Consider the following 92,539-nt stretch of genomic DNA (forward strand, 5'->3'; position numbering starts at 1 on the left):
GCCCCTCCGGGATGACGAAATGGGGGTTGGAGGCGGGAGGAAAGACGGCCGAATCCTCCCCGACTTCGTCATTCCGGAGGGGACGCGCGAGCGTCCGGCTCCGGAACCCACCCGCCGCCGCGAGATGTGTGAATCCCGTAGGTCGCGCCGTGGATCCCGGAGCCAGCCGCTGTCGCGTCTTCTCCGGGATGACGAAAGTGAGGTGGGATCTGCCGGTACCATCGCCAGGATTTCCCCCTAATGCCGTCATTCCGGAGGGGGCGCGAAGGCGCCCGGCTCCGGAAACCACCCGCCGCTACGCCGCAAAGGCCGCCAGCCGCGGCTCGGCGGCCTTCAGGTAGTCGGCCAGCGGCATGAAGATCGAGCGGTCGAGGCGGGCGGCGTTGAAGCAGACCTCCTGATTGATCTGGATCGACGGGTCGGCGACCAGCGGCACGGCCGGGTGGAAGCTGAACGGCGGCACCGAGCCCATCACGCAGCCGGTCAGGCGCTGGGCGTCCTCGGGCGCCGCAAACCGCACCTTCCTCGCCCCGAAGGCCCGGGCCAGCGCGTCGAAGTCGACCCGCCGGTCGCCCGGCAGCACCGCTAGGCCGAAGTCCGTGCCTGCGTTCTTCAGCGCCACCACCATTGCCTTGAGGGCCTGCGACGGGTGGTTGCCGCGGATCACGCTGATCTCCTCGGACCGGCCCTCGGCGGCGTGCGAGACCACCCGGTAGCCGGCGCCGACCGCGTCGAGATACCCGACCAGCCGGGAATGGCTGTCGATACCGTCGGTCCAGTCCATCACTCGATCTCCACCGTCCAGGGCTCGCGCACCGCCTCGGCCTCCCACTCCCGCACATGCGGGTGGGCCAGCACCGCCTCCGAGTACGCGGTCAGGTCGCCCGGAACAATGACAAGGTAGCTGCGGAATCGGGCCACCACCGGCGCGAAGAAGATGTCGGCCACCGACCACTCGCCGAACAGGAACGGCCCGCCGGACCGGGCCAGGCAGCGCCGCCACAGGGCGAACACCCGGGCGACGTCGTCGGCGACGCCGGGCCGGTCCCGGCGGCCGTCGATGCGCTCGCGGATCGCCATCGGCATGTGGGTGCGCAGGGCGGTGAAGCCGGAATGCATCTCGGCCACCACCGAGCGCGCCTCGGCCCGCCGGTCGGGGTCGGCCGGCCACAGGCCGGCATCCGGCGACCGCTCGGCGGCATGCTCGAGGATCGCGAGGCTGTCCCAGACCACCAGGTCGCCCGCTGGACCATTGCGCCGCAGCACCGGCACCCGCGCCGGAGCATCGGAGAACGCCGCCATGCGCGCGGCGGTGTCGTCGCGGAACAGCGGCACCACCTCGGCCTCGAACGGCAGGCCGGACAGGCGCATCGCCAGCCAGCCGCGCAGCGACCAGGAGGAATGGTTGCGGTTGCCGATCAGCAGTCGATAGCGGTCCATGGGTCACCTCGTCGTCGGGGACCGGCGACAACTACGCCCGACGCGCACCTTGCAAAAGCGATCCTTTCTCCGATCTGTGTGAGATAATCTCACAGGACATCGCCATGACCCCGCTGCCGCCGCTGAACACGCTCCGGGCCTTCGACGCCGCGGTCCGGCACGGCAACCTGAGCCGCGCCGCCGAGGCCCTGCACGTCACCCACGGCGCCGTCAGCAAGCAGATCACCGCGCTGGAGGCCTGGCTCGGCACCCCGGTATTCGAGCGCACCGCCCGCGGCCTGATCCCGACCGAGGCCGGCACCGTGCTGGCGCCGGTGGTCGCCCAGGCCTTCGACGCGCTGGCCGACGGGGTCCGCCGGGTGCGGCGCGGCGCCGGCCCGTCGACCCTGACCATCAGCGTGCTGCCGTCGTTCGCGGCGCACTGGCTGATCCACCGGCTGCCGCGCTTCCTGGACCGGCATCCGGGCATCGACGTGCGGTTCTTCACCACCCGGCGGGTGGTCGACCTGACCCGCGAGGATGTCGACCTGGCGATCCGGTACGGCCGCGGCGACTGGCCCGGCGTGCATGCCGAGAAGTTCCTCGAGGAGAGCCTGACCCCGGTCTACGCGCCGGCTTTCCTGGACCGGCATCCGGGCCGCGCGCCGATGGACCTGCTGCGCCACGCCATCCACTCGCACCACAACGACGACATCAACTGGCGGCGCTGGCGCGAGGCCGCCGGCCTGCCGGCCGATGAGATCCCGGCGGCCTCCGAGTACGACGACACCGCGGTGGCCATGCAGGCGGTGCTCGGCGGCCAGGGCATCATGCTGGGGCGCAGCGCACTGATCCGCGACGACCTGGCGGCCGGCCGGCTGGTGCGGGTGTCGGAGATCGACATCCCCAGCACCGAGGCCAACTACATGGTCTGCCTGGAGCGCAGCCGCTCGCGGGCCGCGGTGCGGGCGTTCCGCGACTGGCTGGTCGAGGAGGCCAGGGACGCCTGATCCCGACGCTCAGGGCCAGCGACGCCGGGCCACCCGCGCCTGCCAGACCGCCAGCGCCGGCACCGCGAGCAGCTCAAGCGCCAGCCCGCCGAGATGCGGCCAGTGCGGGACGCCGACCGTCAGCAGCGAGCCGAGCCTTGCCAGCCCGCCGACCACCACCAGGAAGCCGAGCAGCCGGAACGTCCCGGTGCGCCGTTCGATCGCCGGCACGGTCGACCAGAATGCCAGCCCGAGGGCCAGGAAGATCCCCGACAGGTAGCGGAAGTGGCTGTCCAGGTCGGCCGGAACCGGCAGCCCCGCAGCCACGAAGCCCGGGCCGAGCAGCACCCCGGCGGCGCCGGCGCCGATCGGCACCAGGGCGAGGACGGCAACCGCCGCCTGCAGGGCGCGGCGTTCGGTCAGCACCGGCAGCCGTCCCATGGATCCGTCCCGGCCCGGCGGCCGTATACCGGACGACAAGGAGACTGCATGCCCAGCCCAATCCGGCCCAGCCCAATCCGGCCCAGCCGAATCCTGCCCAGCCGAATCCTGCAACGACTGCTCCGCCTGCCGGTGCTGCTGGCGCTCGCCCTGCTGCCGGCCTGCTCGGGCGCCGACCTGCTGAACGCCCTGGTGCCGGACGAGGGATACCGTGTCATCCGCGACCTCCGCTACGCCGCCGGGCCGCGCCGCGGCGCCGACGTCTACATACCCGACGGGGCCGACCCGGGCAGCCCGGCGCCGGTCGTCGTGTTCCTATACGGCGGCGGGTGGCATTCCGGATCCAGGGACGACTACCGTTTCGTCGGCGAGGCCCTGGCGTCGCGCGGCTTCGTCGCGGTCATCCCCGACTACCGGCTGTATCCGGAGGTCCGCTGGCCGGCCTTCCTGGAGGATTCCGCCGCCGCCGTCGCCTGGACGCGCGCCGGCGCCGACGGGAACCTCCGGCCGGGCCGCCCGGTCCTGCTGGCCGGGCATTCGGCGGGCGCCTACAACGCGGCGATGCTGACCCTCGACCCGCAGTGGCTGGCCGCCGTCGGCGAGCGGCCGTGCCGGGCGATCGCGGCCACCGCCGGGCTGGCCGGTCCCTACGACTTCCTGCCGCTGACGGGCGCCCGGCTGAAGGCGATCTTCGGGCCCGAGGAGCAGCGCCCGCGCACCCAGCCGGTCAACCATGTCGACGGCACGGCGCCGCCGATGCTGCTGATCGCCGGCACCGACGACACCACGGTGCTGCCGCGCAATTCCGAGCGGCTGGCCCGGCGGATCGGCGAGGCCGGCGGCCGCGCCGAACTGCGCCGCTACGACGGGGTCGGCCATGTCGAGCTGGTGGCGTCGCTGGCCCGGCCGCTGCAGGGATCCAGCCCGGCGCTCGACGACATGGTCGGGTTCTTCCGGGCTCACCCGGCGCCGGCGGGCTGCGGCCGGGGCGTCAGCGCCCCAGCACCGCCACCGGGCGGCACCAGCCGGCGCTCGCCGCCTTGACCTTGACCGGGAAGCAGATGACCTCGAAGCCGGTCGACGGCAGGGCCTCCAGGTTGGCCAGTTTCTCCATGTGGCAGTAGCCGCGCACCATGCCGGCGCGATGGCCCTCCCAGATCAGCGAGGCGTCGCCGGTCTCCGACACCTTCTGCGCGGTGTACACGAACGGCGCGTCCCAGCTCCAGGCGTCGGTACCTGTCACCCGCACGCCGCGTTCGGTGAGGTACAGGGTCGCCTCGCGCCCCATCCCGCAGCCGGTGTCGACGTAGTCGGCCTCGCCGTAGCGCGCGCCGGCGGCGGTGTTGACCAGCACGATGTCGAGCGGCTTCAGCGCGTGGCCGATGCGCGCCAGCTCGGCCTCGACGTCGGCGGCGGTCGCGACGTAGCCGTTCCCGAAATGCCGGAAGTCGAGCTTCACGCCGGGGTTCCAGCACCACTCCAGCGGCACCTCGTCGATGGTGATCGCCCGCTGCCCGCCGTCCATGGTCGAGTGGAAGTGGTACGGCGCGTCCAGATGGGTGCCGTTGTGGGTCGACAGCGTCACCCGCTCGACCGCCCAGCCCTCGCCGCCGGGCAGCCGGTCCGGCGTGACGCCCGGGAAGAACCGCAGCATGCCGGCGGCGGTGTCCCTGTGCGCCATGTACTCGATCTTCGGCGCCAGGCCGGGCGGGTCGGCGTATTCCGTATTCTCCAGCGGACGCGACAGGTCGACGAGCTGCATCGGGGCCTCCTGTTCTCGGCCCGATGCTAACCCGGATTGCCGACCGCTACAGGCTGGAACTCTTCAGCTTGGCGCGCTTCACGCCGCGCACGGTCTCGCGGTGGATGATGAACAGGCCGGACGCGCAGATCAGGGCGGCGCCGGCCAGCACCTGCGGGCCCGGGAAGGTGCCGAACACGAAGAAGCCGAAGGCCAGCGCCCACAGCATCGCGGTGTAGTCGAACGGCGCGACCACCGACGGCGGGGCCAGCCGGAACGCCTCGGTCATGAAGATCTGCGCGACCCCGCCGACCAGGCCGATCGTGACCAGCAGGGCGAGATCCTCCGGCGTCGGCGCCACCCACTGGGCCGGCAGCAGGAGCAGGCTGGAAAGCGCGCCGGCGACCGTGAAGTAGAACACCGTGGCCGACGACTTGTCGGTCGAGCCGAGCTTGCGCATGGCGATCATCGCCATGCCGTAGCCGAAGGCCGAGCCGACGGCGAACAGCACCATGGGGTCGAACTCGCCGGCGATCGGCCCGGCGGTCAGCAGCGCGCCGGCGAAGCCGAGCCCGACCGCCCCGGTCCGCCAGATGCCGACCCGCTCGCCCAGGAACGGGATCGACAGCAGGGTTCCGAACAGCGGCGCGGTGAACGAGATCGCCACGTAGTCGGCGAACGCCATGCGGCCGAGCGCGTAGAAGCCGACATACATCGAGCCGATGCCGGCGACGGTCCGCACCAGATGCCAGCCGGGCCGCCGGGTCTTCAGCGCCGACCAGCCGCCCTGCAGCGGCAGGTACAGGATCAGCGGCAGCAGCGCCGGCGCGCAGCGGAACAGGATGATCTGCGAGGTCGGGTAGCGGCCGTCCAGCAGCTTGATGACCATGCCCATGGACGCGAACATCGCGACCGCGATGACCTGCATGGCGATGCCGCGGCCGTAGCCGGCGGTCGAGGGAGCTTCGGCGGACAGGGCTGCCATGGGGACGAATCCGGATCCGGCCGCGGCCCGCCGCCGCAACCTGCCGACTCAGAATGCCCGATTGCCTAGGCAACGATACGTGCAATTGACGCGGGGGAGGCATGCGGCGCCGGCGGGGGCCGCCCGCCTGCCCGCTTCCGGTCAAATGCAACCCCGGAGGAAGAAATCCATTGACTCGCCGACGACTAACCAACTGGAATATTGACAGGGACACTTGTGGCGAACCGGGTAGCCAAGGATATGGAGACCGAGAGCTTCTAGGGAGGAGCAGAAACCAAGTGCAAAGCTTGGCTCGGTAACGACCCCGACCGCCGTTTTTTACAGCAATGGGAGACAGGGATGCTCACTCGCTTGAAGCGGTCGGGGTTGAGGCTGGGTGCGGCATGCCTGGCCACCGCCATGTTGTTCGGAGCCGTGCAGGCAAGCGCCGCGGAAGACAAGGTCCTGCGGGTCACCATGCACGCCGACGTGCGGACCATCGATCCGTTCTGGACCACCCAGACGATCGCCGGGATCCACGGCCTGATGATCTACGACACCCTGTTCTCCAGCGATGCCGACCTGCAGCCGCAGCCGCAGATGGTGGACAGCTGGACCGTCAGCGTCGACCGGATGACCTACAACTTCACGCTGCGCGACGGCCTGAAGTTCCACGACGGCTCCGACGTGACCTCCAAGGACGTGGTCGCCTCGATGAGCCGCTGGGGCAAGCGGGACGGCGCCGGCAAGCAGCTGATGGGCTACACCAAGTCGATCACCGCGAAGGACGCCAAGACCTTCGAATGGGTGCTGACCGAGCCGTACGGCCTGCTGATCGACACCCTGGCCAAGACCGGGACCAGCATCCCGTTCGTGATGCGCGAGAAGGAGGCGCTGGTCGATCCGTTCCAGCAGATCGAGGAAGTCGTCGGGTCCGGACCGTTCATGTTCAAGCGTGACGAATGGGTCCCCGGCAGCAAGACGGTCTACGTCAAGTTCAAGGACTACGTGCCGCGCAAGGAGCCGGCCTCGGGCCACGCCGGCGGCAAGGTCGTCAAGGTCGACCGCGTCGAATTCATCTGGCTGTCCGACCCGCAGACCGCGCAGTCGGCGCTGATGGCCGGCGAGATCGACTACCTCGAGAACCCGAAGCCGGACTTCCTGCCGCTGCTCGCCGCCAACCCCGACATCAAGCTCGAGGTGCACCCGGCGATGGGCACCATGGGCATTCTCCAGCTCAACCACCTGCACCCGCCCTTCAACAACGTGAAGGCGCGGCAGGCGATGTACTACCTCATCAACAACGCCGACTACCTGAACACCATCGCCGCCGATCCCGAGCTGCAGACGCTGTGCTACTCGTACTTCGGCTGCGGCGTGGCCATGGAGACCGACGCCGGCAGCGAGCCCTACAAGGGCGCGAAGGACTACAAGAAGGCCGAGGCGCTGTTCAAGGAGGCCGGCTACAACGGCGAGCCGATCACCATCCTGCACGCCACCGACCACGCCTACATCAACCCGGCCAACCTGGTGATGATCCAGCAGTTGCGGAAGGCCGGCTTCCTGAACCTCGACGTCCAGGCGATGGACTGGGGCTCGGTGGTGGCGCGGCGCGCCAAGAAGGAGAAGCCGGCCGAGGGCGGCTGGAACATCTTCATCACCGGCACCACGGTCCTGACCTCGTCGAGCCCGATCACCCACACCTCGATCGGCATGGGCTGCGACAAGGCCTGGTTCGGCTGGCCCTGCGACAAGGTCTTCGAGGACCTGCGCAAGCAGTGGGCGTTCGCGCCGGACATCGAGACCCGCAAGAAGCTGGCGGTCGAGCTGTCCAAGCGTGCCTACGACCAGGTGCCGTACATCTCGTTCGCGCAATGGCGGAACCCGGTCGCCTACCGGTCGGACCGGATCGCCGGCGTGCTGTCGGTGCCGTCGGTGCCGCCGATGTGGAACATCGAGCTGAAGTAGGCCGCGCTTGCGGCGGGCCGGCCCGGTGCCGGCCCGCCGCCCGACTTCCGGACATCGATGGCAGGCCGCCCGGCCGCGACGGCCGGCGCGACGGCAGGGCTTGTACGAGGGGACTGCACAGATGCGCGTGACGGACCCGGGGACCGGCCGATGACGGCCTATATCATCCGCCGGCTGCTCGCGACGATCCCGGTCATGATCGTCGTCGCGCTGTTCGTGTTCTTCCTGCTGCACCTCACGCCGGGCGACCCGGCGGCGGTGATCGCCGGCGACGACGCCTCGCCGGCCGAGATCGAGGGGGTCCGCAAGAAGCTGGGACTGGACCGGCCGATCTGGGAGCAGTTCGCGATCTACGCGATGAACCTGCTGCGCGGCGATCTCGGCACCTCGATCTTCTCCAACCTGCCGGTCACCACGCTGGTCGGCCAGCGCCTGGAGCCGTCGGTGGTGCTGGCGGTGTCGACCCTGGTGGTCGCCGTGACGATCGCGATCCCGATCGGGGTGCTGGCCGCCTGGAAGGCGCGCACCCTGGTCGACCGGGTGATCATGGGGTTCTCGGTGCTCGGCTTCGCAGTACCGGTTTTCCTGATCGGCTACATCCTGATCTACGTCTTCGCCATCGAGCTGCGCTGGCTGCCGGTGCAGGGCTACAAGCCGCTGTCCCAGGGCGTCTGGCAGACCGCCAGGTCGATCACCCTGCCGGCGATCGCGCTGGGCATGGTCTACACCGCACTGCTCGCGCGCATCACCCGGGCCAGCATGCTGGAGGTGCTGTCCGAGGACTATATCCGCACCGCCAGGGCGAAGGGCGTCGCCACCACCGGCGTCCTGCTCAAGCACGCGCTCAAGAACGCCGCCGTGCCGATCGTCACGGTGATCGGCATCGGCCTGACCCTGCTGATCTCCGGCGTGGTCCTGACCGAGACGGTCTTCAACATTCCCGGCCTCGGCCGGCTGACGGTCGACGCGATCCTCAAGCGCGACTACCCGATCGTGCAGGGCCTGATCATCATCTTTGCGGCGACCAAGGTGATGGTGAACCTGCTGATCGACATCAGCTACACCTTCCTCGACCCGCGGATCCGGTACTAGGGGCGGCCGATGGCAGCGACAGCCGAGATCACTCCCGCCATGCGCGTCCGCCGCTTCGACTGGGCGCGCCGCAACCCGACGATCATCATCGGCTCGGCCATCCTGCTGGCCCTGGCGCTGATCGCGGTGATCGCGCCGTGGATCGCCGACGACCCGCTCAGCTTCGATCCGCTCGAGCGGCTGCGCCGACCGTCGGGCGAGTTCCCGTTCGGCACCGACGAGTTCGGCCGCGACGTCTACAGCCGGGTGATCTACGGCGCCCGAATCTCGCTGATCGTCGGCATCACGGTGGCGGCGATCGCCACCGCCGCCGGCCTGGTGATCGGCGTGCTGTGCGGCTACTACCGCCGGGTCGACGACATCGTCATGCGGGTAATGGACGGGCTGATGGCGATCCCGCCGATCCTGCTGGCCATCGCCCTGATCACCCTGATGAAGGCCAGCCTCACGATCGTGATCATCGCGATCGCGATCCCGGAGATCCCCCGGGTCGTCCGGCTGGTGCGCAGCGTCGTGATGCAGGTCCGCAGCCTGCCCTACATCGAGGCGGCGGTCGCCAGCGGGACCCGCACCCACACCATCATGACCCGCCACATCCTGCCGAACACCTACGCGCCGCTGATCGTGCAGGCGACCTACGCCTGCGCCTCGGCGATCCTGACCGAGGCCGGGCTGTCGTTCCTGGGCGCCGGCACGCCGCCGGAGATCCCGAGCTGGGGCAACGTGATCTCGCTCGGACGCACCTACTTCCAGATCGCGCCCTGGATCATCTTCTTCCCCGGCGTGATGCTGGCGATCACGGTGCTGGCCATCAACCTGATGGGCGACGGGCTGCGGGACACGCTCGACCCGCGCATCGCCCGGCGAATGTGAGGCCCGCGATGGACGCGCTTTCCGTCGGGCCGCAGGCCGCCCCCCGGGCCGTCCCCCGGGCCGCCGCGGCGGCCGACCCCGACGTCATCCTGTCGGTCCGCGACCTGAAGACCCGGTTCTTCACCCGCGACGGGGTGGTGCGGGCGGTCGACGGCGTCTCCTTCGACGTCCGGCGCGGCGAGACGCTGTGCATCGTCGGCGAGTCCGGCTGCGGCAAGAGCGTCACCGCCCTGTCGGCCATGCGCCTGATCCCCGAGGACGTCGGCCGCATCGTCGGCGGCTCGATCCACTTCGAGGGCCGCGACCTCGCGACCCTGTCGGAACGCGAGATGCGGCGCATCCGCGGCAACAGCATGTCGATGATCTTCCAGGAGCCGATGACCTCGCTGAACCCGGTCCTGACGGTCGGCTCGCAGATCGCGGAATCGGCGCGCATACACCAGGGCCTCGGCAAGCGCGCGGCATGGGAGCGGGCCGTCGAGATGCTGTCGCTGGTCAAGATCGCCGACCCGCGGCAGCGCGCCGGCGAGTATCCGCACCAGCTGTCGGGCGGCATGCGCCAGCGGGTGATGATCGCCATCGCGCTGGCCTGCAATCCGAAGCTGCTGATCGCCGACGAGCCGACCACTGCCCTCGACGTCACCATCCAGGCGCAGATCCTGAACCTGATGCTGGAACTGAAGGAGCGGCTCGGCACGGCGATCGTGCTGATCACCCACGACCTCGGCGTGGTCGCCGAGACCGCACAGCGGGCGATCGTCATGTATGCCGGCCGCAAGGTCGAGGAGGCCCCGGTCGGCGAGCTGTTCCGCAATCCCACCCATCCCTATACGCGCGGCCTGATGAACTCGATCCCACGCCGGTCCGCCAAGGGCCGGGGGGCGGGCCTGCGTGGCCGGCTGCAGGAGATCGCCGGCATCGTCCCGTCGCTGCGCGAGGACATTCCGGGCTGCGCCTTCGCGCCGCGCTGCGGCTTCGCGGTGGAGCGCTGCACGATGGAGACCCCGGTGCTGGAGCCGCAGGGCCCCAGGCACCTCGCGGCCTGCTGGGAGGCCGCGCACGTCGCGGCGCAGCCGCGATGACCGAGGAGGTGCAGCCGCCACCCGCCGTGGCCAAGGAGACCGTCCTTCGGGTCCAGGGCCTCAAGAAGCACTTCCCGGTGCACCGCGGGATCCTGTCGCGCGTCGTCGCACAGGTCTACGCGGTCGACGGCGTGTCGTTCGAGATTCGGCGCGGCGAGACGCTTTGCCTGGTCGGGGAGTCCGGCTGCGGCAAGTCGACGGTCGCGAAGACGGTCATGCGCCTCCTGGAGCCGACCGCCGGCAAGATAGAACTGAACGGTTCCGACATCTCGGCTCTCGACGAAAGCGACCTGCGGGAACGCCGCCGCGAGATGCAGATCGTCTTCCAGGACCCCTACTCGTCCCTGAACCCGCGGATGTCGGCCGGCGCCATCGTCGCCGAGCCGATCCGGAACTTCGGGCTGGCGGAGGGCCAGGCCCTGGCCGACCGGATCGCCGACCTGTTCCGGCGGGTCGGGCTGCGGCCCGAGGCGGCGGCCAAGTATCCGCACGAATTCTCCGGCGGCCAGCGCCAGCGCCTCGGCATTGCCCGTGCGCTCGCGGTGAACCCGAGCCTGATCGTGGCGGACGAGCCGGTCTCCGCGCTCGACGTCTCGGTCCAGGCGCAGGTGCTCAACCTGCTGATCGACCTGCAGGAGGAGTTCGGCCTCGCCTATCTGTTCGTGTCGCACGACCTGGCGGTGGTCGAGCATATCGGCCACCGGATCGCGGTCATGTATCTCGGCCGGATCGTCGAGACCGCCGACAACGCCGGCCTGTTCGGCGAGCCGCTGCATCCCTACACCGAGGCCCTGCTGGCGGCGGCCCCGCTGCCGGACCCGGAGGCGAAGCGCGAGCGCCTGATCCTGCAGGGCGACGTCCCGAGCCCGATGCGGCCGCCGCCCGGCTGCCACTTCCACACCCGTTGCCCGTATGCCGTCGACCGCTGCCGGAGCGAAGTCCCGGCACTGGCCGAGGTGAAGCCCGCCCATTGGGTCGCCTGCCATCTGCGCCCCCCGGGCGGACCATTCGGCCCGCTCACCCCGACGGCCTGACGCCGCCGCAACACGCCGGAGTTCCCATGCGCCTGTTCTCCGCCACGATCGCGACAGAGACCAACACCTTCTCGCCGCTGCCGACCAGCATCGACGCCTTCAAGGAAAGCGTGTTCCTGCGCCCCGGCGAGCATCCGACCGACGCCCCGCGCATGTGCACGGCGCCGCTGTTCGTTGCCCGCAAGCGCGCCGCCGCCGACGGCTTCACCCTGATCGAGGGCAGCTGCTTCGCCGCCAGCCCGGCCGGCACCGTGAACAAGGCCGACTACGAGTTCATGCGCGACGAGGTGCTGGGGCAGCTCAAGGCGGCGCTGCCGCTCGACGGCATCCTGTTCGGGCTGCACGGCGCCATGGTGGCGCACGGCTACGACGACGTGGAGGGCGACCTGCTGGAGCGCGCCCGCGCCATCGTCGGCCCCGACGTCGTGATCGGCGTCGAGTACGACCCGCACTGCCACATGACCCTGAAGCGCATCCGCAACTCGGACATCTCGATCTGCTACAAGGAGTTCCCGCACACCGACGTGGTCGACCGCGCCGAGGACCTGCTGACCCTGGTACTGCGCACCCTGCGCGGCGAGATCAAGCCGGTGATGTCGCTCTACGACTGCCGGCAGATCGGCAGCTATCCGACCACCCTGCCGCTGATGCGCGGCTTCGTCGACCGGATGTTCGACCTCGAAGGCAAGGACGGCATCCTGTCGGTCTCGGCCGTGCACTGCTTCCCCTATGCCGACGTCGAGGAGCTGACCGGCCGTATCCTGGTGGTGGCGGACGGCGACAAGGCCAAGGCCGACGCGCTGGCCACCCGGCTCGGCGAGGAGTTCGTGTCGATGCGCGGCAAGACCATGCCGGAGTTCCTCACCCCGGCCGGCGGCATCGCCAGCGGCCTCGCGTTCAACGACGCCCCGGTGGTGCTCGCCGACCCGGCCGACAACGCCGGCGGCGGCGCCCCGTCCGACAATACTACCCTGCTGCGCGAACTGATCGCCCAGGACGCCCAGGAGGCCGCGCTCGGCCCGATCTGGGACCCGATCGCCGTCAAGCTGTGCTTCGACGCCGGCCAGGGGGCGACCTTCCCGCTGCGCTTCGGTGGCAAGATCGGCCCGACTTCCGGCCAGCCGGTCGACGCCATGGTCGAGGTCACGGCACTGGCCCGCGACGCCTGGCAGAGCTTCGGGCCGACCAAGGTGACGCTCGGCGATTGTGCTGCGATCCGGATCGGCGGCATCGACGTGGTGCTGATCACCAACCGCACCCAGGCACTCGGGCTCGAACTGTTCAGCAACCTCGGCATCGACCCGCTGACCCGCAAGCTGCTGGTGGTGAAGTCGACCAACCACTTCATGGCGGCGTTCGGCCCGATCGCCAAGAAGGTGATCTACGTCGAGTCCGACGCGCCGCTGTCCCGCGACTACACCAAGATGAAATACACCAAGGTCCAGCGCCCGATCTGGCCGCTCGACCCGGACGCCAAACCGGGCGGCCTGATCTACTGAGGTCCAGGCGGCGGGCAGGTCCCGAACGGCGCCGCCGCCGCCATGGCCGGCGGTCGAAGAAGCTTCGACGGTCAGCTCCGGGCGACGACGACTTCGCGACCCGGCTCCTCCGGCTCGTCGTCGACGAGCTGCGCCGGGAAGCCCGGGGCGCGCAGGGCGATCCCGCAGTCGTCCTCGTGGCGCCGCACGATCATCGACGACCAGGCCCGCGGCCCGAAGCGCGCGGCGCCGTCCTGGAAGATCCCGGTCAGCATCGGCGCGATCTCCAGGGTCACCCCGGCGCGCGCCGCGACCGCCTGGAACAGCCCGACGTCCTTCAGCACCAGGTCCATGGTGAAGCTGATGTCGTAGCTGCCGTTCAGGATCACCTGGCTCTCGGTCTCGTGCACGAAGGAGTTGCCGGACGAGATCCGGATCGCCTCGTAGGTCGTCGCGAGATCCAGCCCGGCCTTTCCGGCGACCGCCAGGGCCTCGCCCACGGCGACCAGGTTGGCGGTCGCCAGGTAGTTGGTCACCACCTTCAGCTCGGAGGCGGTGCCCAGGCCGCCGGTGTGCAGCACCCGCCGGCCCATGGTCGTCAGGATCGGCAGCACCCGCTCGAACGCCGCCCGGTCGCCGCCGGCCAGGATCGCGATGTTGCCGGTGGCGGCCCGGTGGCAGCCGCCGGACACCGGGCAGTCCAGCGGGATCGCGCCGCGCGCGGACACCAGGTCGCCGAGGCGCCGGACCTCGTCGGCGTCGGTGGTGCTCATCTCCAGCCAGATCTTGCCGGCGCCGAGCCCGGCCAGGATCCCGTCCTCGGCCTCCAGCACCGCCGCGCAGATCGCCGGCGACGGCAGGCAGGTGACCACCACGTCGACCGCCTCGGCGAGCGCCCTGGGGCTGTCGGCCCACCGGGCGCCGGCGGCCAGGAAAGGCTCGGCCGCCGACCGGTCGAGGTCGCGGACCGTCAGGTCGACGCCGTTGCGCAGCAGGGTTCCCGCCAGCTTGCCGCCGACATTGCCCAGCCCGATGAACCCCACCCGCATGCCCGCCTCCGCTGTTCAGCTACGGCTGAGGATCCCCCTGCATCTCCAGATGCAGGGCGTCGCCGTCATAGGGATTGGCCAGCGCCACCGCCTCGTTCAGCTCGACTCCCAGGCCCGGCGCGGTCGGCGGCAGCACGTAGCCGTCCTCCCAGCGGATCGGCGTCTGCAGGATCTCGGCGTGGAACCCGCCCCAGGTCCGGATGCTCTCCAGGATCAGGAAGTTCGGCGAGCAGGCCGCGAGCTGGATGTTGGCGGCCCCGACCACCGGCCCGCAATACAGGTGCGGCGCGATCTGGGCGTAGCGGGTCTCGGCCATGCCGGCGATCTTCTTGGCCTCCAGCAGGCCGCCGACCCGCCCCAGGTTCATCTGCAGGATCGCCGCCGCGCCGGTCTCCAGCACCCGAGCGAACTCGTATTTGGTGGTCAGCCGCTCGCCGGTGGCGACCGGGATCGAGGTGGCGCGGGCCACCTTGGCCATCTCCTCCGGCACCTCCGGCGGGGTCGGCTCCTCGAACCACAGCGGATCGTAGGGCTCCAGCCGCCGGGCCAGGCGGATCGCCCCGGCGGCGGTGAACTGGCCGTGGGTTCCGAACAGCAGGTCGGCCCGGTTGCCGACCGCCTCGCGCACCGCCCGGGTCAGGGCCTCGGCGCGGGCCAGCGATTCCAGATCCGGCTGGCGGCCGTCGAACACCGTGTAGGGGCCGGCCGGGTCGAACTTCACCGCCGTGAACCCGGCCTCCACCTCCTCGAGGGCCCGCTCGGCGGCCATCGCCGGGTCGGTGTAGACGTTGACCGGATCGCCGGGATAGGCCGTGCCGGTCTTCGGGTACAGGTAGGTGTAGGTGCGCAGCCGCTCGTGCACCCGGCCGCCCAGCAGCTCGTAGACCGGCTGCCCGGTCTCCTTGCCGACGATGTCCCAGCACGCCATCTCCAGGCCGCTGAACACGCCCATCAGCGAGACGTCCGGGCGCAGCGAGTAGCCGGAGCCGTAGACCCGCCGGGTCATGGTCTCGATCCGCCGCGGGTCCTGGCCCCGGATGTGGCGCTCGAACACGTCCTCGATCATCCGCACCACCGTGCGCGGCCCGAAGGTGGCGACATAGACCTCGCCCACGCCCTCGACGCCGGAATCGGTGACCAGCTTCAGGAAGACGAAGTACCGGCCGCCGTGATGCGGCGGCGGGTTGCCGACGACGAAGGTCTTCAGGTCGACGATCCTCATGGCGTGGCCTCTCGTAACCGCGGCGGCGAGCCGGACCGGGGCGGAACGTGCCTACAGGTCCAGCGCGACGCTCGCCAGGAAATCGCCGGACTGCACCAGTCCCGGGAAGTGCCGGCCGATCAGCAGGCCGCTGCGGCGCGCCACATAGACCGCCGGCTCGTGCGACGGCTCGTCCATGGAGTGGATGCGGGCGACCGGCTGGCCCTCCTCCACCTCGTCGCCGAGGTCGGCCAGCGGCTCGTGGATTCCGTTGCGCTCGGCCGCCACGAAGCAGCGCTCGTCCGGCATGTCGACCATCCGCGAGGGCACCGCTATCTCCGGATCGCCGGCCAGGATGCCCATGTGCTTCAGCACGTTGCGCACGCCGGTCGCGGCCACCCGATTGGAGCGCACCGTCGAGCTGCCGCCGCCGGCCAGCTCGGTGGTCACGAACAGCTTGCCCAGGCCCTCGACCCAGGTGTCCAGCATGCCCTCGGCGTCGAGTTCCAGCATCACCACGCCGACCGGCGCGCCGAACGCGCGGACCGCGTCGATGGCGCGCGCCTCCAGGGCCTTGTCGGGCAGCCGGTGGGTGGCGGCGAACGGCACGAAGTCCAGGGTCTTGCCGCCGGAATGCAGGTCGAGCACCAGGTCGGCGCGCGGCACCAGCACGGTCGCCACGTAATGCGCGATCATCTGGGTGACGGTGCCGTCGGCCCGGCCCGGGAACGACCGGTTCATGTTGCCGCCGTCGATCGGCGAGCAGCGGGTCGCCGCCCGCACCGCCGGGTAGTTCAGCCCCGGCAGCACCAGCACCGTGCCGGTGACCTCGGACGGGTCGAGGGTCCGGGCGAGGTCGCGCAGCGCCACCTGGCCCTCGTACTCGTCGCCGTGGTTGCCGGCGACCAGCAGGGCGCACGGGCCGTCGCCGTTGCGGATCACCGCGATCGGGATGCGGATCGAGCCCCAGGCGCTGTCGTTGCGGGAGTGCGGGACCACCAGGGCGCCGAAGCGCTTGCCGTCGGAATCCAGGTCGACGGTGGCGGCGATCTTCGAGGGACGCTCGGTGCTCATCCGACGAGACTGGCGAACCCGGCCGGCACGGTCAACGCCGCCGTCTTCGCGGCCCGGACCGATGGGCATTGCCATCTGATATCTGCCATAGCACGATCCGTCACGAGCCGCGGACCAAGTATCCGCGCGCCATCCTGCGCCGTTCGAATCCGGGCGGCCCCTCAGAGATTGGGAGGAATCCGATGCGCCTGACACCATACGTGCGTGCTGCCGGCCTCGCTTTGCTGGCCGGCGGCCTTGTCCTCGCCCAGGCATCGGGCGCGGACGCCAAGCGCGAGCGCTGGAAGCTCGCCAGTTCCTACGGCTCCAACCTCGACGTCATCGGGGGCAACATCACCCGGGTGCTCAAGAACATCGATGCCGCCAGCGACGGCGACCTGAAGATCCAGTTCTTCGAGCCGGGCGCGCTGGTCCCGGCCCTGCAGGTGTTCGACGCCACCTCGACCGGCTCGATCGACGCCGCCTACTCATCGGCGGGCTTCCACGCCGGCAAGCTGCCGCAGGCCATCTTCTTCGCCTCGGTGCCGTTCGGGCCGAGCGTGAACGAGTATTTCGGCTGGATGGTCGGCGGCGGCGGTTACGAGCTGTATGCCGAGGAATACGGCAAGTACAACGTGGTGCCGCAGGTCTGCGGCATCGTGGTCGCCGAATCCTCCGGCTGGTTCCGCAAGGAGGTCTCGTCGACCGAGGACCTGCGCGGCATGAAGATGCGGTTCTACGGCCTCGGCGCCAAGGTGATGGAGAAGTTCGGGGTATCGACCCAGCTGCTGGCCGGCGGCGACATCTACCCGGCCCTCGAGCTCGGCTCGATCGACGCCACCGAGTTCTCCTACCCGACGCTCGACAAGAGCCTCGGCTTCTACCAGATCGCCAAGCACAACTACTTCCCGGGCTGGCACCAGCAGGCCTCGCTGCTGGAGATCATCATGAACGGCGACAAGTGGAAGGGCCTGACCGACGCCCAGCGCAAGACCGTCGAGCTGGCCTGCGGCGAGGCCAACATCTGGTCGATGGGCAAGGCCGAGGCGACCCAGGGCGAGGCCATCGCCTTCCACAAGTCGAAGGGCGTGGCCGTCCACAAGTGGCCGGACGAGACGATCGCCAAGTTCCAGAAGGCCTGGGACGAGGTGGCCCAGGAGCAGGCCGCGGCCAACCCCGACTTCAAGCGGGTGTTCGAGGCCTACACGGCGTTCCGCGACAAGTACCGGCCGTGGAAGGAGCTCGGCTACCTGAAGTAGCCGGACGGGACCGGAGCCGCCGGCGTCGAGGTCCTCGCGGACCCGGCGCCGGCGCGCCGGCGATCAGTCGGCCGCCCCGAGCCCGACCGGCGGGTCGCCCATTCCGACCGCGCTCTTGACCTTCTCCCGGGCCCGCTGGAACACGACGTAGAGCATCGGGATCAGGAACACGCCGATCGACGAGGCGGCCAGCATGCCGCCGAACACCCCGGTGCCGATGGCCTTCTGGGTGGCCGCGCCGGCGCCGCTGGCCAGCAGCAGCGGCAGCAGTCCGAGCAGGAACGAGAAGGCGGTCATCAGGACCGCCCGGATCCGCAGCCGGGCCGCCGAGCACGCCGCGTCGACGATCGAAAGCCCCGCCGCCCGCTGCTCCATCGCGAACTCCACGATCAGGATCGCGTTCTTCGAGGCGAGGCCGATCAGCAGCACCATGCCGATCTGCGCATAGACGTCGTTGGACAGGCCGCTGACCCAGATCGCCGCGAGCGCCCCGGTGATGCCGATCACGACCGACAGCAGGACCACCGCCGGCATGCTCCAGCTCTCGTACAGCCCGACCAGGAACAGGTAGCCGAAGATCACCGCGAAGACGATGGCGAGCAGCGTCTGGCCGCCGGCCAGCTTCTCCTGGTAAGCGGTGCCGGTCCATTCGTAGCCGAACCCGTCCGGCAGGTTCTCGGCCGAGACCCGCTCCATCGCCGCGAGCGCCTGGCCGGAGGAGTAACCGGGCGCCGGCGCGCCGTTCACCGTGACGCTGCGCTGGTTGTTGTACCGCACGATGGCCTGCGGCCCGACCACCAGCCGCGTCTCGACGATGCTGCGCAGCGGCACCATCTCGCCCTGGGCGTTCCGAACGTGGATGCGGCCGATGTCGTCGATGCTGGTCCGGTCCGCCGCCTCGCTCTGGATGTTGACCTGCCAGGTGCGTCCGAACTTGTTGAAGTCGTTGACATAGAAGCTGCCCAGCGTGGCCTGCAGCGCGACGAAGACATCGTTGATCTCCACGCCCAGGGTCCGGGCCTTCGGCCGGTCGATGTCGAGGCGGACCATCGGCGTGTTGTTCGACCACAGCGTGAAGGCGTATTGGATCTCCGGCGCCTGGTTGGCGTTGACCAGCAGGCCACGCAGCGCCTGCGCCATCTCTTCGATCGGCTGTCCGGAGAGGTTCTGGAGCTGGTATTCGAAGCCGCCGGCATTGCCGAGCCCGGAGATCGGCGGCAGGTTGAACAACGAGATCGTGGCGCCCGGGACCGCCCGCAGCTCGGCCTGCAGCCGCTTCAGGGCGGCCCCGACGGTCAGTTCGGGCCGGGCCCGCTCCTCGAACGGCTTGAGCCTGCCGATGACGATGCCGTTGTTGGGCTGCGACAACCCGCTCAACAGGCTGAAGCCGATCACGGTGAAAACGTCAGAGACCGCCGGATCCCCGGCCACGATCCGTTCGACCTCGCCGAGCATCGCCGACGTGCGCGCGACCGAGGCGCCGTCCGGCAACTGGACCTCGCCCATGAACAGTCCCTGGTCCTCGTCGGGGAGAAAGCCCTGCGGGGTCGCGGAGAACAGCCCCGCCGTCCCGACCATCAGCCCGGCGACGGCGACCACGCCGACGACCGAGAAGCGGATGATCCGGTCGACGACGAAGGCATAGCCGCCCGTCACCTTGTCGATCTGCGCCAGCATCGCCCGGATCGGCGCGGCCGGCCGCTCGCCGCGCTTCAGGATCAGCGCGCAGACCGCCGGACTCAACGTCAGGGCGTTGAGCGACGAGATCGCCACCGAGAACGAGATCACCACGGCGAACTGCTGGAACAGCGAGCCGACGATGCCGGGAATGAAGCCGACCGGGACGAAGACCGACAGCAGCACCAGGGTGGTGGCGATGACCGGCGCGGTCAGCTGGCGCATGGCCTTGAGGGTGGCCTCCCGGGGGTCCAGTCCCTCCTCGTCCATCAGGCGCTGGACGCCTTCCACCACCACGATGGCGTCGTCCACCACGACGCCGATCGCCAGGACCAGCGCCAGCAGCGACACGGTGTTGAGCGTGACCCCCATGACCGCCATGGCCGCGAAGGTGCCGATCAGCGACACCGGAATCGCCAGCGCCGGCACCAGCGTCGCCCGGAACGACCCCATGAACGCGAAGGTCACCAGCACGACCAGCACGAAGGCGGCGATCAGCGAGGAATAGACGTTCTCGATGCTCGACTTCACGAACAGCGTCGTGTCGTAGGTGATCGAGTAGTCCAGGTCCTCCGGGAACCGGTCCTTGAGGCGGTCCATGGCGGCGGTCGCCGACTCCGCGGTGGCGATCGCGTTCGCCCCGGGCAGCCCGTAGATCGCGATGCCGGCCGCCGGGCGGCCGTTGAGGCGCGTGAAGGTGTCGGAGTTCTTCGCTCCGAGCTCGACGCGGGCGATGTCCCGCAGGCGGATGGCCGACCCGTCCGGGTCGGCGCGGACGATGATGTCCTCGAACTCGCCGACGTCCACGAGGCGGCCCTGGGTGGTCAGGTTGAGCTGCAGAGCGACGTCGTCGCTGATCGGCTGCGCCCCGATCCGCCCGACCGCAGCCTGGACGTTCTGGGAGCGGATCGCGGCGACGATGTCGCTCGGCGTCAGGTCGAGCGCGGCCAGCCGGTCGGTCTCGAACCAGATCCGCATCGAATAGTCCTGCACCCCGAACAGCTGGGCGTCGCCGACGCCGGGCACCCGCTTCAGGGCGTCCACGACGTTGATGACCGCGTAGTTGTTGAGGAACAGCGAGTCGTAGGTGCCGTCGGGCGAGAACAGCGTGAACACCTGGAGCAGCGAGGTAGACTTCTTCTTCACGCTCAGGCCCTGCCGCTGCACCTCCTCCGGCAGGGACGGGATCGCGAGGGACGCCCGGTTCTGGGTGTTGACGGTATTGAGGTCCGGGTCGGAGCCGACCGCGAAGCTGACGGTCAGCGAATAGGACCCGTCGTTGCCGCTCGTCGACTTCATGTAGATCATGTTCTCGACGCCGTTGATCATCGCCTCCAGCGGCTGGGCGATGGTCTGCTCCACGACCTCGGCGTTCGACCCGGGATAGAAGGCCGACACCTGGACCTGCGGCGGCACGATGTCCGGGAACTGTTCCACCGGCAGCGTGGCCTGGGCGACGATCCCGGCGATCGAGATGACCAGCGAGATCACGATCGCCAGGCGCGGCCGGCGGACAAAGATCGCTGAGAACATGGCCGGTTACGCCTTCGGCTCGGCGGCGGAGGCGGTCACCCGCATTCCCGGGCGGACCTTGAGCATGCCGTTGACGATCACCCGGTCGCCGGGCTTCAGGCCGGCCTTGACCGTCACGTCGGAGCCGAACTGGTCGCCCAGGGCGATCACGCGCTGCTCCACCGTGTCGCCCTCGCCGACCAGCAGAACGAAGCTGCCGCGCTGGTCGACGCCGACCGCCGCCCTGGGCACCACCAGGGCCGATACCGGCTGCTTCGACTGCACGACGACGACCACGTACTGCCCGTCGATCAGCAGGTCATCCGGGTTCGGGAAGGTGCCGCGGAGGGCCACGGTATCGGTGCTCGCATTCACCTGCACGTCGGCGAAGTCGAGCGTGCCGGGATGCTCGTAGGTCGTCTCGTCGGCCAGCCGGAGCCGAAGTCTCAGCAGGCCGAGCGCGTCGCCGGAATCGGCCTTCCCGGCGCCCGTGTCGCGCCGGAACTGCAGGAGCATCTTCTCCGAGATGCCGAAGACGACGTGGATCGGGTCGTTCCTGACGATGGTCGCCAGCACCCCGCTGTCCGGCGAGACCAGGTTGCCGACCTTGACCGACGACCGACCGATCTGGCCGTCGATCGGCGATCGGATCTCGGTGTAGGAGAAGGTGATGAGCGCGCTCTGCAACGCGGCCTCCGCCTGCGCGACCGACGCCTTCGCGACCAGGAAGTCGGCCCGGCGCTCGTCGACGGTCGCCTGCGAGATGTTGCCGCGCTTGGCCAACTGGTCCGCCCGCTCGAACTGCACCCGGGCGTTCTCGAGCTGTGCCTTCGCCGCCTCCAGATTGGCCTCGGCCTCCTGGACGCGGGCGGCGAACGGCGCCTGCTCGATCACGTAGATCAGGTCGCCCCGGCCGACCCGGGCGCCGTCGGCGATCGGCTGCTGCTCCAGAAAGCCGTCGATGCGGGCCCTGAGCCCGACCCTCTGAACGGCCTCCATGCGCCCGACGAAGCTGGCCTGCGGGGTGACGTCCTTCTCCGCCGCAACGACATAGGTGACGGCGGGCAGCGGGACGGCCGGGCCGCTCCCCGCGCTCTGCGCCAGGGCATGGCCGGAGGCCAGCAGCCCGGCCAACGCACAGGCGTGAACGATACGGCGACTCAGCATCCGGCTACTCCCCCTCGCAGGCCATCATCGCAATCGAGCGGTCCGACGGCGCCCCGCCTCATGCAGGCGCCGGCGCCTCGGCGCCCTTGATCTGGGTGCGGTGCATGACCCGGCGGGCCGCCGCGTCGAACGGGTCGCGCCGGTGCATGGTGACGCGGTTGTCCCACATCAGCACGTCGCCGACCCGCCAGCGGTGCTTGTAGGTGTTCTCGGCCCGGCAGGCATGGGCCCACACCCGGTCCAGCAGCGCCTCGGACTCGGCCAGCGGCAGCCCCATGACATAGGCGTTGCGGCGGCGCCCGAGATACAGCACGTCCGGGCCGCCGGCCGGATGCCGGCAGATCGCCGGGTGCGGCGTCCCCTCGCAGGTCTCCGGGTTGTCGTCGACCCGCACACCGGCGCGCAGGTAGCCGCCGGAATTGTAGGTGCCGTCATGCTTGATCATGCGGCCGTCCAGGGCCCGGCGCAGGTCGCCCGGCAGGGCTTCCAGGGCGGCGGCCATGCTGCACAGCCAGGTGTCGCCGCCGGCCGGCGGCACCTCCAGCGCATACAGCAGCGAGGCCCGTGGCGGCGCCGCGAGATAGGACATGTCGGTGTGCCAGACCGCCTCGCCGGCCCCCAGGCTGCCGATCGGCTTGCCGTCGGCGCCGAGCACGTTCGAAACCACGTAGATCTCGGGGTATCCGGGCACCGCGGTCCGGCCGTTCTCCATCAGCGGCGCCTCGTCGAGCGCACCGAACCGGCGGCTGAACGCCACCAGGTCGTCGGCCCCCAGTCGCTGGCCGCGAACCAGGATCGCGCCGTAGCGCTCGAACGCGTCGCGGACCGCGGCCGCCCGCCCGTCGTCCAGCGCCGCCAGGTCGACGCCACGCAGTTCGGCGCCCAGCGTCGGGGTCAGTGGCAGAACCTCGATCGCGCCGCTCGCCTGCGCCTCGCTCATCGCTTCCTCCCGGTGCTTCGTCGTCACCCGCCCGACACGGTGCGCCCGACGCCGGCTCCGGTCAACGCGCCGGCGCCACCGTTCAGCGCCGGACCACCCGGACCATCAGGATGACCGGGATCACCGCGAACGAGGTGATCGCGAACAGCGTGAAGGCGTTCAGGTAGCCGATCATCAGCGCCTGCCGGCCGATCTCGCGGGACAGGCCGGCCAGCGCCTGCACGCTGCCCAGCGACCAGGTGCCGAACAGGCTCTCCTGCATGTCCAGCGCCTGGTTCATCGGCGAGGCGTTGACCGTCAGTTCGGCATAGCTCTCGCGGGCGCTGCGAAGCGCCAGGGCGATCGACAGCGAGATGAAGATCGAGCTGCCGAAATTGCGCACCAGGTGGAAGATCGCGGTCGCCTCCGCGGTGTTGCGCTTGTCCAGCGTGGCGAAGGTCACCAGGGTCAGCGGCACCCAGATCACGCCGACCCCGAAGCCCTGCAGGCAGCTGGTCCACAGCACGCCCCAGGTGGTCATGTCGACGCTGAACTGCGCCATCGTCCAGCCGGCGATCCCCTGGCAGGCGAAGCCGGTGACGAGCAGGACACGCGGGTCGAACTTGTTGGCCCAGAACATCAGGAAGAAGCCGGCCAGCGTGCCCACTCCGCGGGCGCCCAGCACCAGGCCGATGATCGAATCCGGGTAGCCGCGCACCCCCTGCATCAGCGGCGGCAGCAGGGTGGTGGGCGTGAAGTTCAGCATCCCGAAGATGAACACGATGACCAGGCCGAGCGCGTAGTTGCGGTCGGTCAGCAGGGCCGGGTTCAGGAACGGCCGTTCGGCGGTCGCCGAGTGCGCGATGAACACGTACAGCGCCAGCGCCGCCACCGCCGCGCACATCAGGATGGTACCGGACGACAGCCAGTCGAGCCGCTCGCCCTGGTCGAGCATGAACTGGAAGCTGGCGATGAACACCGACAGGGTCAGGAAGCCGGTCCAGTCGAGATGCGAGGAGCCGGCGCGGCTTCGATCCTTGATGTAGACGAACACGCCGGTGAGCGCGACCAGCCCGCACGGCACGATCATGAAGAACACCCAGCGCCAGTTGTACAGCTCGGAGAGATAGCCGCCGACGGTCGGCGCGAGCACCGGCCCGACCACCACGCCCATGCCGAAGATCGCCATCGCCGAGGCCTGCTTCTCGCGCGGATAGCTGTCCATCACGATCGCCTGGCTGAGCGGTACCAGCGGGGCGCCGAACGCGCCCTGCAGGACCCGGAACAGCACCAGACCCTCGAGCGAGGTCGCCAGCCCGCAGGCCAGCGAGGCGCAGGTGAAGCCGATCACGCCCCAGATCAGGATGGCCCGGCGCGAGAACCTGGCCGCCAGCCAGCCGGTCATCGGCGTCGCCACCGCGGTCGCGATGATGTTGAAGGTCACCACCAGGGCGATCTGGTCGGTGGTCGCCGACAGCGAGCCCTGCATCTGCGGCAGCGACACGTTGGCGATGGTCACGGTCATCGCGTACAGCATCGTGACCATGGTCAGCGTGCCCAGGATCATCGCCCGGTCGAAGGCGGTCGGGGCGGAGCCGGTGTCGATGGCGGTCGTTGTCATGGCAACGACAATACGTCGGCGTCGGCCAGGACGCACGCGATTGGCGGCCGGGATCGAACCACGGAGTTGATCGGAGAGGCCTCGGTCGGTCGCGCCGCTGAGATCGGGACGGCAGGCGCCGGGACGGCGGGCGCCCCTCCCCCAAGGATGCGCCCGCCGCCGGCTCCCCCCAAACCTCCTCGATCGCTGTCGAAGCGCTCTCGGAGGGACCGGTCCACGTCCCGGATCCTGTCTACGGCCTTTGTCTAAACAATTCCTTAATTCGCCGGCCCGGCCCGGTTCAGCCGGCCTGGATGCGCGCCAGGAAGGACTGCACGGACTCGCGCATGCCCGCCGACTGGTCCGCCATCTCCTTCGCCACCGTCAGCACGCTGACGGCCTGCCGGCCGGACTCGCCGGCGGCGGTGTTCACACCCTGGATGTTCGCCACGACCGTATCGGTGCCGTGGGCGGCATGGTTCACGTTGCGGGAGATGTCCTGGGTCGCCGCGGTCTGCTGCTCCATGGCCGCCGCGATCCCCACCGAGACCTCCTCGACGCCCTTGATGATCCGGCCGACCCCGGCGATCTCGGCGACCGCGCGCTCGGTCTCCTGCTGGATCGAGGCGATCTGGGCGCTGATGTCCTCGGTCGCCTTGGCGGTCTGGGTGGCCAGGGCCTTGACCTCGGAGGCCACGACCGCGAAGCCCTTGCCGGCGTCGCCGGCGCGCGCCGCCTCGATGGTCGCGTTCAGGGCCAGCAGGTTGGTCTGCTCGGCGATGTCGGTGATCAGCTTCACGACCTCCCCGATCGTCACCGCGGCGGCCGACAGCGAGGCCATGACGGCGCTCGCCCGCTCGGCCGACTCGGCGGCGTCGGCGGCGTCGGTGCTGGCCTTCTGGGTCTGCCGGCTGATGTCCTGGATCGACGCGGTCAGTTCCTCGGTCGCCGCCGCCACGTTCTGCACGTTGGCGCCGGCCTCGGTCGCCGCCGTCGACACCGCGGTCGACTGCCGCTCGGTCTCCTCGGCGATCGCGCTCATCTGCTCGGCGGTGCCGCGCATCCGGTCGGCCTGATCGGTCAGCCCGGCCAGCATGTCGGCGGCCTCGGATTCGAACGCGGCGACCAGCTTCGCAACCTCCGCCGCCCGTGCCAGCTTCTGCTCGGCGGCCTTGTGCTGCTCCTCCGTCAGGCGCCGGTTCTCGGCAATGCCGTCCTTGAACACCTGGACCGCCAGGGCCATGCGCCCCAACTCGTCGCCGCGCTCGGTGCCGGGGATGTCGGAGTCGAGCTGTCCCTGGGTCAGCCTGCCCATCACCTCGGTCAGCCCGGCGACCGGCAGCCCGATGCTGCGCCCCAGGGCCAGCCAGGCCGCGATCGCGAACACCGTCGCCAGCAGCGCGCCCACCACCGCCACGGACAGGGTCAGGCGAAACGCGCTGTCCATCCCGGCCTGGCTCGCGACCAGCGAGTCCGAGCCGAGCTGCAGGAGCGCCTGGAGCTCGGTTCCGGTCGCCGCGAGGAACACCGTGCCGGCCCCGTTGGCCTCGATCACCCGGGCCTCGTCGACCGTCAGGGGCTTGCGCATCAGCTCGATCTGGCGGTCCGCGACGTCGCGCCGCCAGGTCGCGACATGCGCCTTCAACCGGTCGAGACTGGCCATGCCGACGGTACCGGCGAGCCGGCCCGCCGCGTCGGCCGCGGCCCGCTCGAACCGGGCGCCGGCGTCCTGGTACCGGGTGATGTTGGTGCGGTCGCCGGACAGCAGCAGCCCGCGAACGGCCAGCACCTGATCGGCGATCGCGACGCTCAGGTCATTCAGTACGCGGCTGGTCTCGGCGACCGCCACCGTCCGTCCGGCCCCGTCCTCGGCCTGCCGGATCTCGACCGTCGTGACGACGCCGCCGGCGACGATGATCGCGATGATCACGGCGAAGGCGGTCAGCAGCTTGCGGGATATCGGGACGTTGTTAAGCCAGGTCATGTCGGCTCTCCCCTCTCACGAGCCCTTGCCGGCGGCGGCGCGCCGCTCGAGCTCGGTCAGGTTCACCTCGGCGGTCACGGCGCCGATCCTGGCGCCGTCCGCGTCCGTCAGGGTCAGGTTGATCTGGCAGCGCCAGGTCGCGGTCTCGTCGTTGAACTCCGGCTCGTCGACGAACACCGCGTCCGCGCCGACGTCGAAGGTCTTCTGGAACTTGGCCTCGTCGGCCTGCCAGTAGTCCGAGGTCACGCTGCTCTGGCCGGCGTTCAGCCCCTTCGCGGTCATCACGAAGATCTCGGTGTAGAGCCCGGCCGAGCCGGCCTGGATGCGCAGCAGATAGCCGGACAGCGGGCTCGACAGCACCGCGGTGATCAGCGGCTGGTCGTCGGCCTTGCGCTCGTCGCGCCACTGCTTGTCGAGGGTATCGATGGTCGCGTGGTCGAGCTTGGCCTGACGGGCGTTCAGTTCCGCCAGGGTCAGGCGCACCACCGGGACAGACGAGAAGGCCCGGATCGACTGTATGAGGGCCGCCGAAACCAGGTCTTTCGACGGGGACTGCGCCGCCGCTTGCTGCACCGCAACAAAACAAGCGATAAACGGAATCAGTAACCATAAACCCGGATGTCTTGGCATTTTCATACGAACCTCCCGCTTCGAGAGCACTCGCAGGCCATGTCGGGCGACATTAGTTAATTTCTCGCATTATATCATGAACTTTCACTTAAACTCCAAGAGATGTCCGGAGACTCGACCGGCCTTCGCGCATGCCCTCTTAACCTGCGCCCCGATCCCCCCTAATCTGCGCGCCGCGTCCAGCAGAGGAGACCCGCGCATGGCCGACGCCAATCCGTCGCCGACCTTCCCGAAGGCCCCGATCCGGGCGATGCCGGCACCTGGCTGGCCGCCGACCCAGCGCGACTCCACCTCCGGCATCGATCCGGCGCAGATCCGCCGGATGAACCTGAACGAGTCGCCGTTCCCGCCCTCGCCCAGGGCGATCGCGGCGATGCAGGAGGCCGCGACCCGGGTGAACTACTACCCGGACCCGCGCTGGCGCGACCTGACCGAGGCGCTGTCGGCCCACACCGGGATCGCGCAGAACCGCATCGTGCTCGGCAACGGCTCCGACGAGCTGATCGTGCAGATCGCGCGGCTGGCGGTGTCCGAGGGCGACGAGGTGCTGGTGCCGACCCCGTCCTTCCCGAGCTACGGCAAGGTCACGGCGATCAACGGCGGCAGGCTGGTGACGGTGCCGGTGCGCCAGGACGGCGCCGCCGACATCGACGGCATGCTGGAGGCGGTCACCGACCGCACCCGCCTGGTGTTCCTGTGCACCCCCAACAACCCGACCGGCGGGCTGCTGTCGACCGAGGAGGTCGTGCGCCTGGCCCGCGGCCTGCCGACCAGCACCGTGCTGGTGGTCGACGAGGCCTATTACGAGTACGGCCGCCACGCCGGCGGCCAGGACCATCTCGCGGCCCTGGCCGACGTCCAGGTGCCGTGGGTGTCGTTCCGAACCTTCTCCAAGGCCTACGGGCTGGCCGGCCTCAGGGTCGGCTACGCGCTGTGCGGCTCCGACGCCATGGCCGAGGCGTTCCAGAAGATCCGCAGCGTGTTCAACGTCAGCCGGATCGCCCAGGCCGGCGCGCTGGCGGCGCTGGCCGACCAGGAGCACAGCCGGTCGATCCTGGAGCGCACCCGGATCGAGCGCGAGCGCATCGCGGCCGGCCTCGCCCGGCTCGGCTGCGAGGCGTTCCCGAGCGTCGGCAACTTCGTGTCCGCGAAGTGCCCGAAGCCCGCCGGCGACGTGTGCGCCGGGCTGGAGGCCCGCGGCGTGATGATCTCGCGCCTGCACGCGCCGGGCTACGACGACTACATCCGCATCACCACCGGCAACGCCGACGACACCGACGCCCTGCTGGCGGCGCTGGAAGAAGTGCTGGGGTAGCGACTTCGGGTAGGGCGTCCGTCGCTCCGTGGGTTCCGGAGCCGGACGCTCACGCGTCCCCTCCGGAGTGACGGAAGCACATGATCGTCATCCCGGAGAGTCCCGGACCCGATCCGGGACGGCTCCGGGACCCACCCGCCGCTTCGGAGCCGAACGCGACCCGCCTACCCGTGGTTCCAGTTGTCCGGGTCGTCGTTCTCGCCCGGCGACAGGCCGAGGATGTCGCCGTCGGTGTTGACGCCGAGGCCGAGCACCGTGCGGTTGGCGTAGGAGAAGTAGGCGGTCACCTGGTTGATCTCCAGGATCTCGCCGTCGTCCCAGCCGGCCGCCCGCATCGCCTCGACGCTGTCCGGCGTCATGCCGGCCGGGTCGCGGGTCAGCCGCTCGGCATAGCGCACCGCCGCCAGGTCCTTCGGCTCGAACGCGGCGTCGGCGGTGCCGGCCTCGAAAGCGGCGCGGATCGCGTTGGCGCGCTCGTCGTCGCCGAGCAGCCGGCGCAGCCCCTGGAAGTGGTGCTCGACGCAGTAGGAGCAGCCGTTCAGGTGGCTGACCAGCACGCCCAGGGTCTCCAGGAAGTGCTTCGGCACCTTGTTGGCGGAATGGTGCAGCACGTATTTGTAGAGGGTCATGTGGCCCTCCATCGAATGCGGCCGCAGCGAATGCGCCATCATGATGTTGTCGACGTTGTCGCCCGGCCCCTTGACCCGGTCGTACAGCGTCTTCAGCCGGCCGGTCGCTTCGGCATAGGGTACGGTGCGGATCCAGGTCATGCGCGGGCTCCCGATGGATGACGGCGATACTGTACGGAGGCCGCCGCCGCGACGCCACCGGCCGGAAACGCGACGCCGCCGGTTCCGCAACGCGGCCGACCGTGCCAGAGTCCCGGCGAGTGCCAGACACCCCGGCACGGCCATGCCCGCTTCGCGCGCCCCGGTTCCGGCCGGCGCCCGAACCTGGACCAACCGATGAGCCGAGACGGCTACGACCTGAAGCGATCCGCGTCCCTCGCCCTCTCGGAGGCCGAGGCAGAGGCGACGCGACTGTTCCTCGACCTCTGGCGCCGCAAGGCCGGAGACCGGTTCGCACCGGGCCGGGACGACTTCGACTGGCTCGAACTGCCGATGGAGGTGGTGCCGCGGATCATGATCGTCGACGTGCTCGACGACCCGCGCGACTTCCGGTACCGCTATTTCGGCACCTGGCACGTCGACTGCCACGGCCACGACATGACCGGGAAATGCGTCAGCGAGTACCCGGACCCGGACTACCGGGACTTCGTCGCGAACGACTATGCCAACGTCCTTGCCGTCCGGGCACCCACCCTGTCGACGGTCTCGATGACCCTGAACGACCTTCCGTACCGCTGCGAGATCCTGCGCCTGCCGCTGTCCGACGACGGCCGTACGATCGACAAGATCATGGTGGTCGAGAGCGAACTCGACTGATGCGCCCCGGCGGCTACCCCCGCCCGTACAGCGCGTCGAGCTTCTCCCAGTAGTTCTCGCGCACCTTGTGGCGGCGGACCTTCAGGGTCGGGGTCATCATGCCGTTCTCGGTGGTGAACGGCTCGCGCGCCACCACGAAGCGGCGGATCTTCTCGATCTGGGCCAGGTCCCTGTTCACCCTTTCGACCGCCTGGCCGACCGCCTTGCGGAAGTCGTCGTCGTCGCACAGCGCCTCGAGGCTGGCCGAGCGGCCGTTCTGCGACGCCCATTCCTCGACGAAGCTCGCCTCCGGCACCACCACCGCCACCAGGTAGGGCCGCTTGTCGCCGTACACCATGGCCTGCAGGATCTCGGACTCCAGGGTCAGCTTGCCCTCGAGCCGGGCCGGCGAGATGTTGTCGCCGCCGGAGTTGACGATGATGTCCTTCTTGCGGTCGGTGATCTCGATGTAGCCGTCCGGGTGGACCATGCCGACGTCGCCGGTGTGCAGCCAGCCGTCGACGATGGTCGCGGCGGTGGTCTCCGGGTCGTGCCAGTAGCCCTTCATCAGCAGGTCGCCGCGCACCAGGATCTCGCCGTCCTCGGCGATCCGGACCTCGACCCCGCGCAGCGCCGGGCCGACCGTGTGGATCTTGATCGCCCCCGGCGGGTTGGCCGACACCACCGGCGACGCCTCGGTCTGGCCGTAGCCCTGGAGCAGGGCGACGTCGAGGGCCAGGAAGAACTTCCCGATGTCGGGATTGAGCGCGGCGCCGCCCGACACGAAGGCCTTGAGCCGGCCGCCGAAGCGCTGGCCGACCTTGCGGCGCACCAGCAGCCCGAGCAGCCGGTCGTACAGCCGTTCGCCGAAGCCGAGGCTGGACGGATCGTCGTAGCGCTTCTGGCCGAGACGGACCGCGTCGTGGAACAGCCTGGCGCTGCGCCCGCCCTTGCGCTCGACCCCGCGCAGGATGCGGTCGTGCAGCACCTCGTAGAGCCGCGGCACCGCGGTCATGATGGTCGGGCGCACCTCCTGCAGGTTGGCGGACAGCTGGTCCGGCCCCTCGGCGTAGTAGATCTGCGCGCCGATCGAGATCGGGAAGAACAGCCCGGCGGTATGCTCGTAGGAGTGCGACAGCGGCAGCAGCGACAGGAACACCTCGTCGCCGAGGCCGATGCTGTGCAGCAGCCAGTAGGCGCCCATGCAGTTCGCCAGGATCGAGCGGTGCGTCAGCATCACGCCCTTCGGCCGGCCGCCGGTGCCGGAGGTGTAGATGAAGCAGGCGGTCTCGTCGCGGTCGATCGCCCGGGCCGACGCCTCGATATCGGCCTCGACGTCGCGGTCGCTCTCGTCGCCCATCGCCAGGACCTGGTCCCAGCCGTACAGGTTGATGCCGGAGGCGTGCGGGTCGCTCGGCGGCTCCATGCTGATGACGGTGTCGCAGACCTCGGCGCTGCGGGCCGCCGGGATCACCCGCTTGGCCAGCCGCTCGGTCGAGACGATCGCCGCCGCCGCGCCGGCGTGGTCGAGGATGTAGAGGTGATCGTCGACCGTGTTGGTGGTGTAGGCCGGCACGGTGACCGCGCCGATCGCCATGATCGCCAGGTCGGCGATCGCCCATTCCGGCCGGTTCTCCGCCACCAGCACCACCCGGTCGCCCGGCTTGATGCCGAGCTGGCGCAGGCCGCCGGCCAGCCGGCGGACAGACCCGGCGGCCGCCGCATAGCTGGTCGGTTCGTAGACCTTGTCGCGCTTGGCCCACAGGAACGGCCGTTCGCCGAGCCGCCGGGCCTGGTCGAAGAACATGGTCGGCAGATTGGGGACCGCCGCGTAGTCCATGGAACCTCCCTCGAACCCCCCGTCGCCCTGTCACCGGTGCCAGTGCGGGCCGGAATCGTGTGCCGGGCGCTTGGCGCACCCGCTGGGCATGGTTATATCGCTCGCAAGGGTCGGGTTTCCACCGCTACCGGGCCAAGGGATCGACTTTCCAACCGACGAGGATGCACAGAATGGCCGATACCGCCGCCGATCTCGGACCGCTGCCGCACTGGGACCTCGCCGACCTGTATCCCGGCCCCGACTCGCCCGAGCTGGCCCGCGACCTGGAGCGCTGCGAGGCCGACGCCAAGGCGTTCCGCGACCGATACGCCGGCAAGGTCGCCGGGCTGAGCGGCACCGACCTGGGCCGGGCGATCGCCGCCTACGAGGCCATGGACGAGATCCTCGGCCGGGTGATGTCGTTCGCGCACCTGACCTATGCCGGCGACATGTCCGACCCGAATGTCGGCAAGTTCTACCAGTCGATGCAGGAGCGGGTGAACGCGATCTCCACCGAGCTGCTGTTCTTCACGCTGGAGATCAACCGCATCGAGGAGGCCGAGCTGGAGGCCAAGCTGGCGGCGCCGGAGCTGGCGCATTTCCGGCCCTGGCTGCGCGACACCAGGGCGTTCCGCGAGCACCAGCTGTCCGACGACCTGGAGAAGCTGCTGCACGAGAAATACGTGGCCGGCCGGGCCGCCTGGACCCGGCTGTTCGACGAGACCATGGCGCGGCTGCGGTTCCCGATGGACGGCAAGGAGCTGACCACCGCCGAGGTGCTCGACCGGCTCAGCAACCGCGACGGCACCGTGCGGCGCAAGGCGGCGCAGGTGCTGGGCGAAGTGCTGGGCAGGAATGTCGGGCTGTTCGCGCTGATCACCAACACGCTCGCCAAGGACAAGCAGATCGACGACAAGTGGCGGCGCTACGCCAAGCCGATCTCGCTGCGCAACCTCGCCAACCAGGTCGAGGACGAGGTCGTCGAGGCGCTGGTGACCGCGGTGCGCGGCAAGTACGGCCGGCTGTCGCACCGCTACTACAGGCTGAAGGCGCGCTGGTTCGGGGTCGACACCCTCGACTACTGGGACCGCAACGCCCCGCTGCCCGAGGACGACGACGCGCAGATCCCGTGGAGCGAGGCCCGCGACACCGTGCTCGAGGCCTATGCCGGGTTCTCGCCGCGGCTGGCCGAGGTGGGCAAGCGGTTCTTCGACAACGCCTGGATCGACGCCCCGACCCGGCCCGGCAAGGCGTCCGGCGCGTTCGCGCACCCGACGGTACCGAGCGCCCACCCCTACCTGCTGCTGAACTACCAGGGCAAGACCCGCGACGTGATGACGCTCGCCCACGAGCTCGGCCACGGCGTCCACCAGGTGCTGGCCGGCCGGCAGGGCCAGCTGATGTGCGACACCCCGCTCACGCTTGCCGAGACCGCCAGCGTGTTCGGCGAGATGCTGACCTTCCAGGCGCTGCTCAAGAAGCGCAGCGACCCGGTCGGCCGCCGGGTCATGCTGGCCTCCAAGGTCGAGGACATGCTGAACACGGTGGTCCGGCAGATCGCCTTCCACTGCTTCGAGACCCGGGTGCACGACGAGCGCCGGACCGGCGAGCTGACGCCGGAGCGGCTCGGCGAGATCTGGATGGAGATCCAGGCCGAGAGCCTGGGACCGGCATTCCGCTACGACGACGGCTACAAGGCGTTCTGGTCGTACATCCCGCACTTCGTCCACTCGCCGTTCTACGTCTACGCCTACGCCTTCGGCGACTGCCTGGTGAACTCGCTGTACGCGGTGTTCCAGGGGGCGGAGGCCGGGTTCGCGGACAAGTACCTGGAGATGCTGGCGGCCGGCGGCACCAAGCGGCACAAGGAACTGCTGGCGCCGTTCGGGCTCGACGCCTCCGACCCGGCGTTCTGGGACAAGGGCCTGGAACTGGTCGAGAGCATGATCGACGAGTTGGAGGCGATGGGGTAGCGGCGCGCCCGTCGCTCCGTGGGTTCCGGATGCGTCCGGCATTAGGCAGCAAACGCACCTAAGCCAATCGCGGCGATTCTTCCGGGTCATCGAGCGGCACAACTTCATGCACCGCCGTTACGATGTAGGCTCGCGGCTCGCCCGCGATCCATTGAACGTGCGTATCCACAACGAAGGCGTTGGCGAGCGGGTTCACATCTCCCCTCACCATCTGATCCTTCAGGCTCTGGAAGCTCTTTCGGAAGTACACCGGGAGCGCCTTATCGGAGATATCTGGGATGATGCCCCGATCTCCGGTTCGTCCCGTCTCCTTCCCTGGCTTGCGGCTCGCCTGCTCAAAGAACAACATCACCTCGGCTGCCGGCTTCGTCGATGGCTCTATCTCTGACTCCAACATCAACGGCTGTTCATCGCCCGCTATCGCCTGATCGATATTGATGGCAGCGCGGTTGATTTCGGGTTCCGAAAAGATGTACTCCGCTACAGTCTCCTCATCGCCGGTCGTCTTCCGAAAGCGCGCATGCTTTATGCCGAGACTTGACCCTGTCTTGCCCGCTATCGGCTTAATGAAATTCTTAAGATCGGCGGCATCGTCTCTTGTGACAGACTGCGTAACATCGCGCTCAACGCGCGTCGGGTCAGAGAATGCCTTGATGCCGGCACTCAGGCGCCTTGTGAAATCAGCGACAATGACCGCGTGGTCCATCGCCACTATAATCTGCCCCATGAATAACGCATACGGGACGATCTCTGCATAGACGCTGCCGGTGGTCAGCTTGGTCACGTACAATTTCGGCGGCGGCTCTCCGCTCGGAGGATAATGCCGCTCATAATAGCGCGCCAGCGCGGCAAAACTGCTTGTCAGATCGTGCAACTCGATTGGCCCACCCGGATCAAGGTGGATCACGATCCGATCACTTGCTTCCTCTGCTGTCGCTTCAATCGTCATAGCTCAAGTGTAGCTCCCGCGTTCCGATAGCGGCTAGACACTGAATGAAGAACGCCGCCGAAAAGCCCCCGCGCGCGACCTTGTTTCGCAGGTTCACGGGCGTCTCGTGAGCGCCCCTTTCCGCCAGCCGTTCCGATAGCTGGTCGTAGGTGATCGCCCGCCTGGTCATCTCCGCGCGGAGAATGCCCTTCACCAGGTTCACCCACTTGTCGTCCGTCTTCATAGCGCCGTCCTTCATGTTACGGACGCCATCATATTTGTTACGAACGCCATTGACAACGCTACTGCGTGCCGCCATATTCGTTACAACAGTAACGCATTTGATGGCACAGACAGATGGCTCAGCACTTCCTCCTCTCCGCCAAGGCCCGCACGCTCAGCGTGGTTTCCGTGGCCCGCATGTCGGAAGACGAGGCGCGGGACGTGTTCCGTTCGTTGCGCTGGGCCGATGGCGAGCCGGTGTGCCCGCGCTGCGGCTGCGTGGCGGTCTACGAGTACAAGACCCGCCGCATCTTCAAGTGCCAGGGCTGCGGCCATCAGTTCAGCATCACGTCCGGTACGATCTTCGCGAGCCGCAAGCTGGCGGTGCGGGACATCCTGCTGGCCATCGCGATCTTCGTGAACGCAGCCAAGGGCATCAGCGCGTTGCAGCTCGGTCGCGATCTGGACGTGCAGTACAAGACGGCTTTCGTCATGGCCCACAAGCTGCGCGAGGCGATGGCTGCCGAGCACGCGGACATGATGCTGGCCGGCGATGTCGAGGTTGATGGCGCCTACTTCGGCGGCTACGTCCGTCCCGAGAACCGGAAGGAAGATCGCCGCGACCGTCGCCTGAAAGAGAACCAGACCGGCAAGCGCCGCGTCGTGGTCGTGATGCGCGAGCGTGGCGGTCGGACCCTGCCGTTCGTGGTCCGCAGCGAGGATCAGGCGGTGCCGACGATCCGCGAGCGGGTCGCCACCGGCTCGACCGTGTACGCCGACGAAGCGGCCTCATGGGACGATCTGCACGCAGCCTACGACACCAAACGCATCAACCACTCGGTCGCCTTCATGGACGACGGCGCCTGCACCAATCAGGCGGAAAGCTACTTCTCCCGCCTGCGTCGTGCCGAGTGGGGCCAGCACCACTACATCAGCGGCCGGTACCTGTACGCCTACGCTTCCGAAATGGCGTGGCGCGAGGATCACCGTCGGGTCACGAACGGCGAGGCGTTCCACCGCGTGATCGCCGCCAGCATGGCCCATCCGGTGTCGCGGGTGTGGAAGGGCTACTGGCAGCGGTCCATGAAGTAGCGCGGCGCGCGGCGCGCACCGAATGGCAGCGGGGCACAAAAAACCTGACCGGGGCGCAAAAAATCTGACCGGGGCGCAAAAACTTGAGCCCAAGCGCACGCTATGGCAGCGTAGTCACGCAACATTCGCGGTGATGACGATGCCCTTGTTCACTCATAGAGATGATGTGTTCGTGGCCGGCGGTCAGCCGACGATCACCTATGTAGACCGAGAAGAAACCCATATTGAGCGACAACTTGCACGAGCGATAGCGACACCAAATCAGATCGTATCGCTGTCCGGGGCGACCAAAACTGGCAAGACCGTTCTGTGCCGTAAGGTACTAGGTAAAAGGCAGTTCGTGTGGATTGATGGTGGGCAAATAGCGTCGGCCGACGGCTTCTGGAGTGAGGTTAGAGGCGAACTAAGCATTCCGGATGAAACAGAGTTTACGCGAGAGACCGGAGACACCATAACCGGGGGTGCTGATCTGGTAATCACAATGAAGGGATCTCATCTTTCAAAAACATCATTAAAAGAAAAAAGAAGCACAAAATCTCTGGCCGATACACTTTCTATTCTGATAAAAGAGAAAATTGCCATAGTTATAGATGACTTTCATTATTTAAATGAAGAAACAAGAAGATCAATTGTCAGAAATATTAAAGGCGCCGTTTTCAATGGTCTGAAAGTCGTGTTGCTTTCGGTAACTCACCGAGTGTTTGATGCAATAGAAGCAGAAACCGAACTGACCGGTCGATTTACTTCGATCATTCTGCCGGAATGGAGTTTAGATGACCTTAAGAAAATCCCGGAAATCGGATTTCACGCATTAAACGTTGAATGCCCAACCGAGATAATTGAGAATCTCGGAAGAGAATCACAAGAAAACCCATTTCTTATGCAGAAATTCTGTTGGGAGATTTGTTTCGATTGTGGAATCGAAGAAAAAAATTTAATAAGAAAGCAAAGAATACCAGATGATTATAATATTGAGGAAATGTTTGTGCGCATTGCGAAAGATGCTGGCCTTCCGATTTACAAAATTCTAGTCGCGGGACCACAGAGCCGAAAACAGCGGGCGAAAAGACCTCTGGCGGATGGCGGTAATGCCGATATTTATGAGGCAACAATGTTAGCGTTGGCAGGAACGGGGCCAAAGTCAACAATCAGTTATGAGGAATTACGATCAGAATTAGGATCTATGCTCTCTGATAAGATGCCACAAAAGCATGAAATCACGTCAGCATTAAAGCATCTCGCGCAAATATCAAGAAACAAGGAACTGGAGTCGGCCATCGACTGGGACGATACAAAGCGCGAGATTAATATAACTGACCCATACCTTAGATTCTATCTCAGATGGCAAGTACGAGAGCGATAGCGGATCTCAGAAGAGTTCGCTTAAGCGACCCGCCATGCCTCCCCATCTCTGACCACCGTCCCGCGCTTCTCCTGACGATTGAGCGCGGTCATGACCTTCTTATGGACGGCGGTTCGGATGTGCAGGTCGCCTCGGTCGGCGCCCTTCTTGGCAATGAGCGCGTCTCGTATCTGCGGGATGGTCTGCCGCCCGGCGGATCGCAAGTGCTCGAACAAGAGCCGGGTTAGCTCGCCCTGGTAAAACAGCCCTGCCGGACGCTTGTACCGAGGGAACGTCGTGCCGGTGCCGGCATGCCCGAGCAGTCCGAGAGTGGCGTCTATGTGCAGGATGTCCGCGTACACGGCGTCGAGTTGGTCGCAGACCTTCTCGGCATCGGCCAGGAGTTCGGCTTTCCGTTGCAAGAGCGCGTTGACGACGATGGGGTTTGTCATGCCCCGGAGTCTAGGAAATCCGCCGAAAATTCGTGAGGGGCTTCAAGGTGCGTTTGCTACCTAATGCCGGATGCGTCCCGCCTGCGGCGGCCCGCTCCGGAATGACGTCAGGAAGGGTAGCGGCGTCCCGGCCTACCCTATGACGTCATTCCGGACGGATGCGCCGCCCCGGCGCGGCCGAGCCGGAACCCACCCGCCGCCTGCCGACCGGCCAAGGTCAAAGCCCGGCGCTGCGGAACGCCTTCTCCAAAGCCCGGAAGCTGAGTTGCATCGAGCCGTGCCGGTTGGTGAAGCCGCGCGCCGGCTCCAGCGCCGCCAGTTCGGCGAAGGCGCCGCCCGGCGGCGGGCCGCCGCCGGTCAGCATGGCCTGCATCTCGGCCGCCGCCTGCCGCACCTCGGCGACCGTGCGGCCGACGATCGCGGCGCCGACGACCGAGGCGGCGGCGCTGCCGAGCGCGCAGGCCTCGACCCGCTGGCCGTAGTCGGTGACCCGGTCGCCGTCGAGCGCCACCTGGACCGCGATCCGCGACCCGCAGGCCCGGCTGTAGGCCGAGCCGACGGCGGTCGGCGACGCCACCTCGTGGCCGTCGCGGGCGATCTCGGCGGCGAGGTCGAGCAGCCTGTCCTGGTAGACGGTGTCGAGCGTGGTCACCGCCGGGCCTCGCTCAGGCGGCCGCGTCGAGTTCGGCCTGGGCGCGGCCCCTGATCGCCTTCAGCATGGCGCCGAGGCCGTTCTTGCGGGTCGGCGACAGGTGGGCGTCGAGGCCGATCGCGGCGATGAAGTCCGGCTCGGTCGCGACGATCTCCGCGGGGGTGCGCCCGGAATAGATCCGCAGCAGCAGGGCGATGATGCCGGACACGATGGCGGCGTCGCTGATCGCGTGGAACACCAGCCGGCCGTCGCGCTTCTCGCCGACGAACCAGACCTGCGACTGGCAGCCCTTCAGCTTAAACTCGTCGCGCCGGTACTCCTCGGGGAACGCCGGCAGCTTGCGGCCGAGGTCGATCAGGTACTCGTAGCGCTGCATCCAGTCGTCGAAGAACGCGAACTCGTCGATGAGCTCGGCCTGTTCCTCGGCGATCGACGGCCCGTTCACTGTGCTGGTCGCGGCATCCATGCGCGGCAATCCTCCTGGCCCTTCAGGTGGCGCGGAATCCGGCGGCTGTCAACGCGGCGGTCGGTCAGTGCGACACTGCGTAGAGGGCCAGCGCGGCCAGATCCGGCTCGACCCCCAGTCCCGGGGCCGCGGTCAGGCCGGCACGCCCGCCCTCGACCGTCGACAGCGGGCCGCACAGCAGCTCGCGCAGCGGGTTCGGGTTGCCGTCGATCTCCAGGATGCCGTCGCCGCCGGCGGCGGCCAGCAGATGCGCCGAGGCCAGCAGTCCGATGCCGCCACCCAGATAGTGCGGGCAGTAGCGCCGGCCGGTCGCCCGGATCCGCTTCGCCAGCGGCAGGCAGGCCGACAGCCCGCCCCATTTCGCCAGGTCGGGCTGGACCACGTGGAGTACGTCCTCGCCCAGCGCGGTGTCGAAGGCGGCGTCGCCCATCAGGTTCTCGCCGCCGGCCAGCGGAATCGCGGTTCTCTCCTTCAGCCGCCGCCACTCCGGCCACGGCCGGTCGGCCCGCAGCGGCTCCTCCAGCCAGTCCAGCCCGAATTCCTCCAGCCGGGGCGCCATGTCCAGGGCCTGCTCCAGCGACCAGCCCTGGTTGGCGTCGACCATCAGCCGGACCTCCGGCCCCAAGGCCTCGCGCAGCGCCGCCAGGTTGGCGAGGTCGCGCCCGGCTCCGAACCCGACCTTCAGCTTGAACGCCCGGTAGCCCTCGGCGTGGCGGCGCGCCGCCAGCACCTCGGGCGCCTTCGGGTTGAGCCCGCTGGCATAGACCCCGAATGACGGCTCCGTGCCCCCCAGCAGCCGCCACAGCGGCGCGCCGGCGAGCCGGCCGGACAGGTCCCAGAGCGCGGTGTCGAGGCCGGCGATCGCCTGGGCGAACGGCCCCGGCTCGGCGCATTGCAGGGCCAGCACCTCGGTCGACGCGGTGAGGTGGCGGAACGCCGCCGGCGCGTCCTCGAACGCGCGGCCGACCAGCAGCGGCGCCAGCACGCTGTCGATCAGCCGGGCCCGGTGCTCGGCCCCGACGCCGGGGAAGTTGCACCACACCTCGCCCCAGCCAACGGCGCCGCCGGTGTCGGTCACCCGGACCAGCAGCATCGGCCGGTCGGCCATGGTCCCGAACGAGGTCTGCACGACCGTCTCGAGCGGGTAGCGGAAGACATGCGCGTCGACGGAGCCGATCTCGAACGGCACCGCGCGCATCAGGTCAGCGCGCCGCGCGCCGCCACCGGCCACAGGCACTCGACCACGCCGTCGTCGAGGCCGCCGCGCACGCCGACATACCAGTCGTGCAGGTTCACCGTCGGGTCGACGTGGCCGGGTACCAGCCAGACCCGGTCGCCGAGCCCGAGCCGATGGGCGGACTTGCCGAGCGACAGCTTGCCGTGCTCGTCGGAGGCGCTGACATAGTCGGTATCGGTCAGCCGCCAGACCCTGGGCAGGCCGGAATCGACGGCCGAGGCCTTGTGGCCGGCGTCGACAACGGCGCGGCCCGGCGCCGACGCGCTCATGACCGTCGAGGCCACGAACAGGGCGTTCTCGAACTCCGAGCGCTCCTCGCCGCCCTCGTCGAGGTTGCGGCCGTAATCGGCGTCCATGAAGCAGTAGGAGCCGGGCTGCAGCTCGTTCCACAGGCCGGTCTCGGTCTCGAAGCGGAAGCTGCCGGTGCCGGCGCCGCCGATGGTCCGGCAGTCCAGACCGGCCGCCCCCAGCTTCTCGGCGGTCGCCTGCACGCCCTGGCCGGCGGTCTGGATCGCCGCCCGCCGCTCGCGGTGGCCGCGGATGTGCTGGGCCGAGCCGTGATAGGCCTGCAGCCCCTCGAAGGACAGGCCCGGCGTGTCGGCGATCACCTTCGCCAGCTCGACCGCCGGCGCCCCCGGCGCCACCCCGCAGCGCGCCGCCCCGACGTCGATCTCGACCAGCACATGCAGGTCGACCTGGGCCCGCCGCGCGGCCTCGCCATAGGCCCGCACCTGCTCGGCGTCGTCGGCGCAAACCCCGATCCAGGCGCGCCGGGCCAGCGCCGCCAGCCGCGCCACTTTGGACGCCCCGACCACCTGGTTCGACACCAGCACATTCTCGATGCCGGCCTGCACCAGCACCTCGGCCTCGCCGACCTTCTGGCAGCACTGGCCGACCGCGCCGCGGTGCATCTGGGCACGCGCCACCGCCGGCGACTTGTGGGTCTTGGCGTGCGGCCGCACACGGATGCCGGTGTCGTGCGCGAACTTCGCCATGCGGTCGAGGTTGCGCTCGAAGGCGTCCAGGTCGATCACCAGGGCCGGCGTGTCGATCTCGGCGGCGGCATCGCCGACGCGGGCGGGGGGCAGCGAGGTCATGGGGGGTACTCCTCGAAAGGCGCGGACGGGGGAGCATAACGCCTGATGCGCGGCGGTTCCCAGCGGGTTCGGCCGGCGCTGCCGGATCTCTCGACCGACAGTGGATCGGAACCGGGCTGAACGGCGAAAACCGTCGACATACCGCGCCGACCGGGCGAAACCTGGAAACCTGAATAGACGGGGGGATGTGCAGGTGGACCTTTTCTGGATTGTGCCGGGCCTCGCCCTGGTTGCGGCCCTGCTCGGCTACGGCTGGTACGTCTCGCTGATCGTGCGCCGCAACCGGGCGCGCGAGGCGCTGTCGTCGGTCGACGTGCAGCTGCGCAAGCGTTTCGACCTGATCCCGAACGTGCTGAAGCTGGCGCAGCGCTACATGGACCACGAGAAGGGGCTGCTGGCGGAGATCACCGCGCTCCGCGCCAGGGTGCAGGAGCCCTACAGCGGCCAGGATCCGTCGGCGGTCGCCGCCCATCTGGACGCCTCGCGGGCGCTCGAGACGAATCTCGGCCGGCTGTTCGCCCTGGCCGAGAACTACCCCGACCTGAAGGCCGACGGCACCGTCATCCGGGCGCAGCAGACCTACGAGGAGGTCGAGGGCCACATCTCGGCGGCCCGGCGGTTCTACAACTCGGCGGTCGGCGACCTGAACAACGCCGTCGAGATCTTCCCCGGCAGCGTCATCGCCGGCTGGGCCAACGTCCGGCCGATGCCGTTCTACGAGCTCGACGAGCCGGTCGCCCGGCAACCGGTCTCGGTGGACGACGTGATGCGATGACGGCGGCGTCGCCGCATCCGGGGTTCACCGACCGGCTGGCCGGCTTCGACGGGCACTGGCGGTCGATCGAGCCCGAGCTGAGGCGGATCGAGGCCGGCCGCTGGATCTCGCTGGTCGGCGGCGGCGTCCTGTGCGTGCTCGCCCTCCCCGCCTTCGTTCTGGGCATCGCCCTGGCCGACTGGCTGTTCGACCCCGCCGCCGGCTCCGACGGCCCCTGGCTGGCCGGCGCCCTGCTCGGCGCCGGGACGTTCATGGTCGGGGGCTACATCGCCCACGCGCCTTCCCGCAACGCGGGCCTCCTGATCAAGGAGCGGGTGGCGCGGTTCCTGGGCTTCTCGTACCAGGAGGACGCCTCGGACTTCCCGCTCGGCGCATTCGACGGCGGCGACATCCTGCCCTCCTACTCCGGGAAGTCCCTGCAGGACCATATCCGGGGCGAGGTCTCCGGCGTCCCGATCGCGATGTGCGACGCCGAGCTCACCGAGCGCCGCGGCAGCGGCAAGAGCTCGCGGACCGTGACCGTGTTCCGGGGACCGCTGGTCGTCTCGGTGTTCCCGAAACCGTCCGCCGGCCGAACCATCGTGGTCCCCGACGGCGGCGCCATCGGCAACTTCTTCGCCGGCCGCGGCCAGGACGTCGGCCAGCGCGTGAAGCTTGAGTCCCCCGACTTCGAGCGGGCGTTCGAGGTCTATTCCTCCGACCAGGTCGAGGCCCGCTACCTGCTCACCCCGACGATGATGGAGCGGCTGCTCGCATTCCGGGCTCGCTTCGGCAGCCGGATACGGCTGGCCTTCGCCGAGCGCCAGCTGCTGATCGCCATCGACGACCGGCGCGACTGGTTTCCCGATCCGGGCCTGTTCCAGAAGCTGACGGACCCGGCCCTGGTGCGCGAGCAGGCCGAGGAGATCGCCCGCATCACCGAGATCGTCGAGACGCTGAAGCTCAATGCCGAGACCCGGATCTGATCCGCCAGGCGGGGCCACCGCGTCGAGAGTCGCGGAGGCGTCAGCCCCGTCACTCGCCGACCGGCTCGCCGGGTTCGACGAGCACTGGCGGGCGCTAAGGCCGGAGCTCGCTCGGATTGAGGCATGGCGGTGGTTCTTCGTAATCGTCGGCAGCCTGATGGTGGCCGCAGGAGTGCCGATCCTTGGCTGGGGGATCGGCGAGTTCGTCGGTGCCGTGCGCTCCGGGTATCCGTGGATCATCTATGTGGCTGCCGGGTCGCTGCTGAGCTCCCTGGGACAGTGGATCGCCCGCAGCCCGGCACGCCAGGCCGGCCGCCTCATCCGCGGGAAGGTCATCGGCTGTTTCGGCCTGGGCTATCGGCGCGACGCCTCGGGTTTCCCGATCGACGGCTTCGAGCGAAATGATCTCCTGCCGCGTCACACAAAACGCGAGCTGGAAGATCTGGTCTATGGCGACGTGTCAGGCGTCCCGCTGATCTTCTGCGACGCGACCCTGAGCGTGAAGGGGCTCCGCAGGACGGAGCGCGTCGAGGTGTTCCGCGGACCGCTGGTGCTCTCGCGGTTTCCCAAGCGAGCCCGGGGCCGCACTCTTGTGGTCCCCGACGGCGGGGCCATCGGAAACTTCTTCGTCGGCATTGCCGGTCAGCACCGGCAACGGGTAAAGCTGGAGTCGCCCGATTTCGAGCGTGCCTTTGCCGTCTGGTCGACCGACCAGATCGAGGCCCGTTACCTGCTCACGCCGACGATGATGGAGCGACTGCTGGCCCTGAAGCAGCGCTTTCCCGGCGACATGACCGTGGCGTTCAACGGCCACGAGTTCATGCTGGCTCTCGACGACGGTCGCGACTGGTTTCCCGATCCCGGTCTGCTGCGGAGCCTCACCCATCCGGCCCGGGTGCGCGAGCAGGCCGAGGAGATCGCCCGGATCGCCGAAATCGTCGAGATCCTGAAGCTGAACCTCGATACGCGGGCCTGAGGCGGCACCCGCTCGACTACCCGCCGATCCCGAACGCCTTCAGCAGCCGCTCGGCCGCCAGCGCCGGCGTGGTCTCGCCGGCCGCCACCGCCGCCTCCAGGGCGCCGGTCTCGCTCCGCACCGCCTCGGACCCCTCGAGCGCCGCCATCAGCCGGTCGCGGACCATCGCCCACATCCAGCGCACCTGCTGGCCGGCGCGCTTGGCCTGGAAGGCGTCGGTGCCGCCGTCGCGCGCCGCCTCCAGCACCCGGCGGTGCTCCTCGACGCTGCCCCAGACCTCCTCGATGCCGGTCTTCGCCAGGGCAGAGCACGCCAGGACCCTTGCGGTCCAGTGCGGGTCGGCCGGCTGCATGATGTGCAGGGCGGTCTTGTACTCGCGCATCGCCTGCATGGCGCGGTCGCGGTTGTCGCCGTCGGCCTTGTTGACCACCAGCAGGTCGGCGATCTCCAGGATCCCCTTCTTGATGCCCTGCAGCTCGTCGCCGGCGCCCGGCAGCATCAGCACCAGGAACAGGTCGACCATCTCGGCCACCGTCACCTCGGACTGGCCGACCCCGACGGTCTCGACCAGCACCACGTCGTGGCCGGCGGCCTCGACCACCACCATGCTCTCGCGGGTCGCCCGGGCGACGCCCCCGAGGGTGCCGGCCGACGGCGAGGGGCGGATGAAGGCGGCGGGGTCCTGGCCGAGCGCGGTCATCCGGGTCTTGTCGCCGAGGATCGAGCCGCCGGTGCGCCCCGACGTCGGGTCGACCGCCAGCACCGCGACCTTGTGGCCCCTGCCCGTCAGGTGGGTGCCGAGCGCCTCGATGAAGGTCGACTTGCCGACCCCCGGCACCCCGGTGATGCCGACCCGGTGGGCGGCGCCGGCATGCGGCAGCAGGCGCACCAGCATGTCCTGGGCGAGCGCGCGGTGCGCCGGCTTGCGGCTCTCCACCAGGGTGATGGCGCGCGCCACGGTGGCGCGGTCGCCGGCGAGGACGCCGGACACGTAGTCGTCGAGCGAGAGCTGGCGGCGGGTGGGTTGCTGCGTGTTCACTATGGGGCCGTCACTGCGCTGGATGGTTCCGAACGCCCGTCGCTGCGTGGGTTCCGGAGCCGGGCGCTAGCGCGCCCCCTCCGGAATGACGAAGGGTAAAGAAAATGGTCGTCATCCCGGAGGGGCTGCGCCAGCAGCCGGCTCCGGGACCCACCGGCTGCCCCGACGCCGAAGACTGGCGCCGACACCGCCCCTCACGCCGCCTCGCTCTCGTGGCCGAGGGCCTTGATCAGGCGGCGCAGCAGGTCGGTGGCGGCCTCGGCGATCACCGTGCCGGGCGGGAAGATGGCGGCGGCGCCGGCGGCCTTCACCGCGTCGTAGTCCTGCGGCGGGATCACCCCGCCGGCGACGATCATGATGTCGTCGCGCCCCAGCCTGGCGAGGGCGTCGCGCAGTTCCGGCACCAGGGTCAGGTGGCCGGCGGCCAGCGACGAGGCGCCGACGATGTGCACGTCGTTCTCGACCGCCTGGCGGGCCGCCTCCTCGGGGGTCTGGAACAGCGGCCCGATGTCGACGTCGAAGCCGAGGTCGGCGAACGCCGTGGCGATCACCTTCTGGCCGCGGTCGTGGCCGTCCTGGCCCATCTTGGCGATCAGGATGCGCGGGCGCCGGCCCTCCAGCTCCTCGAACTCCCTGATCAGCTTCCTGACGGTGTCGACCACGCGGCTCTCCCCCACTTCGCTGGAGTACACGCCCGAGATCGACTTCACCTCGGCGACGTGCCGGCCCCAGACCTTCTCGAGCGCCATGGAGATCTCGCCGACCGTGGCCTTGGCTCGGGCCGCGTCGACCGCCAGCGCCAGCAGGTTGCCGTCGCCGGTGCGGGCGGCGGCGGTCAGGGCGTCCAGCTTCTCCTCCACATCCTTCGGGTCGCGCTCTTCCCGCAGCCGCGCCAGCTTCTCGAGCTGGCCCTTGCGGACCCGGGCGTTGTCGACCTTCAGGATCTCGATGTTGTCGGGGTCGTCGACCCGGTACTTGTTGACCCCGACGATGGTCTGGCGGCCGGCGTCGATGCGGGCCTGGGTGCGGGCCGCCGCCTCCTCGATCCGCATCTTCGGGATGCCGGCCTCGATCGCCTTGGCCATGCCGCCGTAGCCCTCGACCTCCTGGATGTGCGCCCAGGCCTTCTCGGCGAGGTCGCGGGTCAGCCGCTCGACGTAGTAGCTGCCGCCCCACGGGTCGATCACCCGGCAGGTGCCGGTCTCCTGCTGGATCAGCAGCTGGGTGTTGCGGGCGATCCGGGCCGAGAAGTCGGTCGGCAGCGCCAGTGCCTCGTCGAGCGCGTTGGTGTGCAGCGACTGGGTGTGGCCGTGGGTGGCGGCGAGCGCCTCGACGCAGGTGCGCGTGGCGTTGTTGAACACGTCCTGGGCGGTCAGCGACCAGCCCGAGGTCTGGCAGTGGGTGCGCAGGCTGAGCGACTTCGGGCTCTCGGCGCCGAAGCCCTTCACCAGCTTGGCCCACAGCAGCCGGGCCGCCCGCATCTTGGCGACCTCCATAAAGAAGTTCATGCCGATCGCCCAGAAGAACGACAGCCGCGGCGCGAAGCTGTCGACGCCCATGCCGGCGTCCATGCCGGCGCGGATGTACTGCACGCCGTCGGCCAGCGTGTAGGCCAGCTCCAGGTCCGCCGTCGCCCCGGCCTCCTGCATGTGGTAGCCGGAGATCGAGATCGAGTTGAACTTCGGCATCCGCTCCGAGGTGAAGGCGAAGATGTCGGAGATGATCCGCATCGAGGGCACCGGCGGATAGATGTAGGTGTTGCGGACCATGAACTCCTTGAGGATGTCGTTCTGGATGGTCCCGCTCAGCGCCGCCGGCGCCACGCCCTGCTCCTCGGCCGCCACGATGTACAGCGCCAGCACCGGCAGCACCGCGCCGTTCATGGTCATCGACACGCTCATCCGGTCGAGCGGGATGCCCGAGAACAGGGTGCGCATGTCGTAGATCGAGTCGATCGCCACGCCGGCCATGCCGACGTCGCCGGAGACCCGGGGATGGTCGCTGTCGTAGCCGCGATGGGTCGCCAGGTCGAACGCCACCGACAGGCCCTTCTGCCCGGCGGCCAGGTTGCGACGGTAGAAGGCGTTGCTGTCCTCGGCGGTCGAGAACCCGGCGTATTGCCGGATGGTCCAGGGCTGGTTCACGTACATCGTCGGGTACGGCCCGCGCAGATACGGCGGCAGCCCCGGCCAGGTGCCGAGATGGTCCAGGCCCTCCAGGTCGGCCTCGGTGTACAGCGCCTTGACGTCGATGCCCTCCGGCGTGGTCCAGGCCGGGGCGTCGAGCGACGGTGCCGCGGTGGCCTCGCCGTGACGGCCGACCGACGCGAAATTCGGGATCCGGCTCATTCGGAACCTCCTTCAGGCGACCACACACCCAGGTCCGACAGCAGCCCGCGCAGGGTGGCGAGCGTGTCGTCGCCGGCAAACAGGTAGCCGTCGATGCCGGCCGCCTGCCACTCCGCCTCGCGGTCGCCCGGACGGCCGGCGAGCCACACCCGCGACGCCCCGGCGGCCTTCAGCGCCCCGGCGACGGCGGCGGCCCTGTCCGCATAGATGCTATCACTCGAGCAGATCACCACCAAATCGGCGGCGGCGTCCTTGAGGATCTGGTTCGCCTGCCCGGGGTCGTCCAGCTCGGCGTCCACCGCCTCGATACCGCCGGTGCCCAGGTGGTTGCGGGCGAAGGTCGCGCGGGCGGTGTAGCTGGCGGCCCCGCCGAGGCCGAGCAGCAGCGCGCGCGGGCGCCTGCCGGTCTTGGTTTGGGCGGCGTCGCAGGCGTCGCGCAGTTCCTCGAACGCCTCGCCCAGGCGGTGCGCCGGCAGCGGGGCGATCTCCGGCTCGACCGGCCCGGCCGGCATCAGGGCGGAGAGATCGACCCCAGCCTCGGCGGCGCGCGCCCGGTCCTCGACGCTGGCGTCGCCCGGCAGCGGGTCCGAACCGTCGCCCAGCCGCTCGCGCGCCGCCGCCACCAGGGCGTCGCGGTCGACCGCGGCCACGTCCACCGGCACCTCGTCGACCTTCGGGAAGGCGTTGACGCCGGTCAGCTCCTCGCGGCGCCGGGCGATGCGGCGCTCCCGCGCGCTCCAGGCCTCGGCACAGGCCCTGGCCACGGAACCCGACAGCAGCGCCTTCGCCATGCCGCCGGCGGCCTCGATCGCCTGGAAGTGGCCCCAGGCGCGCTCGGCGAGCTTGTCGGTCAGCATCTCGACATACCAGCTCCCCCCCGCCGGATCGACGACCCGGGCCAGGTGCGACTCCTCCTTCAGCACCAGCTGGGTGTTGCGGGCGATGCGGCGCGCGAAGCCGTCGGGCAGGCCGAGCGCGTGGGTGTAGGGCAGCACGGTCAGGCTGTCGGCCCCGCCGGTGGCGGCCGCGAAGGTGGCGACCGTGGCGCGCAGCATGTTCACCCAGGCGTCGCGCCCGGCCCAGGCGCGGGGCGCGGTGGTGACGTGCAGGGTCATACCTCGCTGGCCTTCGGGCACGCCGCACGCCTCCAGCACCCGCGCCCACAGCGCCCTCGCGGCGCGCAGCTTGGCGATGCCCAGGAACACGTCGACCCCGACCGGCAGGCAGAACACCATCTGCCGGGCGGCGTCGGCCGGGGCCAGGCCGGCCGTCTCCATGGCGCGCAGATAGGCGACCCCGGTGGCCAGCGCATAGCCCAGGTCGAGCGCCTCGTCGGCGCCGGCGGCGTGGTAGGGCGAGCTGTCGACCGAGACCGCCGTGGCGTTCGGGAAGCGGTCGTGCAGGACGGCGGCGATCTCGGCCATGCGGGCGAGGGCGGCGTCCACCGGCTCGCCCGCCGTGCCGAGGGATGCCAGCGCCCCCAGCGGGTCGGCGCCGAGATGGCCGCGCGCTTGGTCGCCGGCGATGCCGCGCCGCTCCCACAGCCCGGTCATCAGCGCCGCGGCCGGCAGGAAGGCGGCACCCGGCTCCAGCGCCGCCGTGGCGGCCTCCAGGTAGACACCGTCGAGGGCGCGGTCGAGGGCGTCGATGCCGTCGATCATCACCCCGCCGCTGCCCGAGAAGTCGCCGCCGGTGCGCGCGGTGTGGCCGAGCTGCCCGCCGGCGTCGAAGCGCAGCGCCACCGAGTTGGCCCCGGCGGCCAGGTCGGCCAGGATCGCGGCGTTGGTGGCCGCCGGGTCCGGGTGGGCGTGCAGGGTGCGGACGTCCCAGCCGAGGGCCGTGCGCTCGACGGCGCCCTCGGAAGTGGACGGGACGTGGCGCGCGGCGGCGGGCGGCGCGATCGCGTCGTCGCGCGTGTAGATCGGCTCGGTGCGGATGCCCTCGGCCAGCTCGCCGACCAGCGCCTTCTCGTAGGGCACGCCCTTCAGCGCCTTCTCGACCAGCGCCCGCCACTGGTCGCGGTCGGCCGCCGGAAAGTCCGCGGCGAGGGTGAGGGATTCGGTCGAACCGTCGGTCATCGCGTCTCTCCCATATCGGTGAGGAGATACGACGGCGCGGGCGGGGTGGCAACGGTGACGCGGGGTCAAGGGGGAGGGGGAAGCCTGCTTCTACGGTGATCTCAGCAGTAGCTCCAGGCCACCAGGGCCAGCCCGACAATGTTCAGGATCGCAGCGGCTGCAGCACAGAGGAGTACGAGATGCAGCAAATTGAACCGCTGCTCTCTTCCGGCCTCAATCAGGGCGACGACGAAGCTGACGAGGGCCGACAGCCCGGCCGTCCCGACGAAGACCGCCGCCCTCCCGAACACGACACCCTTGTCGTCGCAGGTCCTAGCCAGGAAGCGGCCGACCCCGCTCAAATCGGTCGCCGCGACGATCAGAAACGCCGCCGCAGCCCCGCACGCCGAGATCGCGACCAATACCCACAATGCCCGCAGCAAGAGCATCACCAGATCACCCCGCCCGCAGGATCTTCTCCATCGCCTTGCCCTTCGCCAGCTCGTCCACCAGCTTGTCGAGGGTGCGGATCTCGCGCATGGTCGGCTCCTCGACCGCCTCGACGCGCACGCCGCAGACCACGCCCTTGACCAGGGCGCGCGCCGGGTTGGGCGTCGGCGCCTCGGCGAAGAAGGTCTCGAAGTCGGTCCCGGCGTCGATCTGCGCCTGCAGGCCGTCGCGGTCGTAGCCGGTCAGCCAAAGGATGATCCGGTCGACCTCGTCGCGGCTGCGGCCCTTGCGCTCGGCCTTGGCGACGTAGAGCGGATAGACGCTCGCGAAGCTGGTCGTGGTGATCCGGTGTTTCGCCATGGGATTCCGATCCTGCCTCAGTTCGCGGTCACCCTTCGCACCCTACACCGCCCGCGTCTCCACCCGCATCTCCTCGCCCATCGCCCTGAGCGCCGCATCCACCCGGTCCAGCCGCGAGGCGTGGTCGAAGCGGAACAGGCGGTCGACCGACTCGCGCTGCCAGCCGAGCCGGCGCTGCAGGTCGGCGCGGGTCAGGCCGGCGGCGCGCAGGCGGCGGTGCAGCAGGATCTTGACCTCGACCTGGGTGCCGACGGCGGCCGAGTGAGGCCCGAGTACCGACGGCCGGGGGATCTCCTGGCCGGTCGCGGCACGGGCTGCGAGCGCCTCCTCGATGGCGCCGGACGCGCGGGCTGCCGCCGTCTCGACGTCCTCGCCGAAGGTCGTCACCTCGGGCAGATCGGGGCAGGTCACCAGGAAGGTGCCGTTGTCGTCCGGGGTCAGGTCGATCGGGTAGCGCAGCATCACTTCAGCCCCCCTCACTTCAAACCGAGATCCTGCAGGACCTTGTCTACCAGCCCGGTGCCGAGCTCCTTGCGGGAACCGTGCATCGGCAACTGGCTGGTCCGGTCGCCGAGGCGCACGGTCAGGTGGCCGCTGCCGCCGCGGTGGGCCTCGAAGGTGGCACCGGCCCGCGCCAGCAGCCGCTTCAACTCACTGGCGTTCATGATGTAGGGGATTCAACACTTTCGTGGAAGTCTACATAAGTGTAGAGTGAGCTAAGGCGCCGATCCTGGCGCCGGATAGTGGCCATGTCCCTGTCCCGAAGCGGCGAGCGACACCACCGCTATGTGCGACGCAGGCTGGCTTTCGGGCGGTGGTGGCCGGCCCTTCGAGGCCCCCGCTGGCGCGGGGACGCCTCAGGGCGACAGGGTGGCGCGGGGTGCCGCCGTGCACCCAGCCTGCCCCTCACCCCGTCCAATCCTCCACCGCGAGCCCCTCGACCCGCCCGAACTCCCGCCGGTTGTTGGTCACCACGGTGCAGCCGGCGGCCAGCGCGTGGCCGGCGATCAGGGTGTCGTTGCCGCCGATCGCGAGGCCCTGTGCCGCCAGCGCCGCGCCCAGGGCGGCGGCCGCGTCGGCGGCGGCGCGGTCGAACGGCAGGACGCCGTGCAGCCGGGCGCAGAACGCGTCGATCTCGTCGCCCAGCCGCGGCGACGCCTTCGGGCTCGCCGCGCCGCGGCGCATCTCGAAACAGGTGATCGACGAAATGACGATCCGGTCGCCGCGGGCGGCGGCCTGCGCCAGACGCCCGCGCACCGCCTCGGGCCGGCGGCGGATGACGTAGGAGCAGATGTCGGTGTCGAGCATGAACGCGGTCACGCGCCGCGCCCCCGCACTCCGTCGGGCAGATCCTCGTCGGTCAGTTCGAAGCGGCCGGGCTCGACCACGTCGGCGCGCTCGCGCAGGAAGCCGTCGATGCCGTCCGGCACCGGGCGGTCCCAGAACGAGTCCCAGCTCGGCCGTACCGGCCGCAGGATGATGCGATCGCCCTCGCGGGTGACCTCCATCCGGTCGACGCCCTCGGGGTCGAACGCCTTCGGCAGCCGCACCGCGCGGCTGGTGCCGTTGCGGAAGATCGAGACGGTGTAGTGCTCCCCCGGCTCCGGGTGCTGGTTCTCCGGGCGATGCTTCACGGGCGCCTCCTGACGCGCGAATACCATATGGTCAATATATGGATAGGGCCGTCCTATGCCAACGGGCGTCGCGATACTGCCACTTTGATCGGGACAGACGGGATTTCGGGCGGCGGAGACCTTGTGGCCGCCTATTCCCGGTCGCGCGCGACCATGCGCCCGGCCCGCGCCTTCTGCCGGGCGAGGATGCCGTCGCGCAGGCGCTGGAACAGCCGCGGCGGCAGCATCCCGTAGTCGTAGCGGCCGGGCCGCCCGGGGATCGGCCGGAGATCGAAGCCGGGCCAGGCGAAGCTGTTCAGCTCGTCGAGGCGGAGCCAGTGCCGGCCGCCGTCCAGGCCGAGGCTGCGGCAGGTCGCGGCCGGGATCTCGATGGACGCCGTCGGGTCGTCGGGCGGCCGATGGGTGATCGGCGCGACGATCGTGCGGATGTCGCCGGCCGCCACGAGCCGGGCGGCGACCACGATCGCGCAGGGCCGATCCTTGGCCGCCTCGGCCGTGCGCTCGTGGCTCCACAGGAAGCCGTAGCGGATCACCAGACCCGGCCGGGGGACCGGCAGGCTCATCCACGCCGGCTCATTCACGCCGACTCATTCCGGCCCGGCGCCGTATTCCGCCGCCTCGATGGCCGCGACCAAGTCCTCGGGCAGCTCGCCGACCACCAGCGACTGCCGCTCGCGGCGCTTGAGCGCCTCGTAGTGCGCCGCCTCGCTCGCCGAGAGATAGGCCCCGATCACCCGGCCGTGGCTGGTCACGTGGATGATCCTGGACTCGATGGCCTGATCCCGGTACCGGGCGAAGTTCCGGGAGAACTCGGTCGCCGGCACGCCACGTCCTGACGTCATGCCATCCTCCTTCGTATCTGCGTAAAATGTGTAATTTACGCAGATACGTCAAGCCGCCCGGCGCCGCGCTCCGCCCCTACCCCTCGGCGCCCGAACGGTACGCCATGTACTGCCGGTGGGTCGCGATGTGGGCGGCGACATACATGGCGTCGTGCCACACCCCCCAGATGAACGACGAGCCGCGGCGCGACAGCCAGGGCAGGCCGAGGAAGTAGACGCCGGGCTCGGTCGACACGCCGCGCCGGTGCGTCGGCTTGCCGGCGGGGTCGAAGGCGTCGACCTGCAGCCAGGAGAAGTCCAGGTCGAAGCCGGTCGCCCAGACGATCGAGGTCACGCCGGCGGCCGCCAGGTCGAGCGCCAGCACCGGGTCGGTCACGCAGGCCGGGTCGGCCGGGATCTCCCAGGCCTCGGGCTCGGCCGGCAGGTCGAGGCCGTTGCGCGCCACATAGTCGTCGGCCTGCTGGAGCTCCGAGCGGTAGCTGCGGTCGCCGGCGGCCAGGTTGTCGGCGAGGTCGGGCGCGAACCGGACGACGCCGTCCTCGTAGCCGGCGGTGCGGCCGACCAGGGTCATGCCGCGCTGGGCGAGCCGGCGGAAGTCGATGGTGTGGCCGCCATAGGCGCCGCTGACCGCGATGGTGACGTGCCTCGTGTCCGGCTCCGGCGCCTCGATGTCCCAGCGGCCGAGCACGCCCAGCCACCAGCAGTAATCGCGCTCGCGGTAGCGCCTGGGGTAGCGGCTGTGCGGGCCGACCGAGAGATACACCCGGCGCCCCGACCGCAGCAGCTCGTCGGCGATCTGGGTGCCCGACGAGCCGCAGCCGACCACCAGCACCGCGCCGTCCGGCAGCTGATCCGGATTGCGGTAGCCGGTGGAATGCATCTGCAGCGGCCCGGCGGTCTCCGGCACCATCGCCGGCACCCTGGGGCGCTGGAACGGGCCGGTGGCGGCGATCACGTAGTTGGCCTCGACCGGGCCGGCCGTGGTCTCGACCCGAAACCCGGGCCGCCCGGCATTGCGCCGGACCGCGGTGACCTCGACGCCGCAGCGGATCGGGGCGGCGAACTTCTCGGCATAGGCCTCGAAGTAGTCGGCCACCCGGTCCTTCGGCACGAAGTCGTCGGGCCCGAAATCGGGGAAGTCGAGGCCGGGGAACCGGTCGTGCCAGGCCGGGCCGTTGGCGACCAGCGAGTCCCAGCGCCACGACCGCCAGCGCTCGGCGATCCGGCCGCGCTCCAGCACCAGGTGCGGCACGCCGAAGCGGCCCAGATGCTCGCTCGCCGCCACCCCGGCCTGGCCGCCGCCGACCACCAGCGCCTCCACCCGTTCGGCCTCACCCCGATCGACCGCCATGCCCGCCCCACTCCCGATCCGGCCCTGCCCGCGACTCAATCAGGCCGGTCGTCGCGGCGCAACAGCGGCGTCGGCGGTTCAGGACCGGCCGGACGCCGAAAGCTTTTCCGACAGATAGGCGATGCTGCCCTCGAGGCTCGCCACCCTGGGGTAGTCGATCTCCGGGATGTCGACCCCCAGGCTGTCGTGCAGGGCGATCGCGAAGTTCAGCAGATCCATGGAATCGAAGTCGAACTGGTCGCGGAACGCGATCGCCGGGTCGACCGCCTCGCCCTCCAGGTCCGGGGCCACGGAGGTCAGCGCCGCCAGCACCGCCGTCCTGATCTCGTCCTCGGTCATGCCAGCGTCTCCGGATCCTGAAGCCGCCGGTCGAGGGCCCGCAGGAACAGCGCCCCGCGGTGGCCGTCGCTGACCCGGTGGTCGGCGGCCAGGCTGGCGGTGATCACCCGACGCGATTCGATCCGCCCGTCCACCGACCAGGGCCGCTCGACGACGCTGCCGAAGCCGACGATCGCGACCTGCGGCGGGTAGATCACCGGGAACACCGCCTCGACCCCGTTCTCGCCCAGGCTGGTCACCGTCACGGTCGGGTCCGACAGCTCCGACGCCCGCAGCCGGCCGCCCCGGGCGCGCTGCACCAGGTCGCGGAGCGCCTGCATGACGGCCCCGAGATCCTTGCCGTCGGTGTCGTGGATCGCCGGCGCCACCAGCCCACCGCGCCGGAGCGCGATCGCCGCGCCGACATGGATGCCCGGGCCCGGCACGAAGCCGTCGTCGCGCCAGAAGCCGTTGAGCTCCGGGACCTCGCCCAGGGCCAGGGCGGTCGCCTTGACCAGCAGCGCGCCGTACAGCAGCCGGCCGGCGACCGGCAGCCGTCGGTTCTCGGCCTCCAGCCAGTCCAGCGCCTGGGTGAGATCGATGGTGGTCGACAGGTAGTAGTGCGGGATCTCGCGTTTGGAGCGGGCCATGGCGGCGGCGATCGCGCGCCGCATCGCCGCCGACGCGTCCGGCGGCGTGGCAGCCCGGGTCGCCGAGGCCGCTGTCGCCGGAGCCGCGGCGGCGGCGCGCTCGACATCCTCCAGGGAGACGGCGCCGCCGGGGCCGGTGCCCGCCAGCGTCTCCGGGTCGATCCCCAGTTGCCCGGCCCGGCGGCGCGCCACCGGCGACACCCGGACCCGGGTCGGTGCCGGGCCGGCCGGTTTCGCAGCGGCCGGTTTCGGCGCTTTCGGCTTCGGCTTCGGTTTCGCCTCCGGGGCCTCGGGCGCCGGCGCTTCGGGCGCCGCCGGCTCGCCCGCCCCGCGGATATGCGCGATCACCGTGCCGACCGGCACCTCGGTGCCCGGCTCGACCACCAGCCGGTCGACCACCCCGGCCTCGAAGGTCTCGATCTCGATCGCGCCCTTCTGGGTCTCGACCACGGCGACGATGTCGCCGCGCGAGACCGTGTCGCCCGGCGCGACCAGCCACTCGACCAGGGTCCCGGCCTCCATGTCGGAGCCGAGCGACGGCATGCGGAACTCAGTCATGGCTGCCCATCAGGTGCTCGACGGCCCGGATGATCTTGTCGGTCTGCGGCAGTGCCGCCGCCTCCAGGTGCCGGGCGTAGGGGATCGGCACCTCCTCGCTGCACACCCGGGCGACCGGCGCGTCGAGGTCGTAGAACGCCTGCTCCATGATGCGCGCCATCACCTCGGCGGCGATGCCGACGCTGCGCCAGCCCTCGTCGACGATCACCGCCCGGCGGGTCCGGCGGACCGAGTCCAGGATGGTCGCATCGTCGAGCGGCCGCAGCGTGCGCAGGTCGACCACCTCGGCCTCGATGCCCTGGCCGGCCAGGCTCTCGGCCGCCGTCAGGGTCTTGCCGAGGCTGCCGCCATAGGTGATCAGGCTGACGTCGGAGCCGGGTCGCCGGATCGCAGCGCGGTCGATGTCGACGGCGCCGGCATCCGCCGGGATCTCGCCCTTCTCGTTGTACAGCAGCGCGTTCTCGAAGATCAGCACCGGATCGGGACAGGCCAGCGCCGAGGCCAGCATGCCGCGGGCGTCCGCGATGGTCGCCGGCGTCACCACCCGGATGCCGGGGATGTGGGCGTACCAGCCCTCCAGGCTGTGCGAATGCTGGGCGGCCAGCTGCTTGCCGCCGCCGGTCGCCATCCGGATCACCAGCGGGATGCTGAACTGGCCGCCGGACATGTGGCGGATGGTGGCGGCGTTGTTCACGATCTGGTCGATCGCCAGCAGGCTGAAGTTGACCGTCATGACCTCGACGATCGGCCGCATGCCGCCGAGCGCCGCGCCGATGCCGGCACCGACGAACACCGATTCCGACAGCGGCGTGTCGCGGATCCGCTCGGGCCCGAAATCCGCCAGCAGGCCGGTGCTGACCGCGTAGCAGCCGCCGTAGCGGCCGACATCCTCGCCCATCAGGAACACCCGCGGGTCCGCCTCCAGCGCCTCGCGCAGCGCCGCCCGCACCGCCTCGCGGTAGGTCAGCGCGATGGTGCCGCCTCCGGCAGCGTGTGCCGTCATGCCGCGTCCTCCTCGGTGTAGACGTCGCGGGTCAGGTCGCCGACCGGCTCCCAGTCGCTCGCCTCGGCGAACGCCACCGCCTCGTCGACCTCGCGCTCGACCTCGGCTTCGATGCTGGCGAGCGCCGCGTCGTCCAGCAGCCCGGCGTCGCGGAGGTGTCCGCTGAAGGTCACGATCGGCCCGCGCCGCTTCCAGGCCTCGATCTCGTCCTTGTCGCGGTACAGCTCGGGGTCGAACATCGAGTGCGGGCGGAACCGGTAGGTCCGCAGTTCCAGGAAATACGGGCCCTTGCCGGCGCGGATCGCATCCGAGGCCCGCCGCGCCGCCGCCTCGACCGCCAGCACGTCCATGCCGTCGACTGCCTCGGAGGCGACCCCGTAGCCGGCCGCCTTCTCGTGGATGTCGGTGTTGGACTCCGAGAGCTGCAGCGCCGTGCCCATGGCGTAGAGGTTGTTCTCGCACAGGAACAGCACCGGCAGCCTCCAGAGTGCGGCCAGGTTCATGGACTCGTGGAACTCGCCCTCGGCGACCGCGCCCTCGCCGAAGAAGCAGGCGGTGACATTCGCTTTCTCCTGCATCCTGTCGGCGAGCCCGAGCCCGACCGCCAGCGGCAGGCCGCCGCCGACGATGGCATTGCCGCCGTAGAACCGCGTGGCCGCGTCGAACAGGTGCATGGAGCCGCCGCGCCCGCGGCTGCAGCCGCCGACCTTGCCGTACATCTCGGCCATCACCGCACCGGCGGACATGCCGCGGGCGAGCGCGTGGCCGTGTTCGCGATAGGTGGCGACGATCGCGTCCTGCGGGGTCAGCGCCTGCATGACGCCGACCGGAATCGCCTCCTCGCCGATGCACAGATGCAGGAAGCCGCGGATCTTCATGGCGCTGTACAGCTCGGCGCATTTCTCCTCGAACCGGCGGATCCGGATCATGCCGCGGAGCAGGTCGAGGGCGTGCGCCCGGTCCGGCATCGCCGGGCCTTTCTCGCTTTGGGTCATGTGCCGCTCTCCAGGGTCGAGGTGTCGCCCTCGGGCAGGCCGAGTTCGCGCGCCTTCAGCAGCCGGCGCATGATCTTGCCGCTGCGGGTCCGGGGCAGGTCGTCCAGGAAATCGATCTCGCGCGGGGCGACCGCCGCCCCCAGGCGCTTGCGGCAGTGGCCGAGCAGTTCGCGGCGCAGCGCCTCGCCGGCCTCGAAGCCCGGCTTCAGCGCGACGAACGCCTTGACGATCTCCATCGCCACCGGGTCGGGCTTGCCGATCACCCCGGCCTCGGCGACCGCCGGATGCTCGAGCAGCGCACTCTCGACCTCGAACGGGCCGATCAGGTGGCCGGCCGACTTGATGACGTCGTCCGCTCGGCCCACGAACCAGAAATATCCATCGGCGTCGCGCCGGGCCAGGTCGCCGGACAGGTACCAGCCGTCGGCGAAGCACTTGGCGTAGCGCTCCTCCTCGTTGAGATAGCCGCGGAACATCGACGGCCAGCCGGGCCGCAGCGCCAGCTCGCCCTCGCGGTCAGGCTCCTCGATGACCGCCACGCTGCCGTCGTCGCGATGCTCGACGATCGCCGCCTCGATGCCGGGCAGCGGCTTGCCCATGGAGCCCGGCCTGATGTCCATGGCGGCATAGTTGGCGATCATGATTCCGCCGGTCTCGGTCTGCCACCAGTTGTCGTGGAACGGCCGGCCGAACGCCTCCCGGCCCCAGACCACGGCCTCCGGGTTCAGCGGCTCGCCGACGCTGGCCAGGAACCGCAGGCTGGCGGTGTCGAAGGCGCGGATCGGCTCGATGCCGAGCTTCATCATCATCCGGATCGCGGTCGGGGCGGTGTACCAGACCGTGACCTTCTGGTCCTGCAGGGTGCGGTACCAGCGCTCGGCGTCGAACTCCGCCTCGTCGACCAGCAGGGTGGCGCCGACCGACAGCGGCCCGATGATCCCGTAGGACGTGCCGGTGACCCAGCCGGGATCGGCGGTGCACCAGAACATGTCGTCCGGGCGCAGGTCGAGCGCCAGCCGGGCAGTCGCATGGTGGGCGACGACGGCGCCGTGGACGTGGATCGCGCCCTTCGGCCGTCCGGTCGTGCCGCTGGTGAAGTGCAGCAGCGCCATGTCCTCGGGATCGGTCGGCGCGATCGTGAAGTCGTCGGTGGCGGCCGCCATCAGCACCCCGAAGCCGAGCGTGTCCGGGAGGCTGCCGTCGCCGTCGATCAGGATCACGTGCCGCAGCTCGGGCAGCTCGGCGCGCATCTTCTCGACCTTGCGGCGGTACAGTGCCGTGGTGGTGACCAGCACCTTGGCCGAGCCCAGGGTCATCCGCGACCTGATCGGCTCCGGCCCGAAGGCCGAGAACAGCGGGCAGAACACCCCGCCGGCCTTCAGGGCGCCGAGCACGGCGACGTACAGCTCCGGCACCCGGCCGGCGAGCGCGAACACCCGGTCGCCCCTGGCGAGGCCGAGCCCGGCGAGCGCGCCGGCGAAGCGGTCGGTCAGCCGGCGAAGCTCGGCATAGCTGATGTCGCGGACCTCGCCCGACCGGGCGATCCAGCGGATCGCCGGGCGGCCGGCGCGCGGGCCGGCGGCATGGCGGTCGACCGCCTCGTGTGCGATGTTCAGCCCGCGCCCGTCGGGCAGGCCGTCGAGCGCAGCCCGCGCCGCGTCCCAGGTGAACCGAGCCCGCGCGTGCTCGTAGTCCGGCATGTTGCAGGCGGCGAGCTCGGTTCCCGCCTGCTTGCTGATCGGTGTCCACTGCATGGGCTACCCACGCCTCCTTCGGTCGTGGTCCGGGACATGAGCCAGCCTCGGACGAACCGACCGTCTGCGCCTTGATGTCGATCAAGGGGCGTGTTGGATCGCGCAGCCAGACCCGCCTATCATCGACGCCAGCAGCCGAATCCGGCGAGACATCGCCGCCAGGAACGGGATCGAGGGAAGGAAAACGCATGGAAACCGTCGGGCTTGGCCTGTTCTACGAGGACCTGCCGATCGGCCGGGAGTTCCGGACCATCGGCCGGACCGTCACCGAGGCCGACATCGTGAACTTCATCAACTGCACCGGCATGACCGAGGTGCTGTTCATCGACATGGAGTTCCTGGCCAACGACTCCGACATCAAGGGCCGGGTGGCGCCGGCGGCGCTGGCCTATACCTTCGCCGAGGGCCTGCTGATCCAGGCGACCATGCAGCACACCGGCTATGCCTTCCTGAACATGGAGCTGGACGTGAAGGCGCCGGTGTTCGCCGGCGACACCATCCACGCCGAGTGCGAGGTGATCGAGGCGCGCCGCACCAGCAAGCCTGGCCGCGGCCTGGTGCGGACCCGCAACAAGGTGGTCAAGCAGGACGGCACGGTCGCCCTGGTCTACACCCCGCTGCGCCTGATCAAGTGCCGGGGCTGATCACGTGCCGGGAAGCCGAGGCCGGGTGACGGCGGTCACTGGTTGCCGTCGCCGGGCCAGCCGCCGTAGCCGATGTCGCGGCGGGCGCCCATCAGCGACACCGTGAAGCCGGCGATCACGTCGATCAGGGTCATCAGGAACAGCAGCAGGAAGTCGCTGGTACCGAGCCCCGGCAGCAGCAGGAAGCCGAGCAGCGCCGCCACGCAGACCAGCATGCTGAGCGCGTGGTCGAGGGCGGCGCCGACACTGGTGCGGGTCGCCTTCAGGATCTCCACGAACAGCAGGACCAGACCGACCGCGACGATCACGTCGCCGAGGTTGAAGCTCCAGACCGCGCCGGACGGCAGGGTCAGGTCGACGATCCCCGCCGTCAGCATCGCCGGGGAAATGAACGCCGCCAGCGCGTAGGCCGCAAGGGCGAACGCCAGCAGGGGAATCAGCCGCATCGCGGGCCCTCCGTCGTCAGGACACGTACCCGGCGCCTGGCCGGGGCTCCGGTCCACTATGTCGGGGCCGTCCGGCAGAAACCAGTCCCCGGTCGGGCGGCGCTCGGCTACGCTCGCCGCTGACGGGAAACGGGACGGGCGCGCCGGGCAATGCCGAACTTCGCGAAGATCCACAACGCCGAGGACCTGCGCCGCGCCGCGGCCGCCTACCTGCCGGCCCCGATCCTCGACTTCATCGACGGCGGCGCCGAGGACGAGACCTCGGTGCGCAACAACCGCGCGGTGTTCGAGCGCGTGCGCTTCCGCCCGCGCACCCTGGTCGACGTCGAGACCCGCAGCATCGCCGCCACCCTGCTCGGCAAGCCGGCCGCCGCCCCGATCGGCATCGCGCCGATGGGTGGCCTTTCGAACTTCGCGCCCGCCGCCGAGCTGGCGATGGCGCGGGCCTGCGAGGCCGCCGGCATCCCCTACTGCCTCAGCACCGCCGCCGGCATCTCGATCGAGGACCTGCGCCGCGCGGTGCCGGGCGCGCGGCTGTGGTACCAGCTCTACGTGTTCCAGGACGACGCCGTGAACGACGGCATCGTGCGGCGCGCCCAGGACGCCGGCTACGACGCGATGATCGTCACCACCGACACCCATATGGGGCCGAAGCGCGAGCGCGACCGCCGCAACGGCTTCGCGCTGACCCTGGAGCGGTCGCCGCGCAACGTCGCCCGGGTGCTGGCCCGGCCGCGCTGGGTGTGGGACGTGCTGATCCGCGCCGGGCTGCCCGGGATGCCAAACCTGGCGGCGCACGCCCCGGAGGCGACCGGTAACCTGGCCGCGACGAAGTACTTCATCGCCAACCGCCGCCGCGCCTTCGACGTCGCGCAGCTGCGCGCGCTGCGCCGGGTCTGGAAGGGCAAGCTGCTGGTCAAGGGCGTGCTGCGCGCCGACGAGGCGGTGCAGGTGCTGGAGGCCGGCGCCGACGGCATCGTCATGTCGAACCACGGCGGCCGCAACCTGGACGGCGCCGCCGCCCCGCTGCAGATGCTGCCCGAGGTGGCCGACGCGGTCGGCGGCCGGATGCACGTGCTGATCGACAGCGGTTTCCGGCGCGGCACCGACATCGTCAAGGCGCTGGCGCTCGGGGCCGAGGGCGTGCTGCTGGGCCGGCCGGCCGCCTACGCGGTCGCCGCCGGCGGCGAGGCCGGGGTGGCGCATCTGATCGGCCTGACCAAGGACGAGATCGACCGCACGCTGGGCTATCTCGGCTGCACTACGGTCGACCAGCTCGGCCGCGACCACGTGCTGCTCGACCACGCATCGCCCGGCCGCAACGAGCCGGGGCTGTGACCCCTCCGCCGACATGCTGATCGGCGTCATCTCCGATACCCACGGCCTGCTGCGCCCGGAGGCGGTGCAGCGGCTGGCCGGCGTCGACCACATCGTCCATGCCGGCGACATCGGCCGGCCGGAGATCGTCGACGGGTTGGCCCGGATCGCGCCGGTCACCGCGATCCGCGGCAACGTCGACCACGGCGGCTGGGCCGCGGCCTACCCGGAGACCCGGACCGTCGACCTCGGCGGGCGCCGGATCTACCTGCTGCACGACCTGAACGCGCTGCGCATCGACCCCGCCGCCGAGGAAATCGACGCGGTGGTCTCCGGCCACTCGCACCAGCCGCGGATCGCGACCGTCGGCGGCGTGCTGTACCTCAACCCCGGCAGCGCCGGCCCGCGCCGCTTCAGCCTGCCGGTGACCCTGGCGACCCTGGAACTCTCCGGTGACGGCATGCGGCCGGTGCTTCACGAACTCCCGGTGGGCGCGGGCTGAGCCCGCGGAACGGTCAGGTCCCGCAGAAGGTCTGCCTCACCACCTGGTCGGGGCGCGGCGGCAGGCGGTAGCGGGCGTGCTCCGGACGCTCCTCGAACGGGGTCGCCAGGGCCTCCAGCAGGGCCTCGAACGGTGCCGGGTCGCCGGCGTCCTCGGCGGCGCGGATCGCCTCCTCGACCAGATGGTTGCGCGGAATCACCGCGGGGTTGGCAGCGCGCAGGGCGGCGGCACGGCCGGCATCCGGCGTCGCCGCCTCGTCGGCCAGCCGAGCCCGCCAGACCCGCTCCCAGGCGTCGAACGACGTCGGGTCGACGAACAGATCACGCGGGGCCGGCGCGTCGCCCTCCGGCGGATCGAGCAGGTCGGCGAGGCGCCGGAAGGTCAGGGTGAAGTCGGCCTGGTTGGCGGCCATCCGGTCGAACAGGTCCTGCAGCAGCGCCAGGTCGCCGTCGCGCGCCTCGAAGAGGCCGAGCTTGGCCCGGAACACCGCCAGCAGCTCGGTGTCGAACCGGGCCGCGTAGCCGTCGATCGCCGCCTGCGCCGCTTCCAGGGCCTTGTCCGCGTCGTCGTCGATCACCGGCAGCAGGCACTGCGCCAGCTGCACCAGGTTCCACTGGGCGATGCCGGGCTGGCTGGCGAAGGCGTAGCGGCCGCCATGGTCGATCGAGCTGAACACCGTCTGCGGGTGATAGCGGTCCATGAACGCGCAGGGGCCGTAGTCGATGGTCTCGCCGGCGATCGAGCAGTTGTCGGTGTTCATCACGCCATGGATGAAGCCGACCCCGAGCCAGCGGGCGACCAGCGCCGCCTGCGCCGCGATCACCGCCTCCAGCAGCGCCAGATAGGGCCGCCCGGCGGTCGCCGCCGCCGGATAATGGCGGGCGATGGCGTGGTCGGCCAGCGCCCGGATACCGTCCAGGTCCTTGCGGGCAAACAGGAACTGGAAGGTGCCGACCCGGATGTGGCTGCGCGCCACGCGCGTGAGCACCGCACCCGGCAGCGCGGTCTCGCGGTACACCTTCTCGCCGGTGGTGACGGCGGCCAGCGCCCGGGTCGTGGGGATGCCGAGCCGGTGCATGCCCTCGCTGACGATGTATTCGCGCAGCACCGGGCCGAGTGCCGCGCGGCCGTCGCCGCCGCGCGAGAACGGGGTGCGGCCGGAGCCCTTGAGCTGGATGTCGCGGCGCACGCCGTCGCGCCCGACCACCTCGCCCAGCAGGATCGCCCGGCCGTCGCCGAGCTGCGGCACCCAGCCGCCAAACTGGTGGCCGGCATAGGCCTGGGCCAGCGGCTCCGCACCCTCGGGTACCCGGTTGCCGGCCAGGATCTCGACCCCCGCCGGCGACGCCAGCGCGTCGGCGTCGAGGCCGAGCTCGGCCGCCAGCGCGCGGTTCACCCGCACCAGCGCCGGCGCCGACACCGGGGTCGGCGGCATCCGCACGTAGAACCGCTCCGGCAACCGGGCATAGCTGTTGTCGAACGGAATGCCCGAAGCCGGCGCTCGGGCTTCGGTGGCGAGGTCGGTCATATTGGATCTCCCGAATATCCGGACAGATATGGGGCCGGGGCGGAGTGTCGCAACGGCGGCGGGGCTCGCCGCCCGATCCGGCCGGCCGGCGGGACAGCCCCGGCGGAAAATGCTCTAGTCTCAGCGGTGCCGGCTCGTTCGAGCTTAGTCCGGACGGGCCTGCGAGGCCGGCAGTCAGGGAGTCGCAATGACAAGCTCCTTCCCGCAGGAGCCGTGGGTCAAGATTCTTCCGACCGATGCGTTCGACAACGCTCGACTGGCGGAAATCCTCGAGCTCTGGCACCTCAAGCGGGGCGACCGCCTGATGCCGTCGCGACGGGACTTCGACCCGCTCGAGATGAAGCGGGATCTCGGGTGGATCGTCCTGGTCGATGTCGAGAGCAATCCGACGCGGTTCCGGTACCGCCTGATCGGCACCAGCATTACCCAGCTCGTGGGGCGGGACGCGACCGGCGCCTATCTCGACGACCTGTACCAGGGATCGGTCGAGACGATCGCGACCATGTCGTTTCGCAAGCTGCTGACGACCAGGACGCCGAACCGGATCCTCGGAACCATGCATCACGCCAAGAAGGGGCATCTGAACTTCGAGGCCATCGACCTTCCGCTCTCGTCCGACGGCGAGACCGTCGACATGATCATGGTGCGGTCGGTCTTTGAGCCCTGGCGCCGGTCAGAAGGCTCGGTCTAGCCGGTCCGGGCGCCGCTCACGCCGCCAGCTCCGGCACGATCCACAGCGGCGGCTCGCCGCGCGCGACCCGCTGGACGTTGTCGAAGGCGTTGCGCACCCGGGCGGTGTTGCTCTCGAAGGTCGGCCCGGCCAGATGCGCGGTCAGCACCACGTTGTCGAGGCCGAACAGCGGGTTGTCCGGCTGCGGCGGCTCCTGGTCGAACACGTCCAGCCCGGCCCCGGCAAGGGCGCCGGACGACAGCGCCCCGACCAGCGCCGCCTCGTCCACCACCGGCCCGCGGGCGGTGTTGACCAGGATGGCGTCGGGCTTCATCAGGGCCAACTCGCCGGCGCCGATCAGGTGGTGGGTGCGGTCGTTCAGGGGTGTGTGCAGCGACACCAGGTCGGATTCGCGCAGCAGCTCGCGCAGCAGCCGGAAACGGACGTCGAGCTGGTCCTCGCGGTCCTCCGGCAGCCGGGCGATGTCGTGGTAGATCACCCGCATCCCGAAAGCCTGGGCCAGCCGCGCGGTTTTCTTGCCGATGGTGCCGAGCCCGACGATGCCGAGGGTCTTGCCGCGCAGCTCGTGCACCCGCGGCGTCTGGTTGCCCCGCCAGTTGCCGGCGGCGACGCTGAGGTGCTGGCGGACCAGTTGGCGCGACACCGCCAGCATCAGCAGCACCGCGTGCTCGGATACCGCGACCGCGTTGGCGCCGCCGTTGTTGCAGAGCGGCACCCGGGCCGCCCGCGCCGCCGCCAGGTCGGCCCTGTCGTAGCCGGCGCTCAACAGCTGCACCAGGCGAAGCCGCGGCGCGTCGCGGAACAGCGCCGGATCGACCAGGCCGTCGACGAAGCCGACCAGGTACTCGGCATCGGCCAGGGCGGCCCGGTACTCGGCGCTGCCGCCGGGCACCACCGCCAGCTCGAAGCCGGACGGGACCATCGCGCGCGCCACGTCGGCGGCGTCGGGGAAGGTGGTGACGAAGACGATCCTGGGCGTCATGGATTTCCCCGCGGGCTCTGAGCGACGGACCACGGTCTTCGCCGGTCCGGCGGGAGAGGGTGTCACATCGCGACGGCCGCGCAAGGCAAAGGAGCCGGCACCCGTTGGCGCGCCTACGGTGTCCACACATCGCGAGAACATCGGCTGCATCAGGTATTTGGCAGTGCCCGTCGCTTCGTGGATCCCGGAGCCGTCCCGGATCAAGTCCGGGACCCTCCGGGATGACGAAACGAGGGTTGGATCCGGAAGCAAAGCCCGCCCGACCCTCCCCAGCTTCGTCATTCCGGAGGGGACGCGCGAGCGTCCAGCTCCGGAACCCACCCGCCGCCGAGAAATGTGTCGATCCCGTACGTTGGCGCGGTTCCGCCCGGCGCGCCTGCGCACGGCTTGACGCACGTCAAGGTGGGCCGGCACGGCGTAGCGCATCCTGGCGGCCGTCCCGTCGCGGAGGTCCGCCATGCCGCTGTATCTGCCCGCCCTGCTCCTGGTGCTGCTGCCGTTCGCCGCGGCGGCCCGGGACCTGTCGCCCTACGAGCGCGAGGCGGAGGGCGCGATCCAGGAGCTGCGCGGCGCCATGCTGCAGGAGATGCGGCGGGCGATGGCGGAGGGGCCAGCGGCGGCGATCGCGGTGTGCCGGCACCTGGCGCCGCAGATCAGCGCCGAGATCGAGGCCGCTTCCGGCTGGAGCATCCGCCGCCCGGCGCTCAGGGCCCGCAACCCCGAGATGCGGCCGACCCCGGCCGAGCGCAGCGCGATGCTCGGCTTCGAGGCCCGGCATGCCGCCGGCCAGCCGGTCGAGATGCTGCGGACGGTCCGCGCGACCGAGAGCGCCGACGGCAAGGTCACCGTCCACTTCATGCAGGCGATCCCCATGCTGGAAGGCTGCCTCGCCTGCCACGGGTCCGACATCGAGCCGCAGACCGCCGCCGCGATCCGGGCGCTCTATCCGGACGACGAGGCCGTCGGGTTCGCGGTCGGCGACCTGCGCGGCGCGTTCTCGCTGACCAGGACGGTCGACGCCGTCGAGTTCGAGGAACCGCGGCCGCCGGCGACCGCCGGCTCGCGGCTGCAGGCGGCCGGCTACCGGCCGACCGACCGGCCGGACGCGCGCGGCGACGCGGCGCGCGGCATGGAGTCGTTCAGCCGGCATTGCCAGTCCTGCCACGCGCCGGATCGGCTCGCCAGGCACAGCTTCGGTACCGGCGACCCGGCGGCCGGCGAGCGGCTGTGCCGCAAGCTGGAGACCCACGGTTTCACGGACCGCGAACAGGACTGCGACATCGTGGCGTTTCTGAACGATCTGGCGCTGTATCTCGCGGGGAACTGAGGCCGCGCCGCGCTGGACATCACGGCCGGCGCGGCGCAGCCTGCGAAGCGTCGCCGGCCGGCGGCCACGCCCTTGGCCAGACCGGCGGGACCCGAACCCGAGCGATGTGCTTCTCAGCCACTGCCAGCTTCCTGACCGCGGGCGCGACCGGTGCCATCGGGATCGCCTGCCTGGTCCGCGCCGGCGACCCGCGTGAGCTGCTGCTGGCGGCCACCCCGCTTGTATTCGCGGCCCAGCAGGCGGTCGAGGGGCTGCTCTGGCTCACCCTGCCGCAGGCGCCGGACGGTGCCGTCTCCAGCATCCTGACCCTGCTGTTCCTGCTGATCGCCGAGGTGTTCTGGCCGGTGTACGCGCCGCTGGCGGCGCTGCTGGTCGAGACCGACGCGCGACGCCGCCGCCCGATCGCCCTGTGCCTGGCGGCCGGGATCGCCGTCGCGGCCTGGCTGCTCTGGGCCATCGTGACCCGCGAGCACAGCGCCCGGCTGCTGGAGGGCCACATCGTCTACTCGACCGGGCTGGAGCCGTCAGCCCTGGTCGGGTTCGGCTATCTCGCGGCCACCGCGGGCTCGCTGCTGCTGTCGACGCGGCGGACCGTCGCCCTGCTCGGGGTCATGGTACTGGCCGGCTCGGTGGTGACCTACCTCGCCTACTGGGACGCCTTCGTCTCGGTGTGGTGCTACTTCGCCGCCGCCTCCAGCCTGGTCCTGCTGGGACACTTCGAGTGGTCGCACCGGCATCGCGGGCGGACCGCCGACGCCTGATCGCCCCACGCCCGACCACCCGGCGACATCGCGTCCGCTGGCGCCCGGCGCCCGGCGCCGCTAAAACCTCGCCATGCCGTCGCCTTTTCGCATCCCCGCCCTGAGACATTGGGCCGCCTCGGTCGCCATCACGGTCCTGCTGTTGTCGCTGATCGCGGCGGCGGTCGGCGGCGAGACGTGGGTGGTCTCCGTCGCGGTCCTGATCACCGTGGTGGCGGTTACCACGCTGCTCCACCAGCTGTTCCCCGGCAGCCGGTTCTTCACTATCACCTTCGCCAACGCGATCGGGGTCTACGCCTGTCTGTACGTCTCGTTCATCGAGACCCTGTATATCGACGTCGGCAGCGTGGCGGAGCTGGTCGGCTTCCTGCTGCCGATCGGGGCGTTCGCGCTCGGCGTGTTCCTGCGTCGCGACACCATCCGGACCATCGTCACCTCCGAGCATCCCCGCCTGGAGACCCGGTTCGGCCGGGCGTTCCTGTGGCTGGTCCCGGTCGCGGCGATCGGCCTGTCGAACTTCGTCGCCCCGCTGGAGGCGATCGGCCACGACTGGCGAATCGTCTGGCTGCTCGGGGCCATGGGGGCGATCGCGCTGGTGGTGCTGCTGGCCAGCCGCAGTGTCGCGGTGTTCCTGATCGACACCGGGCTGCTGTTCGAGGACTTCTTCGACATCATGGCCGGGCTGGTGAAGCCGGCCTTCGCCTTCCTGACCTTCTACTCGATGATCGTCGTGCTGTTCGCCACCCTGTACCGGCTGATCGGCCGGATCGACGACACCCCGACCTTCCTGATAGACGGCATCGGCCGCGACCCGAGCTTCGTCGAGGCGCTGTACTTCTCGATCGTGACGCTGTCGACCGTGGGCTACGGCGACATCGTGCCGCTCACCTACGCCGCGCGCATCGTGGTCGCCCTGCAGATCGTGTGCGGCATCCTGCTGCTGCTGTTCGGCTTCCACGCCCTGATGCGCCATTCCAGCCGGGGGTCCTGACGACATGGCCGAGATTCGGCGCATCCCGCCGCTGCGGCTGGCGCTGGCCTGGGTTCTCGGGCTGACGCTGCTCCGCCTCGCCGGCCTCGCCATGACCGGGCTGGAGCTGCACGGCGACGAGGCGCAGTACTGGAGCTGGGCGCAGAGGCTCGACTTCGGCTACTTCACCAAGCCGCCGCTGATCGCCTGGGTGATCGCCGCCACCACCGCGGCCTGCAGCAACGCCGAGGCCTGCGTGCGGGCGTCCTCGCCGCTGCTGCACGCCGCCACCGCGATGGCGCTGTACGGTCTCGGCGCTGCCCTGCGCGACGCCCGGGCCGGAATGTGGGCGGCGGTGCTGTGGATCACCCTGCCGTCGGTCGCGTTCTCCAGCCTGATCGTCTCGACCGACGTGCCGCTGCTGGCGTGCTGGGCCCTGGCGGCCCTGGCGCTGCGCCGCGCCCTCGACAGCCGGGCCGACGCAAACGGGTTCTGGACCTGGGCGACCGTTGCCGGGGTCGCCCTCGGACTCGGGCTGCTGGCGAAATACGCCATGGCCTATGCGGTCGCCGGCCTTGCCCTGCACCTGCTGCTGACGCCGGCGGACCGCTGGATCCTGCGCGACCCGCGCGCCCTCCTGATCCCGGCGCTGGCCGCGGCGATCCTGGCGCCGAACATCGCCTGGAACGCCGCCCACCAGTTCGCGACCGTCGGCCATCTCGGCGACAACGCCAACCTGAAGGGCGACCTGTTCAGCCCGAGGCACATGGTCGAGTTCCTGGGCCAGCAGTTCGGGGTGTTCGGACCGGTGCCGTTCGCGATCCTGGCCTGGCGCATGGTAGCCTGGATGCACGGGCGGGCCAGCCCGGCCGAGCGCTACCTGCTGGCCTTCGCGCTGCCGCCGCTCGCGGTGGTCACCGTGCAGGCCTTCCTGTCCCGCGCCAACGCCAACTGGGCGGTCACGGCCTATCCGACCGCAGCGGTCCTGGTGGCGCTGTGGCTGACCGACCCCGGTCGGGCCCGGGCCTGGCGGCTGTGGACCGTCGGCCCGCATCTGGCCGCCGGCCTGGCCTTCCTGGCGGTGATCGCGGCCTGGCCGGCGGTCGCGCCGCCCCTTGCCTCGAAGGCGCTGGCGCGCCTGACCGGCTGGGAGGCGATGGCCAAGCAGGTCCGGCCGATTCTCGACCGCAACCTGACCCTGCCGGTGCTGATGAGCGACCGCATGACCATGGCGGCCCTGCTCTACTACCTCCGGGACCGGCTCACCGAAGGCGTCCCTACCGCCGGCGACGGCCGCATGCCGGTCTGGATCTTCGACTGGAACCAGCGGCCGGAGAACCACTACGAGCTGCTGGACGCCTATGACGGCAGCCAGGGCGACGAACTGATCTTCCTGGCCGACTGGGACGACCCACGGCCGATCCTGGAGCGCTTCGAGCGGGTCGACCCGATTGCCGCGCTTTCGGTCACCAGCTTCGGTCGGAGCAAGCGCCTGACGGTCTGGCATGTCGCCGGCTATCGTGGCCCCATCGTACTGGATACGGGAGTGCAGAAATGACCATCGGTGTCGGCGGTTCGACGGAGGCGGCCGAGCTGGCCGCCATGACTTCGATGCGCGGCGACGTGCCGCCGATCGGCACGGCCGAGCGGCAAGCGCGGATCGAGCGCGCCCAGGCGCTGATGCGCGAGCAGGGCATCGACGCGCTGTGGCTCGACGTGTCGACCAGCCTGACCTACTTCACCGGCCTGCGGCTCGGCCGCAGCGAGCGCCTGCATGGCGCCGTGCTGCCGGCCCGGGGCGAGCTGACCTATCTGTGCCCGGCCTTCGAGGAGGCCAAGCTGCGCACCATGCTGACCCTCGGCGACGACGTGGCGGTGTGGGAGGAGCACGAGGACCCGGCCGCCCTGGTGACCGACACCCTGCGCGCCAAGGGCCTGGCCAGCGGCACCGTCGGGGTCGACGAGGCCTGCCCGTTCTTCACCTTCGACGGCCTGCGGCGGGCCGGCAACGCCTACGACTTCGTGGCCGCCAGCGCGATCACGGCGGCCTGCCGGTCGGTCAAGTCGGACGCCGAGATCGCGCTGATGCAGACCGCCAAGGACATCACCATGGAGGCGCACAGGGCGGCCGCCCGGATCATGCGGGCCGGCATCACCACCACCGAGGTGCAGGCCTTCCTGGTCGAGGCCCACAAGCGGCTCGGGTCGGACGGGCCCCCGCCGTTCAACATCGTGCTGTTCGGCGAGGCCACCGCCTATCCGCACGGCGTGCCCTACCCGCAGACCCTGCAGGACGGCGACATGGTGCTGATCGACGTCGGCGCCCCGGTCGACGGCTATGTGTCCGACATCACCCGGTCCTACGTGTTCGGCGAGCCGAGCGAGCGCCAGCGCCAGGTCTGGAACCTGGAGAAGGCGGCGCAGGCCGCGGTGTTCGACGCAGCCCGGCTGGGTGCGCGCTGCGAGGACCTGGACGCCGCCGCCCGCCGGGTGATCGACGCGGCGGGATTCGGCCCGGGCTACGCCACCCCGGGCCTGCCGCACCGGACCGGCCACGGGGTCGGCCTGGACGTCCACGAGTGGCCCTACATCGTGAAGGGCGACCGCACCGTGCTGGTGCCCGGCATGACCTTCTCGAACGAGCCGACGATCTGCGTCTACGGCGAGTTCGGGGTGCGGCTGGAGGACCACATCCGGATGACCGAGGACGGGCCGCGCTGGTTTACGCAACCGGCCCACACGGTCGACGACCCGTTCGGCTACGAGGCGTAGGCGCCGCCGGCGTTGGCGGAACGGACGACCGGGCCCACGTGTTTGCGTCGATGACGCACGCACAGACCGATGCCCGGTCGCTTCAAGCCGTCCGGTGGTACGCACTGCCGCTAGGGACCGCTGTGCTCGCGCTCCTGCTGGCGTCGGAGGCGGTGATCCAGCTGACACCTGCCGGCCTCGGGTTCGCCGCCGGGGCGGCACTGGGCTTCCTGCCGGTGGCGGCGGTGGTTGTCCGCTTGGCACCGATCCGCCCGCCGGGTCGCGGCTTCGGCGCCGCGAACGCCGCGACACTGTTGCGCGGGGTGCTCGCCGGGCTGGCGGCCGGCCTGCTCGCGGCGCCGTCGGCACTGTCCGTCGCTCCCTGGCTGCCCCCGGCCCTGGTGCTCGCCGGGCTCCTGCTGGATATCGTCGACGGCAGTCTGGCGCGGCAAGGCGGCCTGGTGTCCGAGTTCGGCACCCGCTTCGACCTGGAGGTCGACGCATGGACCACGCTGGTGCTGGCGGGTCTGGTCGTCGCGTCGGGCAAGGCGCCGGTGTGGGCGCTCGGGATCGGCCTGCTGCACTATCTGCTGCGCGCCGCCGCCCTGTTGGCGCCACGGCTGCGCCGGCCGCTGCCGCCGTCGCTGCGGCGGCGGCTGATCGGCGGGGCGCAGATGGTGGCACTCGGCGTCCTGCTGGCGCCGCCGCTGCCGGCATCGGCCGGACCCGTGGTCGCAGGAGCCGCCCTTGTCGCCCTGCTGGTGTCGTTCGGTCTCGATCTGCACCCGCTGCTGCGGCGCGGCCATGACCGCCGGGGCGGACCGAGCTACGGCCCTGCCGCACACCTGCTTGGCCCCGACGGCGTCAGCGCACCACGATTTCGTCCCAGACGTACCAGTCCCAGCTCCGATTGACGTCGTCCGTCTCGAGGATCAGATAGCCGTCGCCCAGATCGATCGGCCCCTCGAACACGACCAGGCGCCCTTTCTTGTCCAGTTGCGAGGTCGCCACGCGGTGAGAAAGCAGGGACCGGGGCGTTCCGTCCTGGACGTATCGGATCTGCACCTCCACGCCGTCCGAGCGCGGCCGCGCGAATTTCACCTCCCGCAGCCTCAGACTCGCCTTGAGATAGTCGGCCCCGTCGATCCTCACGGCCAGTGCACGCTTGGGATGTGCGTCGACACCGCGCGCCGTCCCCAGAACCCCTCGCGACAGCGCGACCGGTACGGTTCCCCAGGGTGACGAATGGACGACGGGAGCATCGCATGCGCCGGAAATCGACGACTCGGGCGGCGACGCGTAGGCAACCGTGACCCTGTCCAGCAACGACAGGATATAGTCGCCCGCAATCAGGCTTATCGCCTCGATCTGCCGGTTGCCGGCTGGCATTGAGGGCGACCCGACGGCCAACGCCATGACCTCTCCGGCCGAGGTCAGCAGTGGCGACAAGATTGCCGGAAACTCCTGGCCGGTCGGGATCAGGCGGGCAACCCGTCGCTCTCCGTCCCGCAATTCGAGCTGTACCTTGAGCGGAGGAAGACGGTAGGCGGCGGCCAGCAGGCGGCCCCAGAACGAGAGCTCGATGTCGACGGTACCGAAGACGACGCCCGACGGCAGTTCGAGTCGACCGCCGGCAGCGTCCAGTCGCTGCGCGCGCCAGTCCCACTCATCGATCGCGTTCTCGCCGAGCCCACCGGTTTGCCGGCGAAACAGCACACGCGACCCGGCCGCGTCGGTCGGGCAGTAATTCAGCATGATCTGCCCGAGCGCCGAGCCATCTTCGAGGTTCGGAAACCGACCGTCGAGCGCCGCCATCCCGACCAGGACCGCGTCCGGGACTGTCCCGGTGTGAGCGGCGTTGAGGTCCTGAAGGGCCGCGGTGTAGGCCGAATATCCTTGGAAAACCGGCCGAGGCCGATATCCGGCGACGTTTGCCCAGGCCGCCCCCTGCTCGTGACTGAAAATGTCGTAGCTCCGGAGCCCCGACAGTATCGAAGCGGTCTTGTGCAGATCGTCGACCGCCCGTTCGGTACGGCGATCGACGGCTTTCCGCATCGCCTCCAGCCCGCCCGGAAGGGCAAGCCCGACATTCTCCACCATCTGCCGGTATATCCAGGCGGTGGATTCAGGCAGCGCCGCGACCTGGCGCAGAAAGCCCGGACTCTGCGGCGGTATCGCAAGCGTGAAGCTCAGACAGATCGCCGACAACGCCGCAGACGCAGGCACGATCAGGCGGTCCTTGAGGGGAGCGGATGCCGTGACGAACGCCGCATAGATGAATGCGACGACATAGGCTGCGGCCTCGTGACCGTCCTGGCGGACGAACCCCTGCTTGAACGCGACAAACAGGATCGGGAGGATACAAAGCAATGCCGGCGCAGCCGCCCGAAAGGCCCCGAGCAGCCGCCGTCCCCGGTGTCTGGAGCCGGCCTCCTGCGGACTGGCGGCAAGCAGGATCAGGAGATGGATCAGCCCGACGATCGCCACCGCGCCGAAAAATCCGAACAGATAGGCATGCCGGCTTCCGATGGACATCCATTGCGTATAGCCGCGCGAGATCTCCGTGGACCACCCGGCATACTCGAAGAATGCCGATATCGGGTGATTCAGATACCCCAGATAGACGCCGCCGAGCACGGCGACCGCGGCCAGGGCCGACACCGCCGCATTCGCGAGGTGCTCGCGCCAATTTCCCGGCTGACAGGCAAGAGTCAGCACCAGGCACCATCCGATCGTCGTGCCCAGCAATACGACCCCGGAGAACTTCACCAGGCCCCACAGCGTCAGCAGCCCGACGGAGGTGAAGAGCATGAGGGGGCGCCGTTCCACGAACGAGAACGCCGCCACCAGAGAAACGGCGAAGATCGGGCCGTTCAGGTCGATGTTCGGCTGAAATGCGATATAGATCACACACACCGACAGCACGGTCGCCCTGAAGTGGCCGGATCTGCTCCAGATATGGACGGCCACGCAAAGGGCGGACGCGGCCCTGAGGAGCGACGACCACAACAACGTGGAGTCGACGCCGACCGGCCATAGCCAGGAGCCCAGCGGACCGTAGGTGAAGACGTAGTCGGACCCGGCCTGCCAGTCGCGCGATGCCGCGAGACTCAAGAACGACACCCACGAGCCGTCGAGGTCGTACCTTATCGGATAGGGCGGCAGGACGGCGACCGCAACGATCGTCAACCCCGTTAAGACAAGACTGGCAGCCGACAATGATCGTTGCAGGATACGTCCAGCGGCCTCGCTATTCTTCTGGTAATTCCACATTCTTGTTCCCTCTATGGAGGGTTCAAAAGCACCCGATCTCTGCGAAATACTCAGCAGATTGACGAAACCCAAAGCCAATTCTGATTGTTTGAGCTGACACACGCGGGTCATGATCATCGACCGCCGCGGGCGGGCGTTGAAAGCCTATCCGGTACAGTCGGGTTTTGCAAAACCACTGGTCGAGCGCGCAGGGGCATGCCCGAAGTTGCGGGCTGTCGGCGACCCGGTCGAGGCGCGCTGGCGCGGAGGCTGCCCGCCATCGGGTGCCGCAGGCCCACGCCAGCACCCGGCGGTCCAGCGCCACCGTCTCGCCCGGATTCTAGCCCGGAAGCTCGACGATCCGGCCGCCCTCCAGCCGGATCACCCGGTCCATCGCCGCCAGCGGCGCCGGGCGGTGGCTGATGGCGATCACCGTGCGGCCGGCCATCGCCGGCTCCAGGGCGGCCAGCACCTCGCGCTCGGTCTCGGCGTCCAGGCCCTCGGTCGGCTCGTCCAGCAGCAGGATCGGCGCGTCCTTCAGCAGCACGCGGGCCAGCGCGATGCGCCGGGCCTCGCCGCCGGACACCGCGACCCCGGCCTCGCCGAGCCAGGTGTCCAGGCCGTCCGGCAGGGCCGCCGCGAACCCGCCGAGCCCGGCGCGGCCGAGGACGGCGAGCAGCGCCGCGTCGTCGGCTGCCGCGGCGGCGATCTCCAGGTTCTCGCGCAAGGTACCGGCGAGGATCGACGTCGACTGCGACAGCACGCCGATGCGGGCGTGCAGGTCGGCGACCGCCAGGTCGCGCAGGTCGACCCCGCCCAGGCTCACGCGCCCGGAATCCGGGTCGTGGAACCGCAGCAGCAACGCCAGCAGGGTCGACTTGCCGGCCCCGCTCGGCCCGGCGATGCCCAGCCGCCCGCCCTCGGGGACCGCCAGGTCGATGCCGTCGAGTGCGGGACGGTCGGCCTGCGGATAGCTGAACGACACGCCCTCGAGCGCCAGCGCGGACGACTCCGGCAGCGCCGCGCGCCGGCCGGGAGCCGGGTCGATCACCGCCGGCTCGGCGTCCGCGACCTCGCGCACCCGCCGGGCCGCCGCGACCGTCCGGCCCAGCATCTGCCAGGCCGGCGGCAGCGGCGCCACCGCCTCGAACGCCGCCAGGGTGACCAGCACCGCCACCGCGACCAGCGGCGCGTTGCCGGCCGACGGCGCCAGCACGGCCCAGCCGAGCACCACGGCGACCAGGGCGAGTTGGGCGACGAACTGGCCGGCGGCCGCGCCCAGGGCTGAGATCGCGGCCTGGCGGCGCAGGGCCGCCTCGTGCGCCGCCTCGGCGGCGGCGATCTCCACCGCCTGGCGGCCCAGCGCCTGGTTGGCGGCCAGGTCGGCCATGCCCTGTACCAGGTCGACGATGGCGACCCGCAGACGAGAGCCTGCCGCCACCTGCTCGCCCCCGACCCGTCGCCCGGCCCGCTCGACCAGCGCCGGCACCACCAGCCCGGCAACCGCCAGCAGGCCGATCGCCAGCATCGCGAGCGCCGGCGACAGCCAGCCGATCACGGCTGCCAGGCCGAGCGCCGTCAGCAGCGCCACCGCCGACGGGGTGAGCAGCCGCAGATACAGCCCGTCCAGCGCATCGATGTCCGACACCAGTCGCGCCATCAGGTCGCCGCCGCGCCAGCCGCCGAGGCGGGCCGGGGCGAGCGGGACGGCCCGGGCGAAGAACCACAGCCGCAGGTCGGCCAGCACCCGGAAGGTCGCCTCGTGGGTGGTCAGCCGCTCCAGGTAGCGGGCGGCCGTGCGGCCGAGCGCCAGCGCCCGGAGCCAGACCACGGCGGCGCCGACGCCGACCCCGCCGGCGACCAGCCCGCCGGCCAGGCCGAGCAGGGCGATGCCGGCCGCGGTCGCGGCCACCGCCATGGCGGCGCCCAGCAGCATCCAGCCGGCCCGCCGCCGCGCCAGGCCCAGCAGGGCGAGCAGGTCAGTCAACCGCCGCTCCCTCGGGCAGGGCCAAGACCCGGCCGGACTCGACCCGGAGGACCCGGTCGGCGCGGCGGATCACCGCCTCGGAATGGGTGGCGATCAGCACCGTGCGGCCCGCCCGGATCCGGTCGATGGCGTCCAGCACCGCCGCCTCGCTGTCGCCGTCCAGGTTGGCGGTCGGCTCGTCCAGCAGCACCAGCGGGGCGTCGCGCAGCAGCGCCCGGGCCAGCGCGACCCGCCGGGCCTCGCCGCCCGACAGCCCGCGCCCGCCCTCGCCGACCACCGTGGCCAGGCCCTGCGGCAGGCGGTCGGCGAAGTCGCCGACCCGGCAGGTCTCGGCGGCGGCGCGGACCGCGTCGTCGGGCGCGTCCGGGTGGCCGAGGCGGAGGTTGTCGGCCAGGGTCCCGGCGACGATCCGCGGATTCTGTCCGGCCCAGGCGATCGAGGCCCGCAGCGCCGGGCCGTCGAGCAACCGGCCGTCCACCGTGACGGTCCCGGATGTCGGCCGCTCGCTGCCGAGCAGGATGGCGAGGATCGACGACTTGCCGGCCCCGCTCTCGCCGACCAGGGCCACGGTCTCGCCGGCGGCGACCCGGAAGCTCGCCCCGTCCAGCGCCGGCCGCCGGCCGCCGGGATAGGCGAGGCCGACCCGGTCGAACGCGATCGCCGGCGCTTCCGCCAGGCGCCATGCCGCGCCGTCGGCCGGCAGCGCCGCCACGGCGTCGAGGATCTCCAGCATGCCCTCGGTCGCGCCGAGCGCTGCCGCCCGGTCGTGGTAATGCTGGCCGAGCCGGCGCAGCGGCTGGAACATCTCCGGCACCAGGATCAGCAGGAACAGCGCCGCCTGCAGGCTCACGCCGCCACCGCCGAGCGCGGACGACGCCACCCGCCCGGCGACCAGGGCCAGCGAGCCGACCGCCAGCAGTTCGAGCACGGTCGACGACAGGAAGGCCAGTCGCAGCACCGCCATGGTCGCCCCGCGGTAGCCGTCCGCCACCTCCCGGATCCGGTCGAGCTCGCGCTCGGCGGCACCGAACAGCTTGAGCGTGGTCAACCCCTGCAGCCGGTCGAGGAACACGCCGCTCATGCGCTGCAGCCCGGTCATCTGCCGGCGCGCCGCGACCGCGGTCCGCATCCCGACCAGCGCCATCGCCACCGGCACCAGCGCGCCGGCGGCGAGCAGGATCCAGCCCGCCCCGGCGTCCACCATGAAGGCCGGAACCAGCAGCGCCACCGGGACCGCCGCAGCCAGGGCCTGCACCGGCAGGTAGCGGGCGACGAATCCGTCCAGGGTCTCGACCTGCTCGATCACCGTGGCCGCGACCGCGCCGCTGCGCCGGGTCTTCAGCCAGGACGGGCCGAGCCGCCCGAGTGCCGCTACCAGCTCCGCCCGGAGCGCGCGCTTGACCCGCGACGCGGCGGTCGTGGCCAGCACCTCGGCGGCCACGGTCAGGCCGGCCCGCGCGGCGAACACCAGGACCGCCAGCCCGGCCGCCGGCAGCAGGCGGTCGACCGCGTCGCCGGCCACCGCATCGGCGATCAGCCGCGCCAGCACCCAGGCCTGGGCGACCGCCAGCAAGCCGGCCGCGAACCCGGCCGCGACCGCCAGCGCGAGCGGCAGCCGCACCGCCCGGGCGCGATCGGTCAGCCAGCGCCGACGGCGGCGCTCCTGGGCGCGCAGCACGGACAGCGGGGGGGCCTCGCCGGAACCGGCGACGCTGGGTGGGACGACGTCGACCATGGCGAGGCTGCGGTACCCCGCGGCCGCGACCCTGTCAAACCCGCCCGCCATCGTGCCCACCCGGCCGCAAGGGTTGTTCCCCCGGTCAAAGGTGCCATATATCTAATATGGATAAAATTAGAGGCAATTTGATCGGACGCGGCGGCGCCCGCCCGGTCGGCGTGGAAATCGAGCTTGGGCGGGTTGACTCCGCCGGGGCCGCAACCGCGGTTCATCGACGCTTCGGCGGAACGATCCGGATTGACGGTCCTCATCGGATGTCCGTCCGCGGCACCGAGTTCGGCAATTTCAGGATCGAGTGCGACGAAGCCGGCAACGGAACAGGCAAGTCGACGGGTTTCCTCGCGAGCATCGGCAGCGCCCCGGCACGGACCGAGGCCGCCACGCCACCGATGCCGGCCAACCGCCTTTCCGAGATCGACGTGCTGGTTCACGACCTGGGTCGGCTCGGCGCCCAGGGTTCCCGGGCCGGCCTGCTCAACGGCATTGGCCTGCACCTGAACCCCTCTCTCGCCCCGGCGGACCTGACGCCCGGCGCGATACTGCGGGTGATGCAGGCCTACCTGATGCAGTCACCGGTCCTGCACGGATCCGGCGATTCGGACCCGACCGGGTCCCAGCTCCCGATCGTCGACCCGTTCCCGGTGCACTACGTCGACCACGTACTCGACCCCGCCTATGCTCCCGGGTTCGAAACCTTGATCGCCGACTACCTGCTGTTCAACCCAACCCGCAATCGGCCGCTCGACATGCTGCCGCTGTTCTCGCTGATCGACCGGCCGCGCGTAAGCCGAGCGGTTCCGGATCCGCGGATCTCGGCTCGGCCGAGCTTCCGCTGGCGACTGCCGAATGCCGAGTTCGAGATCCCGCCTCGGTCGGTTGCCGGTCGGTGGACGCAGTGGCTGCGGATCGAGACGGCATCGCTGGATACCGACGACCTGGCCGCTCGCCTCGCCCACCGGACGCGGCCGACGGCAGCCGAGCAGCAACGGTTGGCTGTGCGCAACTGATGGCATCGGTCCAGCCTATCGGCCCGCGTCTCGTCGTCCGGCGGCACGCCGCAGCGGTTGATGCGGGCGGCCCTGGTCCTACATGGGAAGAGGTGAGCCCTTCAGACCAGAGCCTGATCGGCCGCGGCGGCCGGCGACCGGTCGGCGTGGAGGTGGAGTTCGGCGGCCTCGACGCCGAGCGGGCGGCCGATGCGGTGCGCCGGCGCTTCGGCGGGACGATCCGGCGAAGCGGGGCCCACCGGCTGTATGTCGACGACACCGAGCTCGGCCGGTTCAAGGTCGAGCTGGACTGGGACTGGGTGCACGCCGTCGACGACGACACCGGTTTCATGAACAAGGCCAAGCAGCTGCTCGGCGACATCGGCCGCGAGGTGGTGCCGACCGAGGTAGTGACGCCGCCGATGCCGGCCGGACGGCTGCCGGAACTGGATTCGCTGGTGGCCGATCTCGCGCGGCTCGGCGCCGAGGGCACGCGCTCGGGCCTGCTGTACGGCTTCGGCCTGCACCTGAACCCGGCGCTCGGCCCCGCCGACCTGGACGCCGGCCCGATCCGGCGGGTACTGCAGGCCTACATGCTGGCGGCACCGGCACTGCGCGCCGCCATCGACGTGCCGCCGATGCGCGCCCTGCTGCCGTTCGTAGAGCCGTTCCCGCCGGGCTATGTGGAACTGGTGCTGGCCCCGGACTACGATCCGCCGCTGCCGCAGCTCATCGACGACTACCTGCGCCTCAACCCCACCCGCAATCGCGAGCTCGACCTGTTGCCGCTGTTCGCCGAGCTCGATGGCGAGCGGGTGCGCCGCATGGTCCCCGACCCGCATGTCTCGGCGCGCCCGACCTTTCACTGGCGGCTCCCGAACGCCGACTTCGAGAGCCCGGACTGGACGGTCGCCGGGCAGTGGGCCCGCTGGCTGCAGGTCGAACGGGCCGCACTCGACGCCGACGAACTGGCGGAGCGGCTGGCCGAACGGCAGCGGACCAACGCACGGCGAGAGAGCCTGTGGGCCTCCCTGTTCTGACACGGCTGCGGCGCCCGCGGCCCCGCATCGGCGTCACCACCGGCCGCTGGAAGGGCCGAACGATGCGGCTGGCCAACTCGCTCGGCGTGTGGCTGTCCGGCGGCGTCCCGGTCCGCATCGGCCCCGGGCTGCGCACCAGCTTCGACGGCCTCGACGGCCTGATCGTCGGCGGCGGCGTCGACATCGAGTCGCGGCTGTACGGCATCGACACCAGCGACGAGTGGCCCTACGACCCGGACCGCGACGCCCTGGAGATCGCGGCCCTGGACTGGGCCGAGCGGCACGACCGCCCGGTGCTCGGGATCTGCCGCGGCGCCCAGCTCCTGAACGTCCATCGCGGCGGCACGCTGATCCACGACCTGGCCCGCAGCCACCCGGACTACCGCAACCCCCGCTCGGTGTTCCCGTGCAAGACCGCCCATCCCTGTGCGGGGACCCGGCTGGCAGCACTGCTGGGCGAGCGGCGGGTATCGATCAACGCCCTGCACCACCAGGCGGTCGACCGGCTCGGACAGGGCATGGCGGTGGCGGCGGTCGACGACCACGGCATCGTTCAGGCGGTCGAGCGGACCGGCCACCGCTTCTGGCTCGGCGTGCAGTGGCATCCCGAGCTGATGCTTTGGAGCCCGCGCCAGCTTCGGCTGTTCCGGGCGCTGGTGGCGGCGGTGGCCGGGCCGGAGCCTCAGCGGCAGGTGCCGGCGCCGGCCTCGATGAGCGCATAGCCGAGGGCCGGCGCCCGGTTGTCCGCGCGTCCCGGCGGCCCCTCGACCCGGCCGAACCTGGCGCCCTCGGGCACCGGCCCGCCGATCTGCGGGACCGGCTGGGTTCGGATGTGATCGGCGGTCCCGGGATAGCGGCTGTCGTTCCAGACCACCAGGCAGTCGCCCGGCAGATCGAGCGGCGGCGGCACGTAGTGGGGCCGCTTGTTGGTCACCAGCCGGGTGTTCGGCAGATAGCGGCGCAGGTTGGCGCCGGCGTCGGTGTAGGGCGAGTCGTAGCTGACGATCGTGCCGCGCTCGAAGCCGATCTCCCGAAGCTGCTCCGCATAGCCCCGCCACGGCACCGTCATCCGGCATTTCGAGCAGTCGAAGGCCTCGACCGCGGCCTGGCCGCCGAGCGCCACCAGGGCCGCCGCGGCGACGGCTCCCATCACCCCGCAATAGGCGACGCTGCGCCAGCGGTGCAGCGGGGCCTCCGGCAGCAGCGCGAACAGCAGCAGCGGCAGCGGCATGGCCACGAACATGTAGTGCTCGCGCAGCTTCACCATGCCGGCCGCCACCACGGTGACGGTGAACAGCAGCCACAGCACCGCGAACCAGAGCCCGAGCCAGCGCCGGGTCCGGCGCCGCACCATCGCCACCGGCGGCCGCCCGAGCCGCACCAGGTCGGGCAGGAACAGCACCACGAACAGCGGCAGCACCGGCAGCACGAAGTTGAGCAGGGAATCCGGCACCAGCAGCACCCGGTCGACGGTACCGGCGATCTCGCCCTCGGCCAGCGCCCCGGTCACCAGCCGGTCGTTGGCGGTCTCGATCCAGCGCTCCAGGTGGAACAGCGCATAGACATAGGGCGGCGACGCCAGCACGAACCCGGTTCCGACCGCGATCAGGCCGCGGCGCGACCACAGGGTCTCGCGCATCAGCGGCGACGCGACCGCCGCCGCCACCAGCGCCAGCAGCACCGGCGGGAAGCTGAACTTGCCCAGGCTGCCGGCCGCCACCGCCAGCGCCAGCGCGGCGTAGCCGCCGGCGGTCGGTGCCCGCGTCAGCCGCAGCATCAGCCAGATGCAGGCCATCAGCGCGGTGATCAGCACCAGCGAGTCCATGTAGTTGCGCAGCGCCTCCCAGCCGAAGAACCAGAAGCCGAAGGCCGACAGCGCGGCGGCCAGCGCGGTCCGCCGGTCGGTGAACACCTCGCGGGCGGCGGCGTGCAGCAGGATCAGGAACGCCGCCAGCAGCCCGTAGCGGATCAGCAGCGCCACCGCTATCGACGGTCCGGTCAGCGTCTCCACGGCCGCAGCCATCCAGCCGGCCATCGGCGGGTTGCCGAAGTCGTAGATCCAGGCGAAGCCCTGGCCGTACAGCATGAGCTGCGCCTCGTCGCCCGACGAGCCGGTCAGCAGCAGGGTCCGGATCAGGAAGGCGATCGCGTAGTAGCCGAGCGCGGCCGCCGCGAACGCACGCGGCTCGGCGAGGCGGTCGAGCAGCGAATCGATCCCGCCGGCGAGGCGGCGGAGACGGGACCGGGACGGCGTCGGTTCGGTGGCGGCGTTCATGGCCGCGGACGATGGCGGCGGTCGGCCGAAGGGTCAAGCAAGGCCTCGCGTCGCGGCGGAACGGCCCGCCGTTGCCGACCGTTCCGGCAGCCGGGTGCCGCGCCGGTCCGCACGACGGGCCAGGGGTCGAGCGGCCTCAGCCCTTCAGGGCTTGATCCTGGCGGCGACGTTGAAGCTGATCACCATCCGCTCGGCGTTGGACCGGTTGGTCTCGGTGTGGTGTCCGAGCCAGGACGGGAACAGCACCAGCCGCCCCGGCACCGGCTCGACCGCATAGCGCTTGGCGTTGAACTCGGTCTGCCGGGCGAAGCGCGGAAAGTCGCTCATCCGGTAGGGCTCCAGCGGCGTCTCGAACATGATCCGGCCGCAGTTCGCCGGCGCCTCGACGTAGTAGGCGGCACTGATCAGCGAATTCGGGTGACGATGCAGCAACACCTGGCTGCCGGGCTGCTGGATGTTCGACCAGCAGTCGATCATCAGCAGGTCCATGTGCTCCAGGTCGGCCCCGAGGCTGCGGGCGAAACCGAGCAGCCGCGTGGTCGCGGCGTCGACGAACGGCTTGAACTCCGGCCGCTTGTGCAGGTCGCGGGCGCCGGCATAGGTGCTGATGCCCTCGCCTGCGATCAGGGCATGGCGGCCACCCTCGCCCGACTGCAGCGCCCGAATCGACCGTGCAAGCGCGGCGTTGTCGAGTTCCGGCAAGTCGGACACCAGGATGCCCGTCGGAAACAGCGAGATCAGGTTGGCGCTTGCGGGCGCTTCGGTCATCGGTTCCTGCCTCCGGGCCGGTCGCCCCGCGTTGTATCGCGCCGCCCGGCCCCCCGCCACCGCAGGATTGTCGCAGGCGAGCCGGCCGGACGCGGTTCCCGGCCATGCAGACCGGTCAGGCGATGCCCTGGTACTGCACCCGCTCCAGGATCAGGTCGACCCGATCGCCGGAATCCGAACAAGGCAGATACGCCGCCTCGTAGGATAGCGGCCGGTGGAGTCGCGCGACAGCACCAGCGCCTCGGGGTCGTCTCGACGTCGAGCAGGATGACCCGGCCGAGATGACCGCGCAGATCCTCGGGCGCGAAGTCGGCCCGGCCCGGCATCGCACGCCCCCCGCCGCAAGCGTTCCCGGAACCCGAGCAGGTCGACGAGGCCGGCAATACGCAGTACCCGACGGACGGCCGCGTCAGGATCGCCGCGGATCGGCCGCGTTCGGCACCGCCCGTGCCGAGGCGCCGAGCTCGCGGGTCCACCGCCGCATCAGCTCGACCTCCGAGAGCCCGCCCTGGCCGCTGAGTACGACCTCGCCGTCGGCATGCCGGCTCAGCGCCGCCTCGCGAACCTCGCTCGGCGACATCCCGAAATGCTGCCGGAACCGGGTCGCGAGATGGCTGGGGCTGGAGAAGCCGCAGTCCAGCGCCACTTCGAAGATTCCCCGGCTCATATTCGCCCGCGTCGTCAGCGCCTTGAAGCAGGCCAGCAACCGGCGCCGCTGGATGTAGTCCCGCACGCCGCCGAGATCCTTGAACAGGCGGTACAGGCTGGCACGCGACATCCGGAAGCGGGCGCACAGCGTCTCGACGCCGAGATCCGGCTCCGAGAGGTTGTCCTCGACATACTGCTGCAGGACCGCAAGCACACCGCTGCGGGCCTCGACCGACAGCGGATCGCCGCTCGCCACCAGCGAGCGCAGCATCCCCAGGACGGCGTCCGACAGCAGCGGCGCGTCGGCGTTCGTGGCGGTCGGAAGGTTGCGCCGCAGCGACAGCATGAAGTCGCCGAACAGCCGGGCCGCCATCGACCCCTCCGGGAACACCGCGCCACGGGCGTCGAGCAGGGCCGGAAGGTGCTCGGACAGCCAGTCGCGCGACAGGATGATCGACAGCACCTCGGCGTCGGTGCAGGAGGCGTCGATCTCGTAGCCGAGATTCACCGCGAACACCGAGCCGGGGCCCATGTAGTAGTCCCGCCCGCCGTTCTCCACCTGGTTGCCGCCCCGCAGGAACAGCTGCAGGCCGACATGGTCGGAGTCGTCGTTGCGGCGCAGCCAGCCGGCGTCCCGGACGAACTTCTGGCGTGAGAACTTGGTGTCGAAGAACAGGAAGCCGCCGGCGTTGTACAGGTGGATCTCCGGTACCAGCGGCGGGCGACGCGGATCGGCCAGCGGGACGGACTCGAAATACGGCGCGATGCCGCGGCGCCAGTGCCAGAACAGCTCCTCGTTCGGGAGCATCCCCGGCAGCAGCGACACCGATGGCAGTCGCCCGTCAGTCATCGATGGCAGCCCCTCCGCCCCGGCCGCCCGCTCAACCGCCGGGTCCGGTGGCGGCGACGGGCACAAGCATCGGTATGCTAGCCGCCTTTGCGGTCCCGAGTCAGGCCCCGCGTCGCCCTATGCCGCGTCGTTCTACGCCGCGTCGCGGCGCTGGCGCTCCTCGTCCGGGTCGTAGGCGAGCGACGGGGCCAGCCACTTCTCGACCCACTCGACGCTCTCGCCCTTGCGCCGGGCGTAGTCCTCGACCTGGTCGCGCTCGATGCGGCCGAGCCCGAAATAGCGCGCGTCGGGGTGCGCGAAGTAGAAGCCCGACACCGACGACGCCGGCCACATGGCGAAGGACTCGGTGAGCTTCACCCCGGTCCTGGCCTCGGCGTCGAGCAGCCGGAACAGCGTCGCCTTCTCGGTGTGGTCCGGGCAGGCCGGATAGCCGGGGGCCGGGCGGATGCCGCGATAGGCCTCGGCGATCAGGTCGTCGTTCGACAGCGACTCGTCGGCGGCGTAGCCCCAGAACTCGCGCCGCACCCGCTCGTGCATGTGCTCGGCGAAGGCCTCGGCCAGCCGGTCGGCCAGCGCCTTCAGCAGGATCGAGGAGTACATGTCGTGGGCCGCCTCGAATTCCCGCGCCTTCAGTTCGAGCTCGGGTCCGGCGGTGACCACGAAGCCGCCGACCCAGTCGGCGATCCCGCTGCCGGCCGGCGCCACCCAGTCGGCCAGGGCCAGGTTGGCCTTGCCGCCATCGCGCGGCATCTGCTGGCGCAGGGTGTGCACGATGTCGAGGGTCTCCTTGCGGTCCTCGCCGGTGAACAGCCGCAGGTCGTCGCTCTCCGCCTGGGCCGGCCAGAAGCCGATCACCGCCCGCGGCTTCGCCCAGTCCTCGTCGACCAGCCGCTTGAGCATCGCCTGGGCGTCGTCCCAGAGCGGCCGGGCGGCCTCGCCGTATTTCGGATCGTCGAGGATGTCGGGGAAGCGGCCGCGCAGTTCCCAGGTGGTGAAGAAGGGCTGCCAGTCGATGCGCTCGACCAGGTCGCGGACCGGATAGTTCTCGAACGCCGTCACGCCCGGGGCCGCCGGTCGCGGCGGCGCGTAGCCGCCCCAGTCGACCTCGGCCTTGTTGGCCCGGGCCGAGCCGATGGTGATGCGCTCGCGGTCGGTGCGGCCGCGCCGCCGCCCCTCGGCCATCTTGCGGTATTCCTGGCGGATCTGGTCGGCATAGCGGGCCTTGGCGTTGCCGGACAGCAGGTTCTGCACCACGCCGACCGCGCGCGACGCGTCGGTGACGTGCACCACCGGCCCCGCGGCATAGGCCGGGTCGATCTTCACGGCGGTGTGCATCTTCGAGGTGGTGGCGCCGCCGATCAGCAGCGGCAGGTCCAGCCCCTCGCGCTGCATCTCCGAGGCGACGTAGACCATCTCGTCGAGGCTCGGCGTGATCAGGCCGGACAGCCCGATGATGTCGGCCTTCTCCTCGATCGCGGTCTCCAGGATCTTCGCGCAGGGCACCATGACGCCGAGGTCGACGACGTCGTAGTTGTTGCACTGCAGGACCACCCCGACGATGTTCTTGCCGATGTCGTGGACGTCGCCCTTGACCGTCGCCATGACGATCTTGCCCTTGGCCTCCTGCGGACCGTCGCCCTTCTCGGCCTCGATGAACGGCAGCAGGTAGGCGACCGCCTTCTTCATGACGCGGGCCGACTTCACGACCTGGGGCAGGAACATCTTGCCGGCGCCGAACAGGTCGCCGACGACGCTCATGCCGTCCATCAGCGGACCCTCGATCACCGACAGCGGCCGGTCGGCCTTCTGCCGCGCCTCCTCGGTATCGGTCTCCACGAAGTCGGCGATGCCGTGCACCAGGGCGTGCTCCAGGCGCTTCTCGACCGGCAGCTGGCGCCAGGAATCGTCCAGCACCCTGGTCTTGGCGCCGTCGCCCTTGAAGCGCTCGGCGATCTCCAGCATCCGGTCGGTGGCGTCGTCGCGGCGGTTCAGCAGCACGTCCTCGATGCGCTCGCGCAGCTCCTCGGGGATGTCCTGGTACACCGGCAGGGCGCCGGCGTTGACGATCGCCATGTCCAGCCCGGCCTCGATGGCGTGGTACAGGAAGCAGGCATGCATCGCCTCGCGCACGAGGTTGTTGCCGCGGAACGAGAACGACACGTTCGAGACGCCGCCGGACACGTGGACGTGCGGGCAGCGCTCCTTGATCAGCCGGGTGCCCTCGAAGAACGCCCTGGCGTAGTCGTTGTGCTCCTCGATGCCGGTCGCGACCGCGAAGATGTTGGGGTCGAAGATGATGTCCTCGGGCGGGAAGCCGACCTGGTCGACCAGCAGCCGATAGGCGCGCTCGCAGATGTCGGCCTTGCGCTCGGCGGTCTCGGCCTGGCCGTCCTCGTCGAACGCCATGACCACCACGGCGGCGCCGTAGCGCAGCACCTTGCGGGCCTGCTCCAGGAACGGCGCTTCGCCTTCCTTCAGGCTGATCGAATTGACGATGCCCTTGCCCTGCAGGCACTTCAGCCCGGCCTCGATCACCGTCCACTTGGAGCTGTCGACCATGATCGGCACCCGCGCGATGTCGGGCTCGGCGGCGATCAGGTTCATGAACGTGGTCATGGCCGCCTCGGAGTCGAGCAGCCCCTCGTCCATGTTCACGTCGAGGATCGCGGCACCGTTCTCGACCTGCTGGCGCGCCACCTCGAGCGCGGTCTCGTAGTCGCCGGCGGCAATCAGTTTCCGGAAGCGGGCGGAGCCGGTCACATTGGTCCGCTCGCCGATGTTGACGAAGATACCCTGTCGCTTCATGAGGCCTCAGGCGGCTTGGATTTCGAAGGGCTCGAGGCCCGAGAGGCGCAGTCGGCGCGACACCACCGGCACCGTGCGCGGTGCGGCGGTCCTCACGGCCTCGGCGATGGCGCGGATGTGGTCGGGCGTGGTGCCGCAGCAGCCGCCGACCAGGTTGATCAGACCGTCGGACGCCCATTTGCCGAGATGGCCGGCGGTCTGGTCCGGGGTCTCGTCGTATCCGCCGAACTCGTTCGGCAGCCCGGCATTCGGATAGGCCGACACCTTGACGTCGGCGACCCGCGACAGCTCGGCCACATGGGCGCGCAGCTCCTTGGCGCCGAGCGCGCAGTTGAAGCCCACGGCGAACGGCCGGGCATGCCGGACCGCGTTCCAGAACGCCTCGGGCGTCTGCCCCGACAGGGTCCGCCCGGAGCGGTCGGTGATGGTGCCGCTGACGATGATCGGCAGCTCCGTGCCGGCCTCGTCGAACGCCTCGCGGACCGCCACCAGGGCGGCCTTGGCGTTCAGGGTGTCGAAGATGGTCTCGACCATGATGAGGTCGCAACCGCCCTCGATCAGGCCGAGGGTGGCGTCCAGATAGGCCGCGCGCAGCTCGTCGAAGGTGACGTTGCGCGCCCCGGGGTTGTTGACGTCGGGCGAGATCGAGGCGGTGCGGCTGGTCGGGCCGAGGCCGCCGCCGACGAACACCGGCCGGCCGCTCGCCTCGGCATGGGCGTCGGCCGCCTTGCGGGCGATCTCCGCCCCGGCACGGTTGATCTCGCGGGCCAGGTCCTGCAGCCCGTAGTCCTGCTGGCTGATCGAGGTGGCGTTGAAGGTGTTGGTCAGGATGATGTCGGCGCCGGCATCCAGGTACTGGTCATGGATCGCCTCGACGGCCTCCGGCTTCGTGAGGTTGAGCAGGTCGTTGTCGCCCTTGAGTTCGCTGGCGTGGTCCTTGAACCGATCGCCGCGGAAGTCGGCCTCGTCGAGCTTCAGGTTCTGGATCATCGTGCCCATGGCGCCGTCGAGCACGAGCACGCGCTGCTCGGCCAGACGGTTCAGGGCATCAAGACGGTTCGGCTTGCTCATCGTGTCCCCCTCGGCCGGCGGACCGGCGCGGTGACGGTGTCGTTGACGGCGGAAGGCGCGACGCTCGAATCCGCTCCGCCGCGAAAGGAACGCAGGCGCTCGCTCAGCCGCTCGGTGTCCTCCGGCGCGCTGCCGCCGCCGACCAGTGCGAGGCGGCGCCCCAGCACGGGATCGGCCAGCACCGCCGCCAGGTCGCGCGACCCGGGACCGGCCTCGACCTGCAGCAGGCCGGGGAAGGCCCGGGCGATCGCCCTCAGGGTGTCGGCCCATGGCTCCGCCAGGTCGGCATTGGCGACCCCGACGGCGGCGATGCCGAGGCCGGCGGCAGCCGCCGCCGCCTCGGCGAGTTCGACGGTCACCCGGTCGCGGTGCGGGGTGCCGAACAGCGGGTCGTAGCGCAGGGTCAGCAGCACCGGCAGCGCCCGGCCGGCATCGGCCATGCCGCGCCGCACCCCGGCCATCGCGGCGGCCAGGCGGCCGCCGTCCTGGTTGGTCTCGACCACGATCGCGTCGACGCCGCCGCCGGCCAGGCCGGACGCCATGGTGCGGGCCGCGGCCTCGACCCGGTCGAGCGGCAGGAAGCCCAGGTGCCGGACCCGCGCCTCGACCCGCGCGACCCCGAGCACCCAGCGTGGAATCCCGGTCTCTGCAGTGATCGCCCTGGCGCTCTCGGCGGCATGCTCGGCCGCCATGTAGGAGACGATGAAGGCCTCGTCGTGCATCTGCCAGCGGTCCAGGCGCTGCGGCGAGGCCCCGGCGGTGTTGGTCCGGAGCACCCGGGCACCGGCCGCGAGATACTGCAGATGCACGGCACGCACGGCGCGCGGCTGCTCCAGGTTCAGCACCTCGAGGCAGGGCGCCGCGAAGCCGGCCAGCGGCTCGGCCATGCCGCCGGAGACCGGCAGCGGCGCGCGGCGTGCCTCGGCCAGGAGGTCGGGACGGGTCATGCCGCCGCTTCCAGCTCGGGCCGAACGCCCAGCCGCCGGCAGATCGCCGCCGCCAGCTGCGGCCGGTTCAGGGTGTAGAAGTGGAAGTCCTCCACGCCTTCGGCCATCAGCGCCAGGCACAGCTCCGACGCGGTCGACGCCGCCACCAGCTGGCGGGTCTCCGGATCGCCGTCGAGCCCCTCGAACAGGTCGGCCATCCAGGCCGGCACGGCGGCACCGCAGGCCGCCGAGAACTCCACAACCTTCTTGAAGTTCGTGACCGGCAGCACCCCCGGCACGATCGGCGCGGTGATGCCGGCCGCCGCACAGCGGTCGCGGAACCGCAGGAACACCTCGGCATCGAAGAAGTACTGGGTGATGGCCCGGTTCGCGCCGGCGTCCAGCTTGCGCTTCAGATTGTCCATGTCGGCCTCCGGGGACGCCGAGTCCGGATGCGATTCCGGGTAGGCGCCGACCGAGATCTCGAAGTCGCCGATGCGACGCAGCCCGGCCGTCAGCTCGGCGCCGTTGGCATAGCCGCCGGGATGCGGGGAATAGCCGCCGCTGCCGGCCGGGGCGTCGCCGCGCAGCGCCACCACATGCCGGATGCCGGCGCCCCACCAGCCGCGCGCCACCTCGTCGACCTCGCCACAGGTGGCCCCGACGCAGGTCAGGTGCGCCGCCGGCTCCAGGCCGGACTCGCGCTTGATGCGGGTGACGATCCGGCTGGTGCGCTCGCGTGTGCTGCCGCCGGCGCCGTAGGTCACCGACACGAAGCGCGGGCCGTAGGGCGCCAGCCGCTCCAGGGTCTCCCAGAGCTTGGCCTCGCCCGCCTCGTCCTTGGGCGGGAAGAACTCGAAGCTGATCGTCGGCACTCGGGTCATCTTCCTCTCCTTAGGATGCAGCTGCGATGCGGGCGGCCGGCGCCCGGCGGGCCCGCCACAGACAGACAGTCAGGGGCTCGCCCTCGACCGACACGGTCGGCTCGAGGGTCAGGCCGGCATGGGCGGCGATCCGGGCGATTTCAGCCTCCTCGAAGCCCAGCCAGCGATGCTCGTGCTCGTCGCGCAGCTCGACCAGTTCGTGCGGCGCGAAGTCGACCACGATCAGGCGGCCGCCGGGCTTCAGCACCCGCGCCACCTCGGCCAGCAGCGCGCCCGGCGCCTCGGCGTAGTGCAGGACCATGTTGATGGTCACCGCGTCGAAGCGTTCGGCGGGGAACGGCAGCCGGTACATGTCGGCCAGCCGGACCTGGCAGTGCCGGAAGCCGGCCTTGTCCAGGTTCGTGCGGGCGATCTCGAGCATCGGGCGGGCGTTGTCGATGCCGACCGCGCTGCGCACGTGGTCGGCCGCCATCTCCAGCACCCGGCCGGTGCCGGTGCCGATGTCCAGCAGGTCGCCGCCCGGCTCCTCCTTCAGGGCGGCCAGCAGCCGTTCGTCCACCACGTCGTCGTCGACATACAGGCCGCGCAGCTCTTCCCAGCGCGCGGCATTGGCCTGGAAGTAGCGGCTGGCCCGTTCCGCACGGTCCTCGCGGATGCCGTCGAGCCGCATCAGGTCGTCCAGCACGGCCGGATCCTCCGCCGGCACCAGGGCGACCAGCGACTGCACCATGTCGGAGAGAGCGCCGCGCTCGGCCGGGCGGTAGAAGGCGCGGGCACCTTCGCGGTTGCGCTCCAGCACCCCGGCCTCGACCATCAGCTTGAGGTGCCGCGACACCCGCGGCTGGCTCTGCCCGAGGATCGACACCAGCTCGGTCACCGACAGTTCGGCATGGGCGCACAGCGCGAGAATCCGCAACCGGGTCGGCTCCGCGACCGCCCGCAGCCCTGACAGCAATGCGTCCATGATGCCTCCTTGCCCCATGCCGATATAAAGATATCTTTATGTCTTTATCGATGCAACCCGAGATCCGCATTTCGAGCGACTCTTTCTGTCGTGCGGGCGACTCCGGGGCGGACCGACCGGGGACCGCGCCCCGGACGGCGGCCGGCACCGCGCACTTAAAAAAGAACCGCCGGCACCCTCGCACCAAGACTTTGCGAACCAATGAAATACGGGACGATTCAACCGGTAATGTCGGACACCCTGAAAGTTTCCCAACCCACGAGAACCATTTGAATTTCGGATCGTGGCGTCGAAATATTCTGACAAGTACTTTGAGGAATCCGGCGACTCCGGTAGAATCCCGGTTTCGGCCCGCACCTGCTCGGGTCAGGGGTCTTTCCTATGGGCATGCGCGTTCGCGAGGACTATCGCAGCATCACCGGCCCCGAGAAGGCCGCCATCCTGCTGATGTCGCTGGGCGAAGAGCAGGCGGCCAAGCTGTTCGGCCAGATGGACGACGAGGAGATCAAGGAGGTCTCCCAGGTCATGGCCGGCCTCGGCACGGTGTCGTCGAACATCGTAGAGCGGCTGTTCGTGGAATTCGCCGAGCAACTCTCCTCGACCGGCTCGCTGGTCGGCTCGCTGGACTCCACGCAACGCCTGCTGACCAAGGTGCTCGGCGAGGACCGCGTCAGCGACATCATGGAGGAGATCCGCGGTCCGGCCGGCCGCACCATGTGGGACAAGCTCGCCAACGTGAACGAGCAGGTCCTGGCGAACTACCTGAAGAACGAGTACCCGCAGACCGTCGCCGTGATCGTCGGCAAGATCCAGCAGACCCACGCCGCCAAGGTGCTGGCGACCCTGCCGGAGAACTTCGCCATGGAAGTGGTCATGCGCATGCTGCGCATGGAGGCGGTCAACAAGGAGATCGAGAAGGACGTGGAGCGGGTGCTGCGCACCGAGTTCATGTCCAACCTGGCGCGCACCAACCGGCGCGACAGCCACGAGGTGATGGCGGAGATCTTCAACAACCTGGACCGCGCCACCGAGAGCCGGTTCCTGTCGGCGCTCGAGGAACGCAACAAGGACGCCGCCGAGCGCATCCGCTCGCTGATGTTCACCTTCGAGGACCTGCAACGGCTGGATCCGGCCGGCGTGCAGACGCTGCTGCGGGCGGTCGACAAGGACAAGCTGGTGATCGCGCTGAAGGGCGCGTCG

General features: G+C 70.3%; 85 protein-coding genes and 1 pseudogene. 31 read left to right on the top strand and 55 right to left on the bottom strand.

The window, feature by feature from the left end; genetic code table 11:
* Positions 1 to 295 precede the first annotated feature (295 nt).
* Both RIC31_RS12925 and RIC31_RS12930 read right to left on the bottom strand, forming a co-directional pair.
* Entirely contained in the window at positions 296 to 784 is a 489-nt protein-coding gene (locus RIC31_RS12925) for a YbaK/EbsC family protein (RefSeq protein ID WP_350107822.1), read from the bottom strand.
* On the bottom strand, positions 784 to 1,440 hold the full coding sequence (locus RIC31_RS12930; RefSeq protein ID WP_350107826.1) for a glutathione S-transferase family protein: 657 nt from the start codon (positions 1,438 to 1,440) through the stop codon (positions 784 to 786). The genes RIC31_RS12925 and RIC31_RS12930 overlap by 1 nt, the downstream gene beginning before the upstream one ends.
* 104 nt (positions 1,441 to 1,544) lie before the next feature.
* Here RIC31_RS12930 and gcvA point away from each other — a divergent pair, with 104 nt between their 5' ends.
* Entirely contained in the window at positions 1,545 to 2,429 is an 885-nt protein-coding gene (gcvA, locus tag RIC31_RS12935; RefSeq protein ID WP_350107829.1) for a transcriptional regulator GcvA, read from the top strand.
* 9 nt (positions 2,430 to 2,438) lie between these two features.
* On the opposite strand, the gene RIC31_RS12940 is transcribed toward gcvA, so the two are convergent.
* Positions 2,439 to 2,849 carry a DUF4345 domain-containing protein gene (locus RIC31_RS12940; protein WP_350107832.1) on the bottom strand — a complete coding sequence of 137 codons (411 nt, stop codon included), beginning with the start codon at positions 2,847 to 2,849 and terminating at the stop codon, positions 2,439 to 2,441.
* Between the two features lie 48 nt (positions 2,850 to 2,897).
* Between RIC31_RS12940 and RIC31_RS12945 the strand changes: the two genes are divergently transcribed.
* Positions 2,898 to 3,893, top strand: a complete 996-nt coding sequence (locus RIC31_RS12945; protein WP_350107834.1) for an alpha/beta hydrolase — start codon at positions 2,898 to 2,900, stop codon at positions 3,891 to 3,893.
* Here the strand turns inward: RIC31_RS12945 and RIC31_RS12950 are convergent.
* Complete coding sequence (locus RIC31_RS12950; RefSeq protein WP_350107837.1) at positions 3,841 to 4,611, bottom strand: cyclase family protein; 771 nt, start codon at positions 4,609 to 4,611, stop codon at positions 3,841 to 3,843. The genes RIC31_RS12945 and RIC31_RS12950 overlap by 53 nt on opposite strands.
* A 46-nt stretch (positions 4,612 to 4,657) precedes the next feature.
* The gene (locus tag RIC31_RS12955; protein WP_350107840.1) at positions 4,658 to 5,575 is read right to left on the bottom strand and encodes a DMT family transporter; all 918 of its coding nucleotides are present in this window, start codon (positions 5,573 to 5,575) and stop codon (positions 4,658 to 4,660) included.
* A gap of 339 nt (positions 5,576 to 5,914) precedes the next feature.
* On the opposite strand from RIC31_RS12955, the gene RIC31_RS12960 reads away from it, so the two are divergent.
* The 6 genes from RIC31_RS12960 to RIC31_RS12985 all read left to right on the top strand — a co-directional run bounded on the left by RIC31_RS12960 (position 5,915) and on the right by RIC31_RS12985 (position 13,102).
* Complete coding sequence (locus RIC31_RS12960) at positions 5,915 to 7,522, top strand: ABC transporter substrate-binding protein (protein WP_350107845.1); 1,608 nt, start codon at positions 5,915 to 5,917, stop codon at positions 7,520 to 7,522.
* Between the two features lie 150 nt (positions 7,523 to 7,672).
* Positions 7,673 to 8,614, top strand: a complete 942-nt coding sequence (locus RIC31_RS12965; RefSeq protein ID WP_350107848.1) for an ABC transporter permease — start codon at positions 7,673 to 7,675, stop codon at positions 8,612 to 8,614.
* 9 nt (positions 8,615 to 8,623) lie between these two features.
* A complete protein-coding gene (locus RIC31_RS12970; protein ID WP_350107851.1) occupies positions 8,624 to 9,487 on the top strand; it encodes an ABC transporter permease in 864 nt (287 codons plus the stop codon).
* Between the two features lie 8 nt (positions 9,488 to 9,495).
* The gene (locus tag RIC31_RS12975) at positions 9,496 to 10,569 is read left to right on the top strand and encodes an ABC transporter ATP-binding protein (RefSeq protein WP_350107855.1); all 1,074 of its coding nucleotides are present in this window, start codon (positions 9,496 to 9,498) and stop codon (positions 10,567 to 10,569) included.
* Positions 10,566 to 11,603 (top strand): ABC transporter ATP-binding protein, encoded by a 1,038-nt coding sequence (locus RIC31_RS12980; protein WP_350107859.1) that lies wholly within the window; start codon positions 10,566 to 10,568, stop codon positions 11,601 to 11,603. The genes RIC31_RS12975 and RIC31_RS12980 overlap by 4 nt, the downstream gene beginning before the upstream one ends.
* A 26-nt stretch (positions 11,604 to 11,629) precedes the next feature.
* On the top strand, positions 11,630 to 13,102 hold the full coding sequence (locus RIC31_RS12985; protein ID WP_350107862.1) for a M81 family metallopeptidase: 1,473 nt from the start codon (positions 11,630 to 11,632) through the stop codon (positions 13,100 to 13,102).
* A 71-nt stretch (positions 13,103 to 13,173) separates the two neighbouring features.
* Here RIC31_RS12985 and RIC31_RS12990 read toward each other — a convergent pair whose 3' ends face one another.
* The 3 genes from RIC31_RS12990 to doeB are packed head-to-tail and all read right to left on the bottom strand — an operon-like array spanning position 13,174 to position 16,405.
* A complete protein-coding gene (locus RIC31_RS12990) occupies positions 13,174 to 14,130 on the bottom strand; it encodes an NAD(P)-dependent oxidoreductase (protein WP_350107865.1) in 957 nt (318 codons plus the stop codon).
* 19 nt (positions 14,131 to 14,149) lie between these two features.
* Positions 14,150 to 15,352: a mandelate racemase/muconate lactonizing enzyme family protein gene (locus RIC31_RS12995; protein WP_350107868.1), complete on the bottom strand. Its 1,203-nt coding sequence runs from the start codon at positions 15,350 to 15,352 to the stop codon at positions 14,150 to 14,152.
* Between the two features lie 51 nt (positions 15,353 to 15,403).
* Positions 15,404 to 16,405 carry a N(2)-acetyl-L-2,4-diaminobutanoate deacetylase DoeB gene (gene doeB, locus RIC31_RS13000; protein ID WP_350107871.1) on the bottom strand — a complete coding sequence of 334 codons (1,002 nt, stop codon included), beginning with the start codon at positions 16,403 to 16,405 and terminating at the stop codon, positions 15,404 to 15,406.
* Between the two features lie 182 nt (positions 16,406 to 16,587).
* On the opposite strand from doeB, the gene RIC31_RS13005 reads away from it, so the two are divergent.
* Positions 16,588 to 17,643, top strand: a complete 1,056-nt coding sequence (locus RIC31_RS13005; protein ID WP_350107874.1) for a TRAP transporter substrate-binding protein — start codon at positions 16,588 to 16,590, stop codon at positions 17,641 to 17,643.
* 63 nt (positions 17,644 to 17,706) lie between these two features.
* Here RIC31_RS13005 and RIC31_RS13010 read toward each other — a convergent pair whose 3' ends face one another.
* From RIC31_RS13010 to RIC31_RS13035, 6 genes are all read right to left on the bottom strand, one after another.
* Positions 17,707 to 20,853, bottom strand: coding sequence for an efflux RND transporter permease subunit (locus RIC31_RS13010; protein WP_350107878.1), 3,147 nt, complete (start codon positions 20,851 to 20,853; stop codon positions 17,707 to 17,709).
* Positions 20,854 to 20,859: 6 nt separating this feature from the next.
* A complete protein-coding gene (locus RIC31_RS13015) occupies positions 20,860 to 21,999 on the bottom strand; it encodes an efflux RND transporter periplasmic adaptor subunit (protein WP_350107881.1) in 1,140 nt (379 codons plus the stop codon).
* Between the two features lie 58 nt (positions 22,000 to 22,057).
* Complete coding sequence (locus RIC31_RS13020) at positions 22,058 to 22,939, bottom strand: TauD/TfdA dioxygenase family protein (protein WP_350107884.1); 882 nt, start codon at positions 22,937 to 22,939, stop codon at positions 22,058 to 22,060.
* A gap of 82 nt (positions 22,940 to 23,021) precedes the next feature.
* Positions 23,022 to 24,539: a DHA2 family efflux MFS transporter permease subunit gene (locus tag RIC31_RS13025; protein WP_350107887.1), complete on the bottom strand. Its 1,518-nt coding sequence runs from the start codon at positions 24,537 to 24,539 to the stop codon at positions 23,022 to 23,024.
* Positions 24,540 to 24,819: 280 nt separating this feature from the next.
* Positions 24,820 to 26,502: a methyl-accepting chemotaxis protein gene (locus RIC31_RS13030; protein ID WP_350107890.1), complete on the bottom strand. Its 1,683-nt coding sequence runs from the start codon at positions 26,500 to 26,502 to the stop codon at positions 24,820 to 24,822.
* 15 nt (positions 26,503 to 26,517) lie between these two features.
* The gene (locus tag RIC31_RS13035; protein WP_350107893.1) at positions 26,518 to 26,988 is read right to left on the bottom strand and encodes a hypothetical protein; all 471 of its coding nucleotides are present in this window, start codon (positions 26,986 to 26,988) and stop codon (positions 26,518 to 26,520) included.
* 343 nt (positions 26,989 to 27,331) lie between these two features.
* Here RIC31_RS13035 and hisC point away from each other — a divergent pair, with 343 nt between their 5' ends.
* Entirely contained in the window at positions 27,332 to 28,447 is a 1,116-nt protein-coding gene (gene hisC, locus RIC31_RS13040; protein WP_350107896.1) for a histidinol-phosphate transaminase, read from the top strand.
* 164 nt (positions 28,448 to 28,611) lie between these two features.
* On the opposite strand, the gene RIC31_RS13045 is transcribed toward hisC, so the two are convergent.
* The gene (locus RIC31_RS13045) at positions 28,612 to 29,217 is read right to left on the bottom strand and encodes a carboxymuconolactone decarboxylase family protein (protein ID WP_350107899.1); all 606 of its coding nucleotides are present in this window, start codon (positions 29,215 to 29,217) and stop codon (positions 28,612 to 28,614) included.
* A 195-nt stretch (positions 29,218 to 29,412) separates the two neighbouring features.
* Here RIC31_RS13045 and RIC31_RS13050 point away from each other — a divergent pair, with 195 nt between their 5' ends.
* Positions 29,413 to 29,892 carry a PAS domain-containing protein gene (locus RIC31_RS13050; RefSeq protein WP_350107903.1) on the top strand — a complete coding sequence of 160 codons (480 nt, stop codon included), beginning with the start codon at positions 29,413 to 29,415 and terminating at the stop codon, positions 29,890 to 29,892.
* A gap of 13 nt (positions 29,893 to 29,905) precedes the next feature.
* Here RIC31_RS13050 and RIC31_RS13055 read toward each other — a convergent pair whose 3' ends face one another.
* A complete protein-coding gene (locus tag RIC31_RS13055) occupies positions 29,906 to 31,711 on the bottom strand; it encodes an AMP-dependent synthetase/ligase (protein ID WP_350107907.1) in 1,806 nt (601 codons plus the stop codon).
* A gap of 161 nt (positions 31,712 to 31,872) precedes the next feature.
* Here RIC31_RS13055 and RIC31_RS13060 point away from each other — a divergent pair, with 161 nt between their 5' ends.
* Positions 31,873 to 33,663, top strand: coding sequence for a M3 family oligoendopeptidase (locus RIC31_RS13060; RefSeq protein ID WP_502990124.1), 1,791 nt, complete (start codon positions 31,873 to 31,875; stop codon positions 33,661 to 33,663).
* A 58-nt stretch (positions 33,664 to 33,721) separates the two neighbouring features.
* Here RIC31_RS13060 and RIC31_RS13065 read toward each other — a convergent pair whose 3' ends face one another.
* Positions 33,722 to 34,612 (bottom strand): hypothetical protein, encoded by an 891-nt coding sequence (locus RIC31_RS13065; RefSeq protein WP_350107912.1) that lies wholly within the window; start codon positions 34,610 to 34,612, stop codon positions 33,722 to 33,724.
* Positions 34,602 to 34,835, bottom strand: coding sequence for a DUF6471 domain-containing protein (locus RIC31_RS13070; protein ID WP_350107915.1), 234 nt, complete (start codon positions 34,833 to 34,835; stop codon positions 34,602 to 34,604). Before RIC31_RS13070 ends, RIC31_RS13065 begins: the two co-directional genes overlap by 11 nt.
* Positions 34,836 to 34,948: 113 nt before the next feature.
* On the opposite strand from RIC31_RS13070, the gene RIC31_RS13075 reads away from it, so the two are divergent.
* Complete coding sequence (locus tag RIC31_RS13075; RefSeq protein WP_350107918.1) at positions 34,949 to 35,905, top strand: IS1595 family transposase; 957 nt, start codon at positions 34,949 to 34,951, stop codon at positions 35,903 to 35,905.
* Between the two features lie 22 nt (positions 35,906 to 35,927).
* Positions 35,928 to 37,268, top strand: a complete 1,341-nt coding sequence (locus tag RIC31_RS13080) for a type 1 periplasmic-binding domain-containing protein (protein WP_350107922.1) — start codon at positions 35,928 to 35,930, stop codon at positions 37,266 to 37,268.
* Positions 37,269 to 37,288: 20 nt separating this feature from the next.
* Here RIC31_RS13080 and RIC31_RS13085 read toward each other — a convergent pair whose 3' ends face one another.
* The 5 genes from RIC31_RS13085 to RIC31_RS13105 form a co-directional block, all read right to left on the bottom strand.
* Entirely contained in the window at positions 37,289 to 37,699 is a 411-nt protein-coding gene (locus RIC31_RS13085; RefSeq protein ID WP_350107925.1) for a hypothetical protein, read from the bottom strand.
* Between the two features lie 217 nt (positions 37,700 to 37,916).
* Complete coding sequence (locus RIC31_RS13090; RefSeq protein ID WP_350107928.1) at positions 37,917 to 38,351, bottom strand: iron-sulfur cluster assembly scaffold protein; 435 nt, start codon at positions 38,349 to 38,351, stop codon at positions 37,917 to 37,919.
* A 13-nt stretch (positions 38,352 to 38,364) separates the two neighbouring features.
* The gene (locus RIC31_RS13095) at positions 38,365 to 38,817 is read right to left on the bottom strand and encodes a SufE family protein (RefSeq protein ID WP_350107931.1); all 453 of its coding nucleotides are present in this window, start codon (positions 38,815 to 38,817) and stop codon (positions 38,365 to 38,367) included.
* 64 nt (positions 38,818 to 38,881) lie between these two features.
* Positions 38,882 to 40,015 carry a mandelate racemase/muconate lactonizing enzyme family protein gene (locus tag RIC31_RS13100; protein ID WP_350107933.1) on the bottom strand — a complete coding sequence of 378 codons (1,134 nt, stop codon included), beginning with the start codon at positions 40,013 to 40,015 and terminating at the stop codon, positions 38,882 to 38,884.
* Complete coding sequence (locus tag RIC31_RS13105) at positions 40,015 to 41,151, bottom strand: DSD1 family PLP-dependent enzyme (RefSeq protein ID WP_350107936.1); 1,137 nt, start codon at positions 41,149 to 41,151, stop codon at positions 40,015 to 40,017. Before RIC31_RS13105 ends, RIC31_RS13100 begins: the two co-directional genes overlap by 1 nt.
* A gap of 193 nt (positions 41,152 to 41,344) precedes the next feature.
* Between RIC31_RS13105 and RIC31_RS13110 the strand changes: the two genes are divergently transcribed.
* From RIC31_RS13110 to RIC31_RS13120, 3 genes are all read left to right on the top strand, one after another.
* Positions 41,345 to 41,926, top strand: a complete 582-nt coding sequence (locus RIC31_RS13110; RefSeq protein ID WP_350107940.1) for a LemA family protein — start codon at positions 41,345 to 41,347, stop codon at positions 41,924 to 41,926.
* Positions 41,923 to 42,891, top strand: a complete 969-nt coding sequence (locus RIC31_RS13115) for a DUF3137 domain-containing protein (protein ID WP_350107943.1) — start codon at positions 41,923 to 41,925, stop codon at positions 42,889 to 42,891. Before RIC31_RS13110 ends, RIC31_RS13115 begins: the two co-directional genes overlap by 4 nt.
* A gap of 172 nt (positions 42,892 to 43,063) precedes the next feature.
* Entirely contained in the window at positions 43,064 to 43,867 is an 804-nt protein-coding gene (locus tag RIC31_RS13120) for a DUF3137 domain-containing protein (RefSeq protein WP_350107946.1), read from the top strand.
* A 16-nt stretch (positions 43,868 to 43,883) separates the two neighbouring features.
* Here RIC31_RS13120 and meaB read toward each other — a convergent pair whose 3' ends face one another.
* From meaB to acsA, 17 genes are all read right to left on the bottom strand, one after another.
* Entirely contained in the window at positions 43,884 to 44,906 is a 1,023-nt protein-coding gene (gene meaB / locus RIC31_RS13125) for a methylmalonyl Co-A mutase-associated GTPase MeaB (RefSeq protein ID WP_350107949.1), read from the bottom strand.
* Positions 44,907 to 45,100: 194 nt separating this feature from the next.
* Entirely contained in the window at positions 45,101 to 47,254 is a 2,154-nt protein-coding gene (gene scpA / locus RIC31_RS13130) for a methylmalonyl-CoA mutase (RefSeq protein WP_350107952.1), read from the bottom strand.
* Positions 47,251 to 49,332, bottom strand: a complete 2,082-nt coding sequence (locus tag RIC31_RS13135) for a methylmalonyl-CoA mutase family protein (RefSeq protein ID WP_350107955.1) — start codon at positions 49,330 to 49,332, stop codon at positions 47,251 to 47,253. The genes scpA and RIC31_RS13135 overlap by 4 nt, the downstream gene beginning before the upstream one ends.
* A gap of 101 nt (positions 49,333 to 49,433) precedes the next feature.
* Positions 49,434 to 49,763: a hypothetical protein gene (locus RIC31_RS13140; RefSeq protein WP_350107958.1), complete on the bottom strand. Its 330-nt coding sequence runs from the start codon at positions 49,761 to 49,763 to the stop codon at positions 49,434 to 49,436.
* Between the two features lie 4 nt (positions 49,764 to 49,767).
* Entirely contained in the window at positions 49,768 to 50,121 is a 354-nt protein-coding gene (locus RIC31_RS13145; RefSeq protein ID WP_350107961.1) for a DUF2200 domain-containing protein, read from the bottom strand.
* Between the two features lie 42 nt (positions 50,122 to 50,163).
* A complete protein-coding gene (locus RIC31_RS13150; protein WP_350107964.1) occupies positions 50,164 to 50,583 on the bottom strand; it encodes a type II toxin-antitoxin system HicB family antitoxin in 420 nt (139 codons plus the stop codon).
* 14 nt (positions 50,584 to 50,597) lie between these two features.
* Entirely contained in the window at positions 50,598 to 50,786 is a 189-nt protein-coding gene (locus RIC31_RS13155) for a type II toxin-antitoxin system HicA family toxin (RefSeq protein ID WP_350107967.1), read from the bottom strand.
* 241 nt (positions 50,787 to 51,027) lie between these two features.
* The gene (locus RIC31_RS13160; protein ID WP_350107970.1) at positions 51,028 to 51,441 is read right to left on the bottom strand and encodes a PIN domain-containing protein; all 414 of its coding nucleotides are present in this window, start codon (positions 51,439 to 51,441) and stop codon (positions 51,028 to 51,030) included.
* Positions 51,438 to 51,755, bottom strand: coding sequence for a type II toxin-antitoxin system VapB family antitoxin (vapB, locus tag RIC31_RS13165; RefSeq protein WP_350107974.1), 318 nt, complete (start codon positions 51,753 to 51,755; stop codon positions 51,438 to 51,440). The genes RIC31_RS13160 and vapB overlap by 4 nt, the downstream gene beginning before the upstream one ends.
* Positions 51,756 to 51,886: 131 nt before the next feature.
* The gene (locus RIC31_RS13170; RefSeq protein ID WP_350107977.1) at positions 51,887 to 52,318 is read right to left on the bottom strand and encodes a hypothetical protein; all 432 of its coding nucleotides are present in this window, start codon (positions 52,316 to 52,318) and stop codon (positions 51,887 to 51,889) included.
* A gap of 24 nt (positions 52,319 to 52,342) precedes the next feature.
* Positions 52,343 to 52,597: a type II toxin-antitoxin system Phd/YefM family antitoxin gene (locus RIC31_RS13175; RefSeq protein ID WP_350107979.1), complete on the bottom strand. Its 255-nt coding sequence runs from the start codon at positions 52,595 to 52,597 to the stop codon at positions 52,343 to 52,345.
* A gap of 76 nt (positions 52,598 to 52,673) precedes the next feature.
* Complete coding sequence (locus RIC31_RS13180) at positions 52,674 to 53,948, bottom strand: flavin-containing monooxygenase (RefSeq protein WP_350107982.1); 1,275 nt, start codon at positions 53,946 to 53,948, stop codon at positions 52,674 to 52,676.
* A gap of 78 nt (positions 53,949 to 54,026) precedes the next feature.
* Positions 54,027 to 54,287, bottom strand: a complete 261-nt coding sequence (locus tag RIC31_RS13185; RefSeq protein WP_350107985.1) for an acyl carrier protein — start codon at positions 54,285 to 54,287, stop codon at positions 54,027 to 54,029.
* Positions 54,284 to 55,474, bottom strand: coding sequence for a dihydrolipoamide acetyltransferase family protein (locus RIC31_RS13190; protein WP_350107988.1), 1,191 nt, complete (start codon positions 55,472 to 55,474; stop codon positions 54,284 to 54,286). Before RIC31_RS13190 ends, RIC31_RS13185 begins: the two co-directional genes overlap by 4 nt.
* Positions 55,467 to 56,477: an alpha-ketoacid dehydrogenase subunit beta gene (locus RIC31_RS13195; protein WP_350107991.1), complete on the bottom strand. Its 1,011-nt coding sequence runs from the start codon at positions 56,475 to 56,477 to the stop codon at positions 55,467 to 55,469. Before RIC31_RS13195 ends, RIC31_RS13190 begins: the two co-directional genes overlap by 8 nt.
* The gene (pdhA, locus tag RIC31_RS13200) at positions 56,474 to 57,472 is read right to left on the bottom strand and encodes a pyruvate dehydrogenase (acetyl-transferring) E1 component subunit alpha (protein WP_350107994.1); all 999 of its coding nucleotides are present in this window, start codon (positions 57,470 to 57,472) and stop codon (positions 56,474 to 56,476) included. Before pdhA ends, RIC31_RS13195 begins: the two co-directional genes overlap by 4 nt.
* Positions 57,469 to 59,226, bottom strand: a complete 1,758-nt coding sequence (acsA, locus tag RIC31_RS13205) for an acetate--CoA ligase (RefSeq protein WP_350107997.1) — start codon at positions 59,224 to 59,226, stop codon at positions 57,469 to 57,471. The genes pdhA and acsA overlap by 4 nt, the downstream gene beginning before the upstream one ends.
* 188 nt (positions 59,227 to 59,414) lie before the next feature.
* Here acsA and RIC31_RS13210 point away from each other — a divergent pair, with 188 nt between their 5' ends.
* The gene (locus tag RIC31_RS13210) at positions 59,415 to 59,870 is read left to right on the top strand and encodes a MaoC family dehydratase (RefSeq protein WP_350108000.1); all 456 of its coding nucleotides are present in this window, start codon (positions 59,415 to 59,417) and stop codon (positions 59,868 to 59,870) included.
* Between the two features lie 35 nt (positions 59,871 to 59,905).
* Here the strand turns inward: RIC31_RS13210 and RIC31_RS13215 are convergent, their stop codons facing one another.
* The gene (locus RIC31_RS13215; RefSeq protein ID WP_350108004.1) at positions 59,906 to 60,316 is read right to left on the bottom strand and encodes a hypothetical protein; all 411 of its coding nucleotides are present in this window, start codon (positions 60,314 to 60,316) and stop codon (positions 59,906 to 59,908) included.
* Positions 60,317 to 60,466: 150 nt separating this feature from the next.
* Here RIC31_RS13215 and RIC31_RS13220 point away from each other — a divergent pair, with 150 nt between their 5' ends.
* Entirely contained in the window at positions 60,467 to 61,654 is a 1,188-nt protein-coding gene (locus RIC31_RS13220; RefSeq protein WP_350108007.1) for an alpha-hydroxy acid oxidase, read from the top strand.
* A gap of 13 nt (positions 61,655 to 61,667) precedes the next feature.
* Entirely contained in the window at positions 61,668 to 62,135 is a 468-nt protein-coding gene (locus RIC31_RS13225) for a metallophosphoesterase family protein (RefSeq protein WP_350108010.1), read from the top strand.
* Positions 62,136 to 62,148: 13 nt separating this feature from the next.
* Here RIC31_RS13225 and RIC31_RS13230 read toward each other — a convergent pair whose 3' ends face one another.
* Entirely contained in the window at positions 62,149 to 63,663 is a 1,515-nt protein-coding gene (locus RIC31_RS13230; RefSeq protein WP_350108012.1) for a protein adenylyltransferase SelO, read from the bottom strand.
* A 187-nt stretch (positions 63,664 to 63,850) separates the two neighbouring features.
* On the opposite strand from RIC31_RS13230, the gene RIC31_RS13235 reads away from it, so the two are divergent.
* Positions 63,851 to 64,354 carry a PAS domain-containing protein gene (locus RIC31_RS13235; protein WP_350108015.1) on the top strand — a complete coding sequence of 168 codons (504 nt, stop codon included), beginning with the start codon at positions 63,851 to 63,853 and terminating at the stop codon, positions 64,352 to 64,354.
* Positions 64,355 to 64,370: 16 nt separating this feature from the next.
* Here the strand turns inward: RIC31_RS13235 and RIC31_RS13240 are convergent, their stop codons facing one another.
* Complete coding sequence (locus RIC31_RS13240) at positions 64,371 to 65,336, bottom strand: 2-hydroxyacid dehydrogenase (RefSeq protein ID WP_350108018.1); 966 nt, start codon at positions 65,334 to 65,336, stop codon at positions 64,371 to 64,373.
* Positions 65,337 to 65,793: 457 nt separating this feature from the next.
* Between RIC31_RS13240 and RIC31_RS13245 the strand changes: the two genes are divergently transcribed.
* The 6 genes from RIC31_RS13245 to RIC31_RS13270 all read left to right on the top strand — a co-directional run bounded on the left by RIC31_RS13245 (position 65,794) and on the right by RIC31_RS13270 (position 72,059).
* Positions 65,794 to 66,663, top strand: coding sequence for a Tll0287-like domain-containing protein (locus RIC31_RS13245; RefSeq protein ID WP_350108022.1), 870 nt, complete (start codon positions 65,794 to 65,796; stop codon positions 66,661 to 66,663).
* 104 nt (positions 66,664 to 66,767) lie between these two features.
* Positions 66,768 to 67,424, top strand: coding sequence for a DUF6629 family protein (locus RIC31_RS13250; protein WP_350108025.1), 657 nt, complete (start codon positions 66,768 to 66,770; stop codon positions 67,422 to 67,424).
* A gap of 73 nt (positions 67,425 to 67,497) precedes the next feature.
* A complete protein-coding gene (locus RIC31_RS13255) occupies positions 67,498 to 68,415 on the top strand; it encodes an ion channel (protein WP_350108028.1) in 918 nt (305 codons plus the stop codon).
* A 4-nt stretch (positions 68,416 to 68,419) separates the two neighbouring features.
* Positions 68,420 to 69,952, top strand: a complete 1,533-nt coding sequence (locus RIC31_RS13260; protein WP_350108031.1) for an ArnT family glycosyltransferase — start codon at positions 68,420 to 68,422, stop codon at positions 69,950 to 69,952.
* Positions 69,949 to 71,166 carry a M24 family metallopeptidase gene (locus RIC31_RS13265; RefSeq protein WP_350108034.1) on the top strand — a complete coding sequence of 406 codons (1,218 nt, stop codon included), beginning with the start codon at positions 69,949 to 69,951 and terminating at the stop codon, positions 71,164 to 71,166. The genes RIC31_RS13260 and RIC31_RS13265 overlap by 4 nt, the downstream gene beginning before the upstream one ends.
* Before the next feature lie 122 nt (positions 71,167 to 71,288).
* Positions 71,289 to 72,059, top strand: a complete 771-nt coding sequence (locus RIC31_RS13270) for a CDP-alcohol phosphatidyltransferase family protein (RefSeq protein ID WP_350108037.1) — start codon at positions 71,289 to 71,291, stop codon at positions 72,057 to 72,059.
* On the opposite strand, the gene RIC31_RS13275 is transcribed toward RIC31_RS13270, so the two are convergent.
* The 3 genes from RIC31_RS13275 to cydD form a co-directional block, all read right to left on the bottom strand.
* Positions 72,010 to 74,535 carry a hypothetical protein gene (locus RIC31_RS13275; RefSeq protein ID WP_350108039.1) on the bottom strand — a complete coding sequence of 842 codons (2,526 nt, stop codon included), beginning with the start codon at positions 74,533 to 74,535 and terminating at the stop codon, positions 72,010 to 72,012. The two genes, RIC31_RS13270 and RIC31_RS13275, sit on opposite strands and share 50 nt — an antisense overlap.
* Positions 74,536 to 74,737: 202 nt before the next feature.
* Positions 74,738 to 76,384 carry a thiol reductant ABC exporter subunit CydC gene (gene cydC, locus RIC31_RS13280; protein ID WP_350108042.1) on the bottom strand — a complete coding sequence of 549 codons (1,647 nt, stop codon included), beginning with the start codon at positions 76,382 to 76,384 and terminating at the stop codon, positions 74,738 to 74,740.
* Positions 76,377 to 78,119, bottom strand: a complete 1,743-nt coding sequence (cydD, locus tag RIC31_RS13285) for a thiol reductant ABC exporter subunit CydD (RefSeq protein WP_350108045.1) — start codon at positions 78,117 to 78,119, stop codon at positions 76,377 to 76,379. Before cydD ends, cydC begins: the two co-directional genes overlap by 8 nt.
* 128 nt (positions 78,120 to 78,247) lie before the next feature.
* On the opposite strand from cydD, the gene RIC31_RS13290 reads away from it, so the two are divergent.
* The 3 genes from RIC31_RS13290 (at position 78,248) to RIC31_RS13300 (ending at position 80,870) form a co-directional block, all read left to right on the top strand.
* The gene (locus RIC31_RS13290) at positions 78,248 to 79,129 is read left to right on the top strand and encodes an amidoligase family protein (protein ID WP_350108050.1); all 882 of its coding nucleotides are present in this window, start codon (positions 78,248 to 78,250) and stop codon (positions 79,127 to 79,129) included.
* 92 nt (positions 79,130 to 79,221) lie between these two features.
* Complete coding sequence (locus RIC31_RS13295; RefSeq protein WP_350108053.1) at positions 79,222 to 80,148, top strand: amidoligase family protein; 927 nt, start codon at positions 79,222 to 79,224, stop codon at positions 80,146 to 80,148.
* A 62-nt stretch (positions 80,149 to 80,210) separates the two neighbouring features.
* Positions 80,211 to 80,870 (top strand): gamma-glutamyl-gamma-aminobutyrate hydrolase family protein, encoded by a 660-nt coding sequence (locus RIC31_RS13300; RefSeq protein WP_350108056.1) that lies wholly within the window; start codon positions 80,211 to 80,213, stop codon positions 80,868 to 80,870.
* Here the strand turns inward: RIC31_RS13300 and RIC31_RS13305 are convergent.
* The 9 genes and pseudogenes from RIC31_RS13305 to RIC31_RS27815 all read right to left on the bottom strand — a co-directional run.
* The gene (locus RIC31_RS13305) at positions 80,831 to 82,423 is read right to left on the bottom strand and encodes an ArnT family glycosyltransferase (RefSeq protein WP_350108059.1); all 1,593 of its coding nucleotides are present in this window, start codon (positions 82,421 to 82,423) and stop codon (positions 80,831 to 80,833) included. The genes RIC31_RS13300 and RIC31_RS13305 overlap by 40 nt on opposite strands.
* Positions 82,424 to 82,567: 144 nt before the next feature.
* Positions 82,568 to 83,191, bottom strand: coding sequence for a TIGR02466 family protein (locus tag RIC31_RS13310; protein WP_350108063.1), 624 nt, complete (start codon positions 83,189 to 83,191; stop codon positions 82,568 to 82,570).
* A gap of 409 nt (positions 83,192 to 83,600) precedes the next feature.
* Positions 83,601 to 84,689 (bottom strand): helix-turn-helix domain-containing protein, encoded by a 1,089-nt coding sequence (locus RIC31_RS13315; RefSeq protein ID WP_350108066.1) that lies wholly within the window; start codon positions 84,687 to 84,689, stop codon positions 83,601 to 83,603.
* A gap of 132 nt (positions 84,690 to 84,821) precedes the next feature.
* Positions 84,822 to 87,494 carry a methionine synthase gene (gene metH, locus RIC31_RS13320; RefSeq protein ID WP_350108069.1) on the bottom strand — a complete coding sequence of 891 codons (2,673 nt, stop codon included), beginning with the start codon at positions 87,492 to 87,494 and terminating at the stop codon, positions 84,822 to 84,824.
* A 6-nt stretch (positions 87,495 to 87,500) separates the two neighbouring features.
* Positions 87,501 to 88,565, bottom strand: a complete 1,065-nt coding sequence (locus RIC31_RS13325) for a homocysteine S-methyltransferase family protein (protein WP_350108072.1) — start codon at positions 88,563 to 88,565, stop codon at positions 87,501 to 87,503.
* Positions 88,562 to 89,512, bottom strand: a complete 951-nt coding sequence (locus RIC31_RS13330; RefSeq protein ID WP_350108075.1) for a homocysteine S-methyltransferase family protein — start codon at positions 89,510 to 89,512, stop codon at positions 88,562 to 88,564. The genes RIC31_RS13325 and RIC31_RS13330 overlap by 4 nt, the downstream gene beginning before the upstream one ends.
* Positions 89,509 to 90,375: a methylenetetrahydrofolate reductase [NAD(P)H] gene (metF, locus tag RIC31_RS13335; protein ID WP_350108078.1), complete on the bottom strand. Its 867-nt coding sequence runs from the start codon at positions 90,373 to 90,375 to the stop codon at positions 89,509 to 89,511. Before metF ends, RIC31_RS13330 begins: the two co-directional genes overlap by 4 nt.
* Before the next feature lie 10 nt (positions 90,376 to 90,385).
* Positions 90,386 to 90,964 carry a class I SAM-dependent methyltransferase gene (locus RIC31_RS27810; protein WP_502990125.1) on the bottom strand — a complete coding sequence of 193 codons (579 nt, stop codon included), beginning with the start codon at positions 90,962 to 90,964 and terminating at the stop codon, positions 90,386 to 90,388.
* Positions 90,965 to 91,138: 174 nt separating this feature from the next.
* A pseudogene (locus tag RIC31_RS27815) lies at positions 91,139 to 91,357 on the bottom strand (ArsR/SmtB family transcription factor); the annotation flags it as partial.
* A 363-nt stretch (positions 91,358 to 91,720) separates the two neighbouring features.
* On the opposite strand from RIC31_RS27815, the gene RIC31_RS13345 reads away from it, so the two are divergent.
* A partial coding sequence (locus tag RIC31_RS13345; protein WP_350108084.1) for a flagellar motor switch protein FliG occupies positions 91,721 to 92,539 on the top strand: 819 nt, incomplete at its 3' end.

Origin of the sequence: Thalassobaculum sp., assembly GCF_040219615.1 — a bacterium.
GTDB lineage: Bacteria > Pseudomonadota > Alphaproteobacteria > Thalassobaculales > Thalassobaculaceae > Thalassobaculum_A.

What these genes read in the sequence shown, in the direction of transcription:
- RIC31_RS12925 (WP_350107822.1), bottom strand. Translation starts at nt 784, where the DNA reads ATGGACTGGACCGACGGTATCGACAGCCATTCCCGGCTGGTCGGGTAT.
- RIC31_RS12930 (WP_350107826.1), bottom strand. Translation starts at nt 1,440, where the DNA reads ATGGACCGCTATCGACTGCTGATCGGCAACCGCAACCATTCCTCCTGG.
- gcvA (WP_350107829.1), top strand. Translation starts at nt 1,545, where the DNA reads ATGACCCCGCTGCCGCCGCTGAACACGCTCCGGGCCTTCGACGCCGCG.
- RIC31_RS12940 (WP_350107832.1), bottom strand. Translation starts at nt 2,849, where the DNA reads ATGGGACGGCTGCCGGTGCTGACCGAACGCCGCGCCCTGCAGGCGGCG.
- RIC31_RS12945 (WP_350107834.1), top strand. Translation starts at nt 2,898, where the DNA reads ATGCCCAGCCCAATCCGGCCCAGCCCAATCCGGCCCAGCCGAATCCTG.
- RIC31_RS12950 (WP_350107837.1), bottom strand. Translation starts at nt 4,611, where the DNA reads ATGCAGCTCGTCGACCTGTCGCGTCCGCTGGAGAATACGGAATACGCC.
- RIC31_RS12955 (WP_350107840.1), bottom strand. Translation starts at nt 5,575, where the DNA reads ATGGCAGCCCTGTCCGCCGAAGCTCCCTCGACCGCCGGCTACGGCCGC.
- RIC31_RS12960 (WP_350107845.1), top strand. Translation starts at nt 5,915, where the DNA reads ATGCTCACTCGCTTGAAGCGGTCGGGGTTGAGGCTGGGTGCGGCATGC.
- RIC31_RS12965 (WP_350107848.1), top strand. Translation starts at nt 7,673, where the DNA reads ATGACGGCCTATATCATCCGCCGGCTGCTCGCGACGATCCCGGTCATG.
- RIC31_RS12970 (WP_350107851.1), top strand. Translation starts at nt 8,624, where the DNA reads ATGGCAGCGACAGCCGAGATCACTCCCGCCATGCGCGTCCGCCGCTTC.
- RIC31_RS12975 (WP_350107855.1), top strand. Translation starts at nt 9,496, where the DNA reads ATGGACGCGCTTTCCGTCGGGCCGCAGGCCGCCCCCCGGGCCGTCCCC.
- RIC31_RS12980 (WP_350107859.1), top strand. Translation starts at nt 10,566, where the DNA reads ATGACCGAGGAGGTGCAGCCGCCACCCGCCGTGGCCAAGGAGACCGTC.
- RIC31_RS12985 (WP_350107862.1), top strand. Translation starts at nt 11,630, where the DNA reads ATGCGCCTGTTCTCCGCCACGATCGCGACAGAGACCAACACCTTCTCG.
- RIC31_RS12990 (WP_350107865.1), bottom strand. Translation starts at nt 14,130, where the DNA reads ATGCGGGTGGGGTTCATCGGGCTGGGCAATGTCGGCGGCAAGCTGGCG.
- RIC31_RS12995 (WP_350107868.1), bottom strand. Translation starts at nt 15,352, where the DNA reads ATGAGGATCGTCGACCTGAAGACCTTCGTCGTCGGCAACCCGCCGCCG.
- doeB (WP_350107871.1), bottom strand. Translation starts at nt 16,405, where the DNA reads ATGAGCACCGAGCGTCCCTCGAAGATCGCCGCCACCGTCGACCTGGAT.
- RIC31_RS13005 (WP_350107874.1), top strand. Translation starts at nt 16,588, where the DNA reads ATGCGCCTGACACCATACGTGCGTGCTGCCGGCCTCGCTTTGCTGGCC.
- RIC31_RS13010 (WP_350107878.1), bottom strand. Translation starts at nt 20,853, where the DNA reads ATGTTCTCAGCGATCTTTGTCCGCCGGCCGCGCCTGGCGATCGTGATC.
- RIC31_RS13015 (WP_350107881.1), bottom strand. Translation starts at nt 21,999, where the DNA reads ATGCTGAGTCGCCGTATCGTTCACGCCTGTGCGTTGGCCGGGCTGCTG.
- RIC31_RS13020 (WP_350107884.1), bottom strand. Translation starts at nt 22,939, where the DNA reads ATGAGCGAGGCGCAGGCGAGCGGCGCGATCGAGGTTCTGCCACTGACC.
- RIC31_RS13025 (WP_350107887.1), bottom strand. Translation starts at nt 24,539, where the DNA reads ATGACAACGACCGCCATCGACACCGGCTCCGCCCCGACCGCCTTCGAC.
- RIC31_RS13030 (WP_350107890.1), bottom strand. Translation starts at nt 26,502, where the DNA reads ATGACCTGGCTTAACAACGTCCCGATATCCCGCAAGCTGCTGACCGCC.
- hisC (WP_350107896.1), top strand. Translation starts at nt 27,332, where the DNA reads ATGGCCGACGCCAATCCGTCGCCGACCTTCCCGAAGGCCCCGATCCGG.
- RIC31_RS13045 (WP_350107899.1), bottom strand. Translation starts at nt 29,217, where the DNA reads ATGACCTGGATCCGCACCGTACCCTATGCCGAAGCGACCGGCCGGCTG.
- RIC31_RS13050 (WP_350107903.1), top strand. Translation starts at nt 29,413, where the DNA reads ATGAGCCGAGACGGCTACGACCTGAAGCGATCCGCGTCCCTCGCCCTC.
- RIC31_RS13055 (WP_350107907.1), bottom strand. Translation starts at nt 31,711, where the DNA reads ATGGACTACGCGGCGGTCCCCAATCTGCCGACCATGTTCTTCGACCAG.
- RIC31_RS13060 (WP_502990124.1), top strand. Translation starts at nt 31,873, where the DNA reads ATGCACAGAATGGCCGATACCGCCGCCGATCTCGGACCGCTGCCGCAC.
- RIC31_RS13065 (WP_350107912.1), bottom strand. Translation starts at nt 34,612, where the DNA reads ATGACGATTGAAGCGACAGCAGAGGAAGCAAGTGATCGGATCGTGATC.
- RIC31_RS13070 (WP_350107915.1), bottom strand. Translation starts at nt 34,835, where the DNA reads ATGAAGACGGACGACAAGTGGGTGAACCTGGTGAAGGGCATTCTCCGC.
- RIC31_RS13075 (WP_350107918.1), top strand. Translation starts at nt 34,949, where the DNA reads ATGGCTCAGCACTTCCTCCTCTCCGCCAAGGCCCGCACGCTCAGCGTG.
- RIC31_RS13080 (WP_350107922.1), top strand. Translation starts at nt 35,928, where the DNA reads ATGGCAGCGGGGCACAAAAAACCTGACCGGGGCGCAAAAAATCTGACC.
- RIC31_RS13085 (WP_350107925.1), bottom strand. Translation starts at nt 37,699, where the DNA reads ATGACAAACCCCATCGTCGTCAACGCGCTCTTGCAACGGAAAGCCGAA.
- RIC31_RS13095 (WP_350107931.1), bottom strand. Translation starts at nt 38,817, where the DNA reads ATGGATGCCGCGACCAGCACAGTGAACGGGCCGTCGATCGCCGAGGAA.
- RIC31_RS13100 (WP_350107933.1), bottom strand. Translation starts at nt 40,015, where the DNA reads ATGCGCGCGGTGCCGTTCGAGATCGGCTCCGTCGACGCGCATGTCTTC.
- RIC31_RS13105 (WP_350107936.1), bottom strand. Translation starts at nt 41,151, where the DNA reads ATGACCTCGCTGCCCCCCGCCCGCGTCGGCGATGCCGCCGCCGAGATC.
- RIC31_RS13115 (WP_350107943.1), top strand. Translation starts at nt 41,923, where the DNA reads ATGACGGCGGCGTCGCCGCATCCGGGGTTCACCGACCGGCTGGCCGGC.
- scpA (WP_350107952.1), bottom strand. Translation starts at nt 47,254, where the DNA reads ATGAGCCGGATCCCGAATTTCGCGTCGGTCGGCCGTCACGGCGAGGCC.
- RIC31_RS13135 (WP_350107955.1), bottom strand. Translation starts at nt 49,332, where the DNA reads ATGACCGACGGTTCGACCGAATCCCTCACCCTCGCCGCGGACTTTCCG.
- RIC31_RS13145 (WP_350107961.1), bottom strand. Translation starts at nt 50,121, where the DNA reads ATGGCGAAACACCGGATCACCACGACCAGCTTCGCGAGCGTCTATCCG.
- RIC31_RS13150 (WP_350107964.1), bottom strand. Translation starts at nt 50,583, where the DNA reads ATGCTGCGCTACCCGATCGACCTGACCCCGGACGACAACGGCACCTTC.
- RIC31_RS13155 (WP_350107967.1), bottom strand. Translation starts at nt 50,786, where the DNA reads ATGAACGCCAGTGAGTTGAAGCGGCTGCTGGCGCGGGCCGGTGCCACC.
- RIC31_RS13170 (WP_350107977.1), bottom strand. Translation starts at nt 52,318, where the DNA reads ATGAGCCTGCCGGTCCCCCGGCCGGGTCTGGTGATCCGCTACGGCTTC.
- RIC31_RS13175 (WP_350107979.1), bottom strand. Translation starts at nt 52,597, where the DNA reads ATGACGTCAGGACGTGGCGTGCCGGCGACCGAGTTCTCCCGGAACTTC.
- RIC31_RS13180 (WP_350107982.1), bottom strand. Translation starts at nt 53,948, where the DNA reads ATGGCGGTCGATCGGGGTGAGGCCGAACGGGTGGAGGCGCTGGTGGTC.
- RIC31_RS13185 (WP_350107985.1), bottom strand. Translation starts at nt 54,287, where the DNA reads ATGACCGAGGACGAGATCAGGACGGCGGTGCTGGCGGCGCTGACCTCC.
- RIC31_RS13190 (WP_350107988.1), bottom strand. Translation starts at nt 55,474, where the DNA reads ATGACTGAGTTCCGCATGCCGTCGCTCGGCTCCGACATGGAGGCCGGG.
- RIC31_RS13195 (WP_350107991.1), bottom strand. Translation starts at nt 56,477, where the DNA reads ATGACGGCACACGCTGCCGGAGGCGGCACCATCGCGCTGACCTACCGC.
- pdhA (WP_350107994.1), bottom strand. Translation starts at nt 57,472, where the DNA reads ATGACCCAAAGCGAGAAAGGCCCGGCGATGCCGGACCGGGCGCACGCC.
- acsA (WP_350107997.1), bottom strand. Translation starts at nt 59,226, where the DNA reads ATGCAGTGGACACCGATCAGCAAGCAGGCGGGAACCGAGCTCGCCGCC.
- RIC31_RS13210 (WP_350108000.1), top strand. Translation starts at nt 59,415, where the DNA reads ATGGAAACCGTCGGGCTTGGCCTGTTCTACGAGGACCTGCCGATCGGC.
- RIC31_RS13215 (WP_350108004.1), bottom strand. Translation starts at nt 60,316, where the DNA reads ATGCGGCTGATTCCCCTGCTGGCGTTCGCCCTTGCGGCCTACGCGCTG.
- RIC31_RS13220 (WP_350108007.1), top strand. Translation starts at nt 60,467, where the DNA reads ATGCCGAACTTCGCGAAGATCCACAACGCCGAGGACCTGCGCCGCGCC.
- RIC31_RS13225 (WP_350108010.1), top strand. Translation starts at nt 61,668, where the DNA reads ATGCTGATCGGCGTCATCTCCGATACCCACGGCCTGCTGCGCCCGGAG.
- RIC31_RS13230 (WP_350108012.1), bottom strand. Translation starts at nt 63,663, where the DNA reads ATGACCGACCTCGCCACCGAAGCCCGAGCGCCGGCTTCGGGCATTCCG.
- RIC31_RS13235 (WP_350108015.1), top strand. Translation starts at nt 63,851, where the DNA reads ATGACAAGCTCCTTCCCGCAGGAGCCGTGGGTCAAGATTCTTCCGACC.
- RIC31_RS13240 (WP_350108018.1), bottom strand. Translation starts at nt 65,336, where the DNA reads ATGACGCCCAGGATCGTCTTCGTCACCACCTTCCCCGACGCCGCCGAC.
- RIC31_RS13245 (WP_350108022.1), top strand. Translation starts at nt 65,794, where the DNA reads ATGCCGCTGTATCTGCCCGCCCTGCTCCTGGTGCTGCTGCCGTTCGCC.
- RIC31_RS13250 (WP_350108025.1), top strand. Translation starts at nt 66,768, where the DNA reads ATGTGCTTCTCAGCCACTGCCAGCTTCCTGACCGCGGGCGCGACCGGT.
- RIC31_RS13255 (WP_350108028.1), top strand. Translation starts at nt 67,498, where the DNA reads ATGCCGTCGCCTTTTCGCATCCCCGCCCTGAGACATTGGGCCGCCTCG.
- RIC31_RS13260 (WP_350108031.1), top strand. Translation starts at nt 68,420, where the DNA reads ATGGCCGAGATTCGGCGCATCCCGCCGCTGCGGCTGGCGCTGGCCTGG.
- RIC31_RS13265 (WP_350108034.1), top strand. Translation starts at nt 69,949, where the DNA reads ATGACCATCGGTGTCGGCGGTTCGACGGAGGCGGCCGAGCTGGCCGCC.
- RIC31_RS13275 (WP_350108039.1), bottom strand. Translation starts at nt 74,535, where the DNA reads ATGATCATGACCCGCGTGTGTCAGCTCAAACAATCAGAATTGGCTTTG.
- cydD (WP_350108045.1), bottom strand. Translation starts at nt 78,119, where the DNA reads ATGGTCGACGTCGTCCCACCCAGCGTCGCCGGTTCCGGCGAGGCCCCC.
- RIC31_RS13300 (WP_350108056.1), top strand. Translation starts at nt 80,211, where the DNA reads ATGCGGCTGGCCAACTCGCTCGGCGTGTGGCTGTCCGGCGGCGTCCCG.
- RIC31_RS13305 (WP_350108059.1), bottom strand. Translation starts at nt 82,423, where the DNA reads ATGAACGCCGCCACCGAACCGACGCCGTCCCGGTCCCGTCTCCGCCGC.
- RIC31_RS13310 (WP_350108063.1), bottom strand. Translation starts at nt 83,191, where the DNA reads ATGACCGAAGCGCCCGCAAGCGCCAACCTGATCTCGCTGTTTCCGACG.
- RIC31_RS13315 (WP_350108066.1), bottom strand. Translation starts at nt 84,689, where the DNA reads ATGACTGACGGGCGACTGCCATCGGTGTCGCTGCTGCCGGGGATGCTC.
- metH (WP_350108069.1), bottom strand. Translation starts at nt 87,494, where the DNA reads ATGAAGCGACAGGGTATCTTCGTCAACATCGGCGAGCGGACCAATGTG.
- RIC31_RS13325 (WP_350108072.1), bottom strand. Translation starts at nt 88,565, where the DNA reads ATGAGCAAGCCGAACCGTCTTGATGCCCTGAACCGTCTGGCCGAGCAG.
- RIC31_RS13330 (WP_350108075.1), bottom strand. Translation starts at nt 89,512, where the DNA reads ATGACCCGTCCCGACCTCCTGGCCGAGGCACGCCGCGCGCCGCTGCCG.
- metF (WP_350108078.1), bottom strand. Translation starts at nt 90,375, where the DNA reads ATGACCCGAGTGCCGACGATCAGCTTCGAGTTCTTCCCGCCCAAGGAC.